A 115,343-nucleotide genomic window follows, 5' to 3' on the forward strand; every position below is an offset into this window, starting at 1 on the left:
TCTACCAATAGATTTTTTCGTTTCTCAAATAACTTGGGACATAGACAAAATTTGGCATCTCCGACTAGTGAGTTTTTGGGTATTGTAACTATTGCCGCTTTACTATGGTATGGTGGGGGCATGGTCTTGGTGGATCATTCTCTGTCGGGAGGAGCTTTTATAGGGTATATGGCTTTATCATATCAAATATTAACTCCGGCTAAAGCTATTAGTAAGGCAAGCTATAGAGTAAAAGCAGGAAATGCTGCTGCGGATAGAGTGTTAGAAGTTTTAAATACCATTTCTCCATTAGAAGATAAACAAAATGCTATTGTAAAAGATGATTTTGAGAATCAGGTTTCTTTTGAGAATATTTCTTTTAAGTATAAAGATGACTATGTGCTAAAAGATTTTTCGCTTATGATTAAAAAAGGAAAAACGGTGGCGCTGGTTGGACAATCGGGTAGTGGAAAATCGACTATTGCAAATTTAGTGACTCGATTTTATGATGTAAATAAAGGTGCTATAACAATAGATGATAAAAATATTAAAGATCTTACTAAAAACTCGTTACGTAGTTTGATGGGATTAGTAACTCAGGATTCGATTTTATTTAATGATACGGTAAAGAACAATGTTTTACTCGGAAAGCAGAACGCCACAGATGATGAGGTTATAAGTGCATTGAAAATTGCAAATGCCTGGGAATTCGTAAAAGATCTTCCTAAAGGTATTCATACTAATATTGGTGATTCAGGAGGGAAACTATCGGGAGGGCAAAAACAACGATTGAGTATCGCTAGGGCTGTACTTAAAAACCCACCAATCATGATATTGGACGAAGCGACATCTGCATTAGATACTGAAAGTGAACGTTTGGTGCAAGATGCTTTAGAAAAAATGATGCAAAATAGAACATCAATTGTTATTGCCCATAGATTATCTACGATTCAGAAAGCAGATACTATTGTGGTTATGCAAAAAGGGGAAATAGTTGAACAAGGGACGCATACCGAATTACTTGCTAAAAATGGAATGTATAAAAAACTAGTTGGAATGCAATCTTTATAATTTTACAAGTCCGTTTTTACATTTGGTGATTTTATTTTTTGCTGTTTCTATGTTGATTTTATCACCTAATTCTGTGTTTCCTCTTGGAGCTTCTTTATGATAAATATGAAATTGTAGTGCTATATGTTTGATACGTTTAGAAGAGATTCCTGAATTCAATAAGCGTTGTGCAAAATTAAAATCTTCATACCCCCATCCAATCAAATCTTCATTATATCCATTTATTGCAACAGCATCTTTTCTCCAGTAAGACATATTGCAACCTCTTAACTTACCCGAACTTTGATTACTTTTTTTGGTTAAAAATTTGCTGAATAGGGGTAAATATATTGCCCGACTTCTTCTTAATAAGCCTGTATTCGTCCAATGAAACTTGATTTTTTTGTTTTGTAAGACTTTTTTTGAGTATTCTTCTTTAAGAGAAATACGACTTCCAAAAAGGTAGGTATTTGGTTCTGATTGTCTAATATGATCTTTTATAAAATGTTTATGAAGAATGACATCACCATCTATTTGAATAATATAATCCGATTGAATCTCTTGCAGAGCTTTATTTAAAATCACTGTTTTAGTAAACCCCACATCTTCATGCCAAATATGTTTTACAGGAATAGAAAATTCCTTTTTTAATTTTAATATCAACTGGTCTGTATCTTTTGTAGAACCATCATCAGCAATTGCAATCTCATTTGGCAAGACACTTTGAGAGGCAACACTACGTAACACTAGTTCTAAGGCTTCGGGCCAGTTGTATGTTGTAATCAATAGCGTAACCGTCATCACTAAGCAGTCTTATAATTATCGGCAAGATCAAAGACTTCATTTACCCAGGACGAAATATGATATTTGTTTACTATTTCGGGTTTGACTTCTTCATAAGGAGTGGTGAAAAAAGTTTCTGGTATATTAATATTATCACTATCTACAATGGCGATATTATTAGGATTATAAAAATCGTAGTTAGCAATATCTTTATTTGTAGTTATGATTTTCTTTTGTAATCCTATGGCTTCAAAAATTCGAAAAGACAATCCTTTTTGTTTTGGTCTTTGTAGGTCTAAAAGGATATTACTTTTGCTAACAAAATCTGAAAAAATAGTTTTTAACGGGTAGGTTTTTTTTGTGATTTCTATATCATAGGTTTCAATCAACTCCTCGTTATCCCCTTTATCATATGCGATCAGTTTATAATCGATATTATGTTCTTTAAAATATGCCACAAATTGAGGTAAAACTTTTGATCTTTTATCTAAAGAACCAATATTAAATATGTTGTATTCTACATTTTCATTATCAAATGTTTTAATATCAAAATAGATGTAATTGGTAATGAAACTAAAATTGTATTCTGCCACATCTTTGGAATCAAAGGAATATACTTTATCAAAATAAGGATATATCTTTTTCATTCTCGGATATCGATCAAGACTATCATTGAAGAAAGTAATTAATTGATCAGTATTCTTACGTATCTTTTTTATTGTAGATAGTGATAGATCGTCTCCTTTAATTATTAATATAATATCTTGTTTTTCTTGATTGGATAATAACCTTAATAATACCTTATTCAGATGTTGTCTTTTGAAATTGTAATTGAATAGATTTTTTGTAAAGAAATTAAGTAGTTTATGTAAAAAAGAGGGATATCTATATTTTAGTTTGTAAAAGTCCAGATGCCTAGCCTTGATACCTCGATTTTGAAGCTCTTTTGCTATGTATTTGTTATAGCCCCATTTGTCTAAACTAATAATAGTTATATTCACAATATCAATATTTTAATTCTAGTTTAAGATCTAAACTTTTACTATTTATATGTATTGGGTATAGGTCTACAAAATTGTTAAATGTTCTTAAAATTATTGGTGTAAAAGAAGGTGCCATAATCTTATTGAAGTTTTTATTACATGAAAATGTAACAAATTTATACAGCAATATAGGTAATATTCTTTTCAATTTTAAGGTAAATTTAGGGTTTGCAAAGTTATTGTTTTGTTTATTAAAATTCAAATTAAAAAAATATAAATCAGGTATTTAGCTTGAATTGAAGTATGTTTTACTTCTAGAAATTAATCATTTCAAAAATTCATCAAGGCATCATTTGATTTTAAAAAACATATTGGCAATGTAGACTATTTTATTGATATTGTTCTTTTTAACAATTTTTAGTAATTCTTTTCTGTTTTTATAAAACACAAAAATTCTTTTAAGATTATTGAACAATGAAAAGTTGCGATAGGACTCTTTTATGGATAAAATAATTCTTTTTTCTTTGGTAAAAGCGTCAGGGCACTTTTCGTAAAAGCTATCAATTCTTTTTCTTTTTTGGATATATTTTAGTCTTTTAGGCTTTTTTTCCTTTTTGGCTTTCTTATTCTTTTCGCTAGATGCGATAACATTATTTTGATGATGTCTGTATTTTATCAGGGGCTCATCTAGGTAATAGATATTATTTTCAATACTGGCTACATATGCCAACCACCAATCATGGGGTATAAAATCTGGAAAAGGGATTGCCTTTTCATAAAGCGACTTTTTAAAAAGCGCAGCATGACCGGACACACAATTATCAATTAGCAAGTTTATAGGAGTGTTGATACTAATCAAGTTTTTGGTTGTAGAAAAACTACTTCCTAAGTTCTGTAAATTTTCATCAACAAATATAGAATCACAATACACCAAATCATAATGATGTATGTGATTCATTAATTTTTCAATTTTAGTAGGCATCCACCAATCATCCTGATCTGATAATGCAATATAAGCTCCTGTAGCCAGGGCAATACCTCTTTCAAAATTTTTGATATATCCAACATTAATATCATATGCATGCATTTTGATATTGCTATGCATCTTGTCGTATTTTTGTATAACATCTAAAGTTTCATCAGTAGAAGCATCATCCACAATAATAATTTCTAGCGGGGTATATGTTTGCTGTAGTATACTTTCTAATTGTTCTGAGATGTATGAAGCTCCATTATATGTTCCTATAACTATAGATACTAATTCCATGAGTTATATCTTATATTTTGATTTAACTTTCTTGTTTCGGATCTTAAATATTTTATAAGAAGCATAGCTATAGGAAGAAGAAAATTTATCCAAGATAAAATCACTTAATTTTGAGTCTTTGTAAAAAGGAAATACGTTTTTAAATCCATGTCTCTTATAGGAGGACACGGTATAAAAGTTTTTAATAATTTCTACATCTTTTTTCGGGATGAACTTTTTTACCTCACTAAAAATAGGGTTGCTTATAATTTCATAACATATCTGTATTTTTTCATAATACTGTATATATAGAAATTTATAAAATTCTTTTTTATCCTCGGTATTTATTTCGCTATTCTTCATGGACTCTGAAGAAGTGTGTACTCTAAATTTTACCAGCTTATCACTTATAAATACAAAATCATGTACAAGAATTTTATTAAGAATAAAGATATAATCGATAAGTTGGAAATAATTATTTGGAAAATCGTTTCTGCTATATTGTTCTTTATTAAATAAAAATGTAGGAGGTTCGCCAATACAGTTGTTAAAAATATGTGGTGCTATGCGTTGAGCAGTTTCTTTTGGAGCGTATAGGCGTTCTTCTTTGAATATTTTTTCAGTTTTTGGAAGCCTTTCTGAATAAAATAATTTAATTTTTGGATTAAATCCTTCTTCAAAAAAATACTCTCTGTTGCATATTACAAAATCAACTTTGTGCTGTATTGCGCAATTGATCATTCTTTCAACGCAATTTTCTTCTAAAAGATCATCCTGGAAGAGAAATTTAACCCATTTTGAAGAAGCCTTATCCACTGATTCGCACCAGTTACCAACTAACCCCAGGTTTTTGCTATTTCGATATACCTTTATACGGCTGTCATTTTTGGCATATGATTCACAGATCGCAACAGTATCATCAGAAGAGTGATCATCTGTGATAACAATTTCGATATTTTGATAAGTCTGACTAAGCGCACTATCTAATGTCTCTCGAATATGTTTACTTCCATTATACGTCGGTATGCATAGAGAAACTAAAGGTGATTTTTCTTGATCTGTAACGTTCATTTATTACTATTGGGAGTTAATTGTGACGAAAACCACTAATTTGGAGAATGATTAAAATTTTCGGTTAATAAAATATCAATGTTTCTTTCAACAAGTTCATAGCATAAGATATCGGGTTTTTCAGATTCGATAAGTTTTTTGTTGAAATTATGCCTCCAAATAAAAAGAGATTCACCAAAACTATCGGCAATTGATTCGAAATAAGCTCCAAAAAAAGAATCTCTTAACACCATAATTTTTAACTCATTTGCAGGGCTTTTATATCGTTCTTCATAAAAATGATCACCAAAGTGGTAGTTTAAAGGAACGGTAAGTGTTTTTTCTTGAGCAGTAAAACTAAAAGGTTTTATAGGCTTAACATTAATAAACTCTTCATTTTGTTCTAGAAAAAGAGCTCTGTTTAGATCTCCTATGTGTGCCCAGAATTTTTCAACTTCCATATCCTTCATGGTTCTATAATTGAAATCTACACCTTTAAAATCGGGCATAATGGCTTCTAAAGTAGAATTGTAGGCATAGAACGCTCCATAGTGATTCCAGTGAGAATCTGTTTTATGATACAACCTTAAACTATCATTTTTCGGAAAGTTAGATCCTAAGTCAATAAAATTAATACCTAGACTTTGGCATATAGAGTCTAATTGCTCGAACTTTGTTTTTCGATGACTCTTTTTAATAGGAATCATATCTCCATATATAGTATGCTTATTTGGAGCAATAGAAAAGTAGAATTTTATATTTTTCTTGTCTAGCCATTCTTTCTTTTCTGAAAGGTTTTTAGCAATCTTAGATAGTTCTTTCTGATTAAACGTTATTAATCCTTTCGACTCTGATAAAGCATTACTGAATTTATTTCCTAAAAATCTCCAACCATTTTTGGCGTCTACCACTCCGTTAGGAATTGGTTCTGCATCAAAGAAAGTGGTTTTCCCTAAAGAGTACATTTTAAATAAATCTGATCTCAATGGAAAATTTCGTTTAAAATTTAAACTTATTTTCTTTTCCTGTTTATTTACAGGAGTGACTTTAATTTGAAGAATTACAAAAATAAACGGAATAGAAATTAGTGCAATAAATACAATGATAAATATTTTAGTTACTCTCTTTTGCATGCCAAAGTCTTATTGAGACATTTTATTGTTACTGATTTAAGAGGATGTTAAAAGGTCTTAATTCAGTCTCTAAATTAGTGTTTTTGTTATACGTGCAAATGTACTGATTAAATGAAACATCTCTTAATTATTGTGTTTCTTTGAACAGCAGAAAGACAAAACAAAATAAAAGATCGCCTAACTAGGCGATCTTTTATTTTATTCTTTTAAAATTTGTTGTTTCCAAGACTAACTCGGTAAATTCCTATTGTCTTTTATAATTAAAAAACCTCTCTTCTTTAATTTCTAGTGTTTCTCCGCTTAATTCCGTTGTGTACTTTCTCGAGTTGATTCCACTTGATCCTATATTTAAAATCCCTCCCGGATACAACGTACCGTTTAATTGAATTATTCCATTTTCATCTACAAAAGTGATAACATCATAACCAGGAACTTCTATTGTTATATTGGTTCCATCAGAGTAAGGACCCGGAAACCAAGTATATGTTTTTAATACTTCTGCTGTTGAAGAGCATGTTAATTGATGCTCAAGTTCATTAGTACTACCTTCTGCAAATTCCAGAGATACCCCGAGTAGGGATGAAGATGTGATTGTGGCTGTACCATTAGCATTAATAACAATTTCTTGAATAGAACAATCTTCACTAGTAACGTCTATGGAAGTGGTGGATAAGGTTTCATTGTTTTCAAGAAAACTGCTTACAAAGCCTCTGTTGAATTTATAGGTTCCAGTATAGTCTGGTCCGTCGTCGTCAGATGAGCAAGAAAAAATTACAGTCGAAATAATTAGTAGTAAAAATAATTTGGTTTGTTTCATGTTTAATTTTGTTAAGCATTTACCTGTTAAGGTGTTTTGCGTGTGGTTATTGATTTTGACATGAAAGACCCGTTTGCAACCTAAGATGTTGCAATAAATTTATTTTTAAATTATTTTTTCGTGAAATATATTGAACCGAGGTATGGCCTTATTCGGTTGTTTAATAGTCTGTTTATAAGGTGTTTAAGGTTTAGTTTTGTTCTGGATTTAGGGTATTCAATTTATTGTAAAAATTTACTATTGTAATAGACCAAAGTTCCTCCATTGGTAGTCGTGTACAATCCAAAATCATACTCATCCAAGGCTTTCATCACGGTAATAGAACATTTGGGTACCATTCTATCATGTGTCTCAATCATAAGCACATTAACCTTTGGGAGCCAATGCTGATAATTAGACTCAAATAGGTTTTTTTCTGCACCTTCGATATCGATTTTTAAAATATCTATGGTATCCCAACTGTGATCATCGATAATTTGATCTATTGTTATTGACTCTATATCATAGTCATCTTGTGTAGATTCTTTTATAACAAAACTATTTGTAGCATTAAACGGATCAAAAATTTTGAAGTATGAGTGTTTGTTGTAGAGTCCTTTGTTTAGAATAGTGATGTTCGTATAACCTTTAAGGTTTTTGCGAATCATTTCAAGATTACCGCTGTCAATCTCAATCAACGCAATCGCAGAATCTGGATACTTCATTTTGAAAAAGAGAGAGGCTAAACCAATATTAGCACCTGCATCAATTATGGTTTTTGGTGCTATGGGTAAAGGTAAATTGTATATGTTGTCGATGAAAACTTCGTCAAAAGTTTCATGATCTTTTGTGTTTTTTCGCAGATGTATTTGCGAATTATCAGATAAGGTAATGTTCTCCTTTTCTTTTTTTAATGCATTGGATATTTTGATGGAATCAAAAAACGAGAAGTTACGTTTTAAGTTACTAATACCTGATATTTTTCTTAAGATTTTAGTTTTCATGCCTTCATCAAAATATTTATTTCACTAGAAGAAAGTCAACGTCTCTTTCAGCAATTTCATGTAACAAAATATCCGGTTTTTCTGATTCGATCAAATTTTCATCAAATACATAATCCCAAATAAAAAGAGAGTTTCCGAAATTGTTTACTAAGTACTTTCTAAAATAACCAAAAAACGAATCATTCATCGTCATTATTTTTAGATCATTGATATCATTTCTGTATCTTAATTCATAAAAGGATGGGTCTTTGTGATACCCTTTTCGTATGGTTAACGTCTTATCTAGTTCATGTATTTTTTCCGGATTTTTAAAATTAAAATGAATGAATGCTTCACTTTTTTCTAACCGTAAAATTTCATTCAGATCTCCGATAGGATCAATTGTGGTTTCAATATTCATATCATCTAAGGTATAAATATTGAATTCTGTATTGACAAAATCTTTAGTGATTTGTTTCATAATCGATCCAAAAGCATAAAAACCTGCATAATCGTTCCAGTGGGTATCTGTTTTATGATACAACCTTATGTTTTCATCTTTTGGAAAATCCGCGCCAAGATTAATAAAATTAATATCCAGAGTTTTGCAAAGCGAGTCTATCTGTTCAAGCTTGCTATTTCGATTATATTCTTTAATATCAATCATATCTCCATAAACACTATGTTTATTAGGTGCTACAGAGAGGTAAAACTTTATATTTCGTTCTTTAAGCCAATTGTTTCTATATGTAAGGATCTGTTTTAAGGATTCTATTTCTTTTTTATTAAAAACAATGATGCGTTTTGATTCTGATAAAGCATTGCTATAGTCATCTCCCAAAAATTTCCACCCATTTTTGACATCAACTACTTGTCTTCGCATAGGATTGGTTTCAAAAATATCATTCTTAATAGCGTAGTATATTTTAAACAAATCGGCTTTTAATGGAAAGTTTCGTTTAAAATTTAAGCTAATCTCTTTTTCAAGTTTGTTAACAGGTTTGACCTTGATTTTCAACACCGTAAAAACAAAAGGAATAGAAATCATTGTGATAAATACAATAATGAATATTTTGATTATTTTCTTCTGCATGGCTTAAAATCTAAAATATATAAATGGATTATAAGATCCAGCTGCGATATATACAATACATAACAGTAACATTGCGATTATGGCAAAATATCTTAAGATTAAGAAATTGCGATTTCTCATCCTAGCTTCAAGATATGGATACGTTGGAACAGCAAAAATAAGAGCTAAAATTGTCGTAAAAACTAGTTCGTTTGTACTATTGAAATAAGCAATAAAATCATTTACGGTTTCATTACCTTCTGTATACACGAACATGGTTTTGAGATAGGCTATTGATGATCCAAAATCATCTGCTCTAAATAAAGCCCATCCAACATTAACAATTAATAAGGCATATAAATGTTGAATAGGTGCCCAGGTTTTTTTCAATATTTTATCAAAACCAACTTTTTCAATGATAATAAAAGCACCGTGATATAATCCCCATATAACAAAAGTCCATTCGGCTCCGTGCCATAAACCAGTAACAAGAAATACAATAAAAAGGTTAAGGTATGTTCTGTATTTACCTTTTCTATTTCCTCCTAATGGAATATAGAGATAATCTCTAAACCATGTTGACAGAGATATGTGCCAGCGTCTCCAAAATTCTTGAATGCTTTTGGAAATGTATGGATAATTAAAGTTCTCCAGAAAATTGAAGCCAAACATTTTTCCTAGACCAATTGCCATATCTGAGTACCCCGAGAAATCATAATAAATCTGGAAACTATATGCGATGACCCCTAGCCAGGCGTTAAGTGTAGAAAAACCTCCTCCACTTTCTGTAAAAATGATATCAGCAGTACTGGCAAAAGTGTTGGCGATAATCATTTTCTTGGTTAAACCAATCGTGAAACGCTCTAAACCTTTTGCAAAACCAAAAAGACTTACTTCTCTGTCCGCGATTTCTCTTTGTATATCGATATACCGAACAATAGGTCCGGCTACCAATTGCGGAAACATCGTTACATAGGTGGCAAATTCGAGTAAACTTCTGTCAGCTTTTACATTGCCTCTATATACGTCTATTGTATACGACATGGTTTGGAAAACGTAAAAACTAATTCCTAACGGAAGAACAATTTCTGGAATATTATGTAGACTTTCGCCATTTATATTAAGAGCTTCAAGTAAGTTATATAGGTTGTCGATGGCAAAATTGAAATACTTAAAAATTCCTAACGTAATTAAATTAGTAAGTATTGATATTCTAAGACCTAGTTTTCTTTTTCCTTCTTCAATTAAAATACCACACTTATAATCAACCAAAGTTGAAAATATCATTACAAGTACCAAAAACTTCTCGCCATATGTATAGAAATAGAGACTGGCTACAAGTAAAACTAAGTTTCTGTACTTTTTTGGAACAATGAAGTACAATAGTAATGTTAAAGGGAAAAAAAGAAGTAAAAAATAGGCGCTACTAAATACCATGTTTAATCTTTGAAAAAATGCAAATATAGGATTAATTATTCAGTACCTTAATATTTAATTTTGATAAATACCTTATAATTGACTACAAATTTAAATGCCTTCTTGTGTTGTGTAATGTATTGATTATTAATTTTTTATATAAAAAGTGGTCTAGTTAATCAATTTGCTATCTAAAATCCTTTTTTACTCTATCTAAGGCTCTTTTGTTATCTCTATCTTTTATGGTTTCACGTTTGTCATACATTTTTTTACCTCTGGCAAGTACAATATCAAGTTTTGCTAATCCGCGATCATTAATAAATAAGCGAGTGGGAATAATGGTTAACCCACTGTGCTTAACTTCTTTTTCGAGTTTTTTTAGTTCTTTTCTGTTAAGCAGTAGTTTTCGTTCACTTTTTGGATTATGATTAAAGTATGTTGCATGAGAATATTCTTCAATATGCATATTGATTACAAATAACTCATTGTTACTAAACTCACAAAAGCTTTCAGCGATATTGGCTTTTCCTTCTCGGATTGCCTTTATTTCTGTTCCGGCGAGCTTTATTCCTGCAGTATACTTATCAAGAAATTCATATTCGAATTTTGCTTTTCGGTTTAGGATATTGATTTTATTTTGATTCATGTGTGCGCTCGAACTCGGTTATAAATGCCTACAAAAATACAAAGCTTTCCCGAAAGAAAGCTTTGTATTATGATATTTAAAAAGTTTTTAAGGTTCTTGAAACTGAATGGTCGATATTTTACCATCTGGACTAAGTTGTAGCTCCATAACAAGACTTATTTTATCAAATTCTGCCGTATAACTATAGATACCTTCGGTGGTTTCAATAAAAGTTAGAGATTTCAGGCTCCCAAATTGTTCATAACAGCCATTAACAAAACGAGTTACGCCTTCTTTATTCATAGCTTCTTGCATTTCTGCAGTATATAAGTTGTAAACGGCATCCACATTTTGCGCATTAAAATTTTCTTGAAACGCTAATGCCGTTTTTTCATACATCGCACTGTCTTGTGCAAAAGCAAAGGAAACTATGAAGAACGTTAATAGAAGTAATATTTGTCTCATGGCGGTCATTTTTTTTGAGATTTAGGGTATGCAAAATAATTATCTTTTTTAAATTTTAAAAAAAAGTTAACAATTAAAATGAATGCAACGGAAGGTTAGGTGGATATTGATTTGAGCCAGAAATCTTTCGGTTTATTTGGAATTCTTTGGCCTTTAGTTTAACAAAATTGTTACAATTATTAATAGGATATAGGTTAATTTCGTTTTTGTAAACGTGTTTTTCATGAAGCGATATTTATTTTTGATACTGGGTGTGGTACTTTCTTCGTTTATGATGTTAGAAACTCAATTTTCTGCTCAGGAAATAATTGATAAAACTATCCAGGTTTCTGGTGGAGAGAGATATGATAATGCAATCATTCATTTTAAATTTAGAGGCAAGCAATACCGAAGTGAACGAAACAAAGGGTTTTATACACTTGAAAGAAAAATAGATGGTCCGGATGGAGTAATTCATGATGTGGTTAGTAATTCTGGTCTTACACGAACTATAGAGAATTGTTCGGTGCCTGTTACAGATTCTCTGATCACAAAAATTAGCGATGGTGTTAATTCGGTACATTATTTTGCGTACTTACCCTATGGTCTTAATGCTTCTGCTGTTAGAAAAAACATAGTTGGAAAGTCTATCATTAAGGGAATTGAATATTATAAGATTAAAATATCTTTTAATGAAGAAGGGGGAGGGACCGATTTTGAAGACGAGTTTTTATATTGGATTCATAAAGAAAATTTTACCGTAGATTATCTGGCATACAAATATGCCGTTAATGGAGGTGGAATTCGTTTTAGAGAAGCATATAATCCAAGAATTATTAATGGAATTCGTTTTGTAGATTACAATAACTATAAAGCTTTGAATTTAAGTACTTCTTTATCCGATTTAGATGCGTTATTTGAGAAAGGAAAGCTCAAGCTTCTTTCAAAAATTGAATTGGAAGATATCCATGTCTATGTAAGCGATGATTGTTGTTAGTTAATATTCAGGATTGTATCTGTAATTATATTTTCCGTTATTTTAACTATAAATAGTTTGCCGTAATCTTTTTCGTTGATTTGTGAGTACTTTTCCTTTTTAAGGATAGTGTTCACAAAAAGTGGAGTAGTATTGCTGTGACCAACAATTATCACTGTTTTTCCCTTTGTTTGTTGCTGAAAATCTAAGTCGTATATATTTCTGGGGTCATACAATGATACTTGTAGTCCTTGATTTTCTGCAATAGGTTTGGCCGTTTGTCGTGTTCTAATATAATCAGTGGTATAGATCATGTCTACTGCAGTGTCAGAAAATAATTCGGCCCATTTTTGAGCTCTAATTTTTCCGGTTTCCGAAAGCAGGGGGTTTCGGTTCTTAGGTGTATTTTTTATCTCTTTTTCAGCATGTCTTATAAAGAAATAAGTCGTGGTCGTTTGTTTAATTTCCGGTTCTTGTGCAAAACCTACAAGAGAAAACAGTGCAAAAAATAAAACCAAAAGTTTCTTCATATAGGATTATAAATGGTTACGTATTCAAAAGACTAAGTAAGTTAGGTTGAAATTATACTATTCCAACATACCCATCTGCCATATTACAATAATCATAGATATAATAGCTATGATAAAAAATCCTATATAAATATAAGAGCTTTTCTTTTTATGAGAAGAGCCCAAATCGCCAGAAGATTTCATGATGGCATAGTTTTAAATGGTTGTCGTCTTTATAAGACGGATAAAAAAAGAAAATGTTACACTTTTTGTGGTTTAACATTCATAATTCTTTCTTCGAAATTTTTAGCACTAACAGGTTCGATTATACTTTTGAATAATTTCATAAGATCATCATCATGATTCCAGCGCTTTTGTTGAAGTAAATTAAAGTGTACAAATGTGCTCCATAGTATTGCTTTGAGCTCCGTTTTATCATGATTCCACATCTTAATTTCTACATGTAATTGATTTTCTGTGCAATGAATTAATTGAGAGTTAATAATAACATCTTCCATTAATAAAGCTGGTTTTAAGTACGCTATTTGATTTGTGCCAACAACCCAGCTAATACCTTTGTTTTTGGCAAGGTCAAAAATGTCAAGATCGTAATATTTCTCAATTTGATCTTCTCTAGCGTTGATCATATAGTTGATGTATGCGGCGTTGTTAAGATGATTAAAAGGATCACAATCCTGGAACCTTATTTTTGCTTTGCTTTCTAGTATTTTTGGTAGTTTCATATCTGTTAATGTTTGGTATATACCAATCGGTATATTATAAGTTAAAAAAATAGTTTATCGTTTAATTTCTTTATGAATCATACTATCTATTTGATCCATTGTTTCTAATAAATAGCTGTTGTCTTCAATGGTATGTGTCATAAAAATGGCACCACTTATCATGGTATATAATCGTTTTGCATATAACATTGTGTCAATATGTGGATGTATTTCATTAGCTAATTTTCCAGCTTCAATGATTTTAGCAACACTATTCTGTATTTTGTGTATGGTGTATTTTACATGTTGAAATAACTTAGGGTTTTGATGTTTGGCATCGACCCCCATATTAAGTACAGGACACCCACCAAGCTCTTGACTGTAGTTATAATAATTTCTGTAGAAATCTGTAACCAGGAATAATTTTTCTAATGGTGAATCACTCAAGGACTGATGAACCGTAATGCGACGTAACATATTTTTAACGGTAGTATCAAATGCAGCAAGGGCTAATTCTTCTTTGTTTTTGAAGTTGCCATAGATTGCACCTTTTGTAAGTCCTGTTGCTTTTGTGATATCACTAAGGCTCGTAGCGGCGTACCCATTTTTATTAAAAATAGGAGCTACTGTCTGGATTATATACTCAGATGTTTGTTTAGCTTTAGTTAACATTTTTAGGACTGTATGTGTCAAATATACTAAAAATATACCAATTGGTATATTTTAAAATAAAAATATAAGTTTAGAGTTGCGATACTCTAAACTTATATAATAGATTTTATGAAACTAGATCTGTTTGATTTCTAAACACCAGACTGTTATCAAATTCATCAATAAGAATAATGCTCTCAGTGGATATTTTACCGGCAAGAATTTCTTTAGATAGTTGATTCAGTACTTCTTTTTGTATTGTACGTTTTACTGGCCTGGCTCCAAACTCAGGTTGAAAGCCTTTTTCAGATAAATATACAATGGCTTCATTGGTGGCATCAAGAGTAATGTTTTGTTCTGCTAACATTTTGGATACGCTTTGTAGTTGAAGCTTTACAATTTCTGTAATATCTGTTTTGGTTAAAGGAGAAAACATTACGATATCATCAATTCTATTTAAAAACTCTGGACGTACAGATTGTTTTAGCAATCCAAGAACTTCAATCTTGGCGGATTCCATGGCTGTATCCATATCTTTTATAGTTTCAAATTTTTCTTGAATGATATGACTACCCATATTGCTGGTCATGATGATGATTGTATTTCTGAAATCAGCAGTTCTACCTTTGTTATCGGTTAGTCTTCCCTCGTCTAATACTTGCAATAATATGTTAAACGTATCTGGGTGAGCCTTTTCAATTTCATCCAATAAAACAACAGAATAAGGTTTTCTTCTTACTGCTTCAGTTAGCTGCCCGCCTTCATCATATCCTACATATCCCGGAGGAGCACCAACTAATCTGCTAACTGCATGACGCTCTTGATATTCGCTCATGTCTATACGTGTCATGGCGGCCTCATCATCAAAAAGATATTCGGCTAATGCTTTGGCAAGTTCTGTTTTACCAATCCCAGTAGTACCTAAAAATAAGAAAGAACCGATCGGCTTTTTCTGATCTTGTAAACCGGCTCTACTTCTTCTAACGGCGTCACTTACTGCTTGTATAGCTTCAGTTTGCCCCACCACACGTTTTTGTAATTCTTTTTCAAGAACCAGAAGTTTTTCGCGTTCACTTTGTAGCATTTTAGTCACGGGTATTCCTGTCCATTTCGCAACTACTTCAGCGATATCATCATTAGTAACTTCTTCTTTAATTAATGAAGAAGAACTTTGTTGCTCACTTAATTGTTTTTGCAGCGCATCTAGTTTTTCTTGCGCTTCTTTGATTTTTCCATAGCGGATTTCGGCAACTTTGCCATAATCTCCATTACGCTCAGCACGTTCGGCTTCGAGTTTATATTCTTCAATGCTGGTTTTTGTATTTTGTATTGCATCTACTACTTCTTTTTCGCTTTGCCATTTAGAAAAAATCTCATTGCGCTCTTCCTTGATATTGGCAAGATCAGCATTTAGAGCTTTTAATTTAGCTTCATCATTTTCCCTCTTTATAGCTTCTATTTCGATTTCAAGCTGCATAACTTTTCGATCCAATACATCAAGTTCTTCGGGTTTAGAGTTGATTTCCATTCTAAGTTTAGAAGCTGCTTCATCCATTAAATCAATGGCTTTGTCTGGTAGAAATCTATTGGTGATATAACGTTGAGATAACCCTACTGCCGCAATAATGGCTTCATCTTTTATACGCACCTTATGATGTGTTTCGTACTTTTCTTTAATTCCTCTAAGAATAGAGATGGCACTTTCTGTATCTGGTTCATCTACGATAACTTTTTGAAAACGTCTTTCGAGGGCTTTATCTTTTTCAAAGTATTTTTGATATTCATCTAAGGTGGTTGCTCCAATAGCTCTAAGCTCGCCTCTGGCCAGAGCCGGTTTTAGGATATTTGCTGCATCCATAGCTCCTTGTCCACCACCTGCACCAACAAGAGTGTGTATTTCGTCTATAAATAAGACAATATCTCCATCGCTTGTAGTGACTTCTTTTACAACAGATTTAAGACGTTCCTCAAATTCGCCTTTAAACTTAGCACCTGCAATTAATGCACCCATATCTAATGAGAAGATCTGCTTATTTTTAAGGTTTTCTGGAATATCTCCTGCAATAATACGATGAGCCAAACCTTCGGCAATTGCAGTTTTACCAACTCCAGGTTCACCTACTAACATTGGGTTGTTTTTAGTTCTTCTAGAAAGGATTTGTAAAACTCGACGAATTTCTTCATCACGCCCAATAACCGGGTCAAGTTTGCCGTTTTCTGCCATCTCATTAAGATTTTTGGCATATTTACTCAACGCCTGGTAGGTTTCTTCAGCATTTTGAGAAGTTACCCGTTCACCTTTTCTAATTTCATTAATGGCTTCAGTGAGATGTTTTTCCGTTACTCCTTGATCTTTTAGGATTTGAGCTATTTTACTTTTAGATTTAAAAATTGCTATAACTAAATGCTCGATTGACACATATTCATCATTCATTTTTTTAGCAATTATACTGGCTTCATTCAAAGACGTACCGGCTTCTCTAGATAACTGAATTTCGGCACCGCTTACTTTTGGAAAACTCTCTAAGGTACTATCCAATACTTGTTGTAAGAGCGAAAGGTTTACGTTTAGTTTTTTTAACAAAAATGGAAGTACATTTTCGTCTACGTTAAAAATAGCTTTGAAAATGTGTTCATTTTCAATGAGCTGATGTCCGAAACCTTGAGCAAGCTGTTGCGCTTGTTGTATGGCTTCTTGTGATTTTATAGTGAAATTATTAAAATTCATTTATTATTTATTTTGAGTTTGATTGTAGAAAATCAAATAATATTCCGATTATAGAAATACGTCAAAATGTCTTGTTATGTGTTGGTTTTGCTGACTTTTTGACTTATTGTAAAGTTACGGAAATCATAACGACAAAAAATGAGAATAGTCAATTATATAAATCAATTACTTAAGTTTGTAATAAATATAGTATAGGAAAACAATGGGAATATTTAATAAGATATTTGGTTCTGAAGCAAAAGAGCCTAAGGAAGAAAAACAGGCGTTACCATGGCAAGAGCTAACCTCGATTGAGCAATTGGCTAAAATAGCTGAAGCTTCAAAAACAAAAACACAGGCCATCTTTAAGCATTCTACGCGATGCGGAATTAGTAGAATGGTTGTTCGTAATTTTGAGAGTAGTTTTGATCTTACCGCTGATGATGTTGATCTGTATTATTTAGACTTATTAAATTACCGGGATGTTTCTAATGAGGTATCTGCTAAGTTTCAAGTTTTTCATGAATCCCCTCAGTTTATTGTGATTCGTAATGGAGAAACGGTGCATCACTCATCTCACAGTATGATTACACCTCAAGTGTTACATCAATTTATATAAATTATAATAGATATATGTATAATGAAAAAAAGGAGTCAATTATATTGGCTCCTTTTTTTGTGTTTGGTGTGCTATGCAAATTATTTAAAACGATAGCTGGTAATGATATTTTTTATTTTATTCTTTAGGTCTTCACCAGAATCATAAACCATTTGTTCATTAGTTGGGAATTGAACTGCTTGCAACCCTAGATATCGAACTAAATCATCATCTAATGCTCTTTTATCCCCATTATACGTAGCATAAATATGTTCAAAAATATATTCGCTGGCTATAGGGAATGACTCTAAAAGTTGTTTTGTTCTTAGGTTTTTGTATTGTACATTTCCAACTACATTAGCAGCTTTAAACTGTGTGAATTCGTAATATTCGCATACTACGGTGACCATTCTATCTACTTTTATTTTGTTTCCTTCTTCATCTAAAACAATTTCATCATTTTCATCCAGTAAATATTCCCAACCATCTTTAACTTGTTTCTCTCTTTCTAATTGACGTTCCTTTACACGCTCTGGAGAGATGTTTATTTCTCTTAAAGTAACCTCCATTGCATAATCATATTGGACAGTATTTTGTGGTTTGCTATGGTAAACAGTCCATAAATCATCGAGGCCATATGTGCCAAAATTTAATAAATCTGTTTCTAATCGTCTAGGTATAATAACATCGGTTCTGTTTTTCATGGTAACTCTTACAAAATCTGTCCCCTTAATATGAGCTTCCTCGATTAAAGCTCTAGTATTTTTATAGTTGGGAGTAATCTTATCTAAGTACATTAGATCATCATACACTTCTCTAAAGTCTATTTTTCTTTTAGCAGAGGATAGTCTTGCATTAGCCGTTTCATATAGATATTTTGAAAGTTTATCCTTTGTACTTATAATTTTCTGATCATAATTCTCTAATCTAAAATTAGCATTACGACCTTGCTCAACCATATAAAGTGGTAATAACGGTTTTATACGTTCTTGCCTGTCTTTTAAGGTTAGATATGTATTATATGTACGTTCTAGATTAGCAGGATTGCCTTCTTTTTCTAGATAGGTAATGGTATTAATATCTCTTTCAACAACTTTGATAAAGGCTTCTTCTAGCATTAGGATATAAGGTTGTTTCCCTTTTTTGTCTTTATTAGTTTTAAGCTTGTTCAAGGCAATGTTTATTGCCTGATCATAATTTCCTGTATTAAGAGCTTTCTGGGTTTTCTTTACACTGTTACATGAAAAGGTAACGGCCAGTATAAACGATAAAAGTAGTAGTTTTTTCATTTCTCAGTTTGTTTGATTTGGGTATTAAAATCAACTTTGATGCCACAAAGTAACAAAAAACCTCGAAATTTAATTTTTTCGAGGTTTAATACTACTTTGTAATGTCTTTATTTTTTAAATACGGGGAGTAATTTGGTGGATACTTCTCCAAAACCAATTCTCACATCGTCTTTTTCACAATATCCTCTCATAATAACCGTGTCATTATCTTCTATAAACTTACGACTACCGCCTGAGTTAAGTTGAACAGGTTTTTCTCCTCTCCAGCTTAGTTCTAGCATAGATCCATAAGAGTCTTTGGTAGGGCCAGATAAGGTTCCGCTACCCATCATATCTCCTGAGTTTACAGGGCAACCATTAACTGTGTGATGTGTTAGTTGTTGTGCCATATTCCAATACATATGCTTGAAATTACTTTTGCAGATCACAGTCTCTTCTTCTTTTTCTGGTTGAATGGCAACTTCTAAATGTATATCAAAACTCTTTTTTCCTTCATATTGAAGATAAGGAAGTTGTTTTTTTAAGGGTTTAGGTCCGTTTGTTCTAAAAGGCTCTAAGGCATCTAAAGTAACAATCCAAGGTGATATTGATGATGCAAAGTTTTTTCCCAAAAAAGGACCTAATGGTACATATTCCCATTTTTGGATATCACGAGCACTCCAGTCATTAAATAATACGAGTCCAAATATATAATCTTCTGCTTCTTCGATAGGAATAGGTTCTCCTAATTGATTAGCATCGGTAGTGATAAAAGCCATCTCTAGTTCAAAATCTACTAATCTTGAAGGTCCAAAAATTGGCTCTGTTGCTCCATTGGTTAGTTTTTGTCCTTGTGGACGATGAATTGGGATGCCAGAAGGAATAATAGAACTACTGCGCCCATGGTATCCAACAGGTAAATGTAACCAGTTTGGCATTAACGCATTTTCTTTACCTCTAAACATTGTTCCTACATTAGTTGCATGTTCGATACTACTATAAAAATCTGTGTAATCACCAACATTGACTGGTAATTGCATTTCAATTTCATCAAGTGTAAATAGAACAATTTTTCGATGTTCTTTATTATTTTTTAGCGCCTTATTCTCGGTATCAAAAATATCTGCAATTCGATTACGTACCAACCTCCATGTTTTTTTTCCATCAGAAATAAAATCGTTTAACGAATCCTGTAAGAAAATATCATCAGTCAGAGGGATTCCTTCGAAGTACCCAAGTTGATGAAGCGCACCAAGATCAATAGCGGTGTCACCTATCCGGGTTCCGATAGTAATAATATCATCTCTGGTAAGAAATACTCCAAATGGAATATTTTGTATAGGAAAATCTGTATTTGAAGGAGTTTCAATCCATGTTTTTCTATTGGGATAATTTGCTGTAATCGGCATTGTAGTTTTTTTAATATGTTGTTGGTCGTTCTTATAATCAAATATATAATTTTCGAACGGTTAAAAGTTTCTAATTATGTGAAAAATATATAAAATATTGATAAGATTTTCTAGTAGCCCGATTTAGAGGCAAGAATCCAATTAAAATTTATGAAAACTGTGAACAAGTTGTTTATATTTATTAGGGTTTGTTTAAGCTGAATTAAGAAATGTATTTCCTACTTTTGCATCTTTATTAACAAACTAAGAATACATGCAACGCGACGAACAAATTTTTAATTTAATCCAGGACGAAAAAGAACGTCAAATTAATGGATTGGAATTGATTGCTTCAGAAAACTTTGTTAGTGAACAAGTAATGGAAGCAGCAGGATCAGTACTAACCAATAAATATGCAGAAGGATACCCTGGCAAACGCTACTATGGTGGATGTGAAGTAGTGGATGTTGTAGAGCAAATAGCTATTGATCGTGCCAAAGAATTGTTTGGAGCAGAATATGCTAATGTACAACCACACTCTGGATCTCAAGCCAATACTGCAGTGTATCATGCATGTCTAAAACCGGGTGATAAAATACTTGGTTTTGATCTTTCTCATGGAGGACATTTAACTCATGGGTCCCCGGTTAATTTTTCAGGTAAACTATATAATCCTGTATTTTATGGGGTAGAAGAGGAGACAGGTAGATTAAATTATGATAAAATTCAGGAAATTGCCACTGCAGAAAAACCACAATTAATTATTGCAGGAGCTTCTGCTTATTCAAGAGAGATTGATTATAAAAGATTTAGAGAGATCGCAGATAGCGTAGGAGCTATTCTTATGGCTGATATTGCTCACCCTGCTGGATTAATTGCCAAAGGTGTGATTTCTGATCCGGTACCGTATTGTCATGTAGTTACAACGACAACTCATAAAACATTACGAGGACCTAGAGGTGGATTGATTATTATGGGTAAAGACTTTGAAAATCCATTTGGCATTACGCTAAAAAGCGGAAAAAAACGTATGATGTCTTCTTTGTTAGATAGTGCAGTATTTCCTGGTAATCAAGGTGGTCCGTTAGAACATATAATTGCAGCAAAAGCAATCGCATTTGGTGAGGCCTTGACAGATGAGTTTTTACATTATATCGTACAAGTGAAGAAAAATGCGGCGGTTATGGCTGAAGCTTTTGTACAAAAAGGATATAAGGTGATTTCTAATGGTACTGATAACCATATGATGTTAATTGACCTTCGAAACAAAGAAGTAACAGGAAAACAAGCTGAAGAAGCACTTGGTATTGCAGAGATAACAGTAAATAAAAATATGGTACCTTTTGATGATAAATCTCCGTTTGTTACTTCAGGAATTCGTATTGGAGTATCGGCTGTAACAACTCGAGGCTTAAAAGAAAAGGATATGTTGGCTATTGTAGAGCTTATTGATAAAGTAATTGCTAACGTAGATAATGAAGATGCCTTACATGCTATAGCAGATGAAGTTAATGCAATGATGGCAGATAAGCCTCTATTTGTAGCATAAATTATAGGAAGTAGAGTATAGAAAAACGCGTGATTAATAGTCATGCGTTTTTTATTTTTTTAGGGTTTAAGAGTGGTTCCAATTATTGGGATCATCACTTTCGTTCGGCGAGAGGCCTATTATATCACCATCCGTATTTACGCCAAGACCTACTACAGTTCTATTTACATAGTTAAAGTAACTAACTACTTGGTTGATTTCTAATATTTCTCCATCTGATAGTTGTTGTTCTCTTAGGATATGAATATCTGCTTCTGTAATGGTGTTATGGGATAATGTTAGTTGTTTGGCATAACGCAACCCTGCTAAATATTGATATTTGAAATGATTGTGTGTTTCGTCTTTTAATAAACAAGAGATTATTTCTTGATACCTGGAGTCATCATTCAATAACCGTTTTAATCCGGCTGAGTGATGATCAACACAATAGCTACATTGATTTAAACTGCTGACATAAACACCAAGTGTTTCTAGATACCATTTGGGGAGGGTATTATTGGAGTTGTGTAATACGTTTTTGTATAATCCCATATGTCCAACAAGCGTATGCGGTCTTAGACTGTGTATTGAAAGTACATTGTCAATAGTATTGTTGGGACCTTTTATACGATTATACAGTTTTTTTAGTTGACCAGTGGCGTTATCATATGATATTTCTTTAATCCAACTCATGTATTGAGGTCTTTTGGGTGAAAAAAGTTTCGTTCTTGCTTAAAAAAGTACTTAGAATAATTAAAACAGAACCCGTCATAATCGAAACATCGGCTATATTAAATATTTCAGTCTTTATGATACCTAAATCCATAATTAAAAAATCAGTAACAGATCCATATACGATACGATCAAAAAGGTTTCCAATTCCTCCTCCAATAATAAAAGCAAGCCCTATTATTGTTGTTTTGGAGTAGTTTACTTTAATAAGGAGTAATCTTAGTAATAGTAATAAGACTAATATTGGCAGGATTTGCAATACTAGAATTTTCAATACAGGAGTTAAATCAGAACCTAAACTATATGCTGCTCCTGTATTCTCAACTTTGGTCAGTACAAAATTATTCTTTAAAACTTCTATTCGTTCATAAGGTTCAATGGTTTTTCGAACAATACTTTTAGAAATTTGATCACAGCTTATATTTAAAAATACCAGAGACAGAATTGCTATAATTCTTGTTTTTTTAGAAACCTTCATTGATGTCTTAATCTAGGGGGATGAATTTTTCAAAAATACTAGAAACTATTAAGTATTCTAATGTTTCCAATATTTTTTATATTCTGAAAGGGGGAAAGCTAATTCATAACGTTCTTTATTTATACTTTTATTTTCGTTAGAGTCATAATCTAAAAGTATTTTCCAAAGCCCGTTTTCTAGTCTTAAGACCACGTGAAATTGTCCATAAGAGTACTTTGTTTGATTTTTATCATCTGAATAGGTTACCCTATAAATACCTCTGTCAGAAACTAAAGAATCAGAGTATACTCTTTCAAAAAGCCTAAAATCAATTGGTGAAGGTTTTCTGTTTGAATCAGACCATCTTTTCTGATACCTTTTTAGGTATGTTTTTACATCTTTTATTTGCCCACCATCTCCAGAAATTCTAATCATATCTTTACTATGTATAGAAGCAAATAAGTCAAAATCTAAAGTTTTATAGGCTTTTGAAAAGTTTTCATACATATCTGTATTAATCTTAGCATGGATAGATTTATTCTGTGCAGTAATCGTATGAATCATACTGGATATGATAATGATGAATATGGTTTTAATTTTGGACATAGTACGGGAATTAAGGCCTTTATTAGTATATAATATAGTTTAAAAAATCATTGTTAATGTGTTTAAAATAAAGATGCTATCTTTATAAGATCGTAAACACCTCATTAATCGAGTTAATTTATTCTTTTTTGAAATAAAATCATAGTTTTTATGAGGGCTACATCTAATAAAATTAATGATTCTTCGAATTTTCACTCATCAAAATCATTTTTTGATAGAAGTGAATCTACTCCCTTTTTTTCCAAATATAAAGAAGAAAAGACTCCCTTTTTTACCCCTTCAATTATTCAGCCTAAATTAATTGTAGGTCAGCCTAATGATGAATATGAGGCAGATTTAATAGCGGATAAAGTGATTCAAAAACTCGATCATTCCAGTACTTTGGAACCTAGGCAAAAAAAGCAAGAAAATAGTGTTAAAGAAGAAAAATTACAAAAATCGGAGAAGAAAGATGAAGAATCTGTTATGCAAAAATCCATATTTGAGAGTAATGAAGAACCATTAAAAGGTAAAGTACAGACAAAATCATACGTACCAAATGTTCAATTCAACTCTGAATTAGAAAGTAATATTCGTAATACCAAAGGAAACGGTGCTCGGCTTCCTAAAGAGGTAAGAACAGATATGGAACATGGATTTGGTGAAAATTTTAAGAATATTCGCGTGCATACTGATCATAAGGCTCACGAGATGAATGAAAGCCTAGATGCGAAAGCTTTTACACATGGTAATGATATATACTTTAATACCAATATGTACGATACCAAGTCTACCGAAGGTAAAAAATTACTAGCTCATGAATTAACCCATACAATACAGCAAAAAAATAACGCATCGAATAATATTGTTAATAGGGCTATACGTAGACCTCATATGATTGGAACGCCTAACGTAGGTTCGTGCTCACTTCCGACAGGTGTATTTGAATGGCAATTAACTCCTTCACATAGTAGATCAGGAAGGAGAGTAGGGGGGATTGTGCATGTGAGAATAGAATTTACACCAAATAGTAGCGTCGTCGGTCCAAATGAAACGATATCTTTTATTCAAACGGTAGAAGTTCAGAATTGGAGTAGGACGATTATTGATTACGATCGATGGGCAAATAGACCAAAAGTAGATCGATCAATAAATGAAAGAGATCCATATTTTGGTGCTCAATGGGATCAATCTCAAAATCAATGGGCTGATGAACCTAATGCAGGACAAACCGGTCCAGGAGGAAGAGTTTTACATGGGAGTCGACCTTACACTTCGTCAACAGGTAGCGCAGTAATTAATGACTCTCCAATGTTGAATATGAATCAACGTAAACACTTTGATACAGTGGCAGTAAATATTAATACGGGAAGAGTATTAGGGAGTTTTAGGTGGTCTATTGAAAAAAGTTCTTCGAGAGATCCATTCAGTATAATTGCTTCAACAACAGAAGTTTTGGATGCAGGTTGTAGTGCTGACACTTCTCAGAGGTTCCAAGATGGAGTCACTTCATATTTTAGTACAGAAAACATCCTAGATGGATTTGCTTCGGGAAGTGCGGATCTTCCAGAAGGACATAGCGCAATTCTTGATCCAATAATTGAAAGATTAAATCGAGAATCAGATAAAATTTTAATACTGGGAGGTGTAGCGTCTCATGGGCATCAAGACCCGATTTCCATGTCTAGAAGAAGAGCTGAATCGGTTAGGAACTATTTTGAAGAAAACGGGATTGACAGTTCCAGAATTCAAATAGAAACTTATGGAGATAGATGGGCAGTCCCTCAGATTAGAGGCCGCAGATTACCGTCAAATAGAAGGGTTCATATTTGGGTAAGAGAGCCTTAGTGAGAAGAATTGCGTTCCAGAAATATTATTATTTCTATTCAAAAGCAGCACTTTCGTAGGCTCCTATATCTGGAGTTGTAGCGCTTCTTGGAATTCCTAAAATATCCATACCAGAAGCAGTTACCGATGCACGACCATTTGCAGGAGAGCTATCATCAATTCTTAATATATTTTCAAAAGGAGCTTTAAACTCTGGATCTTCATTTAAAATAACATTTTCAAACAAACTTGTATTAGCAAAATCGTATAAAGGATTGTCTTTAAAACTATCGTCAAAATCATCAAATTTTATCAAGCAATTTTTAAAGGAATAATTAAATGCGGTACCTTCAATTTTGCTAAACAAAACCTCTCTATCTTGGTTTCCATAGATAATACAATTTGTAAAATTTGCTTCAACTAAATCTGCAACTATTACTTCGTTGTCGTCTACTCGTAGGTTGTTGTCAATCAAAACAGTTGGCAATTCTCTAAATCCCGATCCAATATTCGAATAATTAGTAAATGTGCAATGATTAAAATTGTACGTTCCTCCTAACGAACAATTAAGTGATACTTGTCCTGCATTATTGATAACCAGGTTTTCTCCTTCGACATTAGCCGCTCTGGCAAGAAAGCCAACATTTGAACTATTATAAATTTGTGTATTTGTAATCCTAAGAGTAGGATCTGGGCGACCATCATCAGAATTCATTAAAATACCGACAGTAGCATTTTTTATGGTGGCATGATTAATACTATGAGCTGTACTTCCAGGAGTAAGCCATATGGTTCCCCATTGTCCTGGGATATCACTAAATATTGGTTCGAGGCGATCGCCTTCAAAAATCACTTCATTTTCCATACGCTCTGGGTCTGTACTTACATCACCATTTACAATCAGAGTCGCTTGGTCTGCGGCAATAATACCTGAGTTTTCATGAAAATGAATTCTTGCCCCAGCTTCTATAATAAGAGTTTTATTATTAGGAATCACTGCATAGCCATAAATAACATAGGGTTTTTCGTTGGTGAAAATTAATTCTTCATCTGATAATACATGAGCCGATATGGTGGCGTCTCCAATGGTAACGCCTTCTATGGTGCATGTTTCTTCACCATTAATTACCATACAGTCCCTATTGGGTATAATAAATACGGCATCTTTTACTAAAGTTACCAAATCAACATCCTGTTGATTTCCTCCTCGATCAAACAAAATACGGTCGGTGTATAGAAACTCTGTATCTGTAGTCTCACTAGTAATATCAGTAGTAGTTTCTACAAAAATAAAAATACTATCTTTTGCCAGGACTTGTATGTTTTCAAAAGATTTTCCAGGAATCCCATCCACATTAAGCCTGTAATTAGAACTTTCTCCTCGTTCTAACCTAATTGTTGGGATAGTAAAATCATCACCAGTTCGATTATAAACTTTAAAACTATATGTACTAGATCCGATATTTGTGAATATAGTATCTAAAAATAAAGTATCGGTAGAGAATTGGAGATTTCCTATACTCGGGTCCGATTCAAAATCCTTGCGGCAGGAACTCCATAAAATAATAACAGCAATTAAAAATATCGTTGGTAAATAGCGCATATTAAGTTTTAAAAAGTAATAAAGTATCTAGGCTGCAAAGTAGCAAAGATTTTTGTTTTTTCAGATATTTAATTCTCTCTTTGATTAATGTATAACTTTTTGATAGTTCTAATATTGTTTTTAATGAAAAATGAGAAGATCTGTACTTCGGTAAGAAATAAAACATTTGTACATTTGCTGTTCTTATTAATACGCACAACATAATAATCTATTATGAGTACATATGATGTAGCCGTAATTGGCTCTGGACCTGGTGGATATGTGGCCGCTATTCGATGCGCACAACTGGGTATGAAAACCGCAATAATCGAAAAATATTCTACACTTGGTGGAACCTGTCTTAATGTAGGGTGTATTCCTAGTAAAGCACTACTGGATTCTTCTCATCATTATGAGCATGCTACCAAACATTTTGCTGATCACGGTATTGAAATACCAGGCGGTGTAAAAATTAATCTGGAAAAGATGATCGCACGTAAGCAAGCTGTGGTAGATCAAACTACAGGCGGTGTTGATTTTCTAATGAAGAAAAACAAGATTGACGTTTTTGAAGGAGTGGGATCTTTTAAAGATGCTACACATATTAATGTTACAAAAGCTGATGGTAAGGTAGATACTATTGAGGCTAAGAATACTATTATTGCAACAGGTTCTAAACCTTCTACTCTGCCTTTTATTAAGCTGGATAAGAAGAGAGTGATCACATCTACAGAGGCACTGAAGCTAAAAGAGGTACCTAAACATATGGTTATTATTGGTGGAGGAGTTATTGGTCTTGAATTGGGACAAGTATATCGTCGTCTTGGTGCAGAGGTTTCTGTTGTAGAGTTTATGGATAGAATTATTCCGGGTATGGATAAATCATTGTCTAGAGAATTGCAGAAAGTGATGAAAAAACAAGGAGTTAAATTCTATACTTCACATAAAGTAACTGCTTTAAAGACCACGGCAAAAACGGTTACCATTACTGCTGATGATAAGAAAGGTAACCCTGTAGAATTTAAAGGTGATTATTGTTTGGTTTCTGTGGGGCGTCGTCCTTATACCGATGGATTAAATGCCGAAGCCGCTGGAGTTAAACTCAACGATAGAGGACAAGTGGAAGTAAATGATCACTTGCAGACTAGTGCAGCTAATATCTATGCTATAGGAGATGTAATAAAAGGGACTATGCTGGCTCATAAAGCCGAAGAAGAAGGTGTCTTTGTTGCAGAAACTTTAGCAGGTCAAAAACCACATATAGATTATAACTTAATCCCAGGAGTAGTATATACTTGGCCAGAAGTTGCTGCAGTTGGTAAGACTGAAGAAGAATTAAAAGAAGCTGGTATAAAGTATAAATCAGGACAGTTTCCGTTTAGAGCATTAGGGAGAGCTCGTGCCAGTGCAGATTTAGATGGTTTTGTAAAAATACTTGCTGATGAAACTACTGATGAGGTATTAGGAGTACATATGATAGGTGCTCGTTGTGCAGATTTAATTGCAGAAGCAGTTACTGCAATGGAGTTTAGAGCATCTGCAGAAGATATTTCTAGAATGTCTCATGCACACCCAACCTTTACTGAGGCTATAAAAGAAGCGGCTTTAGCTGCAACAGAAAATAGAGCGTTACATGTATAATTTATCTTGGGTTTTAAATATATAAGAATAAAAAAGATCACCATATGGTGGTCTTTTTTTATATTCCTCCAAGTCTTTGTAGAACTTCTGATTTGTAGTTCCTGCTTATAGGGATAGATTTGTTATTCAATTGTATTTCTTCATTAGAAAATGAATCTATTTTCGAAATGGAAATAATATAAGATCTATGGGTCCGCATAAACTGTTGCTGAGGTAACTTAGATTCTATAATACTTATAGTTTCACGGGTTATTAGTGTAGCAGATTCACAATGAATTTTTATATAATCTCCATAACTTTCTACATAGATAATCTCAGAAAAATTAATTTTTTTCATTCTTCTATCTGATCTCACAAAAATAAAATCATTCAAAAGAGGTTCTGCTATTGCCGCAGTTTTGGTTTTATGATAGACTTCAAAATAATTATTTATAGAATTCAGAAGTCTTTCGAAAGAAATGGGTTTTAATAGATAATCAACTGCATGAAGATCAAATCCTTCTATCGCATATTCCCTATAGGCAGTGGTGAAAATGATTTTAATATCCTTATTGATAGATTTGGCAAAAGAAATGCCTGAAATTTCGGGCATGTTAATATCTAAAAAAATTAGATCTATTTTCTGATTATTAATGGTGTTGAAAGCTTCCATAGCACTATTACAAACAGCTAATACATCGATACAATCAATTTTTGAAAGATGATCGACAATGATATCGCGAGCAGTCGGTTCATCGTCAACAATTATGCAGGATATTGTAGTGCTCATTTATTTGTCTTTTTTAAAGTTTTAAGATTAAGATAACAGAATACCACTCTTTATTTTTTGTTACTTCTAATTTGTAGTTGTCTGGATACAGGAGAGATAATCTTTTTTTTATGTTTGTTAACCCAATACCATATTCATGATTATCAGTAGAAAAGTTAAGGATCGAGTTCTTTATTGAAAAATGAATTTCATTATTTATATAAATCATTTTCATTACAATAGTAAGTTTTTGATTTCGAATTTGCCCATGTTTAAAGCTGTTTTCTACAAAAGGAATAAAAAGCATTGGAGCAATTTGAATGGTATCGGGGATATTTTCAAATTTCATATCGATTTTTAAGGTATCACTAAAACGCATCTTTTCTAATGCCACATAATCTTTAATATGGTTAATTTCTTCGTGCAGAGAGACCAAAGGTTTATCGACCTGATAAAGTAAATAATCTAAAAGATTCGATAACATCAAGATCATTTCGGGAGTTTGCTCAGATTTTTTTAAGGCAAACCCGTACATTGTATTTAGTGTATTGAATAGGAAGTGTGGATGAATTTGCATTTTAAGATACTGTAGTTCTTGTTCCTTAAGCTTGAGCTGAGCTTCTAAGATTTTGTTCCTAAGTTCGTGATTTGCCGACGTAGATTTGTAATTATGTTGTACCAGACTAAAAGCACTAGCAATAAATACAACAAAATATACGGCAACAAAAAGGAATAATGGACTACGGGTCATAGGGGCCATTCCAGCGAATTTTAAAGATGACAAGAAAATTAATCCATAAAATAGAGATAGAATAATGAATAAAGCTGATATGATAACAGTATAAATACAGTATACAATAAATAGGAAATACTTCTCCTGAAGTAAGTATTTAGGAATTAACAGATTGATTACCGTGTAGGTCGTTCCCATGGTTACCGGTATCAAGAATAATGAAAACGAAAACACATAATTTATATTGTTGGTGTTGTGGCCAAAAAAATAGGTGTAACAGAACAGAACAACTATCCAAAAGATAGTATGAAGTACTATTTGAGTAACCTTCTTTACTATAAATTCTTGAGAGATCATATATTCTTATTCGATCATAATATCAACATATTTTTTAAAACTACATCATTATTGAGACGAATAACCAAATGAATTCGGGTTTTAACCATCATACTCATCTTTTAAGAACCATTTGGTAATAAATAGGGCTAATCCTGTATTCTATCGTAATTAAAATCATGGAATGCTCGAGGTTAATAATTTTGATTGAAACTAAAATTAATACGACTTATGCGAACCATTGAGTTTTTATTTCTTATTTCTAGCGCAGGTTTTTTCATCACGTTATTTACACAGCATTCTAAATTAAAAAAATGGACTTTTTATTTCTCCGTTTTATTCCTAATACTTCATATATGTATTGAGAATAGTAGATGGCAAATGTACCTGGCTTATATTTCTTTTGTTATAGGAATGCTTCTTTTTTATCAATCAACTCTTAAAAAATGGATTAAAACGGTTCTGGTAACTTTTGGAATTCTTGCCCTTGTATTGAGCACTGTCTTGGGAGTTATAATGCCTGTGATGAAGTTTCCTGAGCCAACAGGCCCATTTTCAGTAGGATTACAATCAGTATACATAGAAGATCAAACACGGCAAGAAGTACTTACGAAGGAAATAGGTGATTACAGAAAATTAAAACTGCATATATGGTATCCTTCTGATCATAAAATAACCGAACCCAAACGGTATATGGATCAAGGATATGCCGAAGCTTTTGTGAAAAGTAAGAATATGCCTTCCTTTATTGCAACACATTTTAATCTTACAAAAACTCATATCCAGAAACTATTACCCATTACTAACAATACCCAATTGCCACTTATTGTATTGTCGCATGGATTGCTATGGAATAGTGAAATGTATACCTCTATTATTGAAGAAGTTGTTAGCCAGGGTTACATTGTAGTTGGTATTGATCATACCTATGAATCCTTTCTTACAGAGTATCAAGGAAAGAAAATAGCTTGGAGTCAGGACAATATAGATTCTATGAACAAAGGACTAGATTTTGATTATGTGAATAAAAAAATGGAAGTAGCTCTTAATGGAAAAGACTCCCTATTGCGAAATAAGGCAACTTATGAAATAATACAACATCTTCCATATTTTAAAAGTCTGGATAGATGGTCAAACGATATCTCTTTTGTAATAGATCAATTAGAAATAATGAATAGCGATCATAATGGATTTCTATTTCAAAAATTAGATGTTGATAAAATAGGACTTTTAGGGCATTCTTGGGGCGGAGCTTCGGTAGTACAAAATGCATCTGTGAATAAAAGAATTAAAGGAGTAATCAATATGGATGGGGCTCAATTTGGAAGACTCATTGACACTAGATTAGATGTGCCTTTAATGGTAATGCATGCAGATAGAGATTATAAGAGCTTTTTTACTCCCAATTTTTATGTATACGAAAGGGTAGCAAAAAATGACTTTTTTTTAGTAACAATTGCAACTACAGGCCATGCTAATTTTGGGGATTTATCATATTGGACTAAAATACATGCATTAACAGAGACAGGATCAATAGCTCCAGAGAGAATGACCCACATAACAAATGAATTGATCTTAAACTTTTTTGATACTTACATAAAAGATGAAAATAATGATATGATACATAATTTTCCTGCTGGTGATTATCCCGAAGTGTCAATATCACATAAAAATAAATCCTCAAAAAGTCTAACTAAAAAATAATATGTCTAATTTCACATTAAAAATTATGCAACTATTTCTGATGCAGCTACAAAATATTTTTTTATTTCCTGACCTGTTTGATTTGCTTTATTTTGGAGGTTTGTTTTTTATGGTGCCAATATTAATAATGCTTTTATTGATTCTTTTTCTAACCATAAAAAACGTATTAGAAATAAGAAGAAAAGGATTTTCTTCAATAAAATATAGTTCATTGATTAATTCTATTGGCCTTTTTACAATGGTTTGGGGAGTACTTGGTCAATTAGTTGGGTTGGTAGAAGCGTTTGATACTATCGAAAAACTTGGCGAAATTTCTGCATCCATGCTGGCGGGAGGATTAAAAATATCCGCCTTACCAACCATTTTTGGGATCTTAGTATTCGTAATTTCCAGAATTATTACCATTGTATTCTCATGGATACAACATGAAGAGCTTATAAAAGAATAAATGCTTCATTCAACGAGAAAAGCTTTTTTCGTTTATGGAATATAGGGTGTTCTTATTTAATTCTTATGTGATCCATCACAATATGGAGGATTGCCAGTCTGCTTACAAGTACACAAATAAGCCTCTTTAGCTTCTTCAACACTGAAAATAACAGGATTGGTTCCTCCTTCTTTTTTATGATTTCCATTACAAAAAGGTTGATCTGCACTATGTCCGCAACTGCACCAGGCATAATTTTTACCAGCTTCCAGATCACAAGCAATAGGAGCATCGCCTCCACGTATATTATTTTCCATAGTTTTGATTTTAGTCCTTTAAAATTATTAAATCTGAAGTTAAGATTGATTTTAAATAGATGTTATTTAATCAATATCACTTCAGGAAAAGCAGCTTTGTATCCAAACCAAAATGCATTATGTGTTGGCAGTCGTTTGAGTATATCTTTTGTTAAAGTGTTCATCATACCGTCTTCATTTAGTTTCCAGGTACCTCCATTAGCATCTATTGCAATAGTATTACTATAGGAAATAAACCTAATATTTTGGGTAAAATAGACTCTATGTGCTCCGCTGCTATCTGTAAATACGGTAAAGTTTTTGTTTGCTATCGTATTTTGGTAAATGATGTTCTTTTTTAAAAATTTTGATGAGATTGCAATGTTTTTATCGGTTTCAGAAGGAAGTCGTACGGCTAAGATTTCTTGTTTGTTAGGTAATCTAGTATCATTTGTAGGCACAGTAAACATTAGCTCATCCGTAGAAAAATAATCCTGATAAGCAACACCAGTACCATAATCTCTAGTATGTCCTGTTTTTATAGATAGAACCGTTGTTTCTGGATGTAGTTTTTTCCATGCCTTCCAGGTTGTGGTTACTACACTAAGGTATTCCAGTTCGATTCCTTTTCCTACCAAAGGTCCAATAACGGGTTTTCCCCAAAGTGTATTCCATAAAGATTGTGTTTCTTGGTCATACATCAATTTGTTTGATCGATATAAAAAACCACTAGTTCCTAGATCGTATTTTTTTCCGTTTTTTTCTGTTTTATATAGAATTACGGTTCCACATAAGGTGCAGTATACGCCAGCTACTGGGACGTTTCCGACTTGATCGGTAAACATTTCATGCCAGGCTAAAATACGTTTTGGGTAGGCGCGAGTATCCCCATTTACAGCAATACCAAAAACAATATCGGTGTCATTTAAATAATTAGCTTCATTAGCTTTTATCATTTTAGGGTTACGTAATGGAGGTATACCGTCTTGTACAACACCACCCCAACGCACTTCATCTAATCGTATAGTAGATTGATTGTCACGATCCAAAAAATAGGTGTCAAAACGAGAGTCTATTGCTTTATGTAAGATGGCCTTAAACGTATAATAGGAGTGGAGATATGAAGGTTCTTTGTTCCAAATATATTCGTACCATTTGTCAAAATCACGAGGATATTGTTTTCTTGTTTTTTTTTGAAGAATATTCAAAAGTTTAAGAGAAGTAGATGGGCTTCTAAGAAAATAAAGAGACTCTATGGCAAGGATTTCAAAGTGCTCCGACCAATTGTTATCGATATACTTCAGTGCATTTTTATGATCCTGAGTATTTCGAGAAGTAAAAAAATCCAGGAAATACTCATACTCCTTTTTTGCAGGGTTATTATTCATTAAGTCTTGGCCATATGAAAAACCAGTATGCATAACAATAACCAATACCAATAAAAACCTTATCATCCAACGTATTTTTTATAATAAGTCGAATTAATAAGCTAATCTATACAAGCCTCAAAGAAATGTTTGTTGATTAAATCCTTGCCTGATACGTATATAAATCAAAATATCGACCCTCTTTGGCAATTAATTCTTCATGGGTTCCGCGTTCGGCAATATTACCTGATTCGATCACTAGAATTTGATCGGCTTTTTTTATGGTACTTAACCTGTGAGCAATTACAAAAGTCGTTCTTCCTTTCATTAATTCTGCAAGACTCTTCTGTATTAGAGCTTCACTTTCGGTATCCAAGCTTGATGTTGCTTCATCGAGTATAATAATCTTTGGATCAGCCAATATAGCCCTTGCAATTGCAATGCGCTGTCGTTGTCCCCCAGATAGTTTTACACCACGTTCACCAATTAAAGTGTCTAATCCATCTTCAAATCGATCTGTGAATTCGTTTACATAAGCGGCCTTTACGGCTTGAAATACTTGTTCGTCTGTTGCCTCTGGTCTCGGAAAAACAATATTTTCTCGAATTGTGCCTTCAAACAAAAATTCATCTTGTAATACTACCCCAAGATTTCTGCGATAACTGGTTAACTTTACTTTAGAGATATCATGACTATCTATAGTTATGAGTCCTAATTTTGGATTTAAAAAGGTGGCCGCCAATCCAGCTATAGTTGATTTACCAGAACCAGAACTGCCTACTAAAGCTGTAACCGATCCTGTTGAGGCTCTAAAACTGATATCATGCAGTACATCTTTTCCTTCTTCATAGGCAAAAGAAACACGATCAAAAATAATATCACCTTTAATATCATCCAATTCGATAGTTCTGTCTTCAATCTCCTCTTCAGGAGTCATATTCATTAGTTCTTCGGTACGGTCTAATCCTGCTAACGCTTCGGTTAATTGACTACCAATATTACTCATTTGTACAATTGGTGCTATCATAAAAGCAAGTACCATTGTAAAAAATAAAAAATCTCCCGTGGTCATTGGATCAACATCTTGCATCATATAATACCCACCAATCCCCATTATACCAGTAGATGCTATTCCAGCTAATAAAAATGTAGAAGAACTGGTCATCAACGCCGTAGCTGTTAGACTCTTCTTTACATTCTGAAATAAGCGATGTACTCCGCTTTCAAAAATTTTATGCTCCTGCTCTTCAGCTCCAAATCCTTTAATTACTCGCACTCCCGCAAGAGTTTCAGTTAATCTACCTTTTACTTCGGCATTTATTTCTCCTCTTACTCTAAAAATTGGACGGATATACTTAAATGCTTTTAAGGCCACAATACCGAAGAGGCTTACTGGAACCAAAACAAATAAAGTCATCCAGGGATTGATATAGATAAGAATGATTAAAGAAACAATGGCGGTAAATGTACCTCCGACCATTTGAACTAAACCGGTGCCAATAAGATTGCGAACTCCTTCTACATCACTCATGATTCTAGATACCAAAGCTCCTGACTTTGTATTGTCAAAAAAGCTAATGGGTAAGGATAACACTTTTTTCTGCACTTGTGCTCTAAGTTCAGAGATTAAATATTGCGCTTGTACACTTAAAATTCTTGTCAATAAAAATGAGGTAGTCGCCTGGACCAATATGGCAACCCCAACAATGATTAATAGTTCATATAATTGTCCCATATCTTTACTTGGGATCACTTCATCTAATAAAGCTTTACTCTTCCATGGTAGTATAAGTCCAGCTATGCGATTAAATACGATTAAGATCAGGCCAATAAATACCAGGTTTCGTCTAGGCCATATTATAGTCTTAAAAGCCTTAGCCATAGTTACTTTGGGCTTATTTTTGATCTTTTTATCTTCTGGCTTTTTCATATACTATTCTTCTGTTTTGAATAAGGAAATGGTATAATCTAATAGTGCTTTATCTCCATAGTCACCATGACCGGGAATAACGATATTTACACTTGGATATGTTTTTTTAATTTTGGATACTGTATTAGACCATTCTGATGGGTTGGCATCGGCTAAATTTCCTTTTGAAGCATTCAAACTCTTGATCATACAACCACCATAAATAAGTTGTTCTGCAGGAAAATAGGATATGATGTTATCAGATGTATGAGCCTCGCCAAAGAATGCGTTTACTATAGATTTGTTACCCAATGTTAATGTAAGACTATCTTTGAATAATGAGTCGGGTTCTTGATATTTTTTTTCTTTCATCAGTTTTGCCGTCTTTTTACTGGCGATAGTAGGAATTCTTTTATCTTTAAAAACATTGATACCTTCATTGCAATCTCTATGAAAATGATTGAATATTACACCTTTTATCGTAATTTTTTGGTCATTTTGAAGCCAATCTATTAATTCAGCTGTAGCGATATCATTGGCAGGTGTATCGAAAACATAGGCTTCATTACTATTTAGATAAATAAAACCATTACAAGGATAAATAGATCCACTCTCTAAAGTAATAGATGATACATGAATGTAGCTATGATCACTGATTCTTGTAATTTTAAGATTTTCGGAAATAGTTATTGTTTCTTGGGCGATAATTTTATACGTAGATATATAAAGAAATGCAATAATGGATATAAGTAGAATACGCGCTTTTTTGTTAAACACTTTTGGGTTGGGTTTTATATTTTTTGACATAACGAATTACTAAAATATAAATACTTACCGGAATTCCGATCCAGATCAATTCACTTAACAATACTTTAATGCCCCAAACACTTAAAAATTTGCTTGCTCCAATTGGCGAGACTTGTATTGGTCTCCATGGAAAAAAATACCGAGTTGTATCAAAAGGTGAAAAAAAAGCGATCCCTAATCCGCCAGAAGTCATAGCATCAAGTATACCGTGTGAAGCAGTACAAACGCTGAAATAGAGAATAAGCAATAGACCGGTTTTATAAAAAAAATGCTTGTTATAGAATATAAAGGTACATACAACCCCAAGTAGAATTGCAAAAACGAACGAATGTGTAAACCCTCTGTGTCCCCAAAAATCTTCATAAGCGACACCAAATTTAAAACCAACTACGTCTGCATCAGGAAGTATTGAACATAGAATACCAAGAAACCAAAATTTATAGCTTATAATTTCTTTGGAGAATGTTTTGCCAAAGGCGTATGCGGTTAATCCATGTGCAAAAATTGAAGCCATTGATTTATTTCTTCTCTATATAAATATCAGTCCACATTTTTCTCCATATTTTCCATGAATGATCTTGCTGTTTTCTATATACAGTAGTATTAATCCCTTTTTGAATCATTGCCATATGAATTGTATCTTTTTGATAAGACCAATCAATAAGAGATTCTTGCAAAGTTGTTGCAATACTGTCTTTTATAGTAAGGTGTAGAAGTTCAAGTTCAAAATTATGTATGGTTGTAATTGAGCTATCTTTAGGAAACCAGAATTTTCTAATATTTTCTTTATTTTCAAAAGGTTTTAAAGAGTTTGGTTGTATGCGAGCACCATCTTCAAAAAGAGACATAATCAATTCTTCGTTCATGTTTTTCCACCCCTCAATATAGTTTTGATTAATAGTATTGATTGCTTTTTCATCTTCTGTTTTAGAAGTTTCGAGGCTCTTTTTTGGATTTTGGGAGCATCCAATACATAGTAAAAGTGCTAACAATAAAGGTTTCATGAGCGCCTATTTTTTCTTACGTTTCTTATGTTTCAGGTTAAACGTTTTATCTCCTCTGGTTTTGGGTTTTTTATATTTTTTGGCGATTTCTCTTCTATACTTTCCGCCTTGATTTACTTTTCGGTTTTTTTCCTTTTTTTCATGAAAAGCTGCTCCAGCTTCATCATCATTAGGGCGTTTATGAGGATTATAGATTTCTTTTACTTTGGGCTGTTCTTCAGGGGTAAGTTCTTCAGAAATTTCAACAGATACAGGAAAACCTAGTAATTCAACGTTCATTTCCATTAAATCTTCAATGGCATCAAGAGCATCCTTTTCTTTCTCTGTAGTTAGCACCAAAGAAACTCCTTTTTTTTGAGCTCGTCCTGTTCGTCCTATACGATGCATATAATTTTCAGGATATTCAGGAGTATCTACATTGATTACATGAGAAATATCATCGATGTCAAGTCCGCGCGCCATTACATCAGTAGCGATAAGTATACGATGTTCTCCACTTTCAAACTGTTCAATACTACGTAACCTGTAATTTTGTGTTTTATTAGAATGAATAACGGCACATTGATCAGGAAAAGTTCTTTCGAATCGATCAAACAACCGATCCGCCATTCTCTTATTAGCAACAAAGAGCAAGGTTTTTTGAAATTCTTCCTCGTTATCAAGCAAATGCTCTAATAGATTAACTTTAGTATAAAAATTAGCAACCCGATAACCGTACTGTTTTATATTTTCAAGAGGCGTTCCACTTTTAGCGATAGATACTTTTTGTGGGTTTACAAAGATTTCAGAAATGATACGTTCTACTTCTTCTGTCATGGTCGCCGAGAACATAATATTCTGTCTTTGTCTTGGCAGAATATCAAAGATATTCATTAGTTGATGTCTAAATCCTAAATCCATCATGACATCGACTTCATCAATAACTAGTTTTTGAATAGACTTTAGCTGTAAGGCACGACTTACGGCAAGATCATATAATCGTCCTGGTGTAGCCACTACAATATCTAGCCCTTGGGATACGACTTGTTTTTGAGTATTAATATTGGTTCCTCCATATACACCAGAAACACGAACATTGATATAGGTCGATAGTTTTTCAATTTCATCTACAACTTGCACAACCAACTCTCTAGTGGGGACTAACACCAGAACTCTCGGGTTTTGTTGTATAGAGTATTTTAGCATTCTCAAAATTGGAAGCATATAGGCATATGTTTTACCAGTACCTGTTTGTGCGATACCAACAACATCTTTACCAGACATTACAGGAGAAAAAGCCTGCTCCTGAATTGGAGTAGGTATTTTGAACTCTAGATCATCCAGAGCATTAAGAAGCTGTGTACTTAAATTTAAGTCTTGAAAAGTCAATTGAATTTATTTTTATGGCAAAGGTAGGCTTATTTTTGGTATTCAATTTATAACATTAAAAGATTGAACTATATACAATAGTTTATAGGTGAAAATGTGCATCGGTCAAACTATTAAATAGTGGTGCCATTTTATAAATTGAACCTTTTTAAGCTTGACTATGATCTATTTTTGAGTATCAACTTAAAAAAACAAATCATGATACATATTAAAAACACATTAAAAATTAAATTAATAAGTAGTTTAATCCTTGCTATATTTATATCCTGTGGTGATGACTCGTCTGATGACATGAAAATACCAGATGATACAGGGGTAGAAGAAGTAATAGATGAAATACCTGAAGAAGTCGTTATCGAAGATTTTGCTAATTTTAAAAATGACCCAAAGCTTATAGAATATGTAGAGCAATCAATAAATGCATTGGATAGAGAAGTTGATCTAGAGACTGCTTCTTTATTTGAAGAAATAGATGAGCTGTCGGACCAGGAAAATGAGGAGCTAGCAATTGCCTTAGGTTTTGAAGGCACGGTACAAATGAATGAATATTATGATCTTAGAATAGAAAGCTGGGATCAATTGGTTAAACGATTTGACTTGAGAAATCAAAATGAAGTAGAAATTAATGAAATCTTAGTTGATCTATTTATGGAACAAGTGGAAAAAGTGGTAAATAGGGACCCAGAGGGACAAAATATAGTTAAAGGACCAATGGATTGGTGGTGTACACCTTGTTATATTCCATATAGTCAAAGATATAGAGAAAGAAGAGATACATTTCATGCTATGCAAAAGGTATGCTGGGATCAGCGACAAGAAGATGGGGATCTAGAAAATTTCCGAAAATGCCAATCAAGAGCCGTTCGTATAAACGAAATCAAACTTTTTAGAAACCATTTTGATGTGATTTGTTGTTATTACAGTTTGTGTAACATTGTACTTAATTCTTATGTTTATGAAATTTGCGAAGTACCGAGTACTTAAATACAGTATTTTAAGGTGAAATATAATGAACACTTACTTTATGTAAATAATAGTAGGTGTTTTTTATGTCCGAATTTTTTTTGATTATTTTTGATAGCTCAAATCGATTACTTATGAAAAATATTCTTGCCTTTGCTGGTTCTAATAGTAGCAGTTCTATAAACCAAAGACTAGTTGAGTTTGTAGCTTCAAAAATAAAAGAACACCATACAAAGGTGATCAACTTAGTGAATTATTCAATGCCAATGTATAGTGAAGATGAGGAGAAAAAAGGATTTCCGGGAATGGCTATGGGACTAAAACAAGAAATCTCTGAAGCCGATGCCTTACTGATTTCTGTAAATGAGCATAATGGTAGTTGGGGTGCTTTTTTCAAAAATATAATTGATTGGCTATCACGTTTAGATCGTAATTTCTTAGAAAATAAGAAAATCTTATTGATGAGTACTTCGCCTGGAAAAAGAGGAGGATTGAGCTCATTGGAATATGCTAAAAATGTACTCCCTAGATTTGGAGGTGAGATTATTGAAAGTTTTAGTTTCCCTTCATTCTATGATAATTTTTCTTCAGAATCTAATATGATTACAGATGAGACTCTTTTGTTGGGTTTAAATGAAGTTCTAAGTACTTTTGCACATCAAATTAAATAGAAAGTGCGAAGTATTAAAAAATATACTTTAAAAAATCCGTTAGAATTTAAAAATAAGCTGTTGTATTGGGCACAACAGTTTGAAGATGTAGTTTGGTTAGATTCTAATCAGTATTCTCAGCGTTACTCTAGTTATGATGCGGTTCTTGCGGTAGATACTTTTACTTCTGTAAAAACAGATTATCAAAATGGTTTTGACGCCTTAAAAGAGTATCAGGAGCAAACGGCTGATTGGATTTTTGGATATCTTTCGTATGATCTTAAAAATGATACCGAGAGTCTAACATCCAATAATTTTGATGGGCTTCATTTTCCAGATCTTTACTTTTTTCAACCCAAAAAACTTTTCCTTCTTAAAGAAAATGTATTAGAGATACAGTATTTAAGAATGGTTGATGATGAAATTGTTGAAGATTTTGATACGATTTTATCTATATATCAAGAAGATAAGGGTCAACCTTGTGGTAAAGTTAAAATCAGCCTTCGAATTACAAAGGATGTATATAAAAGTAAGGTGAGCAAAATGTTAGAACATATTCATCGAGGGGATATATACGAAGCCAATTTTTGCCAAGAATTTTTTGCAAAGGGAAGTTGTATTGATCCTTTGCAAACCTATCATCATCTTAATGATATTTCTAAGCCCCCTTTTGCAACCTTTTTTAAAATGAATCATCATTATTTATTATCGGCATCTCCAGAACGATATATTAGAAAAGAAGGTTTCAAAATTATTTCGCAACCTATCAAAGGTACAGCAAAAAGATCCTTGAATCCGAAAGATGATCAACAGCTTATCGAAAACCTGAAGAATGATCCAAAAGAACGGTCAGAAAATGTAATGATCGTGGATTTGGTACGAAATGATTTATCGAGAACAGCAGCACAGGGCTCAGTTAAAGTGGAAGAGTTATGTGAAGTATATTCTTTTGAGCAGGTTCATCAGATGATATCAACTGTAGTGTCAAAGATTAATAAAAATACATCTCCAATTGATGTTCTTAAATCAACATTTCCTATGGGAAGTATGACAGGAGCACCTAAGATTTCTGCTATGCAAATCATAGAAGAGTTAGAAGTATCAAAAAGAGGTTTGTATAGTGGTGCCATGGGGTATTTTACACCCAATGGAGATTTTGATTTTAATGTAGTAATACGCAGTATTCTTTATAATAAAGAAGAAGAATATATCTCATACACTGTAGGAGGTGCTATCACGGCAAAATCTGATCCTGATAAAGAATACGAAGAATGCCTTTTAAAAGCAAAAGCCATGCGAGAAGTCCTAGAAGGAGTGTAGTGTTTAATTGTTGTCGTTCCAGAATAGGCCAGAATCACAAAATAAAAACAAACGTATACACAGACTCAACTATATTAAATTTCGTCTAAAACTCTTTCTTACACCGATAATAATTTCTTTAACTTCATTGGCAGTTAAATCTTTGATAGTGGCTATTTCTTCAAAGTTTAATCGGCCAAAAACAAAAAGGTCTATGATTTTCGAAGTTTCCATAGGGAGCCAACTATAAAACTTACCTAATAACTTTTGTTTTCTAAAATCTGAAGACGGTTCATCATCGATGATTTTAATAATTTCAGAATCTAAATCGTCGTATATGAAATTTTGTTTGTCTTCATTATTTTGATGGTAACAGATGTCATCGAGTTCTTCTTTCATAATAAGCTCATTATTGGCTTCTACGGTATAACTTTCTTCAAGTTTTTCGAGTTCGATTTTTAGAAAATGATTGGTGCTGATATTTCTTTGATGCCAGCCTTCGGTTACATAGAGTTCATCAATAAGATTATCAGCAATCTTAAATAATTGAAGTTCTAAGGATAAGGTATCTACTTGAATATCCAGATCATCAGAGTACAATTTTAAAATTGCATCATCTATAATTCCATTAGAACAATACATGTTTTGAGGTAAAATACCTACGCTTTCTGCAATGTATAATCTGTGTTTAACATAAGGATGTAAATGAGGTACAATAGATAATAATTTCTTACTGAATTCTCTTTGATCATCGTCTCCATAAAATTTCTGTAGTTCTTGCGTGCTATTCATTGGTGAATGATTTAAGAGTTGATTTCTAAAAATAACGAAAACAAACTAAATTTGATGTTAAAAACTTGAAAATCAACATGTAAATCGATTATTTAAGTTGATTGCGATCGCAATTCAAAATCGTATATTTGAAAATCTAAAAAGTATAAGCTAAAATCTTTTGCTAAAAGAGTTCAAAGACCATATCGTAAATCATTTTCCATTTCTTTTTAGTGGTAAATTGTTAATAGCCTGTAGTGGTGGTTTGGATAGTATTGTTCTTACTCGTCTATGCCGTTTATTAAATTTTGAATTTAATATTGCACACTGTAATTTTAATCTAAGAGGATTAGAAAGTGATAATGATGAGCGGTTTGTTAAAGATTTTGCAGATCAGGTTAATGCCACTTTTTTTGTTCGCCATTTTAATACCGAAAAATATGCTAAAGATCATGGGGTATCTATCCAAATGGCCGCCAGAGAGCTTCGGTATTCCTGGTTTAATGATTTAGCAAGAGAACACCAATTTGATTATATACTAACGGCACATCATGCAGATGATAATCTAGAGACATTTTTGATTAATCTTTCCAGGGGTACTGGCATTGATGGGTTAACCGGAATTCCCGAAATTAACGAAAATTTTGTTCGTCCGCTTTTACCGTTTTCAAGAGATCAAATTTTAGAGTTTGCAAAAGAGAGCAAAATAAAATGGCGTGAGGATAGTAGTAATAGTAGTACTAAATATCTTAGAAATAAGTTAAGACATGATGTGATCCCAGATTTGAAATCAGTACATCCTCAATTTTTACAAAACTTTGGTGCTACTGTAGAGTATCTTAAGCAGAGTAATGATTTTATAAAAAATCAGGTATTTCGTATCAAAAAAGAATTATTTGAGTTTTTAGAAGGTGATATCATAAAGATCCCGATAAATAACTTACGCGACTATGGAAATCCTAGGACATGTTTGTATCTTTTATTAAAAGAATATGGTTTTAAAGCATGGGATGATATCGAGAAAGTAGTAATGGCTCAATCTGGAAAGCAAATCTATTCTGAGACCCATAGGTTGGTAAAAGATAGAGACAATTTATTATTGAGCCCAATTGTAGAAGGGATTTCCAATAGAAGTTACAATATCCCCGAAGAAGAAAATATGATTATGATCCCATCGGGTACATTAAAATTTAAAATTGTTGAAGAAATGTCTGATGTAGATCTGAAAACAATTTTTGTTGATAAAGAAAAGTTAAAATATCCCCTTACTGTAAGAAAATGGAAAGATGGCGACTATTTTTATCCATTGGGAATGAAAGGCAAGAAAAAGCTAAGTAAATATTTTAAAGATGAAAAACTATCTTTACTTGCCAAAGAAAGAGTATGGTTGTTATGCTCAGGAAAAGAAATCATATGGATTATTAATTATAGAGCGGATAACCGATTTAAAATAACGCCCCAAACGAATCAAATATTAAAAATTAGAATAACCTGATGAGGTACGTATTATTATTAACTACATTTTTATTTTCTACTACACTTTTTTCACAAACTTTAGATCCTGTTAAATGGAAAGCTAATGTTGAAAAAGAAGCAGAAGATACATATATACTATATTTCAAAGCTACTTTGGATAAAGGATGGCATTTATATTCTCAAAATGAAGCTGAGACTGACGAAATAGCACCAACTCCTACAGAGTTTACATTCAATAATACGGATCAAACATATACCTTATTAGGAGAAACTTTTGAACCAAAAGGGATCGAGAAATACGACAACATATTTGAAATGGATGTTAAGTATTTTGAAGATGAGGTTACGTTTTCTCAAAAAATTCAATTAGTCGATAAAAGTATTAAAACCATAAAAGCCGAGGTGTTCTTTTCGGTTTGTGATGATGAAAAATGCCTGGCACCAGAGGTAGTTGAGTTTGACTTAAATCTTACCGGAGAAGCAATAGAAAACAAAGGAGATGCATCTGCAATTACAGAAGAGGATCGCAGCAAATCCGAAGCACTTTTTGTAGATATAAAGGGGAAAGACAAATTCAAATCTGAAGCCGTAGAGAAAAAAAGTTATTTGAACATATTTATTTTAGGTTTTCTAGGAGGATTAATAGCATTACTTACACCCTGTGTTTTTCCAATGATACCTCTTACAGTATCGTTTTTTACAAAAGGGGCAAAAGACAAGAAAAAGGGAACATTTAATGCTATCTTATATGGGTTTTTCATATTTGCAATATATGTATTGCTTAGTCTTCCTTTTCACCTTTTGGATTCTTTAGACCCAGAGATCCTGAATAACATTTCTACCAACGTAACCCTGAATATTATCTTTTTCATTGTTTTTATCGTCTTTTCGATTTCGTTTTTCGGGTATTTTGAGATTACTTTACCTGCATCATGGAGCAATAGTTTAGATAGTAAGGCTAATAGCATTGGGGGCGTAATAGGTGTGTTTTTTATGGCATTAACACTGGCTTTAGTCTCATTTTCTTGCACTGGACCCATTTTAGGTTCTTTGTTAGGAGGGTCGCTTAGTAGTGATGGTGGAGCCATTCAATTAAGTTTCGGTATGGGTGGTTTTGGGTTAGCACTGGCATTGCCATTTGCCTTATTTGCTTTATTCCCTAATTGGTTAAATTCTTTACCTAAAAGCGGAGGGTGGTTAAATTCAGTAAAAGTAGTTCTTGGGTTTATAGAATTAGCACTTGCGTTTAAGTTTTTATCCAATGCAGATCTTGTAGAGCATTGGGGAGTATTAAAACGAGAAATATTTATAGGAATATGGATCGTTATTGGAATTGCTATGGTCTTATACCTATTTGGTAAGATACGTTTTCCACATGATAGTCCGATTAAAAAATTAAGTGTCGGACGAAAGTCATTAGGAGTTCTCACCCTGGCTTTTGTGCTATATTTAATACCAGGACTTACAAATACGGCATATGCTAATTTAAAATTATTAAGTGGTTTTCCTCCACCGTTATTTTATAGTATCTACGAAAAAGAAACTCATGGTCCATTAGGATTAAATGCGTATACCGATTTTGAAGAAGGAGTAAAAGCAGCAAAACGGCAAAACAAACCCATAATGATAGATTTCACGGGTTGGGCGTGTGTAAATTGTCGTAAAATGGAAGAACAAGTATGGAGTAATCCACAAATTATAGATATCCTTAAAAATAAGTATGTTTTAATTTCTCTATACGTAGATGACCGTGAGTCTTTAGGAGATAAGAATAAATTTAAGTTCTTAAAACCTGATGGCAGAGTTAAAGATATTAGAACAGTAGGGGATAAGTGGGCAACATTTCAAACATTGAATTTTCAAAATAATTCTCAACCGTATTATGTTTTATTAGATACCAACATGAACATGCTAAATAAAACTACGGCATATACACCCGATACAAACGAGTATCTAAAATGGTTAAAACAAGGTTTAAAAAATCATACTAAACGTTAATTGATTTATAACGGTATAGATTTTTATTATGGCTATGTTGTAAGTATACATTGATTTTTCGACTCTATTAGTAGTAACAACTAATAAGTCTTAATAATGATTACTGAGAAAATAGCACTTTCTAAATGTTTTCCTTTTATTGAAAAAGAATTAGAAGATGAGATTATTTCCTTTGGCGAATTTAAAAACATCCCAGAAGGAGAATATGTTGTAAGACAAGGAAGTTATTTAAATTTCTTACCCATTATATTAGATGGCTTAATTAAGATGTATGCTGAAGAAGAAGAGGTAGAATTTCTTCTTTATTATATTCATCCTAATCAATGTTGTATACTTAGCTTTAATCATCTATTTAGCAAAGAAGCCGTTCGTTTTTCAGCAGTAACAGAAAAAGATACCAAAGTACTTTGTTTACCAATTCAAAAGGTAAAAGAGTGGTTTGTAAAATATCCATCTTTTACGCAAATTGTTTTAAAGGATTTTCAACGTAATTACGAAGATCTTCTTAATACAACAAAGCAAGTAGTGTGTTACAAAATAGAGGACAGGCTTGTAAACTATTTAACCGAAAAAGCAAAGCTTCAAAATTGTAATATGATTCAGATGTCGCATAAAGAAATTGCGTCAGACTTAGGAACATCCAGAGAGGTAGTTTCAAGAATAACTAAAAAATTACAATCCAGTAATTTATTAGTGCAACACAAAAGGCATATAGAACTAAGGCAACCTTAGTTTTAGGCTTATATAATAACTTCAGACTTTATGTATTTAGGCGCTTTTTTAGCGTCATATTCTGTTTGCTTTAAAATGATATAAATAATTGATATTCAAGTAATTAAATAACATTTCTTTAACACCTAACGGTGACTTTTGTCACCGTTTTTAAGGATAAGTACGCTCTACATTTGTTTCAAATAAAAAGAACAAATAAAAGTATTTATTATGAAAAAGAAATTAACGTATTTGATTATGGCTATCATTGTTTTCGCTTCATGTAATAGTGATGATGATGCAGTAGTAAACCCTTCAGGCGAGCCAGATGCAATAACAAAAAATGTAGTCCTTAATGAGATCAGGTACCAAGGTACAGATTTGATAGAGATCTTTAATCAAGGAGATCAAGAGGCAGACATAAGTGAATATTGGCTATGTCTTGGTCCTGGGACCTATGAACAGATAGGGGCGCTTACCCCAGAAAGTGGTAGTACAACAATTCCTGCAGGCGGGTATTTGGTATTATCTTATGATCTTCCTGATACCAATGGAGGATTAGGCCTGTATAGAACAAACTCGTTTACAGACGTTACTGCGATAGTGGATTTTGTGCAATACGGGTCTTCAGGCAGTGCAAGAGAAGATGTCGCCGTAGCGGCCGGAATTTGGACTGCCGGAGAGTTTGTGCCAACAATTACTAATGCAGAGAATAGTATTGTATTTGATGGTGATGGTAAAGGGGCAGCAAATTGGGCCGAAACTAGTACGGTAACTTTTGGGCAAGAAAATATGCTTACCGTGCCAGAACTTCGTCGTTCTGTTGTATTAAATGAAGTACAATACGGAAATAAAAACCTAGTCGAACTTTATAATAATGGTAATACCCCAATAGATTTGAGTACATATTGGTTATGTTTAGGCCCTAGTACTTATGTACAAATAGGGACTCTTACTCCCGAAAGTGGTACCATCGAGTTAAACCCTGGAGAATTTTTAGTTTTACCATATGATATGCCAGATAACGAAGGTGGTTTAGGGTTATATTCTACAAATGAATTTACCAACGCTGAAGCAATAGTAGACTTTGTGCAATGGGGAGCAACAGGTAGTGCAAGAGAAGATGTAGCAGTTGCTGCTGGGATATGGACTGCTGGAGAGTTTGTTTCAACAGTGGCATTAGATAGCTTTAGTATAGAATATGATGGAGAAGGTGATGCTGCTTCAGACTGGAGTGAAGAAGTAAACCCATCATTAGGAGCATCTAACGATGTACAAAATCCAACGACAAGATTTAATGTAACTATAAAAAATACAATAAATTATTTGAACGTTCATACGTTTACAACCCCAGTCGGAGCATCTGGTCCAGGGCCGTTAGCGACATATGGTGCACAGTATGTTATATCTTTTAAAGCTGTTCCAGGTACAAAATTTAGTCCCGTAACTATGATGGGGAATAGTAACGACTGGTTTTTAGCGCCAACAGATACAGATGGTATAGATTTGTTTCCCAATGGTACCGCACTTAATGGAGTAGATATTGCAAGTCAACTATCTTTATATGATTTAGGTACCGAAGCTGATGGTGATCCGAGTACTTTTCCTTCTGCCGGAACAAATGTGGGGCCCGCAGATGCAAACACATCTGTACGTCTGGTACCGGGTAGAGATACCGGTGATATTTATATGACTGCAGTATTAAACTATGCTAATGGTGATGGTAACTCGGCAGGGACGTTTACACTAACTATTACGGCAATTAATACTCCAAACCCTGGCATGGCAACCAGCCAAAATAACGGATTCGTAATTACACCTGGGCTGATAGTGTTGCATGCACAAAGTAATCCTTTATTTACTTTAGGAGAAGTGGATCGAGGTGTTGGGTTAGAAAGAATTGCCGAAGATGGTATGCCAGGAACTCTATACAATTGGTTTACAGAAACAGGAAGTCAAGGTACACCATTGCGTTTGTCATCATCATTAACTCCTTTTTCTCCTGCTTTTATATATGCATTTAATACAGATAGAGATCCATGGTTTACTCAGGGAGAAGCAACCAAAGCGGCAAATGGTTTAGAAGAAATTGCAGAGGATGGAAATAGAATGATAGCGTATAATTATTTGAAAGATTTTGGAATTCCTGTAGCATTAAGTGTAGAAAATGGACCGGTAGGACCTGGAGGATCTTTTACATTTACCATAGAGGTACCACAAGGTCAGGATTATAAATTAGGTTTCGGGACAATGTTTGTAAAATCTAATGATTGGTTTATTAGTAATAATAATGTTGGGCTCACATTATTTAATGCCGACGGGAGTCCTTTTTCAGGAAATAGTATAAGTTCAAATACATACTTGTATGATGCAGGAACCGAAGAAGATCAACCTGTTGGATTTGGAAGTAATCAAGTCATGAATCAAGGTTCAGCCAATACAGGACCTGCTGATGCTAATACTTCGATTAGAAGAGTATCTTCTCTGGAAGATGTTCAATTTGGTAAAGGAACCATAAATAGTGCTCCTGGTGTTACTTGGTCTGGGGATCCTAGAGGTGGATATAATCTTGTTGAAATCAATATTCAACCTCAATAGATAAGCACCAGTAAACAATAACAATCTATTTTATTGATTATTAAATAGGATTGCTTTTGATAAAGCCTTTGACATCTTGTCAAGGGCTTTTAGCTGTAGAATAATGTTGAGATATGCTTTTATAGCGAATTTCTATTCATTTATTTTTAAGTGAATAAAAATTCATTTATATTTGCACTGAATATATAAATAAGGATGCCAAAGCTTAAAGATCAAAATAAAATAAACGCTATTCATAAAGCTACTATAGAATTGGTAACCAAAACCGGTTTTTCAGGCCTTAAAATGGCCGAGGTGGCAAAGAAGTCGAAAATTGCTACAGGAACTTTATATGTATATTATTCTAGTAAAGAAGAGTTGATTAATGACGTCTACGTAATCACTAAAAAAGAAATATCTGAGGCAATAATTAATCCTGATTATCTGAAAGATACATTTTACAAAACCTTTAAAGCGATGTGGCATGGATATTTTGCCTATTGTCTGAAGCATCCCGAAAAAATGCTTTTTGTAGAACAGTTTATTTATAGTGGTTATATCTCTGAAACCAATATCGCAAAGGCCGATGCATATTTTGAACCTCTTGATCAATTTTTAATTGATGGACAAAAACAAGGGTTTATTAAAGATGTAGACGTAGAAATTATGAAAGCGCAATTGCAAGGGGCCATTCATGAAATAATAAAAATGATAGTAAAGGGGCATATAGAACTTAAGAACAATGGAATAAATACTTGCTTTGAAATGGCATGGAATAGTATTAGAAAGTAATTTTTTTAACTAATAAACGAATAAATATTCATTAAAATAATTATAAATGAAAAAAACAGCATTAATCACAGGAGCATCAAGTGGTATCGGATTAGAATTGGCAAGAGTACATGCCTCTAAAGGAGATAATCTGGTTTTGGTAGCCAGAAACCAAACCAAATTAGAAGCCATTAAACTAGAAATAGAAAAAAAGTATGAGATTGATGTTTTAATTATTGTGAAAGATCTTTCAACTCCAAACGCGACACAATCGGTTTTTGATGAAACACAGCAAAAAGGAATTCAGGTAGATTTTTTAATTAATAATGCCGGTTTTGGTGATTTTGGGATGTTCTATGAAACCGATTGGGAAAAAGAACACAATATGATAACGCTTAATATTACAGCGGTAACCGAGTTTACAAAACTCTATTTGAAAGAAATGGTAAAACGCAATAGCGGTAAGATTATGAATGTAGCTTCTACGGCTGCCTTTCAACCGGGGCCGACAATGGCTGTATATTATGCAACTAAGGCGTATGTTTTACATTTTTCTGAAGCGATTGCTAATGAACTTAAGGATAAAAAGATCACTGTTACAGCACTGTGTCCTGGGGCTACAGAAAGCGGTTTTCAATCAGTTGCGCAGATGAAAGAAAGTAAGCTTGTAAAAGGTAAAAAGTTGCCATCATCAAAGTCAGTTGCTCTTTATGGTTATAAAGCAATGATGAAAGGAAAAACTGTCGCGATTCATGGGTTTATGAATAGAGTGCTGGCAAATTCAGTTCGGTTTATGCCTAGAAAAATGGTAACCACAGTAACAAGAAGCGTACAGGATAAAGCAAAATAATTTATTTTTTGATATAAAGAAGCCCATTACATCTCTAAAGATGCTTTTGGGCTTTTGTATTTTTGGCTGTTAAAGTCTCCTTAAATTATTCTGCTCACCCTATCAATTTTTTATCTTCAGCCAAAACTAAATTTTCACTAATGCAATTCATCAAATTTATAGCACTAAGATTTTTTTTCTTCCTATGTTTTCTATATGGATCTTCTCAAGATTCCGATGTTTATGTCGTTAAAGATCATTATACTAAGCAAGAAGTTGATATTGTAATGCGAGATGGTATTAAACTACATACCACTATTTATTCTCCAAAAGATACTTCAAAAAAGTATCCTATTCTTATGCAGAGAACTCCTTATAGCTCAAGACCATATGGTGATGATCAGTTTAGATCTAAGATAGGTCCCAATGAGTTTTTGATGAAAGAAGGTAATATAATCGTATATCAGGATGTTAGAGGTAGGTGGATGAGTGAAGGAGTTTATGACAATATGCGAGCCTATATTCCTAATAAAAAAGGCAAACAATTTGATGAAGCCAGTGATACGTATGATACCATCGACTGGTTAATCAAAAATGTAGCCAATACTAATGGAAAAGTTGGGGTTTGGGGTATTTCGTATCCAGGATTCTATGCTACTTATTCTTTATTAGATGCGCACCCGGCCCTTAAAGCTGTATCTCCGCAAGCATGTATTGGAGATTTTTATTTTGATGATTTTCATCATAATGGAGCATATTTGTTAAGTTATTGGAGAGCTACTGCTGTTTTTGGCTATGAAAAGACAAAACCTACAGCAGAAGCATGGTATACCTTTCCCGATTTGAAAAGCGAAGATCAATATCAATTTTTTCTTGATGCAGGACCTTTAAGTAATTTGGATAAATATTATAAAGAGGATAATGTATTTTGGACACAACTTAAGGAGCATCCGGATTATGATGATTTTTGGCAGAAAAGAGGAATTATTCAACACCTAAAAGATATTAAACCAGCCGTTATGGTTGTAGGAGGGCTCTTTGATGCAGAAGATTTATATGGTCCTTTTGAAACCTATGAAAATATAGAAAATAAAAGTAAGAACTATAATATTATGGTTTTTGGCCCATGGAGCCATGGTGATTGGGCAAGAACAAAGAAAAGACAAACCATAGGTAATGTGCATTTTGGCGATGATCTTTCTTTTAATTTTCAAAAGAATATTGAGACTAAATTTTTTAATCATTTTTTAAAGGGTGAAGCTGATGATAATTCTGGCTTACCCGAAATTCAGATTTTTGATACAGGGAAAAAAGAATGGAACTCTTTTGATAGTTGGCCACCCAAAAATGTTGAAAAGAAAACGTATTACCTAACATCAAATGAACAGTTATCGGAGAAAATGAGTGGTGGTTTTTCTGAATTCATAAGTGATCCAAAAAAACCTGTTCCATATTCTGAAGATATTAAAATGGTATTTACACCAAGAAAATATATGACCGATGATCAAAGGTTTGCAGCGCGCCGTCCAGATGTATTGGTATTTGAAACTTCAGTACTTACGGAAGATATAACGCTATCGGGAGAAGTGTTAGCAAAATTAAACGTTGCAACAACAGGTACAGATGCAGATTGGGTTGTAAAGTTAGTAGATGTATACCCAAATGATACTAAAGACACTAAAGACACACAAGAATATTTAAAGATGTCTAACTACCACATGATGGTGCGTAGCGAAGTCATGCGAGGAAGATATAGAAATAGTTTTGGCAAACCAGAACCTTTTACACCTAATAAAAAGACAGATGTAAATCTTAAGCTACAGGATGTACACCATACTTTCAAAAAAGGGCACAAAATTCAAATTCAGATACAAAGCACATGGTTTCCCTTAATCGATTTAAACCCTCAGACCTATGTTGACAATATTTTCAAAGCTGGTGCATCTGATTTCGTAAAACAAACCCATAAAATATATCACGATTCTGAAATAGAAGTTATGATATTGAAATAGAATAGCGTACTAACCCATATAAAATCAGTAAGATGAACACAATGAAAAATACGGCATTACTTCTTTCCTTTCTTTTCATATTTTCGAATTGTAAGCAGGAAATCAAAGAATCAGAAAAAGGCAATGCTGTTTCTGTTGATGTTATAGAACAACATTCTAAGAACTTAAATGATTGGTTTGAAGCACAATTTCAGGAAAATGTTACAAAATCGCCAATGACACAAACGTATCTCGGTATTAAAACTGATGATTATGGAAAATGGGATGATGTATCATCAAAAAAAATAGCAGAAGATCATGAGCGAGCAAAAGAACGTCTTGCTTATCTCAAAGACTCTGTTGATGTTTCTAAACTAAACGAAGCAACCGCATTAAGCTTTAAGCTTATGAAACAGGATCTTGAAAACACAATCGAGGATTACCAATATCGATTTTATGATTATCCCATAAATCAAATGCATGGAATGCAAGCAGAAATCCCTGCTTTTTTAATAAACATGCATAGGATTAAAGATAAAAATGATGCCTTAGCTTACATTTCAAGGTTAAACGGAATGAATACCTTATTTGGACAGGTCGTTGAAAACTTAAAAATTAGAGAAAAAAACGGAGTTCTACCGCCTAAATTTGTATTTGCTAAAGTTTTAGATGATAGTCGTAACATTATTATTGGAAAACCTTTTGATAAATCTAATGAAGAGAGTACGCTCCTTGCCGATTTTAAAAGAAAAGTAGAACCGCTGGAGCTTTCTGCCGAAGAAAAAAATGAATTGTATGCCAAAGCAGAAAAAGCCTTATTAGAAGGTGTAAAACCGGCATTTGAGAATCTTATCGTGTTATTAGAAGGGCAGCAACAAAGAGCTACTACAGAAGATGGTTGCTGGAAATTTCCGAAAGGAGATGCTTTTTATAACAATGCACTTAAGCGTACCACAACAACAGACATGACAGCAGATCAAATTCATGATCTTGGTCTAAAAGAAGTTGAACGTATTCATAATGAGATGAGAGATATTATGAAGCAAGTAAAATATGAAGGTACGTTACAAGACTTTTTTAAGTATATGAAAGAAGATAAGAAATTCTATTTTCCAGACACTGATGAGGGTAGAAAGGCATATATGGAACAGGCAGTTGGATTGATCGATACCATGAAATCTCGATTGGACGAATTATTTGTTACAAAACCTAAAGCAGATATTGTAGTTAAAGCTGTCGAGGCTTTTAGAGAAAAAAGTGCTGGAAAGGCATTTTATCAAATGGGTACGCCAGATGGCACAAGACCAGGAACCTACTATGCTAACTTATATGATATGGAAGCTATGCCAATCTATCAAATGGAAGCATTAGCGTATCATGAAGGTATTCCTGGACACCATATGCAGATTTCAATTTCACAAGAGCTACAAGATATTCCAAAGTTTAGAAAATATGGAAGATATACAGCTTATGTAGAAGGTTGGGGGCTATATAATGAGTATTTACCTAAAGAAATAGGAATGTACGGTGATCCATATTCTGATTTTGGAAGACTGGCCATGGAACTTTGGAGAGCTTGCAGGCTAGTTGTTGATACTGGGATACATGTCAAAAAGTGGAGCAGAGAAGAGGGGATTAAGTATTATACAGATAATACTCCTAATGCAGAAAGCGATGCTATAAAGATGGTAGAACGTCATATCGTAATGCCAAGCCAAGCTACTGCTTATAAGATAGGAATGAATAAAATTCTGGAGTTACGAGAAGATGCAAGAAAAAAACTTGGGGATCGGTTTGATATTAGAGAGTTTCATGATGTTGTATTAACTAATGGAGCGGTGCCTCTTAATATCCTTAAAGAGTTGGTTGAAGATTGGATTGCTTCAAAAAGCGTGAGTAATTCACAAGAAGAAAATTCTTAACCGCAAAAAATTATAAAAAGACTTAATTTGTTATCATAGGCCTTTCTGTATAGGAAAGGCTTATTTGTATAGCATTGATTTGTGGTTTTACCATAAAAAATTGTAAGAAAAATACTATTAAATAATATTAAAAGTAAAATTTTGTGTATTTTGTGGTGTAAATATGCTTTTTATCATATTTATCCCCCAAAATAAATGAAATGAATAATATAGTCTTAACGTATTTAACCTTGCTTCTGATGAGTTTCTCAATGTTCTCGCAAAATCAGGTGTCTGGAGTTGATCTTTCGAAGATTAAAACATTAAAAGATTCTTTGAGTTTTGATAATGCAGTCCGTGATTTAAGAGAACTTATTGCAGAAGAACAATTAGACCGGGCCCAAACATTATCTAATCAACTTGTTACTATTGGTAACACAATCAAATACAAAAAAGGATTAGGTCTGGTTTATAAAGAAAAAGGCGTGATTCGTAATAAACAGAATAATACGATAGCGTCTGATAAAAATTTCTTGAAAGCAACATCGTATTTTCAAGATATCGATTATCTTGAAGGGTTGGCCATTGTATGTAATGAAAGGTTTATTATTGAGCAAAGTAAAGGTAACTTTGAAAAAGGAGCCGACTATCTTTTAGAAGCCAAATTATATAGAGAGCAACTCAAAGATAGTATTGGGTTATCCAGTATTTATAATAATTTGGCAATAATCTATAAGGAACTTAAAAATATAACTTCGTCTGAAGAATATTACATAAAATCTATAACGCTTAGGAGACAATTAAAGCTAAAAGGCCTTGGGCTGGTGATGAATAATTTAGCATTGTTGTATACTGAAAATGGAAATCTTTCAAAAGCCAAAAGCTTGTTGCCTGAAGCATTGAAGATTAATAAACAAGAGAATGATATAAGACATACGGCCCAATCTTATAGTATTATGGCCAAAGTTGCACTGTATAACGAAAACTATCAAACTGCAAAGAAATATTATGACACTACTTTATGTGTAGCAAGCCAAACCAATTTTAAATTGTTAGTTATTAATGCTAAACAACAGCTTGGTATTATTGCCCTAAAAGAAAGAGAATTTAATAAAGCTGAAGAGTTGTTAAAAATATCGAGAGATGAATTTAGTAAAGTTAATGCTGTGCCATTACTATTGAAAAATTACATGTTCTCATTTAAATTAGACTCTACAAGAGGTAATTTGTTAAGTGCCATACATTGGCAAAAAAAATATCAAAAGCTTTTAGATGAAAGAATGTCTGATATAACGGCTAAAAAAGTAGAAAAAACTAAGTCGCAATATGAGGCAGAATTAGAGCAATTAAAATTAATTGAAGCACAACAAGAGAGAGAGCGTGAAACAAAAGCCAAGTTGTTTCAGTTTCGTTTAATAGCCTATATAGCTATAGTGGCCGTTTTGGTTATTCTTACATTTTTAATTTTAATCATAAGAACTCGTAATGAAAGAAAGAGATTAATTACCATGTTGGATAACTCTAATAAAGTAAAAAACAAATTATTCTCCATAATTGCGCATGATTTAAAAAATGAAATTAACGGGCTAGAAGGTAGTCTTAATTTGCTTAAAGAAAACTCTATTTCTGAAAAAGAATTTAAAGAAATCGTTCCTTTACTCGCAAGCGGAACCCATCAAACTTCTATACTTTTGCATAATTTATTAAATTGGTCAAAATCCCAATTAAAAGAGTTAAACGCAAACCCTACCACTTTTGATATATCAGAAGTTATTTGTGATAAGTTTACTTTTTTTGAGCAGAAAGCACAGAAAAAAAATATTAAACTCATTAATAATTTAAACCCTACTATTATTTATGCAGATAAAGATATGTTTGCTATTGTTGCTCAAAATTTAATTGCAAATGCTATTAAGTTTTGTAATTCTGGCGATTCTATAGCATTACTTTCTGAAGAGAAAGATGACCTTTTTGAAATTTGTTTTAAGGATACTGGCATTGGGATAGATCCAAATCATATTCATAAATTATTTGCTGAGGATACGTATACAACACCAGGTACTCAGAATGAATCAGGGACAGGTCTTGGACTAAAAATTTGTAAAGAACTTATTGAGCTTAATCAAGGTAAGATTGAAGTGAAAAGCACTCCGGGTTCGGGGAGTATTTTCTGTATATCATTACCCAAAGCTGCTTAATAGTAGTTCATCAAATAAGAGCAAAAACGAAACACAGTATTGATTTCTTTGATTGGTAATGTATACTATTTATCTGCTAATTTTCTGAATTGATAAAAGAAGCGCTCCATTAGTCTAAGATCTTCTGTAACAATCTCTACTACACCTCTCATTTCCTGTTTAAAAGGAATTTCTTTGTTATAGGTAGTAATGAGTTTTTTAGGGAGCTCAACGTCTATTAAATACAATCCATTTTTATCGGGTAAAAGCGATATGTGTTTTACGTTACCTTTTAGCGTTCCAAACTCGTCATCAGGAAAATTCTCTAATCTAATATTAGCAACTTGTCCTATTTTTATTTTTCCCGAGTTTTGTGAAGGGGCTTTTATTTTTGCTACATACGAAGAGTCTTCCGATGGAATTACAATAAAAACAAGATCTCCTTGAGTTACGGTTTGATTTTTAGTCCAAAAATTAAGGAATGAAACCCTGCCTTCGATATCAGATTGAAGCACATATTGCAGCTCCCAGTCTTTGATACTCTTTTTTAATTGATCAAAAGATTGTAATACTTTTTTAAATAAGTTGATTTCCTCTTTTCTTTTATTGATCTCTGTACCTTTTGAAGTTTTAGTAGCGTTACTAATATTTTCTTTTATCTGAGATAATTGTACATCATTATTTTCATAATTACGTTTAACCTGAAGATAATCTAGTTCCTTGCTTTCATATTCTTGTGCGGAGATAACTCCTTTTTCGAATAGGTTTTTTTGACGTTGTAGTTCTTTTCTTTTAAAATCTAATTCAGTTTTTCCAAGCTTTTTCTGAGCCATAAGGCTTTGCTGTCTTCTATATAGTTCTGATAGTGATATTTGATTTGCTATAGCTTCATTAGAAAATGGTTGCAACTCTTTGTTAAGAATGTATTCAGAATAACTATTTTCAAATAAAGCAAAACTGGTTTCAATATCGCCAAGAAATAAAACAGGTAAATCTTCTAAAGGGAAAGTAAAAGACTTGTTGTTTATTTTAATAGTATCTACAATAGATTTTAATAAAAAGACATCTTTATAGTTTGCAGAACTCTGCAAAATAGCCAATGGTGTATTCTGTGGTACAATTTGATTATCTTCAACTAAGATAGATTCGATTTTCCCACTTACTTTGGCATACTCCTTTTGAGGAGGAATCTGGGTAGTTATGATTGCTTCAGCAGGAATCACATCTGGATATTTGATTAACCAAGAAAGAAACAATAGTAACAATACTAAGATTAAGATCAATAAATTTCCCCATCGTATCATCCAATTAGGAACTCTTGTCAAAATCTCTTGGACTTCTTCACTACGTAACTGTATGTCATCAATAGTTTCTGGCATAATATTTTAATTGAGCTTTACTTACCTAGTTCTAGCTGGTTTTTTACTAAGTTATAATAGTTTCCTTTTTTCTTGATCAAAGCCTCATGATTGCCAACTTCAACAATCTTTCCCTTATCTAATACAACGATTTGGTGTGCATTTTTTACAGTACTTAATCTGTGAGCTATAACCATTACAGTTTTGTCTTTAAAAAAGGTATCTAATTTTTCCATGATTACCTTTTCATTGTTGGCATCTAATGCAGAAGTAGCTTCATCAAAAAATAAGAATTTAGGGTTTTTATAGACAGCTCTGGCAATAAATAACCGTTGCTTTTGACCCGTACTTAATCCTACACCTTCCATCCCTATTTTGGTGTTATAAGATAAGGGAAGAGTTTCTATAAATTCTTTGATATTAGCAACATCAACAGCATGCGCTAACTTTTTCTTATCTACATAATCTTCTCCTACAGCAATATTATTCGCTATAGTATCATTAAAAACATAACCTTCTTGCATTACCACTCCAAAATGATTTCTCCAGGCCTTTTGAGAAACATTCTGAAGATCATGAGAACCAATGTAGATTTGACCATCGTTGGGTTCGTAAAACTTAAGCAAAAGTTTCATTAAAGTAGTTTTTCCACTACCACTTACTCCCACTACAGCTGTAATCTTATTAGCTGGTATTGTAAGATTCAGATCTTCTAACACATTTTTGTCTGACCCAACATATCTAAAACTTAGATCTTTGATGTTAAAATTAGAATTTTCAGGGATTTCTTTTATCTTTTCAACTCCTAATTGTTCTTCGTCTTCTTTATTATGTATTTCTCCTAAGCGCTCGAGAGAGATTTGGGCATCTTGTAACTCTCTTAAAAAATTAATTAATTGAGAAATAGGAGCATTTAATTGACCTACAATTGCGGTAATTGCCAGCATCATACCTAAGGTAATATCTCCATCAATAACAAGTTTAGCAGAAAGTACAGTGATAAAAATATTTTTAAGCTCATTTATAAAAGAAGAACCTACGTTTTGATATTGTTCGAGAGCTAAGTTTTCTATAGATATTCGAAACAGTTTTGCCTGAACAAACTCCCAGTTCCATCGTTTTCTTTTTTCCGCATTATGAAGTTTTATTTCCTGCATCCCATTTACCAGTTCAATAACTTTGCTTTGTTCTTCACTAATTTGCGAAAATCGCTTATAATCGAGTCTTTTTCGTTTTTTGAAGAAAATCAATATCCAGGCAAAATAAAAAGTACTTCCAACTGCAAAAACACCAAAAATAGGAATGCTATAATAAATCAAAACAATACTAAATACAATTAGATTAACCATAGAGAATAAAACGCTCAAGGAAGACATGGTTAATATTTGTTCAATACGTTTATGATCATTAATTCTTTGCAAAAGATCTCCTGTCATTTTTACATCGAAATAGGAGATTGGCAGGTTCATTAGTTTGATAAAGAAATCAGAAATAAGAGAAATGTTTATACGTGTACTAAGATGTAAAAGAATCCAACTTCTCAAAACATCAATTACTGTCCTACCAACAAATAAAGAAAGCATAGCAATTAGTACGAGGTATACAAAATTTAAATCTTGATTTTTGATACCAACATCAACGATACTTTGCGTTAGAAATGGAGTAATAAGTTGCAATAAACTACCAGCTCCAAGACCTAATATAAGTTGAAGTATAAACGCTTTATATTTAAAGATATATTTAGAGATAAATTTAAATCCAAATTTTTCGTCTTCTTCATCTAAATCGTCATTATAAAATTTTGGAGTAGGTTCAACTAATAAAGCAATACCTTCTTCGGTATTTTCATTGGCATTATTACCTATCCAGGCTTTGATAAATTCTTCTTTAGTATATGTTATTAAACCATGGGCAGGATCAGAAACAAAAATTGTGCTTTCTCCTTTTCGATTGGTTTTGACTTTATATACAACTACATAGTGTATTTTGTTCCAATGAACAATACATGGCAGTGGTACTTCTTCTAATTTTTTTAATGAAAGTTTAACTCCCAGAGATCTAAAACCAATTTGTTCGACTGCATCACTCAATCCTAAGAGAGAACTTCCTTCGCGAGTTGTTTCGCTTAGCGCTCTAAGTTTTTCTGTATTGAGAATTCTACCATAGTGCTTAGCGATAATCTTGATGCAAGTTGGTCCGCAATCTTTGGCTTCAGTTTGTTTGTAAAAGGGAAATTTTGGCATTAAACGTCAATAATTAATCTGATTTATGTGATAAACTGATCCTTTTTATTCGAGAAGATCTTCTACAAAGAAAAGTAATTCTTTTCTATTATACTCTTTTGGATATGATTTCCCATCTATTAGAATTTCAGGAGTGAAGTTTTTATTATGATTGATACACCATTTGTTTTGATTTTCTAAAGTTTTAAAATAGTTTCCATTTTCATTTTGACCCCATTTTTTGAGCCAATCCTTAAATTGTAAATTTAGATACACATCATGCATGGCTTCCAGGCATTTTTCTTCACCTTTCTCAGTGTATATTTCTAGTAATCTAGCAGTAACCTTTGCGGTATCATTATCTCTATCCATAGTTGGTACATTAAAACGTACAATTATTTGCATCTCTTCAATGTTTTTGCGGAATAATTGCTCAACAAGTGTATGCACCTCTTTACAATATCCACATGAAGGATTTGTGATCACTGTAATACTTAGTTTCGGTTTTTCGGTTTTATTACCAAGTATAATTTCATTTTGATCAATAACTCCAACGGGAGAAACTTCAGACTTTGATAATAATGTATTAAATAGGGTGAAATTTCTTTTGAATTTATAATGATCGATTTTTAACGTTTTTAGCTCTATTTCCTTTTTCAGTAGAGGCAAAATATACGACCACCCTACAGATACTAATGAAAAACTAAACAACAATAGAGATAGTGCCGAAAAATCAAATGATATATTCTGTATACTGAAACCAGATAAATATATCGGTATTATTTGAAGCCAAAGGACGGCTACAACAAATAAGCATAGAGTACACCAGTTTTTTACAACAGTATATTGATAAACAATAGAATATAACGTAAATGGAATACTTAATAGACCAATAATATAAATAAGATCAAAACTGTTTTGGCTTAACAGAAATAAGAAACTTGAAAAAACCAGACTTACAAAATATACTATCCCTGCATCACTCAATTTGAATATCCCTAATAACGATGCACCGTTAGAGTTTAGTACTGCATCACAATCCACCTTATTTTGCCCAGAAGAACAAAATCGATCCAAAGTATTCGACTGTAGTCCCAATTCTTTTAAAATGATCAAAGCACTAAATACAGCGCCTATGATGGATAAACTGTAGTGTAAAAACTCAGATAAACTTGGTTTAAACAAAAAAAATAAAGTAATGAATAGGAGAGAGGTGAGTACTGTTGCTCCTATCTTAGTGTCATTATTTTTTGCGGTAGTGCTAACTTCATTTTCATTTGGATCAATAACTAAGATAATCCCCGTCCAGATTTTGAGAAACTCTTCATCGGTAAGCACTTGTGTATATTCTCTACTAAATACAAGATTAATCTTATCCTTTTTTCTGATAAAAAGCACAAAATGCTCACCAGTATCATTTTTGATTTGTGCAAGAAAATAAGATTCTAATTGTGATAAAGTCTCGTTATTGGTAGGAGCCTGTACGGCAATATTTTCTATATTAAAATGATCTAATACGCCCGTTATAGAGTGAAGGCTAGGGTAGGTAGGATGGCTTAATAATTGAAATTTTACTTCTTCCTCATCTACGGTAATTTTGTTTTTTCTTAGAAGTTTGTAAAGAAGATAAACAACAGAGTCTTTCATAAATTATGTTAGTGTTACTGGATACAAAATTTCTATAAGTAATGTTTTTTCTAGTACAAAGGACATAATTTTATTTTTAAATTTTGATAAATCGTTTTGAAATTGTTTCATAAAATTTTCATCCTGAGACAATTCATCATACAATTCTTTCATGGATACGGGTTCTAAAAAGTATAATAAAATAGAATCCCAGCCTTCTAACTCTTTTTTGTGCAACCGTTGATCGTAAGGAATAGTGTACTCTACTGTTATGGGATCAGAATTAAAATCGATAGTACATTTTTCATTGATTTTAAACTTAATATCCCAAAGCTCCTCTATTGATGTGTTTTCGACAAGATCATAAAATTTATGTAGATATTGAAGTCGTTTTTTAGAAATTTTTCCTGCATGGTATTGATCTCCGTATTCCTTTTTTATTTTTGTATTTAGGTGTTGATAATACTCCGGGAAATGGTAGCTTAAGCGAGCTTCTATTTGTTCGCATGCAAAAATCGATTTTTTTGCATACCCAATACAGTGTATATACTGAGATGAAATGGGTACAGAACTAAAATCAATAATTTCTGCAAAATCTGCAGCGACTTCATCAAATAAGTATTGTACGTTCAGGTTGTTTTTTTCTGTTAGGGCATAACCCAACTGCTGTTCGAAAATAGTATTAAATATACCAATATCAAGATTTTCTAGATGATCAGTATTGGTATTAATTAGATTGAAGGCTTTGTCTTTAAGTTCTTTAAAAAAATCAAGATTTTTTCCTCCAATTAGTCCCGCATTATGAGCTAATATTTTTTGATTTTTGTGAAATGTTGAAGTTAACTCATCTGGTATCCAATCAAAATTAGCCAGCATATATGCAAATGCTTTACTGTAGTTAGGGAAGTCTTCTTCTATATTTTGTGCAATAATATCATAATCATCAATTTGATACGAGATTTTATCCCAAATAAAAATATCATTGTCAAGGTGAATAAAAGGTTCGTTTTGAGCTGCACAAGCTACCAGTTTACCAATGGCCCATAATTTTGGATTGTAATCATTAAGAGCATCCAATTGGGTATGAATTTTAGAATAGGGAAGTTCTAGAAAATCCTGAAACAATTCTTTACCTCTTTGATCGGTATATAGTTCATTTTTAGTATAAAATTTATTGATGGTCAATGCACTTAGTGCAAAACTGTAAAAGGCATGCTTTTGATTGGGCCATCCACCATTAAATCTTGCATTAGTGTCTTCTGAATTGTGATACGCTGGTTTGGTCCAAAAACTTTGAATAACTTTCATTAACTGTTGTATTTAAAAAAGAGGATGTTAGAAACATCCTCTAATAAATAATTAGATTCTTTTTGTTGAGAAAAATTATGCTCTACAAAAATTAACACTTTGGTTGTCCCAATATAAAACACCACAGCTACCGCCCCATACTCCAAATGGAGGGTACGTTCTGTCTGATGGACATTTTGGGTAAGGACAAGCTCCATAACCGGTATAACCTCCAGTAATTTCTTTAGCTTCAGCCTTGTCTAAAATTTCACATTTGATTTTTTTCAAAATCTCCGATTTTTTCATAATGATTTGTTTTTAAATGATTAATAATACTCTAATCTATATAAATAATAATCGGGATGAAAAATGAAAATCAACTCTAACGATGTAGTGTTAATAAAGACTTTGATTTTGTAGGTTTTTTAGGATAATTTATTATGAAAATTACACCTTATGCTCAATTTATTTGCAGCATTTACATAATTTCAAGTAATTATTTGATGAATTTTTAGGTTTCTGCTTTCGTACTATAGATGTCATCATTTTTATAACATAGAGTCAAAGCGTATGCTTAGGTTATAATTGAAGTGTAGCCTTAACTATAAAAAGAATAAAGAACGTGATATGATTTGGAGAAGGAGGGAGGTATGAACGAGTGTATAACAAAAAAAAGAGTGCTTACAATAAGCACTCTTTAATCATTTTGGCTAACTCAAAATGTGTGAATATCATTCATTATTTTGTAACAGACCAAATAGCATAACCTCCTGCTGGTGCTTGTAATAAAGCATTACCTTCACCATCGGTAGTTGGAGTAGCTCTCGAGTTATCTGTATAATCAACTAAGGTTCTGTTTGCCCAGTTCGTTTTTACAGTACGAGTTTTGGTTTGTCCACTAATGTTCATGTATAAGATTAGTCCTGGATTATCTCCGCTACCACTTCTTTTCATGATATACTCATCTTTACTAGCTTCGATAACTTCTACATCACCAACTGCTAAAGTATTATAGATTTCTATAAGAGTTTTTAATTGATCTCTGAACGCTTCATAATCCAAATAGAAAATAGTAGGATATCCATCATGAGTAAGAATATAAGAGTATGCTAATAATTTTTTTGCATAACTAATTCTGTTGTCCTCATTTTCATCTTTTTCAGTATCATGATTAGCAACAAAAGTTACAGCCATGTCTGGATCTAATTTTCTTAACATGTTATCTGCATCACCTAATGCCGTAAGATCTTGAGCTCTATCAAGAGTTTCATCTAATCTATAGAAACAAGCAAAGTCAAATGCTGGAGAACCAGAGGCGTCTACCCAATCCTTTAAAACATCTTGGTTTCCATCGAAGTTTTCTCCTACAGAGAATCCACCTACTTTATTATTCCATTCTGTTACCCATTTTGGAGCAAAACTTTTTACATAATCAAAACGCCACCCATCAAAACCTAAAGACTTATAAAATTCTGCTACAGAGTCATCTCTTTTCCATAACCAGTCTTGCACATAAGGTTGGTCATGGCATAAATCAGTTTTTTCAAAGAATAATGCTTGTTCATCATTAGCATGAATATCATTAGGATGAAAATGCTCGTATGAACGGTTAAATTTACCAGAAGCATTACCGTTTGCTTCATTGAATAAACTGAATACTTCAGTATCTCCAGGTCTAAGAGGGTTATCTTGTAATCCTCCTCCTGAGTTGTGTCCCATTACGATATCCGCAATAACACCTATACCGTTAGCATGAGATTTTTCAATAAGGCTTTCTAGTTCTTCTCTAGATCCAAAACGAGTTTCAACATTTTCATCACCTCTTTGGCTAAACTCACCTACATCAAAATAATCCATTGGGTCATATCCCATAGAAAAAGATCCTGAAGCACCTTTACCAGGTGCAGGTAGCCATATTCTATTTACTCCTGCGGCAGCATAATCTTCAATCTTTTCATTGATTACATTATACCAATCGCCAATAGGTTCTACATCCCAATAAAAAGCTTGCATAAATACTCCTGCATCTTCTTTTTTAAATTGGTTAAGGTCCATTTTTAGGAACTGGCTTGTTACTTCTCCGTCATTAACTGAAGTGTCGTCATCATCAGAACAACCGGTCAATCCAATAACCAACCCTCCTAGAAGGAGGATGGTTTTGGTTGATATATTTTTAAATTTTTTCATTTCAACTTTTTAAGGTTTATCAATCAGATTACTCTACAGGAACTAATAAGTAACGTCCATCTAGGTCATTAAACCAAATGTCATATTTACCAGCAGTTACAGGAATTGCAGGAGGATCGCCATCGGTAATACCAACACCTGTAAGTTCTGTTGTACCACCCCAGTTTCCTGGCCAGTCATCACTATGTCTGAACTTTAATGGTCCGTCAAATAAATCAACTCCTTCTAAGTACCAAATATGAGGGTTAAATGCAGATTGAGTCATATCAGTATCAGGAGCATTCCAACCACTATCATCACCGGTTCTTGCAGCTCCAATAATACCAATTGTAGTATACTCAGGCTCTGTAGTAATAGTAAACGGAGTAAAAGAATATGTTAAATCATCAATATTAACTGTTAAGTCATAATATCCAGTTGCAGCAACTTTAAATGCACCAGGGTCACCACCAAGAATATCACTGCTGGTAAATCCACCACCATCTAATCCCCATTGTGGTTGCCATGCTCCTTGGGTTTCTAACAGTTTAAATTCGTCTCCACCACCATCAGTACTGAAATATCCTCTAAAATGGAAAACATTTTCATTATCAGGATCTCTAAATAAATAGGTATTTGTAGAAGTCATTGCTCCTCCATTTTCCCAATCATCATTATTAGCAGTACCATCTTTGTTTGTGTCTACAGAATTACCAACTAAGAAAAGGTTCTTTACAGGTACAACTGTAGCATAAGGTGTAACTACAACAGAAATTACATTCGACTCGATACCAGATCCGCCATCGGTTCCGATAGAAGAAACTACTCTTAATTGTATTGCACTTTCAACATCTGGTAATAAACCTATAGTAATCGCTAAATTATTAAGATCTCCTATTGTCCAAGTATAGAAAAGATCATTAGTTGTTGCAGCAACCTGGGGAGTTTCAAAATTAGTTCCGCTAGCTGCAGCTTCTATAGTATATGTAATTGGTGTATCAACATTATATGCAGCATCTTTCCAAACAAAGGTAAACGCTTGTTGATCTGCCAGGTCTTTGTTAAGAGTAACTTCTGTTGCAGCAGGAGATACAATTAGCGGTCCTTCAGATTGTTCTTCCTGTATTACAAATGTAGGCTCTTCGTCTTCTACACATGCATTGAAGCATAACGATGCTACAAATGCAAACATTAAAATTGATATTTTTTTCATGACTGTATAATTTAAATTTTTCATAGTTTATTAGAATCCTGGATTTTGTCCAAGGTTTGGATTTGCCGATAGGTTTTGAGCAGGAACTGGGAATAGTTTAAATTGCTCTCCAATTGAAGATCCATTAGGAGTACCTCCTTTATATCTCCAATTATATGCTCCTCCTGTATACAAACCAAATCGAATCAAATCTTGTCTTCTGTGTGCTTCCCAATATAGCTCTCGCGCTCTTTCATCGATTAGAAAGTCTAGAGTCAATTCTGGATCTGTAATGTTTCCAGAAGTATCTCCAAAAGCTCTTTCTCTTAGTGCATTTACATATCCTAAGGCAACACTTCTATCTCCACCACCATTTCGTAAGTGTGCTTCAGCATACATTAAGTATACATCTGCTAATCTAAACATCGGGAAATCAGTGTCGGCAAAAGTAACATTCGGTGCTGGTTCACCTGTTGATTTAATATTAGAGTATTTGGTTACCAAATATCCTCTAGTGAAATCAGTAAAATCATCGCCAATTTCTATTGGTCTATCAACTGGTGGATCTGTACTGGTTGGGTCAGAGCTTATATCCTGAGTAACTAAAGCATTTCTACTATCATTTTGGAAAAGAGGATCAGTTACAAATTTTTCAGAAAACTGTCTTCTAGCTCTATATAATGTTGTAAATCCTTCTACTCCTAATGACGCTGGAGTTGGTTCAAATCCTGGTGCATTTTGTTCTCCTTGTATAATTAAAGATGCACCTCCAAAGTTTCTTACAGAATTACCATCTCCAACAATTGGAAATATGATTTCATTCTGAGCTCCATTAGAGTCATTGTCTGCATTAAAATTGTTTAGGTAAACAGGGTTTAATGAATATCCGCTATTGATAATTTCTTCACAAACACGTAAACAATCTGCATAACGTCCATTACCAGCACCTAAATACACTTCTGCATTAAGATATAATTTGGCTAGAATCATTTTTGCTACTCCTTTGTCTGCACGAGCATAATTTTGACCTGGAGTTACAGCTAAAAGATTTGCATCTGCAGCAATAAGTTCTTCCTCTATGTAGTTAAACAACTCTTCGTCTTTGATTTCAGGTAGTCTTGTAAATCCTACTTCATCATTCTCGGTAGCAAAAGGAGCTCTTCTGTATAAATCTAATAAATGATAGTATGATAGAGCTCTTAATACACGTGCTTCTGCTCTAAAAATTTGTATTTCATTTCTTAAATCTCCAGCAACTCCTCTTTCATCTAGTTTTCCGTCAGTTGTTTGGCGTAAAAACTCATTTGCCAAAGAAATTTGGAATGATGCTCTCGAGAAAAAACTAAGTAAAAATACATTGTTGGCATCCCAAGAGTTTCTTTGAATGTCTGCAATACCAGGGTCATTTTCGTAAGACCATATTACTTCGTCAGTAGAAACGTTTTGTAGCGAAAACAAACCTCTTACATATTGACTGGTTCCATCATCAATTCCTTCTAAGTTAGCTGTTTCGGGTCTACCGTCAGCAGTTACATCAAGTCCAATTAGAGAAAGGTTAGCATAAACCCCACCTAAAGCATTTCTGTAGTCATCTCTATTATTGAAGACATCACTTGCCAGTAAATCATCATCATCTTCTAATTCGATATCTAAATCACCTTCGCAAGAAGAGAAGATACCTATGAATAGAAATGCGTATAAAAAAATCTTATATAGTTTCATTTCTTATTTTTTTAAAATTTATAGTTTATTCCAAACAAGAGAGAGCGTCCTCTTGGGAAGATCGTATTGTCTACACCATCATTTTGGATTTCAGGATCCAAACCAGTATAATCTGTGATTACAAAAGCATTTTGTAAACCTGCCCATATTCTAAGGCTTGAAACTCCTCTCATGATATCTCTTAGAGTATATCCCATTGTGATGTTATCCATTCTCAAGAAAGAAGCATCCTCTATATAGAAGTCAGAAAGTATAACATCTGGTGTACTTTGAAAATTAGTATCTAGTACAGAAACTGGTGTGTTGTTAAATACTGATCTAACTATGTTCCCTAATTGCGCATTTGATGATGCTACATTATTATATATTTCAGCACCTAAATTTGCTCTCATGCTAAAACTAAAATCAAAGTTTTTATAATTAAATCTCGATTGAAGTCCCATGATATAATCTGGGGTACCTTTACCCGAAACGTATCGGTCACTGTTGTTTAATAAACCATCTCCATTTAGATCGGCATAAGCTCCTTCAATTGGTCTACCTGCACTGTCATAAATTTGAGCAAATGTATAAAAGGAGTTTGGAGCTTCACCTTCTCTTTGTACTTGAATGGTGTTACCAGTTCCTCCACCGATATCCTTAGTTAAGATATCTTGTCCAAATGCTAATTCTTCTATTTCTCGATCTATAAAAGTAGCATTATAGCTTACATTCCAATTTACATCATTATTTCTTATGATATCGGCACTGACAGAGAATTCAATACCTTGTGTAACAAACTTACCGATATTTTGGAAACCTTGGTTAGAAAAGTTAGCTCCATCTGGTATTGGTGCTTCAGAAAGTAGATCTTTAGATTCTTTTTTGAAGACATCTATTGCACCACTAATTCTGTCGTTTAAGAAACCATAATCCAGACCAAGGTTGTATTCTGTGATCTTTTCCCATTCGATTCCTTCATTTCTGAACTGAGGTTGTACAATGTTAATTACTTGTCCATCAAGAATATATTGAGTAAATGGACTTCCTCTTCTATATCTTTCTAAGTAATCGAATCCATTATCACCAATGTCTTGCTGACCTGTAATACCGTATCCTAAACGTAGTTTTAAGTCACTTAAAACAGATGAGTTTTTTAAGAAGTTTTCTTCGCTGATCTGCCATCCAAACGATGCTGCAGGAAAATATCCCCATCTATTATCCGGTCCAAATCTTGAAGTTCCATCTCTACGGATAGAAGCTGATAAGAAGTATTTATCATTAAACTTTAGATTCGTTCTTAAGAAATATGCTAATAATACGATATCCGGACTAATTGTTCTTTCAGTAAGAGCATTTGGGTCACGCTGATTTCCTGTTTCTATTTTGTCAAAATCGAATTTCTGATAAGAATAACCTCCTGTAGCTTCAATATCTAAACCACCAAGAGTTTTGTTATACGTTAAATACGTATCTAAAAGTCGGTTTTTGAGTAATAAGTCTGTATCAGATTTAGAACCAAGTAGTTCTCCTAGCGTAGAGTTAAAACCTAATGCACTTTGCGTAGAAACGTCTTTAAAACGATCTGTTTCACTATCATCTACACCGATGTTCACTACAGCGCGTAAATCAGGAAAGAAATGCAATTGATAATCAAGTTTTACATTACCGTAGTAACGTCTAACATTTGCAATTTCTCTTGTTTGTTCTAACTCAGCAACTGGGTTTCGTTGTACATTTCCAAGCGCAAATCCTGTAGCTGGGTCTCTGTATTCAAAAAAGCCTCCATAACGAGTATCTGTATCAAAAACAGGCTGTGTAGGGTCAAATGTAATCGCAGCTCCCTCAACACCTGGTGCAAATCTATTCTTTTCGAAGTTTAGGTTTGCGTTTATATCTATTTTAAGATGATTGTTAAATAGTCTTGGGTTTAAAGAGAGAGAAGTAGTCGTTCTTTCAAATTTTGAAGTTTTTCTTAGACCTTCTTGATCTGACCTTCCGATTGCGACACGTGTAGGTAATACATCGAAAAGAGATCCACTTGCTGATAAAGTATGTATAGATGAATATGCCGTACGGTAAATTTCATCTTGCCAATCTGTATTAGCATTACCTAATTCATCAACACGATCAGGAAAGTTTTCTTGAATAAATTCTCGATACTGGCTAGCCGAAAATACATCAACAGTTTTATTAACTCTTTCCACAGTTGTTTGAGAATCTAAACTGATTTGAAGTTTCTTCTTTCCTTTCTTAGTAGTAATGATAATAACTCCATTTGCACCACGATTACCATATATTGCGGCAGATGATGCATCCTTTAGAATAGAAAAAGATTCTATATCATTTGGATTTATTGTCGAAAGAAGAGATCTAGAACCATTAGCCAAATCATCTGGATCATTTAATGGTAAACCATCAATTACAATTAATGGATCATTTGATGCATTTAAAGAAGCACCTCCTCTAATTCTAATTTCCGAGTTTCCTGCAGGACCACCATTTGTATTGATGTTTACACCTGCTACTCGTCCGTTAAATAAATTTTCAGCAGTAACATTGTTACCTGTATTAAAATTTTCTGATGTTACAAGTGCAACAGATCCGGTAAGGTCTCTTTTTCTAGAGGCACCATAACCGATAAGTACTACTTGTTCAAGTTCTGCGGCGTCTTCTTCTAATGCAATATTGATTGTAGCTTGACCGCTGTAAGCTACTTCCTGTGCTATAAAACCAACATAAGAGAATACTACGATATCCCCTTGGTTAACATTGCCTAAAGAATAATTACCATCAAAATCAGATGATGTTCCATTTGTAGTTCCCTTTACAATGATATTTACACCAGGAATGGGTTGACCACTTCCTGCATCAGTAACTACTCCATTGATAGTTGACTGCGCAAAAAAGCTCATTGGTATCAACCACAATAAAAACAATGCGCTTTTTGTAAATGTTTTCATAAAATTAAATTAGTTTTTGATTGTTTTAAATCTTATATTTTCACTTTCCTGCAACCAAAGTATGTAAATTTTGTGTTAATTTTTAGAGAAGCTGTAGTCTGAACCTTACGAAAACGTTTGCGTGTGGAAAACTTTTAAAATTTCGTTAAAATTTTAAGTATAATTATGACCATATAGCATATTTTCGCCTTCAAAATTGACTTTTAATTAAAAAAGGACTGCCATAGACCAAATTGTGCTAAGTTACGTTGGGATTGATTAAATTGCAGTTAGCCACCCTTTTGGGTTGTAAAAAAAATAAGTAAGATAAATGAAACAAAAAGTTACGTTAAAACAAATTGCAAAAGAGCTGGATGTTTCCATTTCTACAGTATCAAAAGCATTAAAAGATAGTGTAGAGATAAGTTTGGACACTCGTCAAAAGGTAAAAGCCTTCGCTAAACTGTATAATTACAAACCTAATAACATTGCATTAAGTCTTAAGAATAGAAAGACAAAAACCATTGGTGTTATTATACCAGAAATTGTGCACCATTTTTTTACTACGGTGATTGGAGGAGTAGAGAAGGTGGCTAACGAAAAAGGGTATAATGTAATTATATGTTCCTCAAATAATTCATTTGACAAAGAGGTAATTAACATGGAAATGTTAGCTAGTGGTAGTGCAGATGGATTTATTTTATCAGTAGCCAAAGAGACACAGCAAAAGAAAGATTATCATCATATAGAAGAAACGATGAGTCAAGGGATGCCCGTTGTTCTTTTTGATAGGATTATCGATGAAGTAGTTTGTGATAAAGTAATTATTGACGATGCGAAAGGAGCTCAAACGGCTACAAATCATTTATTATCAATAGGTTGTAAAAAAATAGCTATTCTAACTACAGTTGATTATATAAGCGTAGGTAAATTAAGAACAAACGGATATCTTAGAGCCTTACGAGCATATGATATTCCTGAAAATGAAGAGTTTATTCTTAAAATCGAGGATATTGATAATTGTGAATCAGAAATCGAAGATTTTCTGAAAAATAAAGATGTTGATGCTGTATTTGCCGTAAATGAATTATTTGCTGTTACCGCAGCTAAAGTTTTAAATGAACAAGGGAAGAAAATTCCAGATGATGTGGCTATTATAGGGTTTACTGATGGTATATTATCCAAGCATTTTATCCCAAGTTTAACAACAATAAGTCAGCATGGAGAAGATATGGGAGTTCGAGCTGCAAAACTGCTAATTGATAAGCTAGAAGGGGATGATGCTTTAACCGAAGAGTATAGAACAGTTATAATTGATACAAATTTAATTCATAGACAGTCAACAAAAAAAACTAAGGAGTGATCCTTTTTATTCAAAAATTATAATATCTTTGGCCCCAGTCAAAACTTATATTTTCACTTTCTACATTTAAATAAGTTTTGATAAGTCATGCGCTTATCAGTGTAATAATTAAATTTCACTTAATGAACAAGCGTAAGTTAAGTTTCTGGGAAATTTGGAACATGAGTTTCGGTTTCTTAGGAATTCAATTCGGTTTTGCATTGCAAGGCGGATTTATGTCTAGAATTTTCCAAACCTTAGGTGCTGAGATATATGATATACCAATCATGTGGATTGCAGCTCCTTTAACAGGCTTATTGGTACAGCCTATTATAGGATATCTTAGTGATCGTACTTGGAGTCCTAGATGGGGAAGACGTAGACCATATTTTTTAATTGGAGCAGTTTTTAGTTCTATAGCATTATTTTTTGTTCCATATTCTCCTGCGCTATGGGTAGCAGCAGGGTTTTTATGGATTCTAGACGCTTCAATCAATGTTTCTATGGAGCCTTTTAGGGCTTTAGTAGCTGATAAACTACCTGATTCTCAGAGATCGTATGGTTTTGTTGTGCAGACTTTGATTATTGGTATAGGTACATTTGTAGCAAGTAACTTACCTTGGATGGTATCTCAATTAGGAGTTAGCGATTCAGCGCCGAGTGGAGTAGTACCAATGTCCGTAAAAGTGGCTTTTGCAATAGGAGCTTTTGTCTTTTTTATTAGTATTCTATATACTGTGTTTACAACTACAGAGTATCCCCCAGAGGATATGGAGGAATTTGAAAGAGAGAAAAAGGAGAAAAATAGTTTTGTATCTGACATTTTAGGAAACATAGGAAGCATGCCATTAACTATGAAAAAATTGGGTTTAGTTCAATTTTTTAGCTGGTTTGCCTTTTTTACTATGTGGGGACTAACAAATCCTGCTTTAACTGAGCATGTTTTTAAAACCCCTAACCCAACTCAGGAGTTATACGAGGTGGCTGATAAAAGTACGGAATCTATAGAAAAAATTAAAAGTGAGTTTTTAGTAATAGCAAAAGAAGATTCACTGTTTTTTAGTAACGCTCTTGCAGATACATTAATTTCAGATTCAAGGTTATCTGAACAGTACAAAGTGAAATATAATTCTTTGGAAGATAACGCGGAAAAGTATGCATTTGTGCAATCTGTTACTAAAGATTTTGATAATCATAAGGCTTGGTATTGGGTAAGTAACAATAAATTTCAAAAGTCTTCGAACAAAGTAGGAAGCTATATGGGAATATATGGCTTATCTTCTATGGCTTTTGCATTGATTTTGGTTTTTTACACCTCTAGAAGAAGAATAAACAGAAAGTTAGTTCATCTATTTTCTTTAGTACTTGGTGGGCTTGGATTCATATCCATGTATTTTGTGCCTTCACCATCATGGTTGATTCTATCTTTTACGTTGATAGGTTTTTCTTGGGGTAGTATATTGTCAATGCCTTATGCAATGCTTTCTAGCTCAGTAGATCCAAAGAAAATGGGAGTGATCATGGGGATTTTTAATATGTTTATAGTAATACCTCAGGTAATAGCCGCAGTTGGAGGTATAAATTTCACATATAAGCTTATTGGAGAAGACACAATTAATGCAATGATTGTTGCTGGAATTAGTTTAATCATTGCTGGATTTTGTAACTTGTTGATTACCAATAAAGATGCCATAACGTATAATCCAAAAGAAGTAACAGAATAATGAAAAAAGGATTTATATTTGATTTAGACGGAGTAATTGTTGATACTGCAAAATATCATTTTTTGGCGTGGCAAAATCTTGCAAATAGCTTAGGTATTTCTTTTTCTGAAGAACAAAATGAACAACTAAAAGGAGTTAGCCGAATACGATCTTTAGAAAAAATATTAGAATGGGGTAATAAGACCATTTCAGAAGAAGAGTTTACCAGACTAATGTCAGAGAAAAATGAAGAATACCTTGTGTATATATCTAAAATGGACGCGAGTGAAATTCTTCCTGATGTGCCAAGAGTTTTGGATTATTTGATGTCAAAAGAGCAAGCAATCGCTTTGGGGTCTGCTAGTAAAAATGCAAGAGTTATTCTTGATAAAGTGGATTTAACCGCTAAGTTTCAGGCCATTGTTGATGGGACTAATGTCTCTAAGGCAAAACCAGACCCAGAGGTATTTTTAATTGGAGCTAAAGAGTTAGGAATATCACCAGAAAACTGTGTGGTGTTCGAGGATTCTGTTGCAGGAGTTCAAGCAGCTAATATTGCTAATATGATCAGTATTGGTATAGGAGATGCAAAGGTACTACACGAAGCGGATTATGTTTTTAATGATTTTACAGAAATAAAAGAAGAGTTTATAAATAATTTGGTTGCGGCCAAAAAAGTTTAGAAGAAGATGAATCAGGATTATATAAAACCAGATAACTGGTCAATTATTGAAGAAGGGTTTGATGTAGAACGAGTTAAATCCTCAGAAAGCCTTTTTAGTATAGGTAACGGAGCGATGGGACAGAGAGCTAATTTTGAAGAAACGTACTCTGGACCTACTTTTCAAGGAAGTTATATTGCAGGAGTGTATTATCCTGATAAAACCAGAGTAGGTTGGTGGAAAAATGGATATCCAGAATATTTCGCAAAAGTGCTTAATGCTCCTAACTGGATAGGGATTGATGTAAAGGTAAATGGTGAAAAATTAGATTTATACAGATGTAAATCAGTAACTAATTTTAGAAGAGAACTTAACATGAAAGAAGGTTGGTATCAACGAACCTTTAATGCTGTTCTCCTAAATGATGTTGAAGTATCTGTAAAATCGACACGTTTTTTAAGTCTGGACCTTGATGAAGTAGGAGCTATACAGTATGAAGTTACTCCTGTAAATCAAGAAGCTGAGATTGTATTTACTCCATATCTCGATGCAGGAATTACGAATGAAGATACCAATTGGGATGATAAGTTTTGGGATACATATGATTTATCTCATAAAGGTAATTCTGCCCAAATCTTATCTAAAACGATGAAAACCGAATTTCATGCCTGTACGGGAATGTTAAATCAGGTTTTTGTCGAAGGAGAACAAATTGATATTTATCCAAAAGTAGAAACTAATAGTGTCTATGTTAAACTTAATTATAGTGTGGAAGTACCTAAAGGAACTAAAGCTAGTTTAGTTAAGTTTGGTGGGTATACAGTCTCTCTTAATCATAAAAAAGAGGATTTAGCTTCTGCAAGTAAGACAGTACTAAAACAGGCTTCTGAAGCTGGTTTTGATGCATTATTAGACTTACAGAAGAAAGCATGGTCTAAGATATGGGAAATGGCTGATATCACTATCGAAGGCGATGTGAAAGCGCAGCAAGGTATCCGTTTTAATATTTTTCAGTTAAATCAAACATACCTTGGTAAAGATGCTCGTTTAAATATCGGTCCTAAAGGATTTACTGGAGAGAAATATGGCGGAAGTACATATTGGGATACAGAAGCTTATTGTATTCCATTTTATATGGCAACCAAGGATCAGCTAGTCGCTCGTAATTTATTGACATATAGATATCATCACCTTGAAAAAGCAATAGAAAATGCAGAAAAGCTTGGTTTTAAAAACGGAGCCGCATTATATCCTATGGTAACCATGAATGGTGAAGAATGTCATAACGAATGGGAAATTACTTTTGAAGAAATACATCGTAATGGAGCCATGACATTTGCTATTTATAATTATGTTAGATATACCGGGGATTATAGTTATGTACCAGAAAAAGGCTTAGAGGTAATGATTGCGATTGCCCGTTTTTGGCATCAAAGAGCAACTTTTTCTACTGATAAAAATAAATATGTTATTCTTGGAGTTACAGGGCCTAACGAATACGAAAATAATATAAACAATAACTGGTATACAAACTATCTTGCAAAATGGTGTATTGAGTATTGTGTAGAAAATATCAATAAGGTAAAAAAAGAGTATAGTAATGATTATTCTAGAATCACCAAAAAGACAAACCTTGATCAGGAAGAGATAAATGCAATGTTAGAGGTTGCTGAAAAAATGTACTTCCCATATTCAGAAAAGCATCAGGTATACTTACAGCAAGATGGATTCTTAGATAAAGAGTTAATCACAGTAGCTGATCTTGATACATCACAACGACCAATTAATCAAAAATGGAGTTGGGATAGAATATTGCGCTCTCCTTATATAAAACAAGCAGATACTCTTCAAGGATTTTATATGTTTGAAGATCAGTTTACTAAAGAAGAGCTAGAACGTCACTTTGACTTTTATGAGCCGTTTACGGTACACGAATCTTCGCTATCACCATGCGTACATAGTATCCAAGCGGCTACTTTGGATAGAATGGATCAGGCATATACTTTTTATTTAAGAACTTCTAGACTGGATCTTGATGATTATAATAAAGAAGTTGAAGAAGGCCTGCATATAACTAGTATGGCGGGTACCTGGATGAGTATTGTTGAAGGATTTGGAGGACTGAGGATTAAGAATGACAGATTATCATTTACACCAAAAATTCCTAAAGAATGGAAAGGTTATAGTTTTAATGTAAACTTTAGAAATCAGATTCTTAAAGTTAATGTTTCACAACAAGGAACATCATTCAATCTCGAAGGCGATAAGGATTTAGTGATTTATGTTGATGGTAAGGAGTTTAATATTTCTCCTAATAGTCTAATTACGGTTTAATTAAATACTATTGATAAAACATATGATACCCCAAAGACTTGGTTTTTGGGGTATTTATTTCTACAATAAAGAAGAGATTCACTTTTATTTTAAATAAAAACTCATAAAATGAAAACTAAACTAATCGTTCTGCTTTCTTGGTGTTTAGTGGCTTTGACACAAGCGCAAGTAGAAAAAATTGAACCTCCATTTTGGTGGAGTGGGATGCATGCCCAAAAGCTACAACTAATGTGCTATGGAAAAGATATTTCCAAATACAATGTACAGATTGAAGGTATCACGATTGACGAGATAAAGAAGACAGAAAATCCAAATTATCTATTTGTAACTATAGATACCAAAGGGATAGAACCTGGAACCTTTTCTATACATTTTTTAGAAAAAGATAAAATTGCCTTTTCGCAACCTTATGAGTTAAAAAAGAGAAGAGAAAATTCTTCTCAGCGTAAAGGATTTGATAGTAGCGATGTTATGTATTTGATCATGCCAGATCGATTTGCGAATGGTAATGCTAATAATGATTCGCACCCTGATACTGTTGAGAAAGCAGATAGGTCAAAACCAGGAGGTCGCCACGGAGGCGATATACAAGGAGTAATAGATCATTTAGATTATCTAAAAGACCTTGGAGCAACAGCTTTATGGAGTACTCCATTATTAGAGGATAATGAACCCGTATATTCCTATCATACCTATGCTCAAAGTGATTTATATAAGATTGATCCTAGATACGGAACTAATGAAGACTATAAACGTTTGGCTTCAGAAATGCATAAATTGGACATGAAACTAATCATGGATTATGTTACGAATCATTGGGGGTCAAAACATTGGATGATTAAAGATTTACCAACTAAAAATTGGATCCATCAATGGCCAGAAGGATTTAAGCGAAGCAACTATCGTATGACTACACAGTTTGATACTAATGCTTCTGTTGTAGATAGTAAAGGATGTATGGATGGTTGGTTTGACACAACCATGCCCGACATGAATCAAAGCAATCCACTGCTTCTTAAGTACATTACCCAAAATGCAATCTGGTGGATAGAGTATGCAGATTTAGATGGATTTCGTGTAGATACGTATTCTTATAATGATAAAGAAGGAATAGCCAAGTGGACCAAAGCGATTATGGATGAGTACCCTGATTTTAATATCGTAGGTGAGGTGTGGATGCATGATCAGGCACAAATGGCGTATTGGCAAAAAGACAGTAAGATAGGAGCGATTGATAATTTCAACTCTCATTTACCTTCAGTAATGGATTTTACGCTTCATGATGCATTAATGGTTGTCTTTAATGAAGATAAAGGAGCATGGGATAAAGGGATGATCAAAGCATATGATAATTTCACAAACGACTTTTTATATCCTGATATTAATAATCTTCTATTGTTTGCCGGCAACCATGATACTAATCGTATTAATGAGATATATCAAGGAGACATAAATAAGTATAAAATGGCTATGACATTGGTGTTTACCACTAGAGGTATTCCTCAAATGTATTATGGAGATGAAATAGGAATGCTGGGCAATCGAGATAAAAAAGGAGATGGAGATATTCGAAGAGATTTTCCAGGGGGATGGAAAGGAGACACCCAAAATGCTTTCTTGTCATCTGATAAGGAAAATGGAAGGACTAATGATCAGGAAGCTTTTCATTCTTTCACTAAAAAAGTATTGAATTGGAGAAAAAATGCAAAAGTAATACACACAGGCAAACTTTTACAGTATATCCCTTTTGATAATGTATATGTCTATTTCAGGTATAAAGAAGAAAAAAGTGTAATGATAATTATTAATAATAATTCTAATGATCAAGAATTAAATGTTACTCGATTCAAAGAAGGTCTTAAGGATTATAAAATGGGGACAGATATTATTACAGATTCTAATATTGATGTCACAGAAGCGATTACCATTCAAGGTAAAACATCAATGATAATCGAATTAAAGTAAGACCAATAACCACTAATAAAACTAAAAAATGAAAAATTTAATTTTAAGTTTTGTTTCTGCTGGGATATTATTTTCCTGCGGCAAAGCTAAAAAAGAAGAAGCAGTAGCTGAAGTCACTCAAGAAGAAGTTAAAGAAACACTTGCACCAGTAAGTGACGCAATAATGGAAAACGCCGTTATTTATGAAGCTAATATACGCCAATACTCAGAAGAGGGTTCGTTTAAAGCATTTACCAAAGATATTCCAGAGCTTAGAAAATTAGGCGTAAAAATACTATGGATCATGCCAATATACCCAATTTCTACAACCAAAAGTAAGGGATCTCTTGGAAGTTATTATGCTATATCGGATTACACCAAAGTAAACCCAGAATTTGGTACGATAGAGGATTTTAGGGAGTTAGTTAAAACCGCACATGATAATGGAATCTATGTAATCTTAGATTGGGTTGCAAATCATACAGGGTGGGATCATACATGGCTAAAAGAACATCCCGAATATTATACTAAAGATGAAGCTGGTAACATAACACATACAGTTGATACAGATTGGACCGATGTTGCAGATCTTAATTATGACAATCAAGAGATGCGTGAACAGATGAAAAAAGACATGATATACTGGTTAAAAGAGGAAGGTGTAGATGGATTTCGTTGCGATGTAGCAGGAATGGTACCAGTTGATTTCTGGGATGCCACTGTAGCAGAGCTTAAAAAAATAAAACCAGTATTTATGCTAGCTGAAGGTTGGGAGCCAGAGTTATTAGAAAATGCTTTCGATATGGGGTATGGTTGGGATACACACCACAAAATGAATGATATTGCTCAAGGAAAAGCAGATGCAAAAGAGTGGGATAAAAGGATGGTACAAATAGATACAATGTATGCTAAAGATGATATTTTAATGAACTTTACCTCTAATCATGATGAAAATTCATGGAACGGAACCGTTCAAGAGCGAATGGGAGATGCTGCAGCCATGTTTGCTGCATTATCATATGTTGCTCCAGGTATGCCTTTAATCTATTCCGGTCAGGAGTATGATATGGATAAGCGATTATTGTTTTTTGAAAAAGATACAATTATAAAAAAGAAGGGTAAGTTTTTTCCTTTATATGAAAAACTTGGAAAGCTGAAAAATAATAATCCTGCACTACATGGAGGTAAAAATGCAGCTTCTTACACAAGGATTAAAACTTCAGATGATAACAAAGTTCTGGTATTTAAAAGGGAAAAAGATAATAATACGATCGTATTCGTTTCAAATATGACAAAAGAACCTGTGAAATTTACTGCAGAATTTGAAGGTAAATTTAAAGACTACCTTTCTGAAGAAGAATTAGAAAGCAAATTAGGTCAAGAATATGAGCTTGATTCATGGCAGTATATGATTCTGATTAAGGAATAATTAAAAATAGATATATTTATTTGAGAAAACGACTTGCAAATGCAGGCCGTTTTTGCTTTTATATATGTTTAATATCGTACAACGTTCCAAAAGTGATCATTTTATGATAATAATCTATTCTTAACAAAATCAATGAAAATGTGTTAAAATTTCCCCATTTCTGTCAGTAAATACTGAATTTATCAACCGAAAACGTTTTAGTTTTTTGGCAAATTAGGTTATTATATTCATTAACAATAGATTTGACTTCAATGATAAAGAAAGTGAAAAATATAGCCGTACTTACCTCAGGAGGAGATGCTCCGGGAATGAATGCTGCAATACGTGCTGTAGTGCGTGCCTGTAGTTATTATGAAGTACAATGTTTTGGTATTTATAAAGGATATGAAGGTCTTATAAATAATGAAATTGAAGCGCTTAATGCGCGATCTGTTCGTAATATTATAAACAAAGGAGGTACTTTCCTTAAATCTGCACGGTCTGCAACATTTAGAACTGTAGAAGGTAGACAAAAGGCCCATGAAAATTTAGTTAAGAATAATATTGATGCGCTTGTAGTAATCGGTGGAGACGGAAGTTTTACTGGCGCATTAAAATTGTCAGAAGAATTTAATTTTCCTGTAGTTGGTATCCCAGGTACTATAGATAATGATATTAATGGTACAGATTATACCATTGGATATGATACCGCACTAAATACTGTCGTTGATGCGATTGACAAAATAAGAGACACCGCAAGTTCTCATAACCGCTTATTCTTAATTGAAGTTATGGGACGTGATGCGGGTGATATTGCCTTAAACGCAGGGATAGGGGCTGGAGCCGAAGAGATTTTGATTCCTGAAGAAAATATGGGAGTTGATAGGCTAATTGATTCTCTCAAGAAAAGTAAAAAAACAGGTAAAACATCGAGTATTATAGTAGTAGCAGAAGGCGATAAATCAGGTAAAAATATTTTTGAACTTGGTGAATATGTCGAAGAAAACCTGGATGACTATGAAGTTAGGGTGTCTGTATTGGGGCATATTCAGCGTGGTGGTGCACCAAGTTGCTATGATAGAGTGCTTGCAAGTAAACTTGGAGTAGGAGCAGTCGAAGCATTGTTAGAAGGTAAAAGTGAGGTAATGATTGGTATTGTTCATAAAACAGTAACAATTGTACCATTAAAAAAAGCATTAGATAAAAGATCCCATAGTCATGATGGGTTAATTAAAGTAGCTGATATTACTTCAGTATAATTATATAACCACATTTTAAATTAAAAACAACTAAAATTTTAGATATGAGTACGTTAAAAATTGGAATTAACGGTTTCGGTAGAATTGGAAGAATCGCTTTTAGAATTGCATCTAAGCGTGATAATGTAGAGATTGTAGCGATTAACGATTTGTTAGAAGTAGAGCATTTAGCTTATTTATTAGAATATGATTCTGTTCATGGTAAATTTGATGGAACTATAGAAGTGAAAAACGGAAACCTGGTTGTAAACGGAAAAGAAATCCGTGTTACTGCAGAACGTAACCCAGAAGATCTAAAATGGGATGCCGTAGGTGTAGATGTAGTTATGGATTGTACAGGTATTTTTACTACTCTAGATACTGCTGATGCACACCTTAAAGCTGGCGCAAAGAAAGTTGTGATTTCTGCACCTTCTAAAGATGCACCTATGTTTGTAATGGGAGTAAATCATAAGGATGTAAAAGATTCTGATACTATTGTTTCTAATGCATCTTGTACTACAAACTGTCTAGCACCATTGGCAAAAGTAATCGATGATAACTTTGGTATCGAAGAAGGATTAATGACTACTGTACATGCAGGTACAGCTACTCAAGCTGTGGTGGATACTCCATCAAGAAAAAACTATAGATTAGGTCGTTGTGCTTTGAACAACATTATTCCTTCAACTACTGGAGCAGCTGTAGCTGTAACCAAAGTAATACCAGCCTTAAAAGGTAAGTTGACAGGGATGGCATTTAGAGTACCAACAGCAGATGTTTCTGTTGTAGATCTTACTGTAAAAACTAAAAAATCAGTATCTTATGATGAGCTTAAAGCTGTTGTGAAAAAAGCTTCTGAAAACGAACTGAATGGAATCTTAGGATATACAGAAGAAGATGTTGTGTCTCAGGATTTTGTTGGAGAATCTCAAACATCGGTTTTTGATGCTAATGCAGGAATTGCACTTAATGATAATTTCTTTAAACTAGTATCATGGTACGATAATGAATACGGATACTCAACAAAGTTGGTTGATTTGTCAACGCATGTAGGAAATCTATAATAGAACTATATTTCATGCCCCGAAATTAATTTTGGGGCTTTATTCTCTTTCTTTAACAACAAATACATTTTAAAATGATTTTAATAGCTGACGGTGGTTCTACTAAGTGTGATTGGATTCTTCTTGATGAATCAGGAGAAATCGTTTTTAAAACCCGTACAGAAGGTTTAAATCCTGCTGTATTTGAAATTTCTTTGTTAGAAAAAAGAGTTAAAAAGAACGAGGAACTCACTGCGTATCGCGATAAAATTGATATTGTTCATTTTTATGGCGCTGGCTGTGGAACTAAAAAGCCAGCGGCAATGTTAAAAGAAGTCTTTGAAGACTTTTTTACTAATGCTTCAGAAGTTGTTGTTAAAGAAGATATGGTGGCGGCAGTATATGCAGCCACAACAGAGCCAGGTATCGTTTGTATCCTGGGTACAGGATCTAATAGTTGCTATTTTGATGGAGATGAGATTAAAATGACGGTCGATTCTCTTGGATATATCCTTATGGATGAAGCCAGTGGTAACTATTTTGGAAAACGACTAATTAGAGATTATTATTATAAGAGGATGCCTCCGGAGGTAGCCGCAGAATTCGAAAAACGTTTCGATTTATCTTCTGATGCTATTAAAGAGAATCTGTATAAAAAAGATAATCCTAATACGTATTTAGCATCTTTTGCAGAGTTTATTTTTACAAGTGAGCGTAATGGATATTTTTATAAAATCGTAACCGAAGGAATTCAAGAGTTTGTTGAAAACAGAGTCTTATGTTTCCCAGAAGCACAAAATGTTCCGGTACACTTTATTGGTTCAATAGCCCATTTTAGTGAAGATATTATTAGAGCAGCTGTTTGGCCATATCATCTTACCGTAGGTAATATAGTACGACGACCAATAGATGGTATTATTGATTATTACAGAAATGAGGTCATAAAAAAAAAAGTAAATAAGGTTTAAATACCTAAGTTTTTGGAATATTGAAATTAAGCGTTACTCTGGTTCCTTCATTAGGAATTGAGTTAATAAATATTCTTCCATCAATATAATTCATTCGTTCTTTCATAAAAAATAACCCCATTCCTCCTTCGGCTTTATTCGTTGGTTTAGAAGGGATTGTTTTAATGTCAAATCCTTTTCCGTTATCGCTTATGGTTATGCTTAAAAGGGTGTCTGAATGATTTACAGAAATCATTATATAACTTGATTGTGCATATTTAATTGCATTATTTACCGCTTCTTGTGTAACACGATACAGATTAGTCTCGATTAACGTGTCAAAACGTTGATCAAAATTGGAATTATTTTCAAAAATGATATTCTTACCCGTTAATTTAGAGAGTTCTTTTGCCATTTTTTGAAGTGCAATAGAAATTCCATAATCTTTTAGCTCTGGCGGAGTAAGGTTAAATGTCGCAATACGTATACCTTGGATCAGGTCTTCAGATATTTTTTTTAAACCTTCAATCCTAAGATTGGCTTTTTCAATATTACTAAGATTAATAGATTCGATATTTAACTTCAGTGCAGTTAACATTTGCCCTATGCTGTCATGGATCTCTTTTGCAATTCGCTTTCGTTCTTCTTCTTGAGCTTCTACAATTTGACTAGCATTAGATTTTTGTACCTCTTCCTTTTCCTTATACCGAGCTGCATTTAATCGTTCAACTTCGTTTTGAGCTTCTTTTCGTTTTGAAATATCTGAGCATAATACTAACCTTTCTGATAAACCTGATTCTTTATAGACGGTAAGTATTGTTATATCCAACCATATTTTTTGTCCTAATATAGTATCAAACTCAAATTCTTCATTAAAGACTCCACCTTTGTTTTGGGTAATAAGATCATCCAATCTACTTTTTTGAACTTCACTCAAATTCATATAATCTGAAAGCTGTTTTCTTTGATAATTATGCTCTACACCTAATAAATCAGCAAAGCGTCCTCCTAAACTGAGTATGGCTCCATATTCATCAACTCTCGCATATAACAAGGTTTGATCAATGGCTCTGGTTAGCGAAACTAATTCTTGTATGTTTTCTTCTTGAACTTTTCTTAATTCATCTGCCCTGGATGCCATTTGTTCGGCTTTTTCTTGAGCAACCAATAAGTTAGAGATTGTCTTTTTTATACTCAAAGCTACAGGTCGAAAAAGCAACAAAAATTCGAAAATCAGAATTAGAATTATCAGGCAAAACAATAACAATTCGATTTTCTTTAAGCTAGCCACTTTCTGTTGTGCTTCTTTTTCATATTGAAATACAATGGCGTCCATTTGTTTCAAGAAGAAAGGTTCGTTCAAAATAACGGCTTCTAGATGAGGTTTTAATTGTTGATGATCTATAGAGTCTTTTCTGGTTAATTGAATCGCTTTTATACTACTTTGGTAAATCGAATTAAAATATGGCTGTAAAGCCACAAACATTTGTTTAATCTTAAGGCTGTCTTTACTTTCTTTCTGTATTGAATCATTATACTGTATAAGGCTTTGATGAGATTGCTGCCAAAGTTCGAGAGTAGATTCGAGCTCTTTAATGTATGACGTTTTAAGTCTATTATTCTTTACATCGGATAATAGAAGAATTTCTTTAGATAATTTTTGGCTTAACATTCGCTGTCTCCCTGAGATGTTAATAATCCTAGAATCATCAATTTGTGAATTTAGATAGCGTTGGATAAAAAATTGACCTCCAATAGTGAATATAGCAATAGCGCCTAATGCAATGATGTATATTTTACTTAGGCGTTCAAATGTTTGGTGGTCTAAGGTTTCTTTTCTATTCAATGCAACAGGATTATGCCAAAGCTCGTTTTATCAAATCTAATGCTTTTTCTGAATATGATAGTTTTAATGCTGCTTTATGACCTTTTTCAGACATTTTTCTCCAGGTTTTTTGCAAAATATCGATTACTTTTTCATCGTTGTGTTTTGCTGAAAACTCTTCGTAGTAATATGCTAAAAAGACTAAACAAATTACATCTTCCAAGGTTTGAGTTTCCTCGTCTTTTTTTAATTTCTTTTTTTGAAGTAAAAAGGATACTCTCTGGATAATATCATCATCATATCCTATTTCTTGAAGAATTGTTGACGCTTTTGAGGCATGAAATTTTTTAAGTTCTTCTCTCCATTTTAGATAGCCAACACGGTCCATAGGGTAGCTGTCTCTAGGAATTTCCCAACGACAAATGTGTTGAGATCTGGCCGCAAGCTTTAAAGCCTCTGAGGCATTTGAATCAAAATTTTCCAGAGTTTTGGTCATACGTTGCCCATAAATTAATTCTTTAGGAACTAAGTTTCCATCAATTTTTTCGGAATTGGGATCCTTAGCATTAACTTCATCAAATACTTTGTAAGCCTTAAGTAATAATTTTTCAGAAGACATAAAATAGTTTATAATTGGTAAGCTACCAAAGTTAGTACTTTTTGTACCTTAATCAAATAATCCTTTATTCTGAAAAACCAATGTATACGACATCATTTTCAATTTTTACGGGGTATGTGGCAATGGCATCTAAATCTCCATTTAGATTTTCTCCATTCTCTAGAGAAAACGTTTTTTTATGCATTGGGCAGGCTACCTTTGGTATCCCATTTTGATCACCTATCATACCACGGCTCAACACCATCTCCATTTTGTGAGGGCAAACATTCTGACAGGCATACCATTTGTTTTTTCTTTCGAAATTAAAAATGGCTATTTGTTTTTCTTTGTATTTGATACAAGCCCCACCATTTTTCGGAAAATCACTAACCTTGGCGGCTTCAAACCATATCTTTACATCTTCTGTCGTTGTAGTTCTATATATATCTAAGATTTCTTCCATTTTTTTATTCATTTAATTTTATCTTTTTCTTAAAAGATCAATTCTTATTTCCAGAGCTTTGGCATTTTTTGATCCCTTAAGGGAACAAATACAAGATTGTCATCGGGTTGATCGCTATTCACGAAGTGATTAAAACGTTTCATAATTTCTTCATCTCGTATGGCTTGAGTCCACTCACATTGAAAATTGTGGACCAATGTTGCCATTTCGGCCTCGAGCTCTTCTACCAATTCAAGGGTGTCATCGATTACTACTTGTTTTAGGTATTCTATGCCTCCATCAAGTTTGTCTAACCACTTAGCTGTTCTTTCTAATGGTGCTGCAGTTCTGATGTAGAACATTAAAAATCGATCAAGATATTTGATTACTGTTTCGTTATCGATTTGCTCTGCCAGTAATTCAGCGTGTTTTGGGTTGGCACCTCCATTTCCGCACACATAAAGATTCCATCCTCCTTCAACGGCAATAACCCCAAAGTCTTTGCAACGAGCCTCGGCGCATTCTCTAATGCATCCAGAAACCCCACCTTTAATTTTATGTGGCGATCGTAATCCTTTGTAACGTTCTTCTAATTCTATGGCAAAACTTACGCTTTCATCCATACCGTATCGGCACCAGGTGGATCCTACACAACTTTTAACGGTACGTAAAGATTTTCCATAGGCATGTCCGCTTTCGAAACCATGATCAATTAAATCTTTCCATATTTTGGGCAGTTGATCCAACCGTGCACCAAAGAAATCTACACGTTGTCCTCCCGTAATTTTAGTATATAACTCATATTTTTTACCCACTTCACCTAAAGCGATTAATTTTTCAGGAGTAATTTCTCCTCCAGGAATTCTGGGCACCACCGAATAAGTACCATTACGTTGAATATTTGCTAAGAACTTATCGTTAGAATCTTGTATCACTTCTTCTTCATTAGCGGTATCGGCGTAGATGCTGGCCATAATGGATGCAACAACAGGCTTACAGATTTCGCATCCATCACCTTTTCCATAATGATCCAATACATCATCAAATTTTCTGTATCCTTTTAACTTTATAATATCAAAAAGCTCCTGTCTGTTATATTCAAGATGTTCGCAAATTGTGTCTTTAACTTCTTTTCCTAAAGATTTTAGAGTTGCATCAACCAAATCTTTGACCATAGGTTTACATCCTCCACATCCTGTTCCGGCTTTAGTATAACTAAAAACATCGCCAAGATCATTGCATGTTCCGTCTTGAATAGCGTCACAAATAGCGCCTTTGCTTACACTTTCACAAGAGCATATTTGGGCATCATCAGGTAGATCCATTATATCTCCTAATAAAGAATTACCTTCTCCACGACTACCAAATATTAAGTCTTCGGGATCTTCTGGTAGTGCCATTGACGTATCATATATTTGAAAGAGAGCATTATAATCTGACGAATCTCCAACTAAAATTCCTCCAAGAAGTTTAGATCCGTCCTCAGAAACATTGATCCGCTTATAAATACCTTTTCTTTTGTTTTCGTAAACGATAGTGTCTATAGTGTTATTTTCTGATAAAGCATCTCCAAAACTTGCTACTTCGGTACCTATCAATTTTAATTGCGTAGACATATCAATATGATCTATCATGGTTTCAGTGGTATTACCAGTTATTTGAGATACAGCAATGGTTGCCATATCATACCCCGGTGCAACAAGTCCATAGATCATGTTATTATATAACGCAACTTCTCCTATGGCATAAATACTAGTATCCGAAGTTTTCATGGCATTATCTACAACAACACCGCCGCGTAATCCAGTTTCTAGTCCGCATTCTTTCGCAACTTCGTCTCGAGGTCGTATCCCGGCAGAAATCACTAGCATATCTAACTTTAATTCTGACCCATCGATATATTGTAATCCTTCGATGGTTTTATCGCCTTGAATATATTTGGTTTGCTTACTTACATGTACATGTAGTCCAAGCTCTTCGATTTTTGCTTGAAGCATATCACTACCTCCTTGATCCAACTGTCTAGGCATTAATCTAGGGGCGAACTCTACAACATGAGCTTCAAGTCCTAATTCTTTTACAGCATTTGCAGCTTCAAGACCTAATAATCCACCGCCAAGTACTGCAGCTTGCGTTTTGCCTTCAGATTTTAGTTTTTTTGCATAGGTTTCAATTGCTTCGAGATCTTCTATAGTTCTATATACAAATACGCCTTCTTTTTCTACTCCCGGAATAGGAGGAACGAATGCTGAGGATCCAGTGGCTAACACTAAGTAGTCGTATGAATATTTAGTACCTCGGTGGTTAGACACTGTTTTTTCTTCTCTGTTAATTTCGGTAATCATTTCAGAGGTATGAAGATCTATATTATTTTCCTCATACCAATTGGCAGAGCACATACTTAAATCTTCAGCAGTTTTTCCTGCATAATACTCACTTAAGTGAACCCTATCATAAGCTCTTCTGGGTTCTTCACCAAAAACGGTAAGTTTATATTCGTTGAATTTTTCTGAGGCCACAAATTTCTCACAAAACTTGTAACCAACCATTCCATTACCAATAACTACTACTTTCTTCATAAATTACGTATTAACAATTCAAAATTAAGTATTAATACTTAATTAATTAGTGAATAATACGTAATTATAGCTAGGGGAAATTGACGATTCCAAAAAAATAAACAGTTAACCTTGCTAAAAATGATTTTGGCAAGGTTAACTGTTGTTAAAAATTAGAAATATATTATTGCTCTTCAGTTGGAGTTGGTTTTGGGCTCCATTTTAAGAAATTTGGTTTTACAACTAGCATAGCCCATCCCCAATATTGTGCATCTGCCGGTTCTGAAACTCCTTTTAGAATCTCCATAGAGTCAGAAGCAAACATATGAGAATACCCTATTTTCAAGGTAGCAAATGGCAGTAGTTTTTGAGTATAAACGATATCCAATTCGGTTCCTAGATAATCATCAACATTTGCACCCAGGCTTTCAGCTCCAGCAAAGTAATGTGCTTTCAATAGTAAACTCGATTTCTCTCCGGTTTTAATTACTGTTTTTGCATAGATATCATTTAATCCAATATTGTTTGCATGATTACCGACATAAAAATAATCCATATACCCATTAAATTTATGATTGGTACCAAAAATTGGAAAGAATGATTCGATTTCACCATCACTTCCACCATTGTCATCACCACTAAGTGTTTCGAACCCAAGCCCAAATAATGTTTTCCCTGGTTTGTAGTTAACCTCTAACATAGCATTGTAAGCAGATAGATCGACTTCTTCAGTAAACTCTCCTGTTTGACCATATATGTTAGCAGTAATAGATAAGCCCTTTGAGGGTTTTGCGACCAAATGTGTTCCAAAGGTTTGACGATTTACATTACCATCAATTGGTGTTTGACCATCGGTTGGGTCTAAATTTTGATAAGAATTATTAGCAACTAAAAGGCTTGCTGAGAACTTCTCCCAATCTTTATGCAGCCATGCATATATCATTCCTTTATAGTCGAATACTGCTCTGGCATTTCCCGAGTTATTTGGATCAAAGAGAGTCGTTTGCCGACTAACACCATTTTGATTGAAAGCAACACCAAGATCAAACTTAAATCCTTCTTTTGTATATTTAAGTAGAGCCGCATCATGAAAACGTCCTTGCATAGCCCAATCTAGACCTCCAAAGATTCGTTGATCATCATACGACAGTGCCTGTCTACCAAGTTTTGTTGACCAGCCACTTCCGAACTTAAAATCAATCCAGGCTTGAGCTAAAGAGAAACTGTTGTTGTTATCTGCAGCTGCAATTTGGGGTGTATCTCCCCAGACACTTACATCCTGTACACTTACATAAGCTGAGAATTTTTCCTGTTTATATCCAAGCTTTAAGCGAGAGCGTTGTTGAACAAATATCCCCGCATCAACGCCTTCTGGGATAAGGCTGCCAAAACCGTTTAAATACTCGAATCGAGGTCTGATATCGGCATCAATACTAACCTCTTGTGCTTTTCCCTTTATTGCCACTACGAATAGAAGTAAGGCAAAATATAACTTGTTTTTCATTTAAAAATAGTTTTATTGTCTTGCAATTGATTACATGACAAGTTTTGATTCGTCTTTTCTGTTGATTCTATTAGTTATTGATTTATGACTCAAATCTAAGTATTAATACTTATTTTTAGACTTTTTTTTATGTAAAAATACGTATGCTTTGTTTTCATTTGTTTAAATTTATGTAGCTACTTTTGAATAATTCATATATTTCGTTTATTTGAAAGTAAATATGACCTTTTAATAACTACTTAGATTAAATACATGATTAAAATAATATTAGTTGATGATCACTTTATGGTAAGAGATGGTATTCGTGCAATCTTAGAGGAAGAGGATGATTATGAGGTTGTTGGCGAGGCATCCAATGGAAAAGATGCTATTACATTGGTAAAATCAATCAAACCTGATATTGCTATATGTGATATCCGCATGCCAGAAATGTCGGGTATTGAAATGGTTCAGGAAATGATAAAAATGAATGTGCCAACTAAGTTTGTTATGCTGTCTATGCATGATTCTGATGAATATATTTTACAGTCTATTAATGCGGGTGCAGATGGATATCTTCTGAAAGGTTCTAGTAAGGAAGAGTTTATGAAGGCTCTTTCGGTTGTAAGTAGAGGGGAAAAATACTTTAGTGGTGATGTTTCTTCAATTTTGGTGAGAAAAATAAAGTCTGAAAAAAATGTTGATGCCTCTGATATGGCTTCCGATGTCATGGAATCAAAAGAAAAGATGCATAACCCATTTGATTTGACAAAAAGAGAAAATCAAATTCTACGACTTGCTATTTCCGGAAAAACGAACAAAGATATAGCCGAAGAACTTAAAATCAGTAAACGTACTACTGAAGTTCATCGATTTAATTTGATGAAAAAAATGGGAGTTAAAAATGTGTCTGAACTAAATAATAAGGCTAGGGAATATGGAATGATTCCCTAGCCAGTTTTTTATGTACTTTTTGCAATCAACTCGTAGATTCCGGTAATTTTATTAAAACTTTTAGTGAGATTGTTAGAAGTGTAAAAAACTTCTTCAAGCGTAAATCCATTGCTATAAAATCCTTTTTTATTTGATTGAAATTTCTCCCAGATAGACATTACATTACCAAGTTCTTCTTCAATTTCTGTAGTATTATAACTACTAATTAATAAATCACCAATAACGCTGTCGAATTCTTCAAAAACTTGATTTAAAATTCGTCTGTATTCTGCTTTTTTGTTTGGAAACATACTAGAAGCGGTATAATATAAACAAAGTCTTTGAGATAGCATTCGCTGTTTTCCTGATACATTAATAATGCTTATTAGGTCTTGATTTTCGGTTTTAAAAAATTGATTATTATATTTCGAGCTTGTTTCGATGCTTAACACTAATTCATGACATGCACTTAGTAATTTTGTATTGAGTTCCATAACCTCTAATGAATTTGTAAAGCTGGGAGCTGTGGAAATTAACCCTTTAAATTTTGACCAGAACTTTTTTACATTCTTTATCGATAATTTAACCGCAGTACTTGAAGCATTTTGAGTTAAAATTTCTAATTGTTTGTCAAAAATAAACTTACTGGAATTTAATTCTTTAGAGATTTCTTTGTTGTTGATTCCCTTAGCTAATAATAAATAGGCTTTAGACATTTTTTGAGATAACATTCTTTGTTTTCCCGAAATATTAACAGCCTTATTGTAGCTAATACTTCCATAACTCTGAGATTGCGAATGCAATTTTGTTACACATAGTAAGGTAAACGTAAAAAAAATAGATATGATTTTAGTTTTCATAGGATAGTTGTTTATCTAGGGGTTAATAAAAATATTTTAAGTAAAAATACTTATTTTTTTTCTACCACCAAAAGTTCAAGCTGTTTGATAATTTTCTTTATTCAGTTGAATATATTTATTTGGTTTAATTACGTTGAAACCATCTTTTTTTAATGTATATACCTTGATTTAAAAGGGTTTTTTAAAGTCTGTTTCTTTCTTTTTATGTTATTTTTAATTTTGTAAGGGGTAAATTATTAAAAAGATAATTAATATAACTACTTATTTTATTATGCATAATAATTACATTAATACGTACTTTTTATTCTTTAAATAGTTTTTAAATAAGTAATAATACTTAGTTTTGAATTGATTCTATTAGTGAAATTCTCAAAACACAGAGTTATGAAAACAGTATATCTTAAAATTGTAATTATTATGACCGCAATGACGCTAATGTCTTGTGGTGGAGAAAAGAAAAAACAAATAGCAGCAAGTGATTCTTCGGTAAGTGGTTCTTCGAAGCTACTTATAGAAAAGCCACAATTAACTTTTGGTTTTATTAAGTTAACCGATATGGCGCCCCTTGCTATAGCTAAAGAAAAGGGATTCTTCGAGGATGAAGGTCTTTTCGTATCGATAGAAGCGCAATCGAATTGGAAAAATGTATTAGATAGGGTTATTGATGGGCAATTGGATGGTTCACATATGTTGGCAGGACAGCCTATTGCTGCAGGAGCAGGATTTGGTAGGCAAGCAGATTTAGTAACGCCTTTTTCTATGGATCTAAACGGAAATGGAATTACAGTGTCTAATGATGTTTGGTCAAAAATGAAACCCAATGTTCCTGTTGGTGAAGATGGAAAGCCGATACATCCAATTTCGGCGAAAGCACTAAAACCTGTTATTGAATCTTACAAGAATGAAGGAAAACCTTTTAAAATGGGAATGGTTTTTCCAGTATCTACTCATAATTATGAAATACGATATTGGTTGGCAGCGGCTGGGATCAATCCAGGAATGTATTCTAAGAATAATATACAAGGGCAAATTGATGCAGATGTATTGTTGTCTGTAACTCCACCACCACAAATGCCGGCAACTCTGGAAGCGGGTACTATTTATGGTTATTGTGTTGGTGAACCATGGAATCAACAAGCCGTTTTTAAGGGCATTGGAGTGCCAGTTACTACCAACTATGATATCTGGAAAAACAACCCAGAGAAGGTGTTTGTAATGACCAAAAAATTTGTAGAACAATACCCGAATACTGCTACTGCGGTTACAAAAGCTTTGATTAGAGCAGGTAAATGGTTAGATACTCCAGGAAATCGTAAGGAAGCGGTTAAAATATTATCTATGCCAGAGTATGTTGGTGCAGATGAAGTGGTTTTGGCAAATTCTATGACGGGTACGTTCGAGTTTGAAAAAGGGGATAAGAGAGAAATGCCAGATTTTAATGTGTTTTATCGTTATCATGCAACTTATCCATTTTATTCTGATGGAATCTGGTTCTTAACCCAGATGAGGAGATGGGGACAAATACCAGAAAGCAAACCAGCGGATTGGTATCATAGCAAGATCAAAGAAATTTATAGACCAGATATTTGGATCAAGGCTGCAAATCTTTTGGTTGAAGAAGGCTATCTAGAATCTTCAGAGCTACCTAAGACTGATGGTTACAAACCTGCTACTACAGATTTTATAGATGGTAAAAAATATGATGCAAAAGATCCTTTAGGGTATATAAATAGTTTTAGTATAGGAAATAAAGAAACGGAAGTTCCTAGTATTCAATAGTAGTAAATAATAGTATGCCGGGTGAAATAACCGCTTGGTGTACTGTTATGTTAAAACTAAAGTAACAGCAATATATAAATTTTGATAAATGAAAGATAGATCAATTCATATCCTAAATTTTGTAGGGTTAAGTTTTTTCGAGCCGGCAATTAGATTGGCCTCTGGAGAAGAAGTCAAGAAAAATTTGATTGCCTTATTTAAAAAAGTATTTCTACCTATTCTTTCAGTAGGATTGTTTTTAATATTTTGGCATTCAGGAGCGACTTATTTATACAATATTGAAAAAGATGCACGTATAGAAAAAGCTCTAAATGATAGAGGAGAAGTTGCAGCTTCAGAAATGAAAGCGTGTATAGAATCTGGAGACATAAGTTGTCAGCCTAACACTTTGCCTTCTCCATCACAGGTTTGGGATGCTTATAAATCACTTTTAGCAGATCATAGGGCGATTTCGCAAAAGAAAGCTGCATTTTCAGAAAAAATTGCTACAACAAATACACAACGAGAAGCGCAAGGTTTAATACCAATAAAATATACAGGACGCCCATCTTTTGTTGACCAAATCTTAACGAGTCTTAAAACTGTTTTTGCAGGATTTTTATTGGCATTTTTAATTGCGGTTCCTATAGGTATTATGCTAGGGCTTAGTCCTACACTCAGGTCATCGGTTAATTGGTTAATACAAATCTTTAAACCAGTTTCTCCGGTGGTTTGGTTGTTGTTGGTGTTTATGATAGTCAAAACATTGACAAGAAATTCAGATTCTGATAGTTCGTTTATCATTTCCTTTATAAGTGTTGGGTTATGTTCTATGTGGGCTACTTTGGTGAATACAAGTATGGGAGTGTCTTCAGTTGATAAGGACTACATTAATGTGGCTAAGGTATTGCAGCTTAATGTAGGGCAAAAGGTGTTTAAAATCATTTTACCATCCTCATTCCCGCTTATTTTTACAGGACTTCGAATTACGCTGTCAGTAGCATGGATGGTGCTAATTGCTATCGAATTGCTTGCTCAAAGTCCAGGTCTTGGTTCGTTTGTATGGGAAGAATTTCAAAATGGAGCCAATGATTCTAACTCAAAAATTATAGTAGCGATGTTTGTGATTGGTATCATTGGGTTTTTATTAGATCGTATAATGCTTACTATCCAAAAGTTTGTAACATTTACTGAAGAAACCGCTTAAAGATAGATGTATGGCATATATTGAATTAAGAAACGTATCTAAATCATTTGGTATTGGAAAAGATCGCACTCAGGTATTATCAAACATCAACCTTGAAATTGAAGAAGGAGAGTTTGTTGCGATTGTTGGGTTTACCGGGAGTGGTAAAACTACTTTAATCAATCTAATATCGGGTTTGATCATGCCCGATGAAGGAGAGGTTCTTTTTAAAGGAGAACCTGTAACAGGTCCTAGTCATGAACGAGGAGTGATTTTTCAGAATTATTCTTTATTGCCATGGTTGAATGTTGGAAGCAATGTCGGTATGGCTGTTAAGGAAGCTTTTAAAAAAATGACCCGAAGAGATAGGAAGAAAAGAGTAGAGGAGTTTGTGGAGATGGTTAATCTGTCACCAGCTATAAATAAGTTGCCCAAAGAACTTTCTGGAGGTATGAGACAAAGAGTATCTGTAACCCGAGCATTATCGATGAGTCCGGAAGTAATTCTTATGGATGAACCGCTAAGTGCCCTTGATGCGTTAACCCGAGGGAATCTTCAGCAAGAAATACTAAACATCTGGAACAAGGATAAGAAGACGGCATTATTAATTACCAATGATGTAGATGAAGGGATCTTGATGGCAGATAGAATTATTCCTCTAAAACCGGGACCTAAAGCTACTCTGGGCCCGGAGTATAATATTAATCTTGAACGACCAAGAGATAAAACTGCTCTTAATCATAATGAGGAGTACAAAAAACTAAGAAACAGTATTATGGAATACTTAATTCAGATTGGAGAGCAACGTGCTTCTAAGAAGGAAAATAATTATGCATTGCCCGATATTAAACCAGTGATTAAACCTGCACCATTCGGAAAGTTAAACTTTGGATAAAAAGTATAATATGAAAATACTTGAAAAAACAGCAACGCGAAGAATAGAAAATGGATTATTTGAAGATAAATATATGCTTGATATTTCGGGCCTTACCAAAATATATCCAACACCTAAAGGAGATTATGTAGTTCTAGATGATCTTGATCTTAAGATAAAGCATGAAGAGTTTGTTTCTATTATAGGTCATTCGGGCTGCGGAAAATCAACATTGCTTACAATGATAGCAGGTCTTAATCCGATCTCCAAAGGGACAATTGTAGTTAATAATCGAACGGTAAAAGGACCTGGGCCTGATCGCGGAGTAATTTTTCAATCTCCGAGCCTTTTACCCTGGATGACTGCTTATGAAAATGTAATGCTAGGAGTAAAACAAGTTTTTGCACATGGAACCAAAAAAGATCGAGATGATATAGTGAAGTACTACTTGGCTAAAGTTGGTTTGGAAGATGCAATGCATAAAAAAGCCAAAGAATTATCACAAGGAATGCAACAACGCGTTGGTATAGCAAGGGCATTTGCCCTGAAACCGAAGGTTTTACTATTAGATGAACCTTTTGGAATGCTGGATTCTTTAACCCGAGGCGAACTACAGGATGTGCTTATAGAAGTGTGGAATCAAGAAAAAATAACGGCCATTATGATAACTCATGATGTTGATGAGTCAATATTTCTTGCTGATAGGGTCATTATGATGACAAGTGGCCCTAGAGCAAAAGTTGGAGATATATTAGAGATAGATTTTGAAAGACCTCGTCTTAGGAAAGATGTTTTGGAGCATCCAGATTACTACAAATACAGGGAACACTTAATTAACTTTTTGGAGCATTAGTGATAATATATACATTATGATTAATGACGAATAAAAAAAAGAATTTTGCCGATGATTTTTATTTCCGATTCAAGGATTATTGGTATATTTAATATATTACAACTTTTGTGCTTAACTATCGACGACATAAAAATCAGTCTTTCCTACTTTTTTTATAGAATAAAGTAGGGTTCTAATCGTTACATAGAATTGTATTCCTAGAATATTGATATGTTGCAATAAAATTATAAAAGTATATATAACTTAGTGTTGAAACACTTTAAAGAACTATGTTACTTTAAGTGTTTCTTGTGTTGCCGGTTACAACAAGTTTGTAACCGGTTTTTTTATAATAAATATGATAAAATAGACTTCCTGATAGTCTCAATACCGTTTTTTAAATAGACATATTTTGCTGAATTAATAATTCTTTCACTTCAAGAACAGAAATCAGTTACTAAACTATGATACATACGTATTAATACTTAGTTTTGAATTTCTAATATTAGCGTAGAAATAAAATATGCCGGCATTCAAATCATATAAAACAACATGTTCCTATTGTGGAGTTGGTTGTGGGATCATCGCCAAAAAAGATACAAAAGGAGTAATCACAGTTGAGGGAGATCCCGACCACCCCGTAAATAGAGGCATGTTGTGCTCAAAAGGGATGAATCTTCATCATGTTGTTCAGGATAAGAGTGACCGTATTTTATATCCAGAAATGAGATGGAGCAAAGGGCATGATCGCCAGCGCGTATCTTGGGAGCAAGCGTTAGAAAAAGCGGTTGCGGTTTTTAGTACCATCATCAAAAAATATGGACCTGACAGTGTAGGGTTTTATGTTTCTGGGCAATGTTTAACTGAAGAATATTATTTAGTGAATAAACTCGCGAAGGGATTTATTGGAACTAATAATGTTGATACCAATTCTAGGTTATGTATGAGTTCTGCGGTTGTTGGGTATAAGCAGGCTTTAGGAGAAGATAGTGTTCCTATTGCTTATGAAGATATAGAACTTGCAGATTGTTTTATGATTGCTGGTGCAAATCCCGCTTGGTGTCATCCTATTTTGTTTAGAAGAATTGAAGCACAAAAAGAAAAGAATCCTAACACAAAAATCATAGTAGTAGACCCCCGAAGAACACAATCATGCGATATAGCAGATCTACATTTACAAATTCTTCCTGGAACCGATGTGATTTTATATAATGCTATCGCAAAAAGGCTTATTGATAGAAAAAAAATAGACAAAAATTTCATTAATAATCATACTAATGATTTTGAAAAGTTGAAAGAATCTTTGCGGTCAACTTCCTTGGCGGAAGCTGCTAAATTATGTGGAATTACCGTAGCTGAAATCAAGAAAGCTGCTTCATATATAGCGGATGCTAAGGGATTTATTACGCTTTGGGCAATGGGATTAAACCAAAGTTCTATTGGGGTAAACAAAAATAATGCACTACTAAACCTGTCTTTATTAACCGGACATATTGGTAAACCTGGATCTGGACCATTTTCTCTAACTGGACAGCCTAATGCAATGGGAGGTCGAGAAGTAGGGGGTATGGCAAATCTGTTAGCTGCTCATAAAAATTTAGCTAATGATGATCATAGAAGAGAAGTGGCTAATTTTTGGGGAGGAAAAGAAATATCACCAAAACCAGGACTTACAGCAACAGAGATGTTTGATGCTTTAGAAAGTGGAAAGCTAAAAGCGGTTTGGATTATATGTACCAACCCTTTAGTAAGTTTACCAAATGCAAATAAAGTTGAAAATGCGCTAAAAAAAGCTAAATACGTTATTGTACAAGATATTTCGCATCGATCTGAAACTACAGAATATGCTGATTTGTTGCTGCCAGCTGCCGGATGGGCAGAAAAGGAAGGGACAATGACCAATAGCGAGCGCCGTATTACATATCTTAATAAAGTAATTGATCCTCCTGGCGAAGCAATTTCCGATTCAGAGATATTATGGAGATTTGCAAGAAGAATGGGGTATCATGGATTTGATTACAATTCTGCAGAAGAGGTGTATAAAGAACATTGCTTATTAACCAAAGGCACAAATATTGATATTTCTGGACTAAGTTATACCCGATTAAAAGAAGAAGGAAGTTTTCAATGGCCTGTACCTCAAAATAATCATGAAGGTACATCACGACTTTTTGAAGATAAAAAGTTTTATACCGATACCGGAAATGCAAAATTTGTAGTGCCAAGATTTACAAAACCCACTTCAGAATTACTTACTGAAGACTATCCGCTTATTCTCACTACAGGAAGAGTTCGTGATCAATGGCATACCAGAACCAAAACAGGAAAGGTCAATAGACTCCTTACGCACATTTCAGATCCATTTTTGGAAATGAATCAAGTTGATGCTTTTTTATTGAAATTAAAAGAAGGTGATATAGTTGTTGTTGAAAGTAAAAGGGGGAAAGTACAGGTGAAAATAAAAGTAAGCGATACCATTAAAAAAGGAGTCGTTTTTCTTCCAATGCATTGGGGTAAAGTATTGGGTAACGATTATGGAAGAGCTAATAATCTAACAACAAATATTGTTGATCCTATTTCCAAAGAACCAGATTTCAAATTTACTGCAGTTCGGGTTTCAAAATATGTGAAACCAAAGCAAAAAATCTGTATCATAGGAGCAGGAACAGCAGCTTATCGGTTTATTCAAACCTATAGAGAATTTAACAATCATGATGAAATTGTTGTGTTTTCCAAAGAACCTTATCCTTTTTATAATAGGGTATTACTTCCAGAATACGTAAGTGATGAATTGAAATGGGAGCAATTACAAAAGATGAGAGAGGGAAATATGGAATCTCTTAATGTAACACTCTCTACAAGCAATCCAATTAAAGAGATCAATAGAGAAGAAAAATATATTATTGATAGTCAAAATCAAAAACATAACTATGATGTAGTTTTGATGGCAACAGGTAGTCGTGCTTTTGTACCAAAAGAAGTACCTTTTCATTTGCCAGGTAGGTTTACTATGCGTGATCGAAGTGATGCCGATAAATTAAAAGAATATCTTGATCAAACGGGATTGCCCGAAAACGAACAACATGTTACAATTGTAGGAGGAGGATTATTAGGCTTAGAACTAGCAGCCGCTCTAAGAAAGAAAGATATGAAAATTTCTATCGTACAACGGGGCAATCGATTAATGGAGCGCCAGTTGGATATAGTGGCTAGTAGATTATTGGCAGAAGACGTGCAAGAAAAAGGAATTCAGATTCATTTTGATAACGAGGTTGATACCGTTTTTAATCAGGATTCCGGAGATTTATTGGTTAATCTAAAGTCTGGGAAGTCATTTACTTGCAATGCCGTTGTGTACTCTATAGGTACTATACCAAACATTGATCTGGCTAAAAAAACAGGAGTGAATTGCCGAAGAGGAATTTTAGTAAATCAATATTTACAATCAAGTGATACTAATATTTTTGCCATAGGTGAAATAGCAGAGTTTGAAGGGGATTTGTATGGTATAACAGCAGCTGCCGAACAACAGGCAGATATCGTAGCAAAATATTTACTAGGTGATTTTAGCGCAATCTATCGAGGTTCTGTATTTATGAATATTTTAAAGTTTGAAGACCTTGATCTTTGTAGTATTGGAAATATAGATGTGCCAAAAAATGATCCATCCTTTGAAGAAATTGTTTTCATGGATGTAAGAAAACGTTTCTATAAAAAATGTATCGTACAAAATGACAGGCTAATTGGGGCTATTTTAATGGGGGATAAGAAAGAATTTGCCGATTTTAAGAGTCTTATAGAGAAAAAAATAGAGCTATCTGAGAAAAGAGAAGAGTTATTGCGTTCTTCGCAACCAAGCGAGCCCGTTGTGGGTAAACTAATTTGTTCATGCAGCCAGGTTGGAGAAGGCAATCTAGAAAAAGTTATAAGATCTGGATGCGAAGATTTCTCAGAACTTTGTATAAAAACTGGAGCTGGTTTAGGATGCGGCAGTTGTAAACCCGAAGTAAAAGAAGTGTTGAATGCTGTTATGCAAATGGTTTAATTATGGAGAAAGAATTGTCCCTGCACAGAGTTGATATAAAAGGAGGTATTTTATCGCCTATAGAGTTACAGCGTATTATTGAATATGGTCAAAAGCTGGGTTTAGAAACCTTTCATTTTGGATCTAGACAGGATATTATATTTCCTTCAAAGGACAAAGATGGTAATATACTTACTAAACATGACGCTTTTGATCCTGCTTTTTTTGCTTCAGAAACACAAGAAAACATAAGTTGTTCGTATGTTTCTATTGATATTTTTGACTCTACTGTATGGCTAAGAGGAACTACATACTTATATATTTTAGAAGATTTTAGGTATACACCTACGTTAAAAATCAATATTACAGATCCAAAGCAACAAGTGGTATCGTTGTTTACAGGAGATTTAAATTTTATAGCTTCTCCTCATGAGGATTATTGGTATTTGTTCCTAAAGCTGCCGGGTTGGGAAGAGGTGTATTATCCTGCGTTAATCTATACCTGGGATATTGCTAAGGTAGCAGAAGCAATAGAAAAGCAATATGAAACTGTAGATGATATTGATGAGCTTTTTCAATTTCTTAATGAAAATTTGGATACAAATAATCGAATCATTGAGAAACCGCTGCAAATTGAATTTAATCCCTTTCCATATTATGAAGGGATGAATAAAATGGGGATAAACCAGTATTGGTTGGGATTGTACTGGAGAAATAACCAGTATGATTTAAAATTTCTTAAAACACTATGCCAATTTTGTTTAGAACATAGAATAGGGAAAATTTGTTTAACTCCCTGGAAGTCGTTTATTATAAAAGGAATCCCTAAAGAAAGTAAATTAGCTCTAGAGAAGCTATTAGGACAGTCCGGAATAAATGTTCGACATTCTGCTTTGGAGTTAAATTGGCATTTGCCTGTACATAATAAAAAAGCATTAGATCTTAAGAAGTTTTTGGTCATGAATTTTGATCAAAATGATATTAGTACATATGGATTAACGTTTGGTATTACTGCAAGCCGTAACCAAAAACGATATTTTACTTCTATAATGATAGAAGAGAATAAAACCCCGTCGGCTGTTAAGGATTTTGTGGTTAGACCCACTTACAATGTATTGTATGCTAGAAATTTTAATTCAAATACCCAAAAATATATTGTTTATGCTCAAGATGTTGATCAAATCGATCTTCCAGGTTTATTGCTGGAGCTAACTAAAACTTATTTTCAAAACCTTGGAACGACAGAGGTTGAGCAAAATAATAACCAAACCACAAAGAAAGAAATTCTTGAAATTGAAGTATATCAGTGTAAAGATTGTCAAAATGTTTACGACCCTACATTAGGGGATGCTTCTTTTAATATTTCTGCGGGAATTGATTTTGCAGACCTTCCTGATGACTATTGTTGTTCTCTATGTGAAGCTTCAAAAGACAATTTTCAGAAAATCAACCTAGAAGTTGTTTAAAGGAAAATTCAGAAATATTCTCATCTCTTTTTAATAATCATTTTTTTTACCTTTCATTAACAAAATATTAAGGCTTTAAAGGGGTTGGCTAAGAAATGGCTAATGTAAGTGAGTTTTAAAAAAACAATTTTTTATGTTCTTGTATTATTAAATAGTCAATTTATATAAATTAAATTTTAGTAAAGTGTAATTATTGGTAATATACCCTATATTTTTTAGGGTATATTTTTATTTTTATGTCGTTTATGTATAGATTTGTTTAGTTTTTATAGGGGTGTAATTTGATTTATTAATGTTTTTTTTTGATTTGACCCCTGTTTTAATAAACAGTATTAATATTAACCCAAAAATCATGATTATGAATTTAGAAGAGGTAATTATGGCATCAATTGCAGAGTTTTTAGATGTAGAAGTGCATAGAGATACAGAAACTTTAGATCTTGCATCCAAAATAGAGATTGTCCAAAGAAGAATTGCAGATAAAGCCAAAAATAATCCAATGCCTTCCTTTGTACCAAAAGGATTGAAAGGATACGAATATGAAATGTTCTTTAGTAGTAATCCCAATGATATGATTAAGATAGATGGTTGGATACCTATTGAAACTGAAAAAATAGGTAAAGCTGATAAAATTTCGGAGTATATAGAAATTGGGCTTTTAAGAAAAATTAAACCTAGTTATAGCTAACAAACATTAGTATGTAATTATTAATTATATTATTTTTTACATTACAAAGACTTATATTATATAAGACCTCCGGTTAGAGCTTTGTTTTTAACCGGTTTTTTTACCAATGGTAGTCTCGATCTTTTATTTTTATATGTTCTGTAACATAGGGGTCTATAAAAATGCTTTCCGTAGAAAATTGCTTGTGCCTATGTTGTAGCAGGAATGTGTCCTTTGTAATTTTTAAAATTTTAAAATACTTATGATTTTGTTTAGTGTTCAATATTTCAGGAAGTTGATTGCTAATCCATTTTAAGTGAATGATAATTGTTAATACTTCTGTGTAAAAGTATTCAGCGGATCATCAATTTGGATCTATTTAAAGATCTATTTTAGCCTTGATAATTTTTATAGTATGACAGAATACGTGCTTTTAACTGAAGATCAGAATTATTTTGTAGAATATCTTATTGGGGAACTTGTATTGTCTAATAGTATAAGTGAAGCCATGAAATTTAATGACGAAAATATCGCTTTGAGATTTAAGCAAATGTTGCATGCTTCATGTAAACTTACTACAAGTGTAAATACGTATATCCAATAAAAATTATCATTTTATCCTTTGATCAATCTAAAAATATAATCTAATAAAGGATCTTTGCCATCTATTAATTGTTGTACAGAAAGATCAATATATTTATCAGGAGGTACTCCTGACCCTATAGGTACGGTTTTATCTTTGACATAATTTTGTACTTTAACCATAGACATAACCATGATAATTTTTGAATTAGGAAATTCATAATATACAGGAAATTGTCCATTTAATAAGTGATATCCTCCACCGGTTTCTTCTCCTATTAGCGTGATGTCGTTATCGTTTTTTGCATTGAGAGCAAAGGTAGAAGCTGCAGAAAAAGTAGTCCCACTGGTTAGTACATATACCTTTCCTTTAAATCTATTATAATGATCAGGGACCATTATAGATTCGAGGTCATCAAAAGTTAATTTCCAACCATCATAAACAGGGTGGTTTTTAAATCTATCGGTTAAAAAATCTTTTTCATTTAAAAATGTTCGTGTAGCATATTCTTTTTCTTGTACAGATAACGAAATAACATATTCGCTTACCATTTGTTTAAATGGTCTTTTTGTTACAAATGAAAACAAATGAACTGCATTTGGTCTAAAGCCACCATCATTATTACGTATATCTACAATTAGATGTTTAATTTTCTTTGCTTTTAACTCTTTAAAAATTTTAACAAGATTAGACTTAAATACGCGTACGTCAATTCCGAAAGTGTTTACAACCAATATAGCAGTACTTAATTCTTCTTTATAATAAACAAAAGGATCTTTGGTATTGATGTGTTTGTCAAAAAAATCAAATCTATTTGTCTGGTTATGATATGAAGCAAAATATGAATTACGTTTTACATTCCTTAGTTTAACCTTTACAAATGACTCTGCATCAAGATCAATTGACTTTTCTGTACCATCAGGTTCTGTATATTGTATAGAGAAACGTTTTGCTATTCCGTATTCGTAGGCATAAAACAACCCAAATTTTAATTCGATATCTCTATATTTTCTAGTCAAATTATATCCATCGGTAGCTGCATACTTCTTTAAACTTTCAATAATTTTGGAAGTCTTTTTTTTGTTAATCGAATTGATTTTTGACCCTATTGGAATATCAAAATCATCAGTATCAGTATACAATTCTGTATCAATAATTTTAAGAATTAACGGAAAGTAATATTGTTCACTTTTTATAGTATTGGGGGCAAATAACAAAAGGTGCCCGTCTTTTACTTTATCCGTTATGTCAAGCATCTTTTTGTATAGATCTATATCTGTAGAAACGTTTGAAAGCGATTCTTTTTTAGTTTTAAAAAGATAATCTAAAGAATCTTGATTAATATATTCATAAAGACTGGGGTGCCCATTTTTTAGGATGTTTTCAAAAATTTTGAAATCTTTTTTAATACCAAGAGAATCTATTGGTTTTTGTGCAAATAATGTATGGATGTTTATCCAGCAAAGTATAATGAAAAGTGTTCTCAACATGCCTTAATTCTCAAAAAGTATACCGTTATTAGTAATAAATGACTTGTCAACACGGGTTGATGTTGCAACTCTTTATTTAGATGATGGTAAAAATAACAAAATTATATAGTGGATACAGTGGTATTTAAATAATAAAAAAAGAATGCATAGGAGTGCATTCTTTTTTTATTACTTGCTTTACAATCAAACGAAACTCAATTTAGTTTACGCAGTTGTTTCTGTATTTTTTTAATCGCAGATTCGATAGATTTTTCAGGTTCGATAACATTGTATTCTCCCCAAAACTTTGGATCAGAAAATCCGGATGCTTCATCGCTAATTACAACAGTAGATTTTAAGCGATCTTTCGGTTTTAGAGTTTCATTATCAATATTCTTTTTCCAATCCGTAATAGCCATTTCTACATTTAGTTTGTATACAGAATTGAATAGTCTCTTTTTCCAATTAATTTTAATGGCAAGGTCAATTCTTCCATAACTATAATACCATTTGCCATTACTTTGTCTATAATCTATATTGTAGGTTGCTTCTGTAGGCTGTACCTTGGCATTTCTAGGTTTTTTCCTCACAAACATTCTACTTACTTCTTCTTTGTTTTCCATATTTAAGCTATAGACAGCTTTGGTCATTGCAAGAGTTTCAGAATCTATATAGAGTTTTCCGAAGTACATTGGTTCGGTTATCTGTGGGCGCTGTTTAAATTTTAATACGTAAATATATCGATCATTAATTTTAGTGGATTTGTCAAAACTAAATTGGTACGTATTTAGCATATTATCAGTAAAAAGAATCTCAGGATTTTTCATTACATCAATATATAGCGTACTTGATGGCCCTCCTTGTAATTTTACCGTTAAGGTGTCTAGCTTTTTGTAATCAGCGCTTTTTCTTGCTCTGTATAGTTTAATAATATCCGTTTTGGAAGACTCGTAGGGGTTTTTATATACATCAACAACGGCTTCAGATAGAGAAACATAACTTCTACGTTTTTTAATAGTTTCTCTGTAAAAAGCAGTCATAATAGTATTGTGATCGATATAATTACTCCCTTTTTTCTTCATTACCGCCCGTATTAAAGATTCAGGGTCTCTAGGATCAATATTAATTTCTGAAAGCTCAGTAATTGATAATTCGAGTTTTATTTTTAGTTCCTTACCTTGAAATTTTGAAAGACTTAAGACTTTATCATTATATCCTAGATAAGAAATTGTGATTTCATTATTTGAAATGTCTTTGGGAACTTTTAGTAAAAACTCTCCCTCATCATTAGTAACGGTAGAGATATTAGTATTATTAACAGAAATAGATGCAGAAACAAGTAATTGATTGGTCTCTTTGCTAACTACAATTCCTTTATACTCATTATAGTCAGCGTCATCTTGAAAATACGTAAAAGCCTGAATGTTATTTGATTGCCCAACAAGAAAAAAGACAAACAATAAAGAGGTCAAATGTTTTTTGCAGAATAGAATGCTTTTTTTGTTCATAGCCCGAGTTTTTAGTTTTAAAATTCTCATAAAAGAGCTTATGTACAAGATAATGATTTTTATTCAATAATTTTATTAGAATATTAAAAACGGTGGGTTTTCTATTTTCATATCTAATGATATTTATGGTGGTCCCCAAACCAATTTTTGAGTTTAATGTTTAAGATCTCTGTTGTAAAAGGTTTTGTGATATAATCATCCAGTCCTTTGGCTATAAATTTTTCTGCATCCCCTGGCAGTGCATTTGAGGTGAGTGCTATAATTGGAGGTATTTTATTAAAGTTTGTTCGGATTAAATTACAAGTTTGTACGCCATCTAATTCTGGTAAATTGATATCCATTAAGATAAGATCGTACATGTCTTCTTTAAATTTTTTTAAAGCGCTTTTACCATCTTTTGCAATGTCTACAGTACACCCCAAATATTTCAAAATTTGTTGAGATACCAGTATATTCGTGTCAGAATCTTCCACTAATAAGACATGCAAGTTATAATTTTGGTTTTGAGTGCCAACTTTACTTCTAGTTTCTTGGTTCGAAGAGATATTTGAGGTTTTGGTTTTAAAGGTGAACCAAAAATTACTCCCCTTACCAAGTTCGCTTTCTACACTAAGTTTACCCCCCATTAACTGTACAAGGTTTTTGCATATAGTTAACCCTAGTCCGCTTCCTTCTCCGGCTATAATAGATGCTTCATGAAATTGGCTAAAACGATTAAACAGATCTTCCAAATCTGCTTTGCAAATACCAGCTCCTGTATCTATGATCTCAATTTTGATAATTAATTCATTACTCTTTTTTGACTCTAAAGTAGTGTTGATTTTTATAGTTCCTTTTTCGGTAAACTTAATAGCGTTACCAATTAAATTTGAAATAATCTGTGTAAGTCTTTGGTTATCAGTTAAAACAAATTCTGGAAGTTCCTCTGAGTACTCTAAGGTTAAATCTATTTCTTTGGCTTTAGCTGTGGCAATAAAAAGATCAATGTTTTGTAGAATTAACTCTTTTAAATTTGTGTTTTGAGGAGAGAGTTTAAATTTTCCCGCCTCTATTTTTGAAAGATCTAAAATTTGATTTAGAATATCCAACAAGTTGAGAGAGGATCTGTGAATAATATTTACATATTCTTTTTGTAAATCATCTAAATTAGTGGTCTTGTAGAGTAGATCAATCATTCCGATAACCCCAACCATTGGTGTTCTTATTTCATGACTCATGTTTGCAAGAAAATCTTGTTTAAATTTTGAAGCCTTCAGTATTTGCTGATTTTTTTCTTGTAATTTATCTAAGTTTTTTCCACCATACATTGCAAATAAACCTAAAAATAAAGGAGCAGTATTTATAATATAATGAATAGGGGAGTTTTTTTGAACAAACAAAGCAGATTGCCAAGTAAACTCAAGGTCATGCGCTGAAATATCAATACACGTAGCTAAAATTGGAAATATTAAACCAAAGAACATTCCGTAAAATGCATATTTGGTTGCCTCCGATTTGAACCACGATCTTCGTGTCATAATAATTGATTTGGTTACTTACGTAATTAGTAATTCAAAAATTAGGGATAGGGGTAATTTTTAGAGGTATTAGTTTTTAAATATAAGTTATTTAGTGTTTCATCCCAAATATCTGTATAAAATTAAGGAATGATTTGCTTGTAATAAGATAAAAAAAATCCACGATATGTAATTAATTATCGTGGATTCTAAACCTTACTTTTATTGATTATGGGTTAACCTTTGAATATGTATTTTTTTATTTTATAACCTTCTACTTTGATTAAATACGTTTTTGGATCTACAAGGTAGTGTATGTAGTCGTCAATTCGTCCTTTGTCTAATAACCTTCCTGATGTAGTATAAAGACTATATCTTAGGCCTTGAGGTACTTCTATAATATGTCTAAAAGTTTTCTGATCTGTACTTTGTTGACAAGTATCATCAGCCAAAAATTTATTGATAAATGTAATTCTTCCTTGTTCCTCTCCTTCAAGAGTTACGGTTGCTGTACTGTCGACATCAATAATACCGGTACCGGTTAAGTTTCCAAGAATGATTAAGCAGGCATTTCTTACTTTAATACGTGCGCCAGCTTCAAGATGTAAGCTCTCAGTAATGAAAATAACACCTTCTTCGGTATTTTCATCTAAACCATCAACTACAGTGTTCTCTGTAACCGACATCAACTTGTATGAAATGTCGATTTTTGTGTTTGCGAAAGTAATGCTTGTTAAAAACAAAGCGATTAGGGGTAAAAGTGTTTTCATATAGTTTGGTTTTAGGGTTAAACCTCAATTTTAATACATGTAGGTTTTAGATTACATATATTATAATTTTATCGATATAAAACGTAAAATCAACGACAATATACAATTTTTTGTAATAAAAGTGTAATTTTTTTAGGCGTAATATTGAATTTTCAATAGCAAAAAAGTACAAAAAAGCTCAAATGCCTTGTAATTACAATAGATTCAAGGTGTTGCATTTTTTGTTTTTTTTAACAATTTTTTTTCATTTTATTGTATTTATTTGATTTTTAGCGTTCTAATATCTTGAAATAGAAAGATAGAAGTGCTGTTTATTGATTTGAGAAAGTGTAAGATTAAAATAAGCATGTGCATAATATATTACCCTACAACATTGACTCTTTTTATTACGTTATACTGTTTTAAGAAAATAGAAATACTTCATTTCTATTTATTTTGAATTATTTTTTTAAGAAATTAAGACAAATGTCATTATTTTTTGTATTTTTGTCGTAAAATGTAAAGTTATGGGAGCAGTATCTCCGTTAGATTTTGATAGTTTTGAAAATAAAGGGTTATTAAGATATCTTAACATAGATATTCCTTTGCGTAATATGTATGACTTTATTGAGTTGTCTAGAAATGGGATTGACAAAAAGGCATTATTACACCTTGCAAAAACAATAGGTTTTGACCTTAAAGAGTTAGCTCATGTGCTTCATATGTCTGAGCGAACGATTCAACGCTATGATTTGAACAAAAAAATGAGTACCGAAGCTAGTGCAAAAGCATTACAGCTGGCTAAACTTTATGCAAAAGGTGAAAATATTTTTGGAGATCTTAAACGCTTTAAAAATTGGATGGAACACCCTAGTGTTGCTTTAGCTATGAAAAAGCCAAAAGAGCTTTTAGATACTACTTTTGGATTTCAATTACTTAATGAAGAGTTAGTTCGTATTGAGCATGGAATTTTTGCATAATGCACGTATATAGAATAGCAAAGCAAAAATATATTAATGACCTTACAGGCATTGGGGCTAAAACAGTAGGAGGAAGATGGAATCCTAAAGGAGTAGCGGTATTATATACAAGTACTACCGCGGCGCTTTCTGCTTTAGAAGTGTTGGCGCATTTGCCGGCAGCCTATTTTCCAGATGATATGGCAATTGCAACAATAGAAATACCAGATGATCTGGTAACCGAAATTGACCATGAACAACTTCCCGAAAATTGGAAAAAAATTCCTGCACCTATAGAAGTTCAGAGTTTTACCATGAAGTGGATTAATGAAGAGAAGTATTTAGGAATAAAAGTACCTAGTATTATTATTCCTAATGAAAAAAACCTTTTGATTAATCCTTTACATCCTAAATTTAATAAAGTAAAGTTGATTACAGTAGAACCTTTTAGTTTTGATTCGAGACTAATAAAGTAATCTTTCCCAAAATGCGGTCTTATATCCTCAAGTCAATAGTTTTATTTTGAGCAATTTGCTTTTTTGATTCTTAATTTTTTAGTTAAAAAACGAGATTCAGTTCATTAATGGTATTCATTTTCTATATATTTCGGGCGGAATAAACGTAACAAAAACATAATTTGTACGTCATATTTTCTAAAACTAATCTTAATTTGATAATAAAATGAGTATAAAATTGACGAAAGTATATTTTTTAGCTACTTTCATACTAGCTTTTGTAAGCTGTAAAAATGAAACAAAAAAGGAAGACAGTGAGCCTGTTGCCGAAATAGAAAAAATTCCCGGGATTGTTCTCGAGAATATGGATACTAGTGTTAGTCCAAAAGAAGATTTCTACAATTATGTAAATGGTAATTGGATGAAAAACACAAAAATTCCTGATGATCGAACAACTTGGGGTGGATTTGGAGTACTGCGTAAGTCTACAGATCAAGATGTTTTGGATATTTTGGCAAAAGCCAAAGAAAGTGGTAAATATAGTGCTGATACTGATCAAGCCAAAGCACTAGCTATTTTTGATACTAAGTTAGATACTGTGGCTAGAAACGAAGCAGGCTTAAAACCATTGCAACCAGCCCTAGATGAAATTGCATCGATCAAAAACTTGAACGATTTACAAACTGTGTTGGCAAAGAATTCTTCTGTTTCTTCGCCGTTTGTTAGTGTTGGTGTACAGGCAGATTTAAACAACAGTGCTATGAATGCTGTGTATTTAGGAGCTAGTCAATTAGGGTTGCCAGATCGTGATTATTATTTAGATCAGGATGAGAAATCTAAAGAGATTCGTGAAGAATATAAAAAGCATATCACTAAAATGCTACAAATTCTTGGCGACTCAGAAACAGATGCTATAGCGGCAGCTGCAAAAATACTTGAATTAGAGACAAAACTTGCTGAGCCTAGATTAGATAAGGTTGAGAGTAGAGATGTTCGTAACTATAATAACCCTAGAACCATTGCAGAAGCTGATGCTATGCTCTCTTCAATTGATTTTAAGAAATTAATTGAAGATGTTGGTATTACAAAGAAATTTGATACTATTATTGTTACTCAAGTACGCTTTACAAAAGTATTGAATGATTTTTTGAAGAATACACCGATAGAAGATCTTAAAACTTTGGTTAAATGGGATACTTTCAACAATGCATCCAATAGATTAACTACAGATATAGAGAAAGCTAGTTGGGAATTCTATAGTAAATATCTTAGTGGTCAAAAAGAACAGCGTCCTGCCAATGAACGTGCATTGGCAACCGTAAATAATACTGTTGGCGAAGCTTTAGGTCAATTGTATGTTGATGAAAAGTTTCCGCCAGAAGCGAAAGCCAAGGCAGAAAAAATGATTGCAAATGTAATCGAAGCTTATAAAGCACGTATCCAAAAATTAGATTGGATGAGCGATGAGACGAAAACAAAAGCAATTGAAAAGCTAAATAAATTTACAGTTAAAATTGGATATCCTGATAAGTGGGAAGATTATTCAAAAATGGAAGTGTCTGCAGATAAATCCTATTTTGAAAATATGATCGCGGTAGACAAGTGGGCTATTGACAAAAATTTTGCTGATATAGGAGAGCCTGTAGATAAAACTAAATGGGGAATGTCTCCTCAAACCGTAAATGCTTATTTTAATCCTCTTAATAACGAGATTGTATTCCCGGCAGCTATTTTACAACCTCCGTTTTATAACTACACTGCAGATGAAGCCGTTAATTATGGTGGGATAGGTGCAGTTATCGGGCATGAAATATCACATGCGTTTGATGATTCTGGTGCGCGTTTTGATGCAGAAGGAAATCTTAAAAATTGGTGGGCAGAAAATGATCTTAAAGCATTTACTGAGAGAGGTAATGCACTTGCAGAGCAATATAGCGCCATTGAAGTATTGGATAGTGTTTTTATTAATGGAAAATTTACCCTTGGAGAAAATATTGGAGATTTAGGAGGAGTTTTAGGTGCTTATGATGGTCTTCAAAAGTTTTTTGCTGAAAATGAAAGACCTGAAGATATTGATGGATTTACTGCAGAGCAGCGTTTCTTTATGTCTTGGGCAACAGTATGGCGTACGCTTATGCGAGATGATGCATTAAGAACCCGTATCAAAACAGATCCGCACTCTCCAGGAGCAGTTAGAGCAGTTCAACCATTACTTAATATAGATGCTTTTTATGAAGCATTTGATATTAAAGAAGGAGATAAAATGTACTTAGCACCAGAAAAGAGAGTTAGAATCTGGTAGTTTAGTTTTTTCAAAAGAATAATTTTAAAAAAACCTGCTCATAAGAGTGGGTTTTTTTTAGTTTTCTTTTATTTCATTCATAAGAAGAAAGGCTTTGTTTACATATTCTTTTTCTAAAAATAGGGTAAAGTAATTGGAGGTCGAAATCACTTCAAAAACTGGAATGCCTTCATAAGCTAATAGTTTGAAAATATAAAAGTATAAACCAATTGCTTTAGAATTATCTTCGGGTAATGCAATCGATATTGAAGATAAATTGTCGGCAACAGAAATGCAAGTTTCGTCCATAAAATACTTCTCTACAGTGTCTTTTAGAGATGAAGTAACCAGTATATTACTTTCCTGAAAATTACTGGAATATGTAAGATAGGCTTTAGCTTCATTTTTGACGCTATTTAAAAGGTTGGTTTGGCTCGTTAGAATCGTATTAGAATTTAAAAAGGTGTATTCTGTAATTCCTGAACGTACCACTATATCACCTAAGTTCCTTAAGTTATAGTCATGTTTGATTTTTCTTGGGTTATAACGCCTAAGAGCCATAACAATAGAGCCTTGCTTTACAGGCTTTCTCATGATTTTTTCTACTTGCGGCATGAGATCAATAGCTAGAGAACTAAAGTTAATAATATCTCTCGATAATGCATCTTCAAGAAAGGGTTGATGTCTTAAGATATTATGTACACAGTCTGTAATAGTTTTCATTGTTATATATTTAACATTTTGTACAAATTTATACTTTTTATTTTAAAATATTTATTCTTCACAGGTTATTAATTAACTATGCAACTTTAAAAAATAATAATAAGCTAGAATCGATGAAAATTTTAAAGTTTGGTGGGACCTCTGTTGGATCAGTAGAAAATCTATATAAAGTAAAGGAAATTTTAACATCTGACACTGAAGAGAAAATTGTGGTTTGTTCTGCAATGTCTGGTGTTACTGATCAATTGGTAAGGTTGCTAGAGAATATTAAATTTGGAGATACAGATGCCATCACCAGAAATTTACATCGACTTGAAAGTAAACATAGTGATGTCATTGATGTCTTAATTGAAGATGTTGAGATTAGAAATGGATTAAAGGATGGTTTGTCAAGTATGATCACTGATATGTTTGAGATATCAAGTCAAGAATACTCTGAAGAAGTTAATTCTAAAATAATAACTTATGGTGAAACGCTGTTAACTTATATTTTCTCAGGTTTTTTGAATGCTACTGGTGTGACTAATGTACTATTGGATGCTAAAGAATTCATGCACGTAGATTCCACCGAAAACCCTAATATAGAAAAGGTATGTAAAAGAATACATAAAGTTCTTGATAATAACATTGATACAACGCTTTATATTACTCAAGGTTTTGTTTGTAGGGATATAGATGGACAAATAAGTCATTTAAAACGAGGAGGTAGTGATTATACCGCAACAATTATCGGGGCCGCTCTAAACGCTTCAGAAGTGCAAATATGGACAGATATTGATGGGTTGCATAATAATGATCCAAGATATGTAGAGCATACACAGCCTATATCCCATCTAACGTATAATGAAGCAGCAGAACTTGCTTATTTTGGAGCTAAAATTCTTCATCCTCAAACTGTTTCTCCGGTTGTGGATAAAGGTATCCCGGTCTTGTTAAAAAATACATTTGATCC

General features: G+C 33.1%; 93 protein-coding genes (2 of these 93 running past the window's edge). 42 read left to right on the forward strand and 51 right to left on the reverse strand.

All coding sequences use genetic code 11. The features are described from left to right. On the forward strand, positions 1-1,050 hold the 3' portion of the coding sequence (locus tag JJQ60_RS03425) for an ABC transporter ATP-binding protein (protein ID WP_201916631.1). 774 nt of this gene lie to the left of the window's left edge; only the last 1,050 of its 1,824 coding nucleotides appear in the window; its start codon lies off the left edge, out of view; its stop codon occupies positions 1,048-1,050. Here the strand turns inward: JJQ60_RS03425 and JJQ60_RS03430 are convergent. The 11 genes from JJQ60_RS03430 to JJQ60_RS03480 all read right to left on the reverse strand — a co-directional run bounded on the left by JJQ60_RS03430 (position 1,045) and on the right by JJQ60_RS03480 (position 11,581). Then, positions 1,045-1,830: a glycosyltransferase family 2 protein gene (locus JJQ60_RS03430; RefSeq protein WP_201916632.1), complete on the reverse strand. Its 786-nt coding sequence runs from the start codon at positions 1,828-1,830 to the stop codon at positions 1,045-1,047. The two genes, JJQ60_RS03425 and JJQ60_RS03430, sit on opposite strands and share 6 nt — an antisense overlap. A 2-nt stretch (positions 1,831-1,832) precedes the next feature. Beyond that, positions 1,833-2,813: a hypothetical protein gene (locus tag JJQ60_RS03435; protein ID WP_201916633.1), complete on the reverse strand. Its 981-nt coding sequence runs from the start codon at positions 2,811-2,813 to the stop codon at positions 1,833-1,835. Between the two features lie 331 nt (positions 2,814-3,144). Next, positions 3,145-4,062 carry a glycosyltransferase family 2 protein gene (locus JJQ60_RS03440; protein ID WP_201916634.1) on the reverse strand — a complete coding sequence of 306 codons (918 nt, stop codon included), beginning with the start codon at positions 4,060-4,062 and terminating at the stop codon, positions 3,145-3,147. Between the two features lie 3 nt (positions 4,063-4,065). Then, on the reverse strand, positions 4,066-5,112 hold the full coding sequence (locus JJQ60_RS03445; RefSeq protein WP_201916635.1) for a glycosyltransferase family 2 protein: 1,047 nt from the start codon (positions 5,110-5,112) through the stop codon (positions 4,066-4,068). A 35-nt stretch (positions 5,113-5,147) separates the two neighbouring features. Further along, the gene (locus tag JJQ60_RS03450) at positions 5,148-6,224 is read right to left on the reverse strand and encodes an alginate O-acetyltransferase AlgX-related protein (protein WP_201916637.1); all 1,077 of its coding nucleotides are present in this window, start codon (positions 6,222-6,224) and stop codon (positions 5,148-5,150) included. 244 nt (positions 6,225-6,468) lie between these two features. Further along, on the reverse strand, positions 6,469-7,041 hold the full coding sequence (locus JJQ60_RS03455) for a hypothetical protein (RefSeq protein WP_201916639.1): 573 nt from the start codon (positions 7,039-7,041) through the stop codon (positions 6,469-6,471). A gap of 221 nt (positions 7,042-7,262) precedes the next feature. Further along, positions 7,263-8,024: an FkbM family methyltransferase gene (locus JJQ60_RS03460; RefSeq protein ID WP_201916641.1), complete on the reverse strand. Its 762-nt coding sequence runs from the start codon at positions 8,022-8,024 to the stop codon at positions 7,263-7,265. A gap of 16 nt (positions 8,025-8,040) precedes the next feature. Further along, a complete protein-coding gene (locus JJQ60_RS03465; RefSeq protein WP_201916643.1) occupies positions 8,041-9,096 on the reverse strand; it encodes an alginate O-acetyltransferase AlgX-related protein in 1,056 nt (351 codons plus the stop codon). Between the two features lie 3 nt (positions 9,097-9,099). After that, the gene (locus tag JJQ60_RS03470; RefSeq protein ID WP_201916645.1) at positions 9,100-10,512 is read right to left on the reverse strand and encodes an MBOAT family O-acyltransferase; all 1,413 of its coding nucleotides are present in this window, start codon (positions 10,510-10,512) and stop codon (positions 9,100-9,102) included. Positions 10,513-10,678: 166 nt separating this feature from the next. Continuing rightward, positions 10,679-11,137: an SsrA-binding protein SmpB gene (gene smpB, locus JJQ60_RS03475; protein ID WP_201916654.1), complete on the reverse strand. Its 459-nt coding sequence runs from the start codon at positions 11,135-11,137 to the stop codon at positions 10,679-10,681. Positions 11,138-11,224: 87 nt separating this feature from the next. After that, entirely contained in the window at positions 11,225-11,581 is a 357-nt protein-coding gene (locus JJQ60_RS03480) for a DUF3887 domain-containing protein (RefSeq protein ID WP_201916656.1), read from the reverse strand. 223 nt (positions 11,582-11,804) lie between these two features. Here JJQ60_RS03480 and JJQ60_RS03485 point away from each other — a divergent pair, with 223 nt between their 5' ends. Further along, entirely contained in the window at positions 11,805-12,557 is a 753-nt protein-coding gene (locus JJQ60_RS03485; protein WP_201916658.1) for a DUF6503 family protein, read from the forward strand. On the opposite strand, the gene JJQ60_RS03490 is transcribed toward JJQ60_RS03485, so the two are convergent. The 4 genes from JJQ60_RS03490 to clpB all read right to left on the reverse strand — a co-directional run bounded on the left by JJQ60_RS03490 (position 12,554) and on the right by clpB (position 17,146). After that, positions 12,554-13,066: a SixA phosphatase family protein gene (locus tag JJQ60_RS03490; protein WP_201916660.1), complete on the reverse strand. Its 513-nt coding sequence runs from the start codon at positions 13,064-13,066 to the stop codon at positions 12,554-12,556. The genes JJQ60_RS03485 and JJQ60_RS03490 overlap by 4 nt on opposite strands. Positions 13,067-13,305: 239 nt before the next feature. Further along, positions 13,306-13,788 carry an acyl-CoA thioesterase gene (locus tag JJQ60_RS03495; protein WP_201916662.1) on the reverse strand — a complete coding sequence of 161 codons (483 nt, stop codon included), beginning with the start codon at positions 13,786-13,788 and terminating at the stop codon, positions 13,306-13,308. A gap of 54 nt (positions 13,789-13,842) precedes the next feature. Further along, entirely contained in the window at positions 13,843-14,439 is a 597-nt protein-coding gene (locus JJQ60_RS03500) for a TetR/AcrR family transcriptional regulator (RefSeq protein WP_201916664.1), read from the reverse strand. A 106-nt stretch (positions 14,440-14,545) separates the two neighbouring features. After that, positions 14,546-17,146 carry an ATP-dependent chaperone ClpB gene (clpB, locus tag JJQ60_RS03505; RefSeq protein ID WP_201916666.1) on the reverse strand — a complete coding sequence of 867 codons (2,601 nt, stop codon included), beginning with the start codon at positions 17,144-17,146 and terminating at the stop codon, positions 14,546-14,548. A gap of 202 nt (positions 17,147-17,348) precedes the next feature. On the opposite strand from clpB, the gene ytxJ reads away from it, so the two are divergent. Then, positions 17,349-17,744: a bacillithiol system redox-active protein YtxJ gene (ytxJ, locus tag JJQ60_RS03510; protein WP_201916668.1), complete on the forward strand. Its 396-nt coding sequence runs from the start codon at positions 17,349-17,351 to the stop codon at positions 17,742-17,744. 80 nt (positions 17,745-17,824) lie between these two features. Here the strand turns inward: ytxJ and JJQ60_RS03515 are convergent, their stop codons facing one another. Together JJQ60_RS03515 and fahA are read right to left on the reverse strand one after the other, a co-directional pair. After that, positions 17,825-19,012 carry a hypothetical protein gene (locus JJQ60_RS03515; RefSeq protein WP_201916670.1) on the reverse strand — a complete coding sequence of 396 codons (1,188 nt, stop codon included), beginning with the start codon at positions 19,010-19,012 and terminating at the stop codon, positions 17,825-17,827. 107 nt (positions 19,013-19,119) lie between these two features. Next, complete coding sequence (gene fahA, locus JJQ60_RS03520) at positions 19,120-20,400, reverse strand: fumarylacetoacetase (RefSeq protein WP_201916671.1); 1,281 nt, start codon at positions 20,398-20,400, stop codon at positions 19,120-19,122. Between the two features lie 253 nt (positions 20,401-20,653). Between fahA and glyA the strand changes: the two genes are divergently transcribed. Next, on the forward strand, positions 20,654-21,928 hold the full coding sequence (glyA, locus tag JJQ60_RS03525; protein WP_201916673.1) for a serine hydroxymethyltransferase: 1,275 nt from the start codon (positions 20,654-20,656) through the stop codon (positions 21,926-21,928). Between the two features lie 66 nt (positions 21,929-21,994). Here glyA and JJQ60_RS03530 read toward each other — a convergent pair whose 3' ends face one another. The 3 genes from JJQ60_RS03530 to JJQ60_RS03540 are packed head-to-tail and all read right to left on the reverse strand — an operon-like array spanning position 21,995 to position 23,702. Continuing rightward, positions 21,995-22,600: a carboxymuconolactone decarboxylase family protein gene (locus JJQ60_RS03530; RefSeq protein WP_201916675.1), complete on the reverse strand. Its 606-nt coding sequence runs from the start codon at positions 22,598-22,600 to the stop codon at positions 21,995-21,997. Continuing rightward, positions 22,587-23,117, reverse strand: a complete 531-nt coding sequence (gene lspA, locus JJQ60_RS03535) for a signal peptidase II (RefSeq protein WP_201916677.1) — start codon at positions 23,115-23,117, stop codon at positions 22,587-22,589. Before lspA ends, JJQ60_RS03530 begins: the two co-directional genes overlap by 14 nt. 57 nt (positions 23,118-23,174) lie before the next feature. Further along, on the reverse strand, positions 23,175-23,702 hold the full coding sequence (locus tag JJQ60_RS03540) for a nuclear transport factor 2 family protein (protein WP_201916679.1): 528 nt from the start codon (positions 23,700-23,702) through the stop codon (positions 23,175-23,177). A gap of 150 nt (positions 23,703-23,852) precedes the next feature. Here JJQ60_RS03540 and JJQ60_RS03545 point away from each other — a divergent pair, with 150 nt between their 5' ends. After that, on the forward strand, positions 23,853-25,529 hold the full coding sequence (locus JJQ60_RS03545) for an eCIS core domain-containing protein (protein ID WP_201916681.1): 1,677 nt from the start codon (positions 23,853-23,855) through the stop codon (positions 25,527-25,529). Between the two features lie 34 nt (positions 25,530-25,563). Here JJQ60_RS03545 and JJQ60_RS03550 read toward each other — a convergent pair whose 3' ends face one another. Then, the gene (locus JJQ60_RS03550; protein WP_201916683.1) at positions 25,564-27,111 is read right to left on the reverse strand and encodes a hypothetical protein; all 1,548 of its coding nucleotides are present in this window, start codon (positions 27,109-27,111) and stop codon (positions 25,564-25,566) included. Positions 27,112-27,324: 213 nt separating this feature from the next. Between JJQ60_RS03550 and lpdA the strand changes: the two genes are divergently transcribed. Continuing rightward, positions 27,325-28,731, forward strand: a complete 1,407-nt coding sequence (gene lpdA / locus JJQ60_RS03555) for a dihydrolipoyl dehydrogenase (RefSeq protein WP_201916685.1) — start codon at positions 27,325-27,327, stop codon at positions 28,729-28,731. Between the two features lie 58 nt (positions 28,732-28,789). On the opposite strand, the gene JJQ60_RS03560 is transcribed toward lpdA, so the two are convergent. Continuing rightward, a complete protein-coding gene (locus tag JJQ60_RS03560) occupies positions 28,790-29,500 on the reverse strand; it encodes a LytR/AlgR family response regulator transcription factor (RefSeq protein WP_201916687.1) in 711 nt (236 codons plus the stop codon). Between the two features lie 13 nt (positions 29,501-29,513). Next, positions 29,514-30,410 (reverse strand): sensor histidine kinase, encoded by an 897-nt coding sequence (locus tag JJQ60_RS03565; protein ID WP_236669026.1) that lies wholly within the window; start codon positions 30,408-30,410, stop codon positions 29,514-29,516. A 369-nt stretch (positions 30,411-30,779) separates the two neighbouring features. Here JJQ60_RS03565 and JJQ60_RS03570 point away from each other — a divergent pair, with 369 nt between their 5' ends. Together JJQ60_RS03570 and JJQ60_RS03575 are read left to right on the forward strand one after the other, a co-directional pair. Continuing rightward, complete coding sequence (locus tag JJQ60_RS03570) at positions 30,780-32,252, forward strand: alpha/beta hydrolase (protein WP_201916691.1); 1,473 nt, start codon at positions 30,780-30,782, stop codon at positions 32,250-32,252. Between the two features lie 25 nt (positions 32,253-32,277). After that, positions 32,278-32,700 (forward strand): MotA/TolQ/ExbB proton channel family protein, encoded by a 423-nt coding sequence (locus JJQ60_RS03575; RefSeq protein WP_201916693.1) that lies wholly within the window; start codon positions 32,278-32,280, stop codon positions 32,698-32,700. Positions 32,701-32,756: 56 nt separating this feature from the next. On the opposite strand, the gene JJQ60_RS03580 is transcribed toward JJQ60_RS03575, so the two are convergent. The 7 genes from JJQ60_RS03580 to JJQ60_RS03610 form a co-directional block, all read right to left on the reverse strand. Next, entirely contained in the window at positions 32,757-32,996 is a 240-nt protein-coding gene (locus JJQ60_RS03580; RefSeq protein ID WP_201916695.1) for a CDGSH iron-sulfur domain-containing protein, read from the reverse strand. A 62-nt stretch (positions 32,997-33,058) separates the two neighbouring features. Further along, positions 33,059-34,429 carry a DUF3179 domain-containing protein gene (locus JJQ60_RS03585; protein ID WP_201916696.1) on the reverse strand — a complete coding sequence of 457 codons (1,371 nt, stop codon included), beginning with the start codon at positions 34,427-34,429 and terminating at the stop codon, positions 33,059-33,061. 70 nt (positions 34,430-34,499) lie between these two features. Continuing rightward, entirely contained in the window at positions 34,500-36,272 is a 1,773-nt protein-coding gene (locus tag JJQ60_RS03590; RefSeq protein WP_201916698.1) for an ABC transporter ATP-binding protein, read from the reverse strand. A 3-nt stretch (positions 36,273-36,275) separates the two neighbouring features. Then, positions 36,276-37,058 carry a subclass B1 metallo-beta-lactamase gene (bla, locus tag JJQ60_RS03595; RefSeq protein WP_201916700.1) on the reverse strand — a complete coding sequence of 261 codons (783 nt, stop codon included), beginning with the start codon at positions 37,056-37,058 and terminating at the stop codon, positions 36,276-36,278. Continuing rightward, positions 37,021-37,572: a metal-dependent hydrolase gene (locus JJQ60_RS03600; protein WP_201916702.1), complete on the reverse strand. Its 552-nt coding sequence runs from the start codon at positions 37,570-37,572 to the stop codon at positions 37,021-37,023. The genes bla and JJQ60_RS03600 overlap by 38 nt, the downstream gene beginning before the upstream one ends. A gap of 4 nt (positions 37,573-37,576) precedes the next feature. After that, positions 37,577-38,062, reverse strand: a complete 486-nt coding sequence (locus JJQ60_RS03605) for a YybH family protein (protein ID WP_201916704.1) — start codon at positions 38,060-38,062, stop codon at positions 37,577-37,579. A 6-nt stretch (positions 38,063-38,068) separates the two neighbouring features. Next, positions 38,069-39,430, reverse strand: a complete 1,362-nt coding sequence (locus tag JJQ60_RS03610; protein ID WP_201916706.1) for a DEAD/DEAH box helicase — start codon at positions 39,428-39,430, stop codon at positions 38,069-38,071. Positions 39,431-39,628: 198 nt separating this feature from the next. Here JJQ60_RS03610 and JJQ60_RS03615 point away from each other — a divergent pair, with 198 nt between their 5' ends. From JJQ60_RS03615 to pabB, 3 genes are all read left to right on the forward strand, one after another. Next, a complete protein-coding gene (locus JJQ60_RS03615; protein WP_201916708.1) occupies positions 39,629-40,414 on the forward strand; it encodes a hypothetical protein in 786 nt (261 codons plus the stop codon). Positions 40,415-40,527: 113 nt separating this feature from the next. Beyond that, positions 40,528-41,064, forward strand: a complete 537-nt coding sequence (locus JJQ60_RS03620; RefSeq protein WP_201916710.1) for an NADPH-dependent FMN reductase — start codon at positions 40,528-40,530, stop codon at positions 41,062-41,064. Between the two features lie 3 nt (positions 41,065-41,067). Next, positions 41,068-42,363, forward strand: coding sequence for an aminodeoxychorismate synthase component I (gene pabB / locus JJQ60_RS03625; RefSeq protein ID WP_201916712.1), 1,296 nt, complete (start codon positions 41,068-41,070; stop codon positions 42,361-42,363). A gap of 69 nt (positions 42,364-42,432) precedes the next feature. On the opposite strand, the gene JJQ60_RS03630 is transcribed toward pabB, so the two are convergent. Further along, positions 42,433-43,134, reverse strand: coding sequence for a hypothetical protein (locus JJQ60_RS03630; RefSeq protein WP_201916714.1), 702 nt, complete (start codon positions 43,132-43,134; stop codon positions 42,433-42,435). Between the two features lie 160 nt (positions 43,135-43,294). Between JJQ60_RS03630 and tilS the strand changes: the two genes are divergently transcribed. The 9 genes from tilS to JJQ60_RS03675 all read left to right on the forward strand — a co-directional run bounded on the left by tilS (position 43,295) and on the right by JJQ60_RS03675 (position 57,565). Further along, positions 43,295-44,608 carry a tRNA lysidine(34) synthetase TilS gene (gene tilS, locus JJQ60_RS03635; protein WP_201916716.1) on the forward strand — a complete coding sequence of 438 codons (1,314 nt, stop codon included), beginning with the start codon at positions 43,295-43,297 and terminating at the stop codon, positions 44,606-44,608. Beyond that, entirely contained in the window at positions 44,608-46,587 is a 1,980-nt protein-coding gene (locus JJQ60_RS03640) for a protein-disulfide reductase DsbD family protein (protein WP_201916718.1), read from the forward strand. The genes tilS and JJQ60_RS03640 overlap by 1 nt, the downstream gene beginning before the upstream one ends. Before the next feature lie 96 nt (positions 46,588-46,683). Next, positions 46,684-47,319 (forward strand): Crp/Fnr family transcriptional regulator, encoded by a 636-nt coding sequence (locus JJQ60_RS03645; RefSeq protein ID WP_201916719.1) that lies wholly within the window; start codon positions 46,684-46,686, stop codon positions 47,317-47,319. Between the two features lie 210 nt (positions 47,320-47,529). After that, on the forward strand, positions 47,530-49,896 hold the full coding sequence (locus JJQ60_RS03650) for a spondin domain-containing protein (RefSeq protein ID WP_201916721.1): 2,367 nt from the start codon (positions 47,530-47,532) through the stop codon (positions 49,894-49,896). Positions 49,897-50,091: 195 nt separating this feature from the next. Then, positions 50,092-50,667, forward strand: a complete 576-nt coding sequence (locus JJQ60_RS03655; protein ID WP_201916723.1) for a TetR/AcrR family transcriptional regulator — start codon at positions 50,092-50,094, stop codon at positions 50,665-50,667. Positions 50,668-50,713: 46 nt separating this feature from the next. Next, positions 50,714-51,496, forward strand: a complete 783-nt coding sequence (locus JJQ60_RS03660) for an SDR family NAD(P)-dependent oxidoreductase (RefSeq protein WP_201916725.1) — start codon at positions 50,714-50,716, stop codon at positions 51,494-51,496. Positions 51,497-51,636: 140 nt separating this feature from the next. Beyond that, complete coding sequence (locus JJQ60_RS03665) at positions 51,637-53,487, forward strand: CocE/NonD family hydrolase (protein WP_201916727.1); 1,851 nt, start codon at positions 51,637-51,639, stop codon at positions 53,485-53,487. 32 nt (positions 53,488-53,519) lie between these two features. After that, positions 53,520-55,388 carry a DUF885 domain-containing protein gene (locus JJQ60_RS03670; RefSeq protein WP_394369531.1) on the forward strand — a complete coding sequence of 623 codons (1,869 nt, stop codon included), beginning with the start codon at positions 53,520-53,522 and terminating at the stop codon, positions 55,386-55,388. 200 nt (positions 55,389-55,588) lie between these two features. Beyond that, positions 55,589-57,565, forward strand: coding sequence for an ATP-binding protein (locus JJQ60_RS03675; RefSeq protein WP_201916729.1), 1,977 nt, complete (start codon positions 55,589-55,591; stop codon positions 57,563-57,565). A 65-nt stretch (positions 57,566-57,630) separates the two neighbouring features. Here the strand turns inward: JJQ60_RS03675 and JJQ60_RS03680 are convergent, their stop codons facing one another. From JJQ60_RS03680 to JJQ60_RS03720, 9 genes are all read right to left on the reverse strand, one after another. Then, positions 57,631-58,923, reverse strand: coding sequence for an HlyD family secretion protein (locus JJQ60_RS03680; RefSeq protein WP_201916731.1), 1,293 nt, complete (start codon positions 58,921-58,923; stop codon positions 57,631-57,633). Positions 58,924-58,940: 17 nt separating this feature from the next. Further along, complete coding sequence (locus tag JJQ60_RS03685) at positions 58,941-61,145, reverse strand: peptidase domain-containing ABC transporter (RefSeq protein ID WP_201916737.1); 2,205 nt, start codon at positions 61,143-61,145, stop codon at positions 58,941-58,943. A gap of 45 nt (positions 61,146-61,190) precedes the next feature. Continuing rightward, complete coding sequence (locus tag JJQ60_RS03690; RefSeq protein WP_201916739.1) at positions 61,191-62,771, reverse strand: vitamin K epoxide reductase family protein; 1,581 nt, start codon at positions 62,769-62,771, stop codon at positions 61,191-61,193. Positions 62,772-62,774: 3 nt separating this feature from the next. Next, positions 62,775-64,058, reverse strand: a complete 1,284-nt coding sequence (locus JJQ60_RS03695; RefSeq protein ID WP_201916741.1) for a DUF6734 family protein — start codon at positions 64,056-64,058, stop codon at positions 62,775-62,777. Between the two features lie 75 nt (positions 64,059-64,133). Continuing rightward, the gene (locus JJQ60_RS03700; protein WP_201916743.1) at positions 64,134-64,325 is read right to left on the reverse strand and encodes a hypothetical protein; all 192 of its coding nucleotides are present in this window, start codon (positions 64,323-64,325) and stop codon (positions 64,134-64,136) included. A gap of 450 nt (positions 64,326-64,775) precedes the next feature. Beyond that, positions 64,776-66,224, reverse strand: coding sequence for an alpha-amylase (locus tag JJQ60_RS03705; protein WP_201916745.1), 1,449 nt, complete (start codon positions 66,222-66,224; stop codon positions 64,776-64,778). 28 nt (positions 66,225-66,252) lie between these two features. Next, positions 66,253-67,416 (reverse strand): SusE domain-containing protein, encoded by a 1,164-nt coding sequence (locus tag JJQ60_RS03710; RefSeq protein WP_201916747.1) that lies wholly within the window; start codon positions 67,414-67,416, stop codon positions 66,253-66,255. Positions 67,417-67,446: 30 nt separating this feature from the next. Continuing rightward, positions 67,447-69,117, reverse strand: coding sequence for a RagB/SusD family nutrient uptake outer membrane protein (locus JJQ60_RS03715; RefSeq protein WP_201916749.1), 1,671 nt, complete (start codon positions 69,115-69,117; stop codon positions 67,447-67,449). Positions 69,118-69,128: 11 nt separating this feature from the next. Beyond that, positions 69,129-72,059: a SusC/RagA family TonB-linked outer membrane protein gene (locus tag JJQ60_RS03720; protein WP_201916751.1), complete on the reverse strand. Its 2,931-nt coding sequence runs from the start codon at positions 72,057-72,059 to the stop codon at positions 69,129-69,131. A 310-nt stretch (positions 72,060-72,369) separates the two neighbouring features. Between JJQ60_RS03720 and JJQ60_RS03725 the strand changes: the two genes are divergently transcribed. The 9 genes from JJQ60_RS03725 (at position 72,370) to JJQ60_RS03765 (ending at position 84,683) form a co-directional block, all read left to right on the forward strand. After that, positions 72,370-73,401: a LacI family DNA-binding transcriptional regulator gene (locus JJQ60_RS03725; protein WP_201916753.1), complete on the forward strand. Its 1,032-nt coding sequence runs from the start codon at positions 72,370-72,372 to the stop codon at positions 73,399-73,401. Between the two features lie 122 nt (positions 73,402-73,523). Continuing rightward, a complete protein-coding gene (locus JJQ60_RS03730) occupies positions 73,524-75,104 on the forward strand; it encodes an MFS transporter (RefSeq protein ID WP_201916754.1) in 1,581 nt (526 codons plus the stop codon). Further along, positions 75,104-75,766, forward strand: a complete 663-nt coding sequence (pgmB, locus tag JJQ60_RS03735) for a beta-phosphoglucomutase (protein ID WP_201916756.1) — start codon at positions 75,104-75,106, stop codon at positions 75,764-75,766. The genes JJQ60_RS03730 and pgmB overlap by 1 nt, the downstream gene beginning before the upstream one ends. A gap of 6 nt (positions 75,767-75,772) precedes the next feature. Beyond that, positions 75,773-78,079 (forward strand): glycoside hydrolase family 65 protein, encoded by a 2,307-nt coding sequence (locus JJQ60_RS03740; protein WP_201916758.1) that lies wholly within the window; start codon positions 75,773-75,775, stop codon positions 78,077-78,079. A 108-nt stretch (positions 78,080-78,187) separates the two neighbouring features. Continuing rightward, the gene (locus JJQ60_RS03745; RefSeq protein WP_201916760.1) at positions 78,188-80,044 is read left to right on the forward strand and encodes a glycoside hydrolase family 13 protein; all 1,857 of its coding nucleotides are present in this window, start codon (positions 78,188-78,190) and stop codon (positions 80,042-80,044) included. A 28-nt stretch (positions 80,045-80,072) separates the two neighbouring features. After that, a complete protein-coding gene (locus tag JJQ60_RS03750; RefSeq protein WP_201916762.1) occupies positions 80,073-81,452 on the forward strand; it encodes an alpha-amylase family glycosyl hydrolase in 1,380 nt (459 codons plus the stop codon). A 251-nt stretch (positions 81,453-81,703) separates the two neighbouring features. Next, positions 81,704-82,690, forward strand: a complete 987-nt coding sequence (gene pfkA, locus JJQ60_RS03755; RefSeq protein ID WP_201916764.1) for a 6-phosphofructokinase — start codon at positions 81,704-81,706, stop codon at positions 82,688-82,690. A 44-nt stretch (positions 82,691-82,734) separates the two neighbouring features. After that, positions 82,735-83,736 carry a type I glyceraldehyde-3-phosphate dehydrogenase gene (gap, locus tag JJQ60_RS03760; RefSeq protein ID WP_201916766.1) on the forward strand — a complete coding sequence of 334 codons (1,002 nt, stop codon included), beginning with the start codon at positions 82,735-82,737 and terminating at the stop codon, positions 83,734-83,736. Between the two features lie 74 nt (positions 83,737-83,810). Further along, on the forward strand, positions 83,811-84,683 hold the full coding sequence (locus JJQ60_RS03765) for a BadF/BadG/BcrA/BcrD ATPase family protein (RefSeq protein WP_201916768.1): 873 nt from the start codon (positions 83,811-83,813) through the stop codon (positions 84,681-84,683). A gap of 4 nt (positions 84,684-84,687) precedes the next feature. Here JJQ60_RS03765 and JJQ60_RS03770 read toward each other — a convergent pair whose 3' ends face one another. The 5 genes from JJQ60_RS03770 to JJQ60_RS03790 form a co-directional block, all read right to left on the reverse strand. After that, entirely contained in the window at positions 84,688-86,508 is a 1,821-nt protein-coding gene (locus JJQ60_RS03770; RefSeq protein ID WP_201916770.1) for an ATP-binding protein, read from the reverse strand. A gap of 10 nt (positions 86,509-86,518) precedes the next feature. Next, positions 86,519-87,106 carry a DUF4202 domain-containing protein gene (locus JJQ60_RS03775; RefSeq protein WP_201916772.1) on the reverse strand — a complete coding sequence of 196 codons (588 nt, stop codon included), beginning with the start codon at positions 87,104-87,106 and terminating at the stop codon, positions 86,519-86,521. 64 nt (positions 87,107-87,170) lie between these two features. Further along, complete coding sequence (nirD, locus tag JJQ60_RS03780) at positions 87,171-87,548, reverse strand: nitrite reductase small subunit NirD (protein WP_201917206.1); 378 nt, start codon at positions 87,546-87,548, stop codon at positions 87,171-87,173. 44 nt (positions 87,549-87,592) lie between these two features. Continuing rightward, entirely contained in the window at positions 87,593-90,106 is a 2,514-nt protein-coding gene (gene nirB / locus JJQ60_RS03785) for a nitrite reductase large subunit NirB (RefSeq protein ID WP_201916774.1), read from the reverse strand. Between the two features lie 163 nt (positions 90,107-90,269). Then, on the reverse strand, positions 90,270-91,589 hold the full coding sequence (locus tag JJQ60_RS03790) for an alginate export family protein (protein ID WP_201916776.1): 1,320 nt from the start codon (positions 91,587-91,589) through the stop codon (positions 90,270-90,272). 252 nt (positions 91,590-91,841) lie between these two features. On the opposite strand from JJQ60_RS03790, the gene JJQ60_RS03795 reads away from it, so the two are divergent. Continuing rightward, positions 91,842-92,522: a response regulator gene (locus tag JJQ60_RS03795; RefSeq protein ID WP_236669027.1), complete on the forward strand. Its 681-nt coding sequence runs from the start codon at positions 91,842-91,844 to the stop codon at positions 92,520-92,522. Positions 92,523-92,530: 8 nt separating this feature from the next. Here JJQ60_RS03795 and JJQ60_RS03800 read toward each other — a convergent pair whose 3' ends face one another. After that, positions 92,531-93,361 (reverse strand): type IV pili methyl-accepting chemotaxis transducer N-terminal domain-containing protein, encoded by an 831-nt coding sequence (locus JJQ60_RS03800; RefSeq protein WP_201916778.1) that lies wholly within the window; start codon positions 93,359-93,361, stop codon positions 92,531-92,533. A gap of 384 nt (positions 93,362-93,745) precedes the next feature. Here JJQ60_RS03800 and JJQ60_RS03805 point away from each other — a divergent pair, with 384 nt between their 5' ends. The 8 genes from JJQ60_RS03805 to JJQ60_RS03840 all read left to right on the forward strand — a co-directional run bounded on the left by JJQ60_RS03805 (position 93,746) and on the right by JJQ60_RS03840 (position 104,772). Beyond that, the gene (locus tag JJQ60_RS03805; protein ID WP_201916780.1) at positions 93,746-95,140 is read left to right on the forward strand and encodes a CmpA/NrtA family ABC transporter substrate-binding protein; all 1,395 of its coding nucleotides are present in this window, start codon (positions 93,746-93,748) and stop codon (positions 95,138-95,140) included. 88 nt (positions 95,141-95,228) lie between these two features. Continuing rightward, entirely contained in the window at positions 95,229-96,326 is a 1,098-nt protein-coding gene (locus tag JJQ60_RS03810) for an ABC transporter permease (protein ID WP_201916781.1), read from the forward strand. A 10-nt stretch (positions 96,327-96,336) separates the two neighbouring features. Beyond that, positions 96,337-97,200 (forward strand): ABC transporter ATP-binding protein, encoded by an 864-nt coding sequence (locus JJQ60_RS03815; RefSeq protein ID WP_201916783.1) that lies wholly within the window; start codon positions 96,337-96,339, stop codon positions 97,198-97,200. A gap of 10 nt (positions 97,201-97,210) precedes the next feature. After that, positions 97,211-98,032, forward strand: coding sequence for an ABC transporter ATP-binding protein (locus tag JJQ60_RS03820; RefSeq protein WP_201916785.1), 822 nt, complete (start codon positions 97,211-97,213; stop codon positions 98,030-98,032). A gap of 502 nt (positions 98,033-98,534) precedes the next feature. Next, positions 98,535-102,056 carry a nitrate reductase gene (locus JJQ60_RS03825; protein ID WP_201916787.1) on the forward strand — a complete coding sequence of 1,174 codons (3,522 nt, stop codon included), beginning with the start codon at positions 98,535-98,537 and terminating at the stop codon, positions 102,054-102,056. Positions 102,057-102,058: 2 nt separating this feature from the next. Beyond that, positions 102,059-103,501, forward strand: a complete 1,443-nt coding sequence (locus tag JJQ60_RS03830; RefSeq protein ID WP_201916789.1) for a rubredoxin — start codon at positions 102,059-102,061, stop codon at positions 103,499-103,501. A gap of 358 nt (positions 103,502-103,859) precedes the next feature. Continuing rightward, positions 103,860-104,189: a hypothetical protein gene (locus tag JJQ60_RS03835; RefSeq protein WP_201916791.1), complete on the forward strand. Its 330-nt coding sequence runs from the start codon at positions 103,860-103,862 to the stop codon at positions 104,187-104,189. Between the two features lie 394 nt (positions 104,190-104,583). After that, positions 104,584-104,772: a hypothetical protein gene (locus JJQ60_RS03840; RefSeq protein WP_201916793.1), complete on the forward strand. Its 189-nt coding sequence runs from the start codon at positions 104,584-104,586 to the stop codon at positions 104,770-104,772. Positions 104,773-104,783: 11 nt separating this feature from the next. On the opposite strand, the gene JJQ60_RS03845 is transcribed toward JJQ60_RS03840, so the two are convergent. The 4 genes from JJQ60_RS03845 to JJQ60_RS03860 form a co-directional block, all read right to left on the reverse strand. Then, positions 104,784-106,241 carry a S41 family peptidase gene (locus JJQ60_RS03845; protein WP_201916795.1) on the reverse strand — a complete coding sequence of 486 codons (1,458 nt, stop codon included), beginning with the start codon at positions 106,239-106,241 and terminating at the stop codon, positions 104,784-104,786. 194 nt (positions 106,242-106,435) lie between these two features. Next, the gene (locus JJQ60_RS03850; RefSeq protein WP_201916797.1) at positions 106,436-107,728 is read right to left on the reverse strand and encodes a carboxypeptidase-like regulatory domain-containing protein; all 1,293 of its coding nucleotides are present in this window, start codon (positions 107,726-107,728) and stop codon (positions 106,436-106,438) included. Positions 107,729-107,841: 113 nt separating this feature from the next. Next, complete coding sequence (locus JJQ60_RS03855; RefSeq protein ID WP_201916799.1) at positions 107,842-109,245, reverse strand: ATP-binding protein; 1,404 nt, start codon at positions 109,243-109,245, stop codon at positions 107,842-107,844. 215 nt (positions 109,246-109,460) lie between these two features. Next, on the reverse strand, positions 109,461-109,994 hold the full coding sequence (locus JJQ60_RS03860; protein WP_201916801.1) for an Ig-like domain-containing protein: 534 nt from the start codon (positions 109,992-109,994) through the stop codon (positions 109,461-109,463). 506 nt (positions 109,995-110,500) lie between these two features. Between JJQ60_RS03860 and parS the strand changes: the two genes are divergently transcribed. The 3 genes from parS (at position 110,501) to JJQ60_RS03875 (ending at position 113,689) form a co-directional block, all read left to right on the forward strand. Then, positions 110,501-110,953 carry a type II RES/Xre toxin-antitoxin system antitoxin gene (parS, locus tag JJQ60_RS03865; protein WP_201916803.1) on the forward strand — a complete coding sequence of 151 codons (453 nt, stop codon included), beginning with the start codon at positions 110,501-110,503 and terminating at the stop codon, positions 110,951-110,953. Further along, positions 110,953-111,408: an RES family NAD+ phosphorylase gene (locus JJQ60_RS03870; RefSeq protein WP_201916805.1), complete on the forward strand. Its 456-nt coding sequence runs from the start codon at positions 110,953-110,955 to the stop codon at positions 111,406-111,408. Before parS ends, JJQ60_RS03870 begins: the two co-directional genes overlap by 1 nt. Positions 111,409-111,613: 205 nt before the next feature. Continuing rightward, a complete protein-coding gene (locus JJQ60_RS03875) occupies positions 111,614-113,689 on the forward strand; it encodes a M13 family metallopeptidase (protein ID WP_201916807.1) in 2,076 nt (691 codons plus the stop codon). 57 nt (positions 113,690-113,746) lie between these two features. Here JJQ60_RS03875 and JJQ60_RS03880 read toward each other — a convergent pair whose 3' ends face one another. Continuing rightward, positions 113,747-114,391: a hypothetical protein gene (locus tag JJQ60_RS03880; RefSeq protein ID WP_201916809.1), complete on the reverse strand. Its 645-nt coding sequence runs from the start codon at positions 114,389-114,391 to the stop codon at positions 113,747-113,749. Between the two features lie 113 nt (positions 114,392-114,504). Here JJQ60_RS03880 and JJQ60_RS03885 point away from each other — a divergent pair, with 113 nt between their 5' ends. After that, a protein-coding gene (locus JJQ60_RS03885; protein WP_201916810.1) for an aspartate kinase crosses the window boundary here: on the forward strand, positions 114,505-115,343 show its 5' portion. Its footprint extends 496 nt past the window's final position; the window shows 839 of its 1,335 coding nt (coding positions 1-839); its start codon is at positions 114,505-114,507; the stop codon falls past the right edge of the window.

The organism is Aquimarina mytili (assembly GCF_016735115.1).
Taxonomy (GTDB): Bacteria; Bacteroidota; Bacteroidia; order Flavobacteriales; family Flavobacteriaceae; genus Aquimarina; species Aquimarina mytili.

What these genes read in the sequence shown, in the direction of transcription:
- parS (WP_201916803.1), top strand. Translation starts at nt 110,501, where the DNA reads ATGGGAGCAGTATCTCCGTTAGATTTTGATAGTTTTGAAAATAAAGGG.
- JJQ60_RS03550 (WP_201916683.1), bottom strand. Translation starts at nt 27,111, where the DNA reads ATGCGCTATTTACCAACGATATTTTTAATTGCTGTTATTATTTTATGG.
- JJQ60_RS03765 (WP_201916768.1), top strand. Translation starts at nt 83,811, where the DNA reads ATGATTTTAATAGCTGACGGTGGTTCTACTAAGTGTGATTGGATTCTT.
- JJQ60_RS03580 (WP_201916695.1), bottom strand. Translation starts at nt 32,996, where the DNA reads ATGGAAAATAATATACGTGGAGGCGATGCTCCTATTGCTTGTGATCTG.
- JJQ60_RS03565 (WP_236669026.1), bottom strand. Translation starts at nt 30,410, where the DNA reads ATGGGAACGACCTACACGGTAATCAATCTGTTAATTCCTAAATACTTA.
- JJQ60_RS03500 (WP_201916664.1), bottom strand. Translation starts at nt 14,439, where the DNA reads ATGTTAACTAAAGCTAAACAAACATCTGAGTATATAATCCAGACAGTA.
- JJQ60_RS03615 (WP_201916708.1), top strand. Translation starts at nt 39,629, where the DNA reads ATGATACATATTAAAAACACATTAAAAATTAAATTAATAAGTAGTTTA.
- JJQ60_RS03860 (WP_201916801.1), bottom strand. Translation starts at nt 109,994, where the DNA reads ATGAAAACACTTTTACCCCTAATCGCTTTGTTTTTAACAAGCATTACT.
- JJQ60_RS03855 (WP_201916799.1), bottom strand. Translation starts at nt 109,245, where the DNA reads ATGACACGAAGATCGTGGTTCAAATCGGAGGCAACCAAATATGCATTT.
- JJQ60_RS03605 (WP_201916704.1), bottom strand. Translation starts at nt 38,062, where the DNA reads ATGAAACCTTTATTGTTAGCACTTTTACTATGTATTGGATGCTCCCAA.
- JJQ60_RS03870 (WP_201916805.1), top strand. Translation starts at nt 110,953, where the DNA reads ATGCACGTATATAGAATAGCAAAGCAAAAATATATTAATGACCTTACA.
- JJQ60_RS03575 (WP_201916693.1), top strand. Translation starts at nt 32,278, where the DNA reads ATGCAACTATTTCTGATGCAGCTACAAAATATTTTTTTATTTCCTGAC.
- JJQ60_RS03675 (WP_201916729.1), top strand. Translation starts at nt 55,589, where the DNA reads ATGAATAATATAGTCTTAACGTATTTAACCTTGCTTCTGATGAGTTTC.
- JJQ60_RS03655 (WP_201916723.1), top strand. Translation starts at nt 50,092, where the DNA reads ATGCCAAAGCTTAAAGATCAAAATAAAATAAACGCTATTCATAAAGCT.
- JJQ60_RS03715 (WP_201916749.1), bottom strand. Translation starts at nt 69,117, where the DNA reads ATGAAACTATATAAGATTTTTTTATACGCATTTCTATTCATAGGTATC.
- JJQ60_RS03670 (WP_394369531.1), top strand. Translation starts at nt 53,520, where the DNA reads ATGAACACAATGAAAAATACGGCATTACTTCTTTCCTTTCTTTTCATA.
- JJQ60_RS03730 (WP_201916754.1), top strand. Translation starts at nt 73,524, where the DNA reads ATGAACAAGCGTAAGTTAAGTTTCTGGGAAATTTGGAACATGAGTTTC.
- JJQ60_RS03440 (WP_201916634.1), bottom strand. Translation starts at nt 4,062, where the DNA reads ATGGAATTAGTATCTATAGTTATAGGAACATATAATGGAGCTTCATAC.
- JJQ60_RS03695 (WP_201916741.1), bottom strand. Translation starts at nt 64,058, where the DNA reads ATGAAAGTTATTCAAAGTTTTTGGACCAAACCAGCGTATCACAATTCA.
- JJQ60_RS03685 (WP_201916737.1), bottom strand. Translation starts at nt 61,145, where the DNA reads ATGCCAAAATTTCCCTTTTACAAACAAACTGAAGCCAAAGATTGCGGA.
- JJQ60_RS03800 (WP_201916778.1), bottom strand. Translation starts at nt 93,361, where the DNA reads ATGAAAACTAAAATCATATCTATTTTTTTTACGTTTACCTTACTATGT.
- JJQ60_RS03470 (WP_201916645.1), bottom strand. Translation starts at nt 10,512, where the DNA reads ATGGTATTTAGTAGCGCCTATTTTTTACTTCTTTTTTTCCCTTTAACA.
- JJQ60_RS03725 (WP_201916753.1), top strand. Translation starts at nt 72,370, where the DNA reads ATGAAACAAAAAGTTACGTTAAAACAAATTGCAAAAGAGCTGGATGTT.
- JJQ60_RS03570 (WP_201916691.1), top strand. Translation starts at nt 30,780, where the DNA reads ATGCGAACCATTGAGTTTTTATTTCTTATTTCTAGCGCAGGTTTTTTC.
- JJQ60_RS03650 (WP_201916721.1), top strand. Translation starts at nt 47,530, where the DNA reads ATGAAAAAGAAATTAACGTATTTGATTATGGCTATCATTGTTTTCGCT.
- JJQ60_RS03430 (WP_201916632.1), bottom strand. Translation starts at nt 1,830, where the DNA reads ATGACGGTTACGCTATTGATTACAACATACAACTGGCCCGAAGCCTTA.
- clpB (WP_201916666.1), bottom strand. Translation starts at nt 17,146, where the DNA reads ATGAATTTTAATAATTTCACTATAAAATCACAAGAAGCCATACAACAA.
- JJQ60_RS03480 (WP_201916656.1), bottom strand. Translation starts at nt 11,581, where the DNA reads ATGAGACAAATATTACTTCTATTAACGTTCTTCATAGTTTCCTTTGCT.
- JJQ60_RS03445 (WP_201916635.1), bottom strand. Translation starts at nt 5,112, where the DNA reads ATGAACGTTACAGATCAAGAAAAATCACCTTTAGTTTCTCTATGCATA.
- fahA (WP_201916671.1), bottom strand. Translation starts at nt 20,400, where the DNA reads ATGCCGATTACAGCAAATTATCCCAATAGAAAAACATGGATTGAAACT.
- JJQ60_RS03645 (WP_201916719.1), top strand. Translation starts at nt 46,684, where the DNA reads ATGATTACTGAGAAAATAGCACTTTCTAAATGTTTTCCTTTTATTGAA.
- JJQ60_RS03455 (WP_201916639.1), bottom strand. Translation starts at nt 7,041, where the DNA reads ATGAAACAAACCAAATTATTTTTACTACTAATTATTTCGACTGTAATT.
- JJQ60_RS03835 (WP_201916791.1), top strand. Translation starts at nt 103,860, where the DNA reads ATGAATTTAGAAGAGGTAATTATGGCATCAATTGCAGAGTTTTTAGAT.
- JJQ60_RS03690 (WP_201916739.1), bottom strand. Translation starts at nt 62,771, where the DNA reads ATGAAAGACTCTGTTGTTTATCTTCTTTACAAACTTCTAAGAAAAAAC.
- JJQ60_RS03660 (WP_201916725.1), top strand. Translation starts at nt 50,714, where the DNA reads ATGAAAAAAACAGCATTAATCACAGGAGCATCAAGTGGTATCGGATTA.
- bla (WP_201916700.1), bottom strand. Translation starts at nt 37,058, where the DNA reads ATGTCAAAAAATATAAAACCCAACCCAAAAGTGTTTAACAAAAAAGCG.
- JJQ60_RS03745 (WP_201916760.1), top strand. Translation starts at nt 78,188, where the DNA reads ATGAAAACTAAACTAATCGTTCTGCTTTCTTGGTGTTTAGTGGCTTTG.
- JJQ60_RS03530 (WP_201916675.1), bottom strand. Translation starts at nt 22,600, where the DNA reads ATGAGTTGGATTAAAGAAATATCATATGATAACGCCACTGGTCAACTA.
- JJQ60_RS03775 (WP_201916772.1), bottom strand. Translation starts at nt 87,106, where the DNA reads ATGTCTTCTGAAAAATTATTACTTAAGGCTTACAAAGTATTTGATGAA.
- JJQ60_RS03450 (WP_201916637.1), bottom strand. Translation starts at nt 6,224, where the DNA reads ATGCAAAAGAGAGTAACTAAAATATTTATCATTGTATTTATTGCACTA.
- smpB (WP_201916654.1), bottom strand. Translation starts at nt 11,137, where the DNA reads ATGAATCAAAATAAAATCAATATCCTAAACCGAAAAGCAAAATTCGAA.
- JJQ60_RS03600 (WP_201916702.1), bottom strand. Translation starts at nt 37,572, where the DNA reads ATGGCTTCAATTTTTGCACATGGATTAACCGCATACGCCTTTGGCAAA.
- JJQ60_RS03840 (WP_201916793.1), top strand. Translation starts at nt 104,584, where the DNA reads ATGACAGAATACGTGCTTTTAACTGAAGATCAGAATTATTTTGTAGAA.
- JJQ60_RS03560 (WP_201916687.1), bottom strand. Translation starts at nt 29,500, where the DNA reads ATGAGCACTACAATATCCTGCATAATTGTTGACGATGAACCGACTGCT.
- JJQ60_RS03620 (WP_201916710.1), top strand. Translation starts at nt 40,528, where the DNA reads ATGAAAAATATTCTTGCCTTTGCTGGTTCTAATAGTAGCAGTTCTATA.
- JJQ60_RS03825 (WP_201916787.1), top strand. Translation starts at nt 98,535, where the DNA reads ATGCCGGCATTCAAATCATATAAAACAACATGTTCCTATTGTGGAGTT.
- JJQ60_RS03815 (WP_201916783.1), top strand. Translation starts at nt 96,337, where the DNA reads ATGGCATATATTGAATTAAGAAACGTATCTAAATCATTTGGTATTGGA.
- JJQ60_RS03845 (WP_201916795.1), bottom strand. Translation starts at nt 106,241, where the DNA reads ATGTTGAGAACACTTTTCATTATACTTTGCTGGATAAACATCCATACA.
- JJQ60_RS03630 (WP_201916714.1), bottom strand. Translation starts at nt 43,134, where the DNA reads ATGAATAGCACGCAAGAACTACAGAAATTTTATGGAGACGATGATCAA.
- pgmB (WP_201916756.1), top strand. Translation starts at nt 75,104, where the DNA reads ATGAAAAAAGGATTTATATTTGATTTAGACGGAGTAATTGTTGATACT.
- JJQ60_RS03830 (WP_201916789.1), top strand. Translation starts at nt 102,059, where the DNA reads ATGGAGAAAGAATTGTCCCTGCACAGAGTTGATATAAAAGGAGGTATT.
- JJQ60_RS03710 (WP_201916747.1), bottom strand. Translation starts at nt 67,416, where the DNA reads ATGAAAAAAATATCAATTTTAATGTTTGCATTTGTAGCATCGTTATGC.
- JJQ60_RS03680 (WP_201916731.1), bottom strand. Translation starts at nt 58,923, where the DNA reads ATGCCAGAAACTATTGATGACATACAGTTACGTAGTGAAGAAGTCCAA.
- nirB (WP_201916774.1), bottom strand. Translation starts at nt 90,106, where the DNA reads ATGAAGAAAGTAGTAGTTATTGGTAATGGAATGGTTGGTTACAAGTTT.
- JJQ60_RS03720 (WP_201916751.1), bottom strand. Translation starts at nt 72,059, where the DNA reads ATGAAAACATTTACAAAAAGCGCATTGTTTTTATTGTGGTTGATACCA.
- JJQ60_RS03515 (WP_201916670.1), bottom strand. Translation starts at nt 19,012, where the DNA reads ATGAAAAAACTACTACTTTTATCGTTTATACTGGCCGTTACCTTTTCA.
- JJQ60_RS03585 (WP_201916696.1), bottom strand. Translation starts at nt 34,429, where the DNA reads ATGATAAGGTTTTTATTGGTATTGGTTATTGTTATGCATACTGGTTTT.
- JJQ60_RS03495 (WP_201916662.1), bottom strand. Translation starts at nt 13,788, where the DNA reads ATGAAACTACCAAAAATACTAGAAAGCAAAGCAAAAATAAGGTTCCAG.
- JJQ60_RS03850 (WP_201916797.1), bottom strand. Translation starts at nt 107,728, where the DNA reads ATGAACAAAAAAAGCATTCTATTCTGCAAAAAACATTTGACCTCTTTA.
- JJQ60_RS03665 (WP_201916727.1), top strand. Translation starts at nt 51,637, where the DNA reads ATGCAATTCATCAAATTTATAGCACTAAGATTTTTTTTCTTCCTATGT.
- JJQ60_RS03805 (WP_201916780.1), top strand. Translation starts at nt 93,746, where the DNA reads ATGAAAACAGTATATCTTAAAATTGTAATTATTATGACCGCAATGACG.
- JJQ60_RS03810 (WP_201916781.1), top strand. Translation starts at nt 95,229, where the DNA reads ATGAAAGATAGATCAATTCATATCCTAAATTTTGTAGGGTTAAGTTTT.
- JJQ60_RS03795 (WP_236669027.1), top strand. Translation starts at nt 91,842, where the DNA reads ATGATTAAAATAATATTAGTTGATGATCACTTTATGGTAAGAGATGGT.
- JJQ60_RS03540 (WP_201916679.1), bottom strand. Translation starts at nt 23,702, where the DNA reads ATGTCCAAAATTAAAACCATATTCATCATTATCATATCCAGTATGATT.
- JJQ60_RS03875 (WP_201916807.1), top strand. Translation starts at nt 111,614, where the DNA reads ATGAGTATAAAATTGACGAAAGTATATTTTTTAGCTACTTTCATACTA.
- JJQ60_RS03465 (WP_201916643.1), bottom strand. Translation starts at nt 9,096, where the DNA reads ATGCAGAAGAAAATAATCAAAATATTCATTATTGTATTTATCACAATG.
- JJQ60_RS03485 (WP_201916658.1), top strand. Translation starts at nt 11,805, where the DNA reads ATGAAGCGATATTTATTTTTGATACTGGGTGTGGTACTTTCTTCGTTT.
- JJQ60_RS03490 (WP_201916660.1), bottom strand. Translation starts at nt 13,066, where the DNA reads ATGAAGAAACTTTTGGTTTTATTTTTTGCACTGTTTTCTCTTGTAGGT.
- nirD (WP_201917206.1), bottom strand. Translation starts at nt 87,548, where the DNA reads ATGGAAGAAATCTTAGATATATATAGAACTACAACGACAGAAGATGTA.
- JJQ60_RS03545 (WP_201916681.1), top strand. Translation starts at nt 23,853, where the DNA reads ATGAGGGCTACATCTAATAAAATTAATGATTCTTCGAATTTTCACTCA.
- lspA (WP_201916677.1), bottom strand. Translation starts at nt 23,117, where the DNA reads ATGAAGGTTTCTAAAAAAACAAGAATTATAGCAATTCTGTCTCTGGTA.
- JJQ60_RS03705 (WP_201916745.1), bottom strand. Translation starts at nt 66,224, where the DNA reads ATGAAAAAATTTAAAAATATATCAACCAAAACCATCCTCCTTCTAGGA.
- JJQ60_RS03880 (WP_201916809.1), bottom strand. Translation starts at nt 114,391, where the DNA reads ATGAAAACTATTACAGACTGTGTACATAATATCTTAAGACATCAACCC.
- lpdA (WP_201916685.1), top strand. Translation starts at nt 27,325, where the DNA reads ATGAGTACATATGATGTAGCCGTAATTGGCTCTGGACCTGGTGGATAT.
- JJQ60_RS03590 (WP_201916698.1), bottom strand. Translation starts at nt 36,272, where the DNA reads ATGAAAAAGCCAGAAGATAAAAAGATCAAAAATAAGCCCAAAGTAACT.
- ytxJ (WP_201916668.1), top strand. Translation starts at nt 17,349, where the DNA reads ATGGGAATATTTAATAAGATATTTGGTTCTGAAGCAAAAGAGCCTAAG.
- JJQ60_RS03750 (WP_201916762.1), top strand. Translation starts at nt 80,073, where the DNA reads ATGAAAAATTTAATTTTAAGTTTTGTTTCTGCTGGGATATTATTTTCC.
- JJQ60_RS03820 (WP_201916785.1), top strand. Translation starts at nt 97,211, where the DNA reads ATGAAAATACTTGAAAAAACAGCAACGCGAAGAATAGAAAATGGATTA.
- JJQ60_RS03740 (WP_201916758.1), top strand. Translation starts at nt 75,773, where the DNA reads ATGAATCAGGATTATATAAAACCAGATAACTGGTCAATTATTGAAGAA.
- JJQ60_RS03790 (WP_201916776.1), bottom strand. Translation starts at nt 91,589, where the DNA reads ATGAAAAACAAGTTATATTTTGCCTTACTTCTATTCGTAGTGGCAATA.
- gap (WP_201916766.1), top strand. Translation starts at nt 82,735, where the DNA reads ATGAGTACGTTAAAAATTGGAATTAACGGTTTCGGTAGAATTGGAAGA.
- glyA (WP_201916673.1), top strand. Translation starts at nt 20,654, where the DNA reads ATGCAACGCGACGAACAAATTTTTAATTTAATCCAGGACGAAAAAGAA.
- pfkA (WP_201916764.1), top strand. Translation starts at nt 81,704, where the DNA reads ATGATAAAGAAAGTGAAAAATATAGCCGTACTTACCTCAGGAGGAGAT.
- JJQ60_RS03640 (WP_201916718.1), top strand. Translation starts at nt 44,608, where the DNA reads ATGAGGTACGTATTATTATTAACTACATTTTTATTTTCTACTACACTT.
- JJQ60_RS03460 (WP_201916641.1), bottom strand. Translation starts at nt 8,024, where the DNA reads ATGAAAACTAAAATCTTAAGAAAAATATCAGGTATTAGTAACTTAAAA.